Annotated in this window: 110 protein-coding genes, 1 riboswitch and 1 other annotated feature (1 of these 112 only partly in view); of the genes, 46 read left to right on the forward strand and 64 right to left on the reverse strand. The window is 38.8% G+C overall.

The window, feature by feature from the left end:
- Together BN1068_RS19955 and BN1068_RS19960 are read left to right on the forward strand one after the other, a co-directional pair.
- Window positions 1–718, forward strand: the 3' portion of a protein-coding gene (locus BN1068_RS19955; protein WP_077604580.1) for an SDR family oxidoreductase. 44 nt of this gene lie to the left of the window's left edge; only the last 718 of its 762 coding nucleotides appear in the window; its start codon lies off the left edge, out of view; its stop codon occupies window positions 716–718.
- A gap of 257 nt (window positions 719–975) precedes the next feature.
- Complete coding sequence (locus BN1068_RS19960; RefSeq protein ID WP_077604581.1) at window positions 976–2,574, forward strand: catalase; 1,599 nt, start codon at window positions 976–978, stop codon at window positions 2,572–2,574.
- Between the two features lie 49 nt (window positions 2,575–2,623).
- Here BN1068_RS19960 and BN1068_RS19965 read toward each other — a convergent pair whose 3' ends face one another.
- Complete coding sequence (locus BN1068_RS19965; protein ID WP_077604582.1) at window positions 2,624–3,115, reverse strand: SRPBCC family protein; 492 nt, start codon at window positions 3,113–3,115, stop codon at window positions 2,624–2,626.
- A 100-nt stretch (window positions 3,116–3,215) separates the two neighbouring features.
- Complete coding sequence (locus BN1068_RS19970) at window positions 3,216–3,821, reverse strand: TetR/AcrR family transcriptional regulator (protein ID WP_077604583.1); 606 nt, start codon at window positions 3,819–3,821, stop codon at window positions 3,216–3,218.
- Between the two features lie 173 nt (window positions 3,822–3,994).
- On the opposite strand from BN1068_RS19970, the gene BN1068_RS19975 reads away from it, so the two are divergent.
- Genes BN1068_RS19975 through BN1068_RS23865 form a run of 3 tightly spaced genes read left to right on the forward strand, consistent with a single transcriptional unit; the run spans window position 3,995 to window position 6,785 of the window.
- The gene (locus tag BN1068_RS19975; protein ID WP_077604584.1) at window positions 3,995–5,701 is read left to right on the forward strand and encodes an FAD-dependent oxidoreductase; all 1,707 of its coding nucleotides are present in this window, start codon (window positions 3,995–3,997) and stop codon (window positions 5,699–5,701) included.
- 35 nt (window positions 5,702–5,736) lie between these two features.
- The gene (locus tag BN1068_RS23860) at window positions 5,737–6,252 is read left to right on the forward strand and encodes an alcohol dehydrogenase catalytic domain-containing protein (RefSeq protein ID WP_217697334.1); all 516 of its coding nucleotides are present in this window, start codon (window positions 5,737–5,739) and stop codon (window positions 6,250–6,252) included.
- The gene (locus tag BN1068_RS23865; protein ID WP_217697335.1) at window positions 6,240–6,785 is read left to right on the forward strand and encodes a zinc-binding dehydrogenase; all 546 of its coding nucleotides are present in this window, start codon (window positions 6,240–6,242) and stop codon (window positions 6,783–6,785) included. Before BN1068_RS23860 ends, BN1068_RS23865 begins: the two co-directional genes overlap by 13 nt.
- Before the next feature lie 175 nt (window positions 6,786–6,960).
- On the opposite strand, the gene BN1068_RS23755 is transcribed toward BN1068_RS23865, so the two are convergent.
- The 3 genes from BN1068_RS23755 to BN1068_RS19990 all read right to left on the reverse strand — a co-directional run bounded on the left by BN1068_RS23755 (window position 6,961) and on the right by BN1068_RS19990 (window position 9,367).
- Complete coding sequence (locus BN1068_RS23755; protein WP_175637208.1) at window positions 6,961–7,110, reverse strand: hypothetical protein; 150 nt, start codon at window positions 7,108–7,110, stop codon at window positions 6,961–6,963.
- Window positions 7,111–7,318: 208 nt separating this feature from the next.
- Window positions 7,319–8,089 carry a type I 3-dehydroquinate dehydratase gene (gene aroD / locus BN1068_RS19985; RefSeq protein WP_077604585.1) on the reverse strand — a complete coding sequence of 257 codons (771 nt, stop codon included), beginning with the start codon at window positions 8,087–8,089 and terminating at the stop codon, window positions 7,319–7,321.
- Between the two features lie 54 nt (window positions 8,090–8,143).
- Complete coding sequence (locus BN1068_RS19990; RefSeq protein WP_077604586.1) at window positions 8,144–9,367, reverse strand: MFS transporter; 1,224 nt, start codon at window positions 9,365–9,367, stop codon at window positions 8,144–8,146.
- Window positions 9,368–9,701: 334 nt separating this feature from the next.
- Here BN1068_RS19990 and BN1068_RS19995 point away from each other — a divergent pair, with 334 nt between their 5' ends.
- Genes BN1068_RS19995 through BN1068_RS20015 form a run of 5 tightly spaced genes read left to right on the forward strand, consistent with a single transcriptional unit; the run spans window position 9,702 to window position 13,262 of the window.
- Window positions 9,702–10,580 carry an ATP-binding cassette domain-containing protein gene (locus tag BN1068_RS19995; protein WP_077604587.1) on the forward strand — a complete coding sequence of 293 codons (879 nt, stop codon included), beginning with the start codon at window positions 9,702–9,704 and terminating at the stop codon, window positions 10,578–10,580.
- The gene (locus BN1068_RS20000) at window positions 10,577–11,272 is read left to right on the forward strand and encodes a hypothetical protein (protein WP_077604588.1); all 696 of its coding nucleotides are present in this window, start codon (window positions 10,577–10,579) and stop codon (window positions 11,270–11,272) included. Before BN1068_RS19995 ends, BN1068_RS20000 begins: the two co-directional genes overlap by 4 nt.
- A 30-nt stretch (window positions 11,273–11,302) precedes the next feature.
- On the forward strand, window positions 11,303–11,680 hold the full coding sequence (locus BN1068_RS20005) for a GntR family transcriptional regulator (RefSeq protein WP_077604589.1): 378 nt from the start codon (window positions 11,303–11,305) through the stop codon (window positions 11,678–11,680).
- Complete coding sequence (locus tag BN1068_RS20010; RefSeq protein WP_077604590.1) at window positions 11,677–12,558, forward strand: ATP-binding cassette domain-containing protein; 882 nt, start codon at window positions 11,677–11,679, stop codon at window positions 12,556–12,558. Before BN1068_RS20005 ends, BN1068_RS20010 begins: the two co-directional genes overlap by 4 nt.
- The gene (locus BN1068_RS20015; RefSeq protein WP_077604591.1) at window positions 12,555–13,262 is read left to right on the forward strand and encodes a hypothetical protein; all 708 of its coding nucleotides are present in this window, start codon (window positions 12,555–12,557) and stop codon (window positions 13,260–13,262) included. The genes BN1068_RS20010 and BN1068_RS20015 overlap by 4 nt, the downstream gene beginning before the upstream one ends.
- Window positions 13,263–13,315: 53 nt before the next feature.
- Here the strand turns inward: BN1068_RS20015 and BN1068_RS20020 are convergent, their stop codons facing one another.
- Together BN1068_RS20020 and BN1068_RS20025 are read right to left on the reverse strand one after the other, a co-directional pair.
- Window positions 13,316–15,049 (reverse strand): ABC transporter ATP-binding protein, encoded by a 1,734-nt coding sequence (locus BN1068_RS20020; RefSeq protein ID WP_077604592.1) that lies wholly within the window; start codon window positions 15,047–15,049, stop codon window positions 13,316–13,318.
- Window positions 15,050–15,901, reverse strand: coding sequence for a MerR family transcriptional regulator (locus tag BN1068_RS20025; protein ID WP_077604593.1), 852 nt, complete (start codon window positions 15,899–15,901; stop codon window positions 15,050–15,052). It lies immediately after the preceding gene.
- Window positions 15,902–16,048: 147 nt separating this feature from the next.
- Here BN1068_RS20025 and BN1068_RS20030 point away from each other — a divergent pair, with 147 nt between their 5' ends.
- From BN1068_RS20030 to BN1068_RS20045, 4 genes are all read left to right on the forward strand, one after another.
- Window positions 16,049–16,501 carry a helix-turn-helix transcriptional regulator gene (locus BN1068_RS20030; RefSeq protein ID WP_077604594.1) on the forward strand — a complete coding sequence of 151 codons (453 nt, stop codon included), beginning with the start codon at window positions 16,049–16,051 and terminating at the stop codon, window positions 16,499–16,501.
- Window positions 16,498–17,415, forward strand: a complete 918-nt coding sequence (locus tag BN1068_RS20035) for an ATP-binding cassette domain-containing protein (RefSeq protein WP_077604595.1) — start codon at window positions 16,498–16,500, stop codon at window positions 17,413–17,415. Before BN1068_RS20030 ends, BN1068_RS20035 begins: the two co-directional genes overlap by 4 nt.
- Entirely contained in the window at window positions 17,415–18,200 is a 786-nt protein-coding gene (locus BN1068_RS20040; RefSeq protein WP_077604596.1) for a hypothetical protein, read from the forward strand. Before BN1068_RS20035 ends, BN1068_RS20040 begins: the two co-directional genes overlap by 1 nt.
- A 127-nt stretch (window positions 18,201–18,327) precedes the next feature.
- Complete coding sequence (locus tag BN1068_RS20045) at window positions 18,328–19,194, forward strand: alpha/beta hydrolase (RefSeq protein WP_077604597.1); 867 nt, start codon at window positions 18,328–18,330, stop codon at window positions 19,192–19,194.
- A 603-nt stretch (window positions 19,195–19,797) separates the two neighbouring features.
- Here BN1068_RS20045 and BN1068_RS20050 read toward each other — a convergent pair.
- The 10 genes from BN1068_RS20050 to allC all read right to left on the reverse strand — a co-directional run bounded on the left by BN1068_RS20050 (window position 19,798) and on the right by allC (window position 32,071).
- A complete protein-coding gene (locus tag BN1068_RS20050; protein ID WP_077604598.1) occupies window positions 19,798–21,027 on the reverse strand; it encodes a pyridoxal-phosphate-dependent aminotransferase family protein in 1,230 nt (409 codons plus the stop codon).
- Between the two features lie 543 nt (window positions 21,028–21,570).
- Window positions 21,571–22,818 (reverse strand): MFS transporter, encoded by a 1,248-nt coding sequence (locus BN1068_RS20055; RefSeq protein ID WP_077604599.1) that lies wholly within the window; start codon window positions 22,816–22,818, stop codon window positions 21,571–21,573.
- Between the two features lie 339 nt (window positions 22,819–23,157).
- Window positions 23,158–24,090 (reverse strand): carbamate kinase, encoded by a 933-nt coding sequence (gene arcC / locus BN1068_RS20060; RefSeq protein ID WP_077604600.1) that lies wholly within the window; start codon window positions 24,088–24,090, stop codon window positions 23,158–23,160.
- Window positions 24,091–24,094: 4 nt separating this feature from the next.
- Entirely contained in the window at window positions 24,095–24,868 is a 774-nt protein-coding gene (locus BN1068_RS20065) for an oxamate carbamoyltransferase subunit AllH family protein (protein WP_077604601.1), read from the reverse strand.
- Window positions 24,865–26,130, reverse strand: coding sequence for a YlbE family protein (locus BN1068_RS20070; RefSeq protein WP_077604602.1), 1,266 nt, complete (start codon window positions 26,128–26,130; stop codon window positions 24,865–24,867). Before BN1068_RS20070 ends, BN1068_RS20065 begins: the two co-directional genes overlap by 4 nt.
- Window position 26,131: 1 nt before the next feature.
- Complete coding sequence (locus BN1068_RS20075; RefSeq protein WP_077604603.1) at window positions 26,132–27,889, reverse strand: acyl-CoA synthetase FdrA; 1,758 nt, start codon at window positions 27,887–27,889, stop codon at window positions 26,132–26,134.
- 17 nt (window positions 27,890–27,906) lie between these two features.
- Entirely contained in the window at window positions 27,907–28,956 is a 1,050-nt protein-coding gene (gene allD / locus BN1068_RS20080; protein ID WP_077604604.1) for an ureidoglycolate dehydrogenase, read from the reverse strand.
- A 25-nt stretch (window positions 28,957–28,981) separates the two neighbouring features.
- Window positions 28,982–30,010 carry an ureidoglycolate dehydrogenase gene (gene allD, locus BN1068_RS20085; RefSeq protein WP_077604605.1) on the reverse strand — a complete coding sequence of 343 codons (1,029 nt, stop codon included), beginning with the start codon at window positions 30,008–30,010 and terminating at the stop codon, window positions 28,982–28,984.
- A gap of 15 nt (window positions 30,011–30,025) precedes the next feature.
- Window positions 30,026–30,814 carry a (S)-ureidoglycine aminohydrolase gene (gene allE, locus BN1068_RS20090; protein ID WP_077604606.1) on the reverse strand — a complete coding sequence of 263 codons (789 nt, stop codon included), beginning with the start codon at window positions 30,812–30,814 and terminating at the stop codon, window positions 30,026–30,028.
- 27 nt (window positions 30,815–30,841) lie between these two features.
- Window positions 30,842–32,071 carry an allantoate deiminase gene (gene allC, locus BN1068_RS20095; RefSeq protein ID WP_077604607.1) on the reverse strand — a complete coding sequence of 410 codons (1,230 nt, stop codon included), beginning with the start codon at window positions 32,069–32,071 and terminating at the stop codon, window positions 30,842–30,844.
- A 784-nt stretch (window positions 32,072–32,855) separates the two neighbouring features.
- Here allC and BN1068_RS20100 point away from each other — a divergent pair.
- The gene (locus BN1068_RS20100; protein ID WP_077604608.1) at window positions 32,856–34,472 is read left to right on the forward strand and encodes a PucR family transcriptional regulator; all 1,617 of its coding nucleotides are present in this window, start codon (window positions 32,856–32,858) and stop codon (window positions 34,470–34,472) included.
- A gap of 36 nt (window positions 34,473–34,508) precedes the next feature.
- Here BN1068_RS20100 and BN1068_RS20105 read toward each other — a convergent pair whose 3' ends face one another.
- The 10 genes from BN1068_RS20105 to BN1068_RS20145 all read right to left on the reverse strand — a co-directional run bounded on the left by BN1068_RS20105 (window position 34,509) and on the right by BN1068_RS20145 (window position 48,112).
- On the reverse strand, window positions 34,509–35,762 hold the full coding sequence (locus tag BN1068_RS20105; RefSeq protein WP_077604609.1) for an MFS transporter: 1,254 nt from the start codon (window positions 35,760–35,762) through the stop codon (window positions 34,509–34,511).
- 366 nt (window positions 35,763–36,128) lie between these two features.
- Window positions 36,129–37,340 (reverse strand): MFS transporter, encoded by a 1,212-nt coding sequence (locus BN1068_RS20110; RefSeq protein ID WP_077604610.1) that lies wholly within the window; start codon window positions 37,338–37,340, stop codon window positions 36,129–36,131.
- A gap of 216 nt (window positions 37,341–37,556) precedes the next feature.
- The gene (locus tag BN1068_RS20115; RefSeq protein ID WP_139344897.1) at window positions 37,557–38,486 is read right to left on the reverse strand and encodes a prenyltransferase; all 930 of its coding nucleotides are present in this window, start codon (window positions 38,484–38,486) and stop codon (window positions 37,557–37,559) included.
- A 763-nt stretch (window positions 38,487–39,249) separates the two neighbouring features.
- On the reverse strand, window positions 39,250–40,920 hold the full coding sequence (gene ilvD / locus BN1068_RS20120) for a dihydroxy-acid dehydratase (RefSeq protein ID WP_077605178.1): 1,671 nt from the start codon (window positions 40,918–40,920) through the stop codon (window positions 39,250–39,252).
- Window positions 40,921–41,441: 521 nt separating this feature from the next.
- Window positions 41,442–42,773, reverse strand: a complete 1,332-nt coding sequence (locus BN1068_RS20125; RefSeq protein ID WP_077604612.1) for a CitMHS family transporter — start codon at window positions 42,771–42,773, stop codon at window positions 41,442–41,444.
- A 179-nt stretch (window positions 42,774–42,952) separates the two neighbouring features.
- Entirely contained in the window at window positions 42,953–43,168 is a 216-nt protein-coding gene (locus BN1068_RS24380; protein WP_368483299.1) for a helix-turn-helix domain-containing protein, read from the reverse strand.
- A gap of 142 nt (window positions 43,169–43,310) precedes the next feature.
- Window positions 43,311–43,679 carry a response regulator gene (locus tag BN1068_RS24385; protein WP_368483300.1) on the reverse strand — a complete coding sequence of 123 codons (369 nt, stop codon included), beginning with the start codon at window positions 43,677–43,679 and terminating at the stop codon, window positions 43,311–43,313.
- Complete coding sequence (locus BN1068_RS20135) at window positions 43,672–45,327, reverse strand: ATP-binding protein (RefSeq protein ID WP_077604613.1); 1,656 nt, start codon at window positions 45,325–45,327, stop codon at window positions 43,672–43,674. The genes BN1068_RS24385 and BN1068_RS20135 overlap by 8 nt, the downstream gene beginning before the upstream one ends.
- A gap of 293 nt (window positions 45,328–45,620) precedes the next feature.
- A complete protein-coding gene (locus BN1068_RS20140; protein WP_077604614.1) occupies window positions 45,621–47,213 on the reverse strand; it encodes an ABC transporter permease in 1,593 nt (530 codons plus the stop codon).
- A complete protein-coding gene (locus tag BN1068_RS20145) occupies window positions 47,210–48,112 on the reverse strand; it encodes an ABC transporter ATP-binding protein (protein WP_077604615.1) in 903 nt (300 codons plus the stop codon). Before BN1068_RS20145 ends, BN1068_RS20140 begins: the two co-directional genes overlap by 4 nt.
- Before the next feature lie 147 nt (window positions 48,113–48,259).
- Between BN1068_RS20145 and BN1068_RS20150 the strand changes: the two genes are divergently transcribed.
- A complete protein-coding gene (locus tag BN1068_RS20150; protein ID WP_077604616.1) occupies window positions 48,260–48,844 on the forward strand; it encodes a TetR/AcrR family transcriptional regulator in 585 nt (194 codons plus the stop codon).
- A 169-nt stretch (window positions 48,845–49,013) separates the two neighbouring features.
- On the opposite strand, the gene brnQ is transcribed toward BN1068_RS20150, so the two are convergent.
- Window positions 49,014–50,351: a branched-chain amino acid transport system II carrier protein gene (gene brnQ, locus BN1068_RS20155; RefSeq protein WP_077604617.1), complete on the reverse strand. Its 1,338-nt coding sequence runs from the start codon at window positions 50,349–50,351 to the stop codon at window positions 49,014–49,016.
- Between the two features lie 304 nt (window positions 50,352–50,655).
- Between brnQ and BN1068_RS20160 the strand changes: the two genes are divergently transcribed.
- The 7 genes from BN1068_RS20160 (at window position 50,656) to BN1068_RS20190 (ending at window position 57,577) form a co-directional block, all read left to right on the forward strand.
- Window positions 50,656–51,825 carry a pyridoxal phosphate-dependent aminotransferase gene (locus tag BN1068_RS20160; protein ID WP_175637209.1) on the forward strand — a complete coding sequence of 390 codons (1,170 nt, stop codon included), beginning with the start codon at window positions 50,656–50,658 and terminating at the stop codon, window positions 51,823–51,825.
- A gap of 223 nt (window positions 51,826–52,048) precedes the next feature.
- Window positions 52,049–52,144: riboswitch (SAM riboswitch) on the forward strand.
- Window positions 52,145–52,265: 121 nt separating this feature from the next.
- The gene (locus tag BN1068_RS20165; RefSeq protein WP_077604619.1) at window positions 52,266–53,285 is read left to right on the forward strand and encodes a methionine ABC transporter ATP-binding protein; all 1,020 of its coding nucleotides are present in this window, start codon (window positions 52,266–52,268) and stop codon (window positions 53,283–53,285) included.
- A 1-nt stretch (window position 53,286) separates the two neighbouring features.
- Complete coding sequence (locus BN1068_RS20170) at window positions 53,287–53,949, forward strand: methionine ABC transporter permease (RefSeq protein WP_077604620.1); 663 nt, start codon at window positions 53,287–53,289, stop codon at window positions 53,947–53,949.
- Between the two features lie 15 nt (window positions 53,950–53,964).
- Window positions 53,965–55,113: an alpha-hydroxy-acid oxidizing protein gene (locus BN1068_RS20175; RefSeq protein ID WP_077604621.1), complete on the forward strand. Its 1,149-nt coding sequence runs from the start codon at window positions 53,965–53,967 to the stop codon at window positions 55,111–55,113.
- A 70-nt stretch (window positions 55,114–55,183) separates the two neighbouring features.
- On the forward strand, window positions 55,184–55,399 hold the full coding sequence (locus BN1068_RS20180; protein ID WP_077604622.1) for a hypothetical protein: 216 nt from the start codon (window positions 55,184–55,186) through the stop codon (window positions 55,397–55,399).
- A 256-nt stretch (window positions 55,400–55,655) separates the two neighbouring features.
- Entirely contained in the window at window positions 55,656–56,912 is a 1,257-nt protein-coding gene (locus BN1068_RS20185; protein WP_084788518.1) for a phthiocerol/phthiodiolone dimycocerosyl transferase family protein, read from the forward strand.
- Between the two features lie 5 nt (window positions 56,913–56,917).
- Window positions 56,918–57,577, forward strand: coding sequence for a DUF6320 domain-containing protein (locus BN1068_RS20190; RefSeq protein ID WP_077604624.1), 660 nt, complete (start codon window positions 56,918–56,920; stop codon window positions 57,575–57,577).
- A 75-nt stretch (window positions 57,578–57,652) separates the two neighbouring features.
- On the opposite strand, the gene BN1068_RS20195 is transcribed toward BN1068_RS20190, so the two are convergent.
- A complete protein-coding gene (locus BN1068_RS20195; RefSeq protein ID WP_175637210.1) occupies window positions 57,653–58,807 on the reverse strand; it encodes an Rpn family recombination-promoting nuclease/putative transposase in 1,155 nt (384 codons plus the stop codon).
- Window positions 58,808–59,325: 518 nt separating this feature from the next.
- On the opposite strand from BN1068_RS20195, the gene BN1068_RS20200 reads away from it, so the two are divergent.
- Both BN1068_RS20200 and BN1068_RS20205 read left to right on the forward strand, forming a co-directional pair.
- The gene (locus BN1068_RS20200; RefSeq protein WP_077604626.1) at window positions 59,326–59,661 is read left to right on the forward strand and encodes a YugN family protein; all 336 of its coding nucleotides are present in this window, start codon (window positions 59,326–59,328) and stop codon (window positions 59,659–59,661) included.
- A 69-nt stretch (window positions 59,662–59,730) separates the two neighbouring features.
- Entirely contained in the window at window positions 59,731–60,087 is a 357-nt protein-coding gene (locus BN1068_RS20205; RefSeq protein ID WP_077604627.1) for a DnaJ family domain-containing protein, read from the forward strand.
- A 36-nt stretch (window positions 60,088–60,123) separates the two neighbouring features.
- On the opposite strand, the gene BN1068_RS20210 is transcribed toward BN1068_RS20205, so the two are convergent.
- The 3 genes from BN1068_RS20210 to BN1068_RS20220 form a co-directional block, all read right to left on the reverse strand.
- The gene (locus BN1068_RS20210; RefSeq protein ID WP_077604628.1) at window positions 60,124–61,146 is read right to left on the reverse strand and encodes a serine hydrolase domain-containing protein; all 1,023 of its coding nucleotides are present in this window, start codon (window positions 61,144–61,146) and stop codon (window positions 60,124–60,126) included.
- Between the two features lie 179 nt (window positions 61,147–61,325).
- Entirely contained in the window at window positions 61,326–62,177 is an 852-nt protein-coding gene (locus BN1068_RS20215) for a DUF72 domain-containing protein (RefSeq protein ID WP_077604629.1), read from the reverse strand.
- Window positions 62,178–62,199: 22 nt separating this feature from the next.
- On the reverse strand, window positions 62,200–63,234 hold the full coding sequence (locus tag BN1068_RS20220; protein ID WP_077604630.1) for an AbrB family transcriptional regulator: 1,035 nt from the start codon (window positions 63,232–63,234) through the stop codon (window positions 62,200–62,202).
- Between the two features lie 500 nt (window positions 63,235–63,734).
- On the opposite strand from BN1068_RS20220, the gene BN1068_RS20225 reads away from it, so the two are divergent.
- From BN1068_RS20225 to BN1068_RS20235, 3 genes are all read left to right on the forward strand, one after another.
- Window positions 63,735–64,079 carry a PadR family transcriptional regulator gene (locus tag BN1068_RS20225; protein ID WP_397334265.1) on the forward strand — a complete coding sequence of 115 codons (345 nt, stop codon included), beginning with the start codon at window positions 63,735–63,737 and terminating at the stop codon, window positions 64,077–64,079.
- A gap of 1 nt (window position 64,080) precedes the next feature.
- Window positions 64,081–64,977: a permease prefix domain 1-containing protein gene (locus BN1068_RS20230; protein ID WP_254846841.1), complete on the forward strand. Its 897-nt coding sequence runs from the start codon at window positions 64,081–64,083 to the stop codon at window positions 64,975–64,977.
- 222 nt (window positions 64,978–65,199) lie between these two features.
- The gene (locus BN1068_RS20235) at window positions 65,200–65,856 is read left to right on the forward strand and encodes a PepSY domain-containing protein (protein WP_077604633.1); all 657 of its coding nucleotides are present in this window, start codon (window positions 65,200–65,202) and stop codon (window positions 65,854–65,856) included.
- A 62-nt stretch (window positions 65,857–65,918) separates the two neighbouring features.
- On the opposite strand, the gene BN1068_RS20240 is transcribed toward BN1068_RS20235, so the two are convergent.
- From BN1068_RS20240 to BN1068_RS23760, 14 genes are all read right to left on the reverse strand, one after another.
- Complete coding sequence (locus BN1068_RS20240; protein ID WP_077604634.1) at window positions 65,919–66,104, reverse strand: GOLPH3/VPS74 family protein; 186 nt, start codon at window positions 66,102–66,104, stop codon at window positions 65,919–65,921.
- Between the two features lie 54 nt (window positions 66,105–66,158).
- The gene (locus BN1068_RS20245) at window positions 66,159–66,770 is read right to left on the reverse strand and encodes an ABC-2 transporter permease (RefSeq protein ID WP_077604635.1); all 612 of its coding nucleotides are present in this window, start codon (window positions 66,768–66,770) and stop codon (window positions 66,159–66,161) included.
- Window positions 66,763–67,632, reverse strand: a complete 870-nt coding sequence (locus BN1068_RS20250) for an ABC transporter ATP-binding protein (protein ID WP_077604636.1) — start codon at window positions 67,630–67,632, stop codon at window positions 66,763–66,765. The genes BN1068_RS20245 and BN1068_RS20250 overlap by 8 nt, the downstream gene beginning before the upstream one ends.
- 68 nt (window positions 67,633–67,700) lie before the next feature.
- Entirely contained in the window at window positions 67,701–68,003 is a 303-nt protein-coding gene (locus BN1068_RS20255) for a YfzA family protein (protein ID WP_077604637.1), read from the reverse strand.
- Between the two features lie 200 nt (window positions 68,004–68,203).
- Window positions 68,204–68,815 (reverse strand): ABC-2 transporter permease, encoded by a 612-nt coding sequence (locus tag BN1068_RS20260; protein ID WP_077604638.1) that lies wholly within the window; start codon window positions 68,813–68,815, stop codon window positions 68,204–68,206.
- Window positions 68,808–69,677 carry an ABC transporter ATP-binding protein gene (locus BN1068_RS20265; protein ID WP_077605179.1) on the reverse strand — a complete coding sequence of 290 codons (870 nt, stop codon included), beginning with the start codon at window positions 69,675–69,677 and terminating at the stop codon, window positions 68,808–68,810. Before BN1068_RS20265 ends, BN1068_RS20260 begins: the two co-directional genes overlap by 8 nt.
- An 8-nt stretch (window positions 69,678–69,685) precedes the next feature.
- The gene (locus BN1068_RS20270; RefSeq protein ID WP_077604639.1) at window positions 69,686–70,057 is read right to left on the reverse strand and encodes a GntR family transcriptional regulator; all 372 of its coding nucleotides are present in this window, start codon (window positions 70,055–70,057) and stop codon (window positions 69,686–69,688) included.
- 158 nt (window positions 70,058–70,215) lie between these two features.
- Window positions 70,216–70,512 carry a YfzA family protein gene (locus BN1068_RS20275; RefSeq protein ID WP_077604640.1) on the reverse strand — a complete coding sequence of 99 codons (297 nt, stop codon included), beginning with the start codon at window positions 70,510–70,512 and terminating at the stop codon, window positions 70,216–70,218.
- Between the two features lie 133 nt (window positions 70,513–70,645).
- Complete coding sequence (metG, locus tag BN1068_RS20280; RefSeq protein WP_077604641.1) at window positions 70,646–72,292, reverse strand: methionine--tRNA ligase; 1,647 nt, start codon at window positions 72,290–72,292, stop codon at window positions 70,646–70,648.
- 101 nt (window positions 72,293–72,393) lie between these two features.
- Window positions 72,394–72,658 (reverse strand) — a binding site (T-box leader).
- 96 nt (window positions 72,659–72,754) lie between these two features.
- Complete coding sequence (gene glpK, locus BN1068_RS20285; RefSeq protein ID WP_077604642.1) at window positions 72,755–74,257, reverse strand: glycerol kinase GlpK; 1,503 nt, start codon at window positions 74,255–74,257, stop codon at window positions 72,755–72,757.
- Between the two features lie 118 nt (window positions 74,258–74,375).
- Complete coding sequence (locus BN1068_RS20290; RefSeq protein ID WP_077604643.1) at window positions 74,376–75,185, reverse strand: MIP/aquaporin family protein; 810 nt, start codon at window positions 75,183–75,185, stop codon at window positions 74,376–74,378.
- A gap of 367 nt (window positions 75,186–75,552) precedes the next feature.
- Complete coding sequence (locus BN1068_RS20295; protein ID WP_077604644.1) at window positions 75,553–76,716, reverse strand: AI-2E family transporter; 1,164 nt, start codon at window positions 76,714–76,716, stop codon at window positions 75,553–75,555.
- Window positions 76,717–76,986: 270 nt separating this feature from the next.
- Complete coding sequence (abc-f, locus tag BN1068_RS20300; RefSeq protein ID WP_077604645.1) at window positions 76,987–78,888, reverse strand: ribosomal protection-like ABC-F family protein; 1,902 nt, start codon at window positions 78,886–78,888, stop codon at window positions 76,987–76,989.
- 115 nt (window positions 78,889–79,003) lie between these two features.
- Window positions 79,004–79,159 (reverse strand): RAxF-45 family protein, encoded by a 156-nt coding sequence (locus BN1068_RS23760; protein WP_175637211.1) that lies wholly within the window; start codon window positions 79,157–79,159, stop codon window positions 79,004–79,006.
- A gap of 204 nt (window positions 79,160–79,363) precedes the next feature.
- On the opposite strand from BN1068_RS23760, the gene BN1068_RS20305 reads away from it, so the two are divergent.
- The 6 genes from BN1068_RS20305 to BN1068_RS20330 all read left to right on the forward strand — a co-directional run bounded on the left by BN1068_RS20305 (window position 79,364) and on the right by BN1068_RS20330 (window position 83,352).
- Window positions 79,364–80,149 (forward strand): helix-turn-helix domain-containing protein, encoded by a 786-nt coding sequence (locus BN1068_RS20305; RefSeq protein ID WP_077604646.1) that lies wholly within the window; start codon window positions 79,364–79,366, stop codon window positions 80,147–80,149.
- A 78-nt stretch (window positions 80,150–80,227) separates the two neighbouring features.
- Entirely contained in the window at window positions 80,228–80,584 is a 357-nt protein-coding gene (locus BN1068_RS20310; protein WP_077604647.1) for a nuclear transport factor 2 family protein, read from the forward strand.
- A gap of 13 nt (window positions 80,585–80,597) precedes the next feature.
- A complete protein-coding gene (locus BN1068_RS20315; RefSeq protein ID WP_077604648.1) occupies window positions 80,598–81,014 on the forward strand; it encodes a VOC family protein in 417 nt (138 codons plus the stop codon).
- Between the two features lie 133 nt (window positions 81,015–81,147).
- Entirely contained in the window at window positions 81,148–81,990 is an 843-nt protein-coding gene (locus BN1068_RS20320; protein WP_077604649.1) for an aldo/keto reductase, read from the forward strand.
- Window positions 81,991–82,145: 155 nt separating this feature from the next.
- A complete protein-coding gene (locus tag BN1068_RS20325; protein ID WP_077604650.1) occupies window positions 82,146–82,667 on the forward strand; it encodes a VOC family protein in 522 nt (173 codons plus the stop codon).
- Between the two features lie 127 nt (window positions 82,668–82,794).
- Entirely contained in the window at window positions 82,795–83,352 is a 558-nt protein-coding gene (locus BN1068_RS20330) for an NADPH-dependent FMN reductase (protein WP_077604651.1), read from the forward strand.
- A gap of 152 nt (window positions 83,353–83,504) precedes the next feature.
- Here BN1068_RS20330 and BN1068_RS20335 read toward each other — a convergent pair whose 3' ends face one another.
- The 6 genes from BN1068_RS20335 to BN1068_RS20360 form a co-directional block, all read right to left on the reverse strand.
- Window positions 83,505–84,446, reverse strand: a complete 942-nt coding sequence (locus BN1068_RS20335; RefSeq protein ID WP_175637212.1) for an AEC family transporter — start codon at window positions 84,444–84,446, stop codon at window positions 83,505–83,507.
- Between the two features lie 178 nt (window positions 84,447–84,624).
- Window positions 84,625–85,452, reverse strand: a complete 828-nt coding sequence (gene nadE, locus BN1068_RS20340) for an NAD(+) synthase (protein WP_077604653.1) — start codon at window positions 85,450–85,452, stop codon at window positions 84,625–84,627.
- Window positions 85,453–85,611: 159 nt separating this feature from the next.
- Window positions 85,612–87,072 carry a nicotinate phosphoribosyltransferase gene (locus BN1068_RS20345; RefSeq protein ID WP_077604654.1) on the reverse strand — a complete coding sequence of 487 codons (1,461 nt, stop codon included), beginning with the start codon at window positions 87,070–87,072 and terminating at the stop codon, window positions 85,612–85,614.
- A gap of 40 nt (window positions 87,073–87,112) precedes the next feature.
- Window positions 87,113–87,889, reverse strand: coding sequence for an NUDIX hydrolase (locus BN1068_RS20350; protein WP_077604655.1), 777 nt, complete (start codon window positions 87,887–87,889; stop codon window positions 87,113–87,115).
- 145 nt (window positions 87,890–88,034) lie between these two features.
- A complete protein-coding gene (locus BN1068_RS20355) occupies window positions 88,035–88,796 on the reverse strand; it encodes a MerR family transcriptional regulator (RefSeq protein ID WP_077604656.1) in 762 nt (253 codons plus the stop codon).
- Window positions 88,797–88,916: 120 nt separating this feature from the next.
- Window positions 88,917–89,255, reverse strand: a complete 339-nt coding sequence (locus BN1068_RS20360; RefSeq protein WP_077604657.1) for a hypothetical protein — start codon at window positions 89,253–89,255, stop codon at window positions 88,917–88,919.
- Window positions 89,256–89,490: 235 nt separating this feature from the next.
- Here BN1068_RS20360 and BN1068_RS20365 point away from each other — a divergent pair, with 235 nt between their 5' ends.
- Entirely contained in the window at window positions 89,491–90,804 is a 1,314-nt protein-coding gene (locus BN1068_RS20365) for a lysine N(6)-hydroxylase/L-ornithine N(5)-oxygenase family protein (protein WP_077604658.1), read from the forward strand.
- 52 nt (window positions 90,805–90,856) lie between these two features.
- Here BN1068_RS20365 and BN1068_RS20370 read toward each other — a convergent pair whose 3' ends face one another.
- On the reverse strand, window positions 90,857–91,309 hold the full coding sequence (locus BN1068_RS20370; protein ID WP_077604659.1) for a GNAT family N-acetyltransferase: 453 nt from the start codon (window positions 91,307–91,309) through the stop codon (window positions 90,857–90,859).
- Between the two features lie 115 nt (window positions 91,310–91,424).
- Here BN1068_RS20370 and BN1068_RS20375 point away from each other — a divergent pair, with 115 nt between their 5' ends.
- Window positions 91,425–92,363, forward strand: a complete 939-nt coding sequence (locus tag BN1068_RS20375; RefSeq protein WP_077604660.1) for an AEC family transporter — start codon at window positions 91,425–91,427, stop codon at window positions 92,361–92,363.
- Window positions 92,364–92,440: 77 nt separating this feature from the next.
- Here BN1068_RS20375 and BN1068_RS20380 read toward each other — a convergent pair whose 3' ends face one another.
- The 5 genes from BN1068_RS20380 to BN1068_RS20400 all read right to left on the reverse strand — a co-directional run bounded on the left by BN1068_RS20380 (window position 92,441) and on the right by BN1068_RS20400 (window position 96,368).
- Window positions 92,441–92,809, reverse strand: a complete 369-nt coding sequence (locus tag BN1068_RS20380; RefSeq protein WP_077604661.1) for a hypothetical protein — start codon at window positions 92,807–92,809, stop codon at window positions 92,441–92,443.
- 192 nt (window positions 92,810–93,001) lie between these two features.
- The gene (locus BN1068_RS24110; protein WP_254846842.1) at window positions 93,002–93,892 is read right to left on the reverse strand and encodes a cupin domain-containing protein; all 891 of its coding nucleotides are present in this window, start codon (window positions 93,890–93,892) and stop codon (window positions 93,002–93,004) included.
- Between the two features lie 165 nt (window positions 93,893–94,057).
- Window positions 94,058–94,801, reverse strand: coding sequence for a class I SAM-dependent methyltransferase (locus tag BN1068_RS20390; protein WP_077604662.1), 744 nt, complete (start codon window positions 94,799–94,801; stop codon window positions 94,058–94,060).
- A gap of 261 nt (window positions 94,802–95,062) precedes the next feature.
- The gene (locus BN1068_RS20395) at window positions 95,063–95,581 is read right to left on the reverse strand and encodes a GNAT family N-acetyltransferase (RefSeq protein ID WP_077604663.1); all 519 of its coding nucleotides are present in this window, start codon (window positions 95,579–95,581) and stop codon (window positions 95,063–95,065) included.
- A 121-nt stretch (window positions 95,582–95,702) separates the two neighbouring features.
- Window positions 95,703–96,368, reverse strand: a complete 666-nt coding sequence (locus BN1068_RS20400; protein ID WP_077604664.1) for a flagellar brake protein — start codon at window positions 96,366–96,368, stop codon at window positions 95,703–95,705.
- A gap of 402 nt (window positions 96,369–96,770) precedes the next feature.
- On the opposite strand from BN1068_RS20400, the gene BN1068_RS20405 reads away from it, so the two are divergent.
- Window positions 96,771–97,550, forward strand: coding sequence for a ChbG/HpnK family deacetylase (locus BN1068_RS20405; protein WP_077605181.1), 780 nt, complete (start codon window positions 96,771–96,773; stop codon window positions 97,548–97,550).
- A gap of 61 nt (window positions 97,551–97,611) precedes the next feature.
- Here BN1068_RS20405 and BN1068_RS20410 read toward each other — a convergent pair whose 3' ends face one another.
- The 5 genes from BN1068_RS20410 to BN1068_RS20430 all read right to left on the reverse strand — a co-directional run bounded on the left by BN1068_RS20410 (window position 97,612) and on the right by BN1068_RS20430 (window position 102,893).
- Complete coding sequence (locus BN1068_RS20410; RefSeq protein WP_077604665.1) at window positions 97,612–98,313, reverse strand: LutC/YkgG family protein; 702 nt, start codon at window positions 98,311–98,313, stop codon at window positions 97,612–97,614.
- Entirely contained in the window at window positions 98,313–99,737 is a 1,425-nt protein-coding gene (locus tag BN1068_RS20415) for a LutB/LldF family L-lactate oxidation iron-sulfur protein (protein ID WP_077604666.1), read from the reverse strand. The genes BN1068_RS20410 and BN1068_RS20415 overlap by 1 nt, the downstream gene beginning before the upstream one ends.
- Window positions 99,734–100,477 (reverse strand): (Fe-S)-binding protein, encoded by a 744-nt coding sequence (locus BN1068_RS20420; RefSeq protein ID WP_077604667.1) that lies wholly within the window; start codon window positions 100,475–100,477, stop codon window positions 99,734–99,736. The genes BN1068_RS20415 and BN1068_RS20420 overlap by 4 nt, the downstream gene beginning before the upstream one ends.
- A 42-nt stretch (window positions 100,478–100,519) precedes the next feature.
- Window positions 100,520–101,233, reverse strand: a complete 714-nt coding sequence (locus BN1068_RS20425; RefSeq protein ID WP_042531843.1) for a FadR/GntR family transcriptional regulator — start codon at window positions 101,231–101,233, stop codon at window positions 100,520–100,522.
- 70 nt (window positions 101,234–101,303) lie between these two features.
- Complete coding sequence (locus BN1068_RS20430; protein ID WP_077604668.1) at window positions 101,304–102,893, reverse strand: L-lactate permease; 1,590 nt, start codon at window positions 102,891–102,893, stop codon at window positions 101,304–101,306.
- A gap of 600 nt (window positions 102,894–103,493) precedes the next feature.
- Here BN1068_RS20430 and BN1068_RS20435 point away from each other — a divergent pair.
- The 5 genes from BN1068_RS20435 to BN1068_RS20450 all read left to right on the forward strand — a co-directional run bounded on the left by BN1068_RS20435 (window position 103,494) and on the right by BN1068_RS20450 (window position 109,713).
- Complete coding sequence (locus BN1068_RS20435; protein ID WP_077604669.1) at window positions 103,494–104,543, forward strand: glycosyltransferase; 1,050 nt, start codon at window positions 103,494–103,496, stop codon at window positions 104,541–104,543.
- Window positions 104,540–105,535, forward strand: coding sequence for a glycosyltransferase family 2 protein (locus BN1068_RS23870; RefSeq protein WP_217697336.1), 996 nt, complete (start codon window positions 104,540–104,542; stop codon window positions 105,533–105,535). Before BN1068_RS20435 ends, BN1068_RS23870 begins: the two co-directional genes overlap by 4 nt.
- Window positions 105,498–106,793: a PilZ domain-containing protein gene (locus BN1068_RS23875; protein ID WP_217697337.1), complete on the forward strand. Its 1,296-nt coding sequence runs from the start codon at window positions 105,498–105,500 to the stop codon at window positions 106,791–106,793. The genes BN1068_RS23870 and BN1068_RS23875 overlap by 38 nt, the downstream gene beginning before the upstream one ends.
- A complete protein-coding gene (locus tag BN1068_RS20445; protein WP_077604670.1) occupies window positions 106,762–108,483 on the forward strand; it encodes a hypothetical protein in 1,722 nt (573 codons plus the stop codon). Before BN1068_RS23875 ends, BN1068_RS20445 begins: the two co-directional genes overlap by 32 nt.
- Window positions 108,484–108,606: 123 nt before the next feature.
- A complete protein-coding gene (locus BN1068_RS20450) occupies window positions 108,607–109,713 on the forward strand; it encodes a transposase (RefSeq protein ID WP_077603868.1) in 1,107 nt (368 codons plus the stop codon).
- A gap of 339 nt (window positions 109,714–110,052) precedes the next feature.
- Here BN1068_RS20450 and BN1068_RS20455 read toward each other — a convergent pair whose 3' ends face one another.
- Entirely contained in the window at window positions 110,053–110,277 is a 225-nt protein-coding gene (locus BN1068_RS20455; protein WP_175637213.1) for a hypothetical protein, read from the reverse strand.
- Window positions 110,278–110,580: 303 nt separating this feature from the next.
- Between BN1068_RS20455 and BN1068_RS20460 the strand changes: the two genes are divergently transcribed.
- The 4 genes from BN1068_RS20460 (at window position 110,581) to BN1068_RS20475 (ending at window position 115,325) form a co-directional block, all read left to right on the forward strand.
- Entirely contained in the window at window positions 110,581–111,570 is a 990-nt protein-coding gene (locus tag BN1068_RS20460; protein WP_042531836.1) for a LacI family DNA-binding transcriptional regulator, read from the forward strand.
- Between the two features lie 11 nt (window positions 111,571–111,581).
- Window positions 111,582–112,598: a Gfo/Idh/MocA family protein gene (locus BN1068_RS20465; protein WP_175637214.1), complete on the forward strand. Its 1,017-nt coding sequence runs from the start codon at window positions 111,582–111,584 to the stop codon at window positions 112,596–112,598.
- Window positions 112,599–112,770: 172 nt separating this feature from the next.
- The gene (locus BN1068_RS20470) at window positions 112,771–113,769 is read left to right on the forward strand and encodes an ABC transporter substrate-binding protein (RefSeq protein WP_042531832.1); all 999 of its coding nucleotides are present in this window, start codon (window positions 112,771–112,773) and stop codon (window positions 113,767–113,769) included.
- Between the two features lie 56 nt (window positions 113,770–113,825).
- A complete protein-coding gene (locus BN1068_RS20475) occupies window positions 113,826–115,325 on the forward strand; it encodes a sugar ABC transporter ATP-binding protein (protein ID WP_077604671.1) in 1,500 nt (499 codons plus the stop codon).
- The last annotated feature ends 18 nt before the right edge of the window (window positions 115,326–115,343 follow it).

Raw genomic sequence — 115,343 nt, forward strand, 5'->3', positions numbered from 1 at the left:
CGGCATGGGGAAAGCGATTGCAGAATTATATGCCAGGGAAGGCTGTAAAGTGATTGCTGCAGACATGAACCTGCAAGGGGCAGAAGAAACCGTTCAATCCATTACAAATAATGGAGGTACAGCCAAAGCAATAAAAGTAAACATCGCTGAACTGGAAGACATCGAAAATATGATTGATGCAGCAGTATCTGAATTTGGAACGCTTGATATCTTAGTAAACAACGCTGGTATTATGGATGGTATGGAAGCAGCCGGAGATATTGATGATAAAAAATGGGATCTAATTTTTGATGTAAATACAAAAGGAGTTATGCGTGCTATTCGCAAGGCAATTCCTATTTTCCTGGAAAAAGGGAAAGGCAACATCATTAATACAGCCTCTACAGGAGGATTAAATGGAGCTCATGCAGGTGCTGCATATATGGCATCAAAGCATGCTGTCGTGGGCTTAACAAAAAATACAGGCTTTATGTATGCCAAGGAAGGTATTCGCTGTAATGCAATTGCTCCCGGCGGGGTAGCAACAAATATCACTTCCTCTGTATCCGATTTCAATCAATTTGGTGCAAGCCGGACACAATTAGCACAGGCAGTGATGCCTAGAGTCGGACAGCCGGAAGAAATTGCACAGGTTGCGTTATTCTTAGCTTCCGATGAATCCAGCTTCGTCAATGGAACTGTTATTACTGCAGATGCCGGCTGGACAGCAGCTTTTTAGCTTTTACTTTTACGGATGCAGATATCATTTCTGCATCCGTTTTTATTGTGGTCAGAAAAACAGCCGCCTTGCAAATAATATCCCTATGCTTCTGGTGAACTGTTCTCATCTTCTCCCCATTGATAATATCCTATCTCATTTTTTAAGACGGAATGCTTCTGTCGGAAAAATGATAAAATCCTTTTTAGATACGGTTAATTTCATCTGGATTGGCAATGCTATTAAAAAGAAATCTATGATGAAATGAGGCTCAACACATGTCTGAAAACGAAAAATCTGCTAATCAAACTAATCTCGAAAATGATAAGACCCTGACTACCCGTCAAGGTCATCCCGTAACTAACAACCAAAATATCCGCACTGTCAACAATCGTGGTCCTGCTACATTGGAGAACTATGATTTTATTGAAAAAATAAGTCATTTTGATCGCGAAAAGGTTCCGGAACGTATTGTGCATGCACGCGGTGCCGGGGCACATGGCTATTTTGAAACCTATGGAACAGTTGGTAATGATCCTGTTTCCAAGTATACAAGAGCAAAGGTTTTCCAGGATAAAGGGAAGCAGACACCCGTATTTGTCCGTTTCTCAACAGTAGTTCACGGTAATCATTCTCCCGAGACAGTCCGTGATCCGCGCGGTTTTGCTGTTAAATTTTACACAGAGGATGGCAACTGGGATCTGGTCGGCAATAATATCAAAATTTTCTTTATCCGTGATGCAATGAAGTTTCCTGATATGATTCATGCTTTCCGGCCGGATCCGGTCACCAATATTCAAGATTCCGAGCGCTTCTTTGATTTTTGCTCCAATTCTCCAGAATCGTTCCATATGGTCACCTTTATCTATTCACCATGGGGAATTCCGGCAAATTACCGTATGATGCAGGGATCTGGCGTAAACACTTATAAATGGGTCAATCAGGACGGAGAGGCTGTTCTCGTTAAATACCATTGGGAACCGAAACAAGGTATTAAAAACCTTACGACCAAAGAAGCTGCTGAAATCCAGGGTGAGAATTTTAACCATGCTACCCAGGATCTATATGATGCGATTGAAAAAGGCGATTATCCAGAATGGGAGCTGCTGGTACAGATTATGTCAGACGACGATCATCCAGAGCTTGATTTTGACCCGTTGGATGACACAAAATTATGGCCGGAGGATAAATTCCCGTGGCTTCCGGTAGGAAAAATGGTACTTAATAAAAATCCGGAAAATTATTTCACAGAAGTTGAGCAGGCATCATTCGGGACCGGTGTATTAGTGGACGGACTGGATTTTTCCGATGACAAAATGCTTCAGGGACGAACCTTCTCCTACTCCGATACACAGCGTTACCGTGTTGGGGCAAATTACTTGCAGGTGCCGATTAATGCAGCTAAAAAACGGGTTGCTACCAATCAGGAGGGCGGACAGTTACGTCAGCAAAATGACAAAGCTCCCGGACAAAACCCGCATATTAACTACGAACCGTCTGTGCTTGGCGGTTTAGAAGAAGCAAAGCAGACCGGAAAGGAATATACGCCTTATATAGAGGGAAACCTTGTCCGTGAGTCTATTGACCGCAATGATAATACAAAACAGGCAGGAGAAACCTTCCGCCAATTTGAAGACTGGGAAAAAGATGAATTATTGTCCAACATGGTTGGTGATTTATCGACCTGTGACAAACGTATCCAGGATAAGATGATTGCCCTTGCGGAACAAGCTGATGAAGAATATGGACGCCGTCTGAGAGAAGGCTTGGAGCATACGAAAAAGCATGGCACCAGCCAGAATCCATTAGGTGCATCAGATGCAGAACAAGCTCCAAAGCACGCAGAAGATTTAGGACATGACGCTGACCCTTATTAATATAAAACAAAAGTGCCTCAAGGTTTATACCTCCTGAGGCACTTTTACTTTACGCTTCATCCAAAAGCGGACGAACCTGTTTTTTATATTCTTCATAAAGTGCTTCCCATGATTGTTTTGGGAATGCCATCTTTCTGCCATTCAAAACCTCATACAGCATCTCTAAACAAACTTGCCAGCCTGCTAAATCTTTCGGAACATGATCATTTAGAATCGGGATGTATTCTTTTAATAACAGTACAGATTCATCTTCTTTTGGCTCCAATTCAAATCGGACAGAGCCGTCTCCCCATTCAAACTGCCAATAAGCATTTTCTTTACAATCCAAAATAGAGATATTAAAGGAATGTCCTGTACCGTCATTCATATTGAATTTCATGATTCCGTTTGTATGCAAATCAACTACTTCTAAATTCGGCATCCATTGCTGCAGTTTATCATTTTCTGTTAATGCGCTCCACACCTCTTCAACAGAGTTTTTAAATCGACGTTCAAAAGTTGCTATATAGCCTTTATCTGCTTTTTCTAAAGTTGCCAGCATTATTATTTCCTCCAGTAATAAGAATTGCTTGAATGTGTTCATCTTTATTTTATATTATATCCTTTTTCCCGGCTCTTACTGATATTCTAAGCCGGCTTTATCAAGTATTACCAGTAATAAATGATTCCGCCGGATAGTAATTTATTATTTTGCAGAGCTGTTTCGCCATATAATCAGGAGATTGCTCAAAATCGTTTTTAATCCAATCCAGAATAATACCTAAAATACCATAAGCATAAAACGAGGTATACATATTGTTATCCAATCCATCATGATAAGGGGTAATCAAGTTAATATCCTGCTTGAAAAAACGTGTGATGGATTGCAGAAAGGTTTCATAAAATCCCGGTATCGCTTCAAACTCCCTCCAGAGCGCATAAAAATACTTATTTTCGATAATATAATTAAAGATAACAATTTCTGAAGGGGCTAATGCATTTAAATGAATATAATTATTCTTTTTGTAGGGAACTTTAAAAGCTTGAATAAGTCCATTAGTCTGATCAGTAATAATTTCCTTTATTAAATCAGCCTTTTGGTTATAGTGCCGGTAAAAGGTAGCACGATTATAATCAGCATGCTCAACAATATCCGTAACCGTTATTTGCTCATAGCTCTTTTCATTCATCAGTGTAATAAGTGCGTACTTCAATAACCTTTTTGTTCTGCGCACCCGTCTGTCCATTCCTAAATCCTTCGTAACCATTTAATATCACCCCGAATCTCTTCTCGTTTTTATACACTTTGTATAGATCTGTTGTTTATGTGTACAGACCTCTGTTTATTACCGATTGAAAGCACTTTCATACCGATTTATACTAATAGTAATTCCTATTTACACTTTAACACAATTCTAAGAATCAAAGGGAGGTCATAGCATTGGAAAAACAGTGGAATGAACAATATGACGTCGTTATTGTAGGTTCAGGTGCCGGCGGTTTGACAGCCGCTTTAACAGCACGCTTACAAGGGTTATCGGCAATTGTCATTGAAAAGACTGCATTATTTGGCGGTTCCACATCAAAATCAGGCGGAACAATCTGGGTACCCAATAATCTTTATTTAGAAGAGGCCGGGGTCAAGGATACGTATGAGCAGGCAAAAGCTTACCTGGATTCTACCGTTGGCGACCGTGTTCCAGATGCTTTAAAAAAGGCTTATCTGAAAAAAGGGCCAGAAATGGTGAAGTATTTACACGAGAATACAGAGCATTTCAGATGGGAATACACTCCCGGATATTCCGATTATTACCCTGAGTCAGCAGGAGGATTAGCCTCAGGAAGAGCTGTTGAAGCCCAGCTTTTCGATCTTAGAAAGCTGGGAGATGATATTAAAGATTTACGCACGTCAGGCTTGCCGACAAAAGGGATGGTACTTAAATCCAGTGAATTCCACAAAGTAAACATGATTATGAGGACATGGATTGGAAAAGTAAAAGCAATGAAGGTAGGAGGACGCTTGATCCGCACACTTATTTCCGGATATAAGCCTACTACTTTGGGAGAAGCTGTTGTTGCTCGTCTATATACCTCACTCAAGGAAGCCGGCGGTGAGGTTTGGCTTAACACACCGTTTAAAGATTTAATCTATAAAGAAAATCGCGTGACAGGTGTTATCGCTGAAAGAGATGGGAAAGAAATTAATATTCAGGCACGTCAAGGCGTCGTATTTGCTTCTGGCGGCTTTTCTCACAGCCAGGAGCTGCGGGAGAAATATTTACCGCAGCCTACTAATACAGAATGGACATTGTCAGCTGAAGAACAGACCGGCGATGTAATTGCTGCTGGTGTAAAACTTGGCGGACAATTGGATTTAATGGACAAAATGTGGGGAACGCCTACCTCAGCACCGCCTGGAGCTCCGGCGTTTATGCCTGTCGCTGAGCGGGCCACACCCGGCTTAATTATCGTGAACGGGAATGGCGAGCGCTATATCAATGAATCAGTTCCATATCATGAATTTGTAGATCAAATGTATGAAAATAATAACGAACAGAGCTCCACGATACCGTCATGGATGATTTTTGATAAACGGGTGAAGAATCGTTATCTCGTATTTGGGATTATGCCATTACAGCAGCTCCCTAAAGAATGGTTTGAAACGGGGTATGCAAAAAAGGCAGATACTGCTGAAGAGCTGGCTAAGCAAATCGATGTGCCTCCAGAAAAATTCACTGAGACCATTTCCAGATTCAATACATTTGCAGCTAAAGGGAAAGATGAGGATTTTCAGCGTGGGGAAAGTGCTTATGATAGATATTATGGTGATCCAACCTTAGATAACCCTAATCTGGCGCCGCTTGACAAAGCACCTTACTATGCGATTCCCATATATCCAGGCGATATCGGAACAAAAGGCGGTCTGGTCATCGATGAAGCGGCAAGAGTGATCAGGGAAGATAGTACGCCAATAACAGGTTTATACGCTACGGGAAACTGTACAGCCTCTGTAATGGGAGAAACCTATCCCGGGCCAGGTGCAACGATTGGAGCATCTATGGTGTTTGGTTATGCAGCTGCAGTGGATATAGCTGAAAGCACGAAAAAGAAAGAAAGTCCTATTCCAAAGGTGACCATGACAGTTTAAGTATATTTATGTTTAAATAAGGAAGGAGTTTTTTTATGCAGAACAAAATGAAAGCATATCGTCTTCTTGATTGGCAGACGAAGCCTAAAATAGTTGAAACGGAAATCCCTGAACCGGAAAGAGGTGAGGTATTAATAAAGGTAGCTGGAAATGGCCTTTGTCATTCAGATATTTCTATGCAGCAAATGCCTAAGGAGATGGTGGAACCCATCGGGTGGAAGGTTCCATTTACTTTAGGGCATGAAATTGGCGGCTGGATAGAAGAACTGGGTGAGGGAGTTACAGGCTTTAAAGCTGGAGATCCTGTTGTTTTGGTCAGCTCTTATTTCTGCGGGAACTGTGAATATTGCCTCAAAGGACAAACAAATAATTGTGAAAATGCTGCAGCCGGAAGAGGCTATGGAATGAATGGCGGCCTGGCAGAATACGTTTTAGTGGACAAGCCGCAGCAAATTATCAAGCTCGACAAATTGGATCCGGCAACTGCCGGCCCATTAACCGATGCCGGAAGCACCTCTTATCATCCGTCAAGCGTATATTGCCCAAATTGATTCCAGGGTCAACAGCAATTGTAATTGGCGCCGGAGGGCTGGGAGGGTTCGCTATTCAATTTATCCGTGAGCTCAGTCCTGCCAAAATAATTGCTATCGACACGAACGAGAGCAGATTAAAAGTTGCCAGAGATTACGGTGCACATCAGACACTGATTGGAGTGAATGAATCTACATTGGGAGAAATAATGGAATTAACTGATGGACGTGGAGCCGAGGTTGTGCTGGATTTTGCCGGGTTTGATGCAACCATTGAAACAGCTTTAGCTGCTGTCAGAAAATCGGGTTCATTTGGCTTAATCGGTGCTGGAATGGGAACGTCAAAAAAACCTTGGTATGGAAGTCTTCCGTTAGATGGAGAAGTATTTAATTTTCAGGGCGGCTCCATCAATGATACAAAAGAAGTTATTAAACTGGCAGAAGCCGGACTTATTCGAAATGAAGTTGAGCTCTTTCCTTTGAAGGATGTAGAAAAAGCATATGAAAAGATGGAACAAGGATCGCTGCGTGGGAGAGCTGTTGTCAAACCATAATAATCACAGGAATTTAAAGCTCCCGGTTCATTTTTTTGAGGAAGAGACCCTGCTAACCTTATAAAGGAGAGAGTTCATTTCTTACTATACCGAAAAAAAGGATTTCGATTCACTGCCACTGTCACAATAGCTAAATCGAAATCCTCTTTTTTTATTCCATGCCATACCATTAGATTCAAGCCTCTCTTTCTAAACGGAAATACGACTTTTTCCAGTTCTTTTCTTTATGCTTTTTCCGTTTACTTTTACATTGCTTCATTGTCTTCCTGACATCTTCCATTTGGTAATCCATTTGACTTTTCAACATTTCATAAGATGAAAACATAGGATAAATCAGCTCCTGAGAATAAGTTATTTGATACTTCTATTGTATCGCCTCATCTCTTTCCGCACATCAGATCCATGACTGATTTATCCCTTGAAATTATCGCTGCTTCAGACCGAAGAGTTCCTCCTGCTTAAGGTGGAGATCACCTCCGTCTTGCCTCATTTTAAAGTAGAGTTACTGCAAATATCAGCTCCAGTTGAACTGTTTATTTCTCCCCCATCGACTTTTCAATAACATCCAGTACTTGCTGCAGCTTCTGAACCGGAATTTGTCCCGGCGCTGAAGCTCTTTCTCCAGCTCCAAAGGTTAGTACCGATCCAAAGACCTGTCCAGATAACCGGGTGATCACTCCAAGAGGACCCATCGCCATTGTAATCATTGGCTTCTCTGTATGTTTTTTCATTTCATTAGTTGCTGTGAGCAGCTCGAGGACATCCTCTGTGTTATTCGGCACCACGGCAATTTTTAATACATCGCCGCCAAGCTCATCTGCCCACTTTAATCGATTGATAATTTCTGATTGTGCTGGTGTTTTTTGAAAATCATGATTGGAAATGATTACGTATGTATGCTGCTGATGCGCGACAGAAATCAGCTTCTTAACCGTATCTTCTCCCTGATACAATTCCACATCCACAAGATCCGCAAGACCTGTCTGGATGACAAATTGGTTCAATGATACATAATCTTCTTTGGAGAGTTCCTTCTCTCCTCCCTCTTGATGACTGCGAAAAGTAAAAATCAGCGGAATCCCTTTTAAAACGTTCACCAAATCTTTTAGAACCTCCAGCACTGCTGCATGATTTTCCACTTCTTCAAATATATCCGCTCGCCATTCAATAACATCTATTGCCTCTTTTTGATAACGTTTCGCCTCTTCAATAATTTCTGCTTTTTTTGATGAAGTTATAGGAATGCAGATACTTGGCTTCCCTTCTCCCAGTGTTATATTTTTAATTGTTAATGCTTCTGTCATAATCAATCCATCTCCATTCTTTACTGAAACTTATCCTTTTGAAAAACTTGTTTATCACGTACGATACCTGCCTCTTTCCCTATGAGAAAAATGAAAAACAACCCATGTTACTGCAACCAGCAGCATAACAATACTGGATAGATAAAAAACGGCAGAGATTCCATATAAATCTATAATAATAAATGATAGCAAGGGACCGATTGCCGCTCCTAAATCTACAGCCACCGTATGCAGGGTCATCATCTTAACGGGGTTACTTCTCGCTGCCGCATCGCCCGCCAAGGTGTCTGTTATCGTTAAAAGTCCGGTTGAAACCATCTGGAAAAACATAATAGTTATTAATAACAGCACAAAGGATTCCACACGGCCTATAATCAGAAAAGCAATGCTGCCTAATGTTAACGGGACAAGAATCCAGTTATATTTATACTTGCTCTTATCTACAAACCTGCCTATCATTGGAGCAAATACAGGATCCCACGCCCAGCGGATTGCCTGTATTATTCCGGCCAGTGTTGCAGCGCCAATGAAAATACCAAAAAAGGACCAATCAGCATGATAAGTTTGTTCAATCAGCGGACTAAGTGTAGAAGCAAAAATGCCCATCGTGATAAAGCCCATGGTTCCTCCAGTCAGAATGACCAGGACAATATATGGATTGAGGATGGTTTGTTTCCCCTTGGCAGGTAAATCATTGCTTGCAGTTGTTTTTCCATCATCTCTATTATTTTTTGGTACAAGCCTGACAATAAAAGGAAAGACTGCCACAGCAGCCAATACAAACAGGGTGGTCACAAACGGTATCGATAGCTGATCCACTAAAAAGCCTCCTGCCAGCATACCGACTAATCCGCCTAATCCCCATAGTCCATTGTACAATCCCATATAATGACCTCTCGTTTTTTCCGTAGAGAATGTGACAACTGTGAGCATTCCTCCCAGTTTAACAAATGACCAGGCAACTCCCCACAGTATTCTAGCAAGCAGCAACAGCCAAAAGCCCTGAAGCAGACCATAAGATACGGTGCTGAAAGCGGCACATGCTACAGAAATCAATACTCCTGTCCGAATATTGAATTTGCTGTAAAACAGTCCTACTAACGGGGTAATCGATAAGCGGACAAAACGATTGATTGATAGCAGCACGCCAATCTGCCAGATAGCTGTTAATCCGAAATCCTGCCAATATAAAGGGAGTACAATAAAAAGCATCGCATCTCCCATCACAGTTACTGCTGTAATCAGCGCAATTCCGACAACCTTTCTTTTGTCACTCATAGTGTTGGCTCTCTTAAGCTTGCATGATAAGTATCTCCTCTCACTATCAACCTCTCCTGTCTACCTGTTTTATAATCCATCTTCCCAGATTTTTAGATTACTCTCCAACATATCATAAATTCAAAATATTTCATATAGTAAATTTCATTATATAAATAAACCTTATAAATATAAATGTATGTATTTCCAGTTCTATACCTCCCTATTTCACTTTTCTCCGGGATATTTTAAAATTTTATTGACAAGAAACCGTAACACTGTTATGGTTATACACATAAGTATATAACCATAACACAGTATAAGATTAAATATAAATATTTAAAGGAGGATGCACATGTCTTATTCCATTGAAGTAAATGGTTTAACGGTACATTATAAGAATTTTAAAGCATTAGATCAGTTGAATTTCAAACTGTCTTCAGGCAAGGTTCATGGCATATTAGGAAGGAATGGTGCCGGAAAAACAACCCTGTTAACATACCTTGCTTCCTTTCACAAAGCAAAGCACGGAACGATTGTTATTGACGGAGAAGATCCTTTTGAAAATGAACGGATTTTGCAGGGGACGTCTTTTATTTATGAAAAAGATAATACTTACGACTACGATAAAATCGATAAGATTATAAAGAGAATGCTTTATTTCCGTCCATATTTTGATGAGGCTTATGCAAGAGAATTAGTAAAAAGATTTAAAATTCCTACGAATAAAAGTGCTGATCAATTATCAAAAGGACAATATTCCGCTTTGCAGGTTGCCATTGGCTTAGCAAGCAGAACCCCGCTCACTATTTTTGATGAAGCATATCTGGGAATGGATGCACCGGCAAGAGAACTGTTTTACAAAGAAATCTTGTTAGAGCAGGAAAGACATCCGCGTACGATTTTATTTTCTACACATCTTGTTTCAGAAATGGAGTACCTCTTTGATGAAGTCCTTATAATCGATAACGGAAAAGTTTTATTACAAGAAACAAGCGAGCAACTTCTTGAAAAAGGCTTCTCCATTACAGGAGCTAAAGAAGATGTTGAGGCATTCACAAAAACATTAGAGGTCATTTACGAAGAGATGCTTGGTGGAACAAAATCTGTGATGGTTTACGGAACTTTACCGAAACAAGAGCAGCGAGAAGCGGTTGAACTCGATTTAGAAATCGGTTCACTATCTATAAATAATCTGTTTATACATTTGACGAAGGAGGAGGAAAGAACATGAAACAATTTCATTTAGGCTGGGCATTTCTCATTGAACAGATTAAATGGGCTTCCTGGTTCTATAGCATTATAATTGTTTTAACAATTGGAACTACTATCGCGAACCATTGGGGGTTTTTAGATAACCTTGATATCAGCAATACCACTTCTACTATATTTATGTTAATTATCGGATTGCTTTATTCTTATGGGTTCTTAGATTACTATTATAAATTAGGAATTTCCAGGAAAATGTTTTTTAAAGCCGCTTTATTCGCATCTGCTTTGCTTTCTATTATATTAGCTTTGGCGATGATCACCATGATTGTTTTATTTGAGACACTCGTCCCAGCATTAGGATTTGCTGTCCCATGGACAGATCCATTAATCGGCGGCGGGGTATTATCCTTCATTCAAAGCATAGCTGATTATTCCGTTGCCCATTTCTTTTACCTTTTACTTGGCTGGTTTATGGGGCTTGGTTTTTATCGTTTTCGCTGGAAGATTGGATTATTGTTTATCCTTATTTCCTTTCCATTTTTCGGGATATCCGCATTATTACAAGATAAAGCTGATATTGCACATACCATTAAATTTTTCACCGTTAATCTGCAGATTATCAGTATTGGGCCTTATCTTATTTTCTTTATCGTGATAGCCATTTTAATCGTCTGTAACTACCGCTTAACTAGAGACGTACCCATTCGATTATAAAATCATATCAGAAAGGAGGCTATACGAACCATGTCCACACAATTTCGGAGTGATAAACCTATTTTCATTCAGGTCCGGGAACAGATTGAAGACCAGATTGTCAATAATCAGTTAAGGGAAGGCGAGCAGGCTCCCTCCACCAATCAGCTGGTCCAATTTTATAAAATCAATCACGCCACTATTTCCAAGGGTGTTACACAGCTTGTAGATGAAGGTATTCTATATAAGAAGCGAGGTGTTGGTATGTTTGTCGCAGAAGGAGCAAAGCAAAAACTCGTTCAAAAACGAAAGCAGGCGTTTATGGATGATTATATCATCGGTTTAGTCCAGGAAGCAGAGAAGCTTCGTATTACAGAGAACGAAATCATTGACCTGATAAAAAAAGCAAGAAAGGGGGATAAAGCATGAGTTATGCGATTGAAGCAAAAGAAGTCAGTGTACAATATAAAGATTTCACAGCTATTGATCAGGTCAGTTTTCAGCTGAAGGCTGGAAAAATTCATGGCTTATTAGGAAGAAATGGCGCAGGGAAAACTACCTTATTATCTGTGCTGTCAGCTTTTCGAAAGGCTGATAATGGGACTCTCACCATTGATGGAGAAAATCCTTTTGAAAACCCAAGAATCATGCAGGATACAATTTTTATTTTTGATCAGCAGAAGGATTTGGAATATACCTATGACAAAGTTGGAGAAATGTTAAAAGAAATGGCTTATTTCCGGCCAAATTTTGATGAAGCGTATGCTCTTCAATTGGTTAAGAAATTTAAGCTGCCTTTAAATAAAAAAGTGAATCAGCTGTCCAAAGGGAAGAAGTCAGCATTTCAAGCTATTATCGGGTTAGCATCCAGAGCTCCTTTAACTATTTTTGATGAAGCTTATTTAGGAATGGATGCGCCGACAAGGGAAATTTTTTATAAAGAAATTTTAAACGATCAGGAAGAGCATCCAAGAACGATTATTTTTTCAACGCACCTTGTTTCGGAAGCAGATTATCTATTCGATGAAGTGCTGATGATTCATAACGGAAAGGTTTTATTACAGGGCACAAATGAGCAAGTGATTTCTGAAGGGTTCTCTCTTACAGGTTCCCTGGAACAAGTAGATGCATTTACGGAAGGCTTAGAGGTATTAAACAGTCAAGTGCTTGGTGGAACAAAATCTGTCATGGTATATGGCGGACTTTCTGAACAGCAGAGAATTGCTGCTGATCAAGCTGGACTCGAGATTGGCAACCTCTCTCTCCATGATTTGTTTGTGCATTTAACAAAGGGGGAAGAAGAATGAATCCTATTATTTTATCATCCAAAAAAATAGCCGGATTACTATTTAAGGAGCAAGTGAAGTGGACAATATGGTTTCTTTCCTTTATGTTTGTCATTTATATTGTCGTAGTAAGCTTTGCTTCCGGGCCGCATTCCAGTTTTATAGACTTGGCAAACTTTTCAAACGGATCTTCAGCTATTTATATGTTAGTTATTGGTATCCTGACAACATCGACTTTCTTTTATTATTACATGCAGCAAGGAGCTGCCAGAAAAAATTTCTTCTTTGGAGCGGCGCTGACTTCCGTATTACTGGCCGTTGTCATAACAATTATGCTCATCCTGTTAACCTTTATTCTCGAATTTGCAGCTGGATGGACAGGATGGAATATTCATGGACAGGAGTTTGATTTCACAAGCAGCATCTCCGAATTCATTTATATCTTTGTCAGCTTTATTATCATGCACCTTATTTACTTTTTAATCGGCTGGATGATTGGCTTGACCTTCTATCGTTTAGGCTGGCTGTATGGACTTTTATCCATTGCTTGCAGCATTCTTCTTTTAGCAATAACCGGTATTCTCATAGAAGTCACACATTTTTCTTTCTTTACAAATATGATCCATTTGCCAGCTTTTATAGCCTTTCCATTGAACATTGTATTAATTATTCTCCTTTTTGGCGTTAACTATCGGCTGATTAAAGATGTGACAGTAAAAATCTGACTGAATAAAAAGAGTAAAGCATATCATTGAGCGACATGCTTTACTCTTTTATTTTACTTCAACTGCTGCTCTGCAAAAGAACGATACAGCTCATGCGATTCCAATAAATCCTGATGTGTTCCTTTTCCGGTAACCTCCCCATTTTCAATAAAGATAATCTGATCTGCATCAATAATTGTAGCTAAGCGATGGGCAATTACAAATGTCGTTCTTCCTTCCATCAATCGCTGCAATGCTTTTTGAACCACCTGTTCTGATTGACTATCGAGACTTGCCGTTGCTTCATCAAGCAATAAAATTTTCGGATTACGCAGGAAAGCTCTCGCAATATTGATGCGCTGCCGCTGTCCGCCTGATAACTTCGTGCCCCGTTCCCCGACCTGTGTATCCATTCCATTTGGCAGCTCCTGTATAAATTGTGCAGCATAGGCCATTTCCGCAACTGCCCAAAGTTGTTCCTCAGCAATATTTTCTGCATTTTCCAATCCATAGGTTAAATTGTCACGAATTGTTCCAGACATCATCGAGCTTTCCTGAGATACGTAACCGAGCTGGGAACGCCAGGAGGCTAAAGAAATATCCTGAATGGATTCTTCCCCAAGCAGAATGGCTCCTTCATCCGGCTCATAATAGCGTTCAATTAAGCCGAATACGGTGGTCTTCCCTCCCCCGCTTGGTCCGGCAAATGCCACCATTTCTCCCGGAGATGCAGAAAATGATACCTTATTCAGAATCTGCTCGCCTGCTTCATAAGAAAAACTGACTTTTTTAAATTCCAGCGGCAGATCGCCAATCCGTTTTTTAGAGCCGGGCAATACCTCTTCCTCTTCTTCCTGTAAAATTTCTGAAATACGCTCGGTAGCTCCTTTAGCCTTTTGCAATTCCGTGAAAAACATTGCAAATGTCGTTAGAGGCATGACAATCTGAAATAAATACAAGAGAAATGCGACAAGTGATCCGGTTGTCATGGTCCCCTGCTCCACCCGGATACCTCCATAGCCGATAATCATAACGATAACAAGCATGACAATCATATACATAAATGGTGCAATCACAGAGAAAATCTTTGCCTCTTTCAATCCTGTCTGCAATAGCTTGAAAATTCCCTGTAAGCCCCGCTTTTCTTCCTTCTGTTCTGCTGTAGAAGATTTCATTAATCTAATTTCACTGACTGTCTGCTGAATCTCTCCTTGAAAATTAGCTGTCTGATCCTGCAGACTGCGCGATACTTTTGCCATCCGCTTCCCTAACGGCAGCATTACCGCCAATGTAACCGGAACAGCAATAAACATAATTAAAGTCATTTTCCAATCCATAAACAACAGGATAATAACTGCTCCTATAATGGAAATTAGGCCGGAAATAAACTGTGGAAAATGCTGGGATACTAAATCCTTTACAATTCCTGTATCATTAATCACACGGCTGACAGACTCTCCGCTCGGCTGTTTCTGAAAATAAGGAACTGGCAGGCGGATCAGCTTTTTCCATAAGATTTCCCGAAGCCGCGCAACAACCTTTTGTCCGACATAAGCAAGTGCATATGCTGACAAGCCATCTACCAGTGCATGCACGATAAATACGCCAATGATCAGAACAATAAAGCGCCAATCTAAATCTGCGATGGAGAATCCATCCACAAGCTCCCTTGTGAGCAGCGGGATTGTCAGGCCAACTAAAGTAGTCAGGATACTTCCTATTAAACCTAACATTAAAACAAGCTTCGGTATCCTTGTAGATAGTATAAGCTTTATAAAATTACTTGATGATTGCTTCGGTGTTTCCATTTAATTCTCTCCTTCTTCCTCGTCCCATAAAGGACCCATATAATCCGTAGTAATTTGCCCGAGCCACGCTTCTTCCTCTTCTGTAATTGGAGATGGAACAAGCCGCTCGATTTCTTGAATATATGCTTCTATCCGTTCCTCATTCTCTTTGTCCTCAATGTTCAAAGAAAAAATATCTGTTAGTTCTTTCAAAGAGTCCATCCCCACTACCTCCAGGATAAGACGATAAAAATCATCCAGCATCTGTTGAACTTCTGGATCATCTGCCGATTTTCCAAAATGCTTTCTGACCCGTTTATAAAATGTCAGTAATCCCTGTTCAAAAATCATCTTCTCCTTAGCTGTCTGCGGGAACATCTTCTTCATTACATCATCTTTAATAATTCCTTTTGCCAGTTCCTCCTGTTTCTTCTCGTTTTGCATACTTGCCAGCAGACTGATAAGCACAGCGTGGTCCACTTCTTTTTCATTTTCTAAAAGATATACTGTACGCTGGATAGCATCCAAAGCTATATCAATTTGCTCCCTATCCTTAATCAGTTTTGATTCCTGGAGCCTTAATGTATCAATAAAGCTTAAATCAAAGGTATTCGCCTGCATATAAGCTTTGATTTCATCTAAGCTCATTCCTAAAAATTTCATTGTCATAATCTTATGCAGCTGAATCATATCCTCTTGCTCGTAAACTCGGTGTCCTGTATGTTCATCCCGTTTCGGCTTCAATATATTTTTCTCATCATAATAATGCAGTGTCCTTACAGATACGCCTGTTGATTTAGCAAACTCACTGATGGAGAATGTTTCCTTTTTCATATCTGCTTCAAGTCCTTTCCCGATTAATAGCTTTATCATATCACCTCACGTTACGTCAGGCGCAAGCGGGAAGTTGATATTTTTAATACGCAACTGAAGTTAACATAAATGGTTACCCTTCATTGGTTGTTTCCTGTCCATTAATCGTTAAAATAAAAGTATACCCAAACGAAAGGGATGCATGGGATGAACAAAATTACCTTATCACGAAACCTTGCTTTTTTAAGAAGAGAAAATAATTATTCCCAGGAAGAATTAGCAGAAAAAATTGGTGTCACCCGCCAATCAATTGCCAAATGGGAAAATGGAGAGTCCTTACCCGATATTATCAATTGTGATGCACTCGCCGCCTTATTTGATGTTTCTTTAGATAATTTAATTCATTATGATCAAAAAGAGAGCGGCTTTCCAATTCCTCCAAAGGGAAAGCATATGTTTAACACCATTCCCTTAGAGAAGGATGGTTATGTAAAATTACCGGAAAAAGCAGTGAGTATGGTCCATATGCAGGAAGGTGATCAGTTTCTTGTTTTAGGTGACGAGAACCCTGAAAGTATCGGTATCGCTTTAGTTCCTGTAGAATTTTTCACAGCGATGACGCAGGGAATTTTAAATCACACAAAGGATCTTAAAAAATGAAGGAATATATTCTCGAAGCTAAAAATATTTTCAAAGACTATAATGGTTTTCAAGCATTGGAAAATGTATCTATATCCTTGGAGAAGGGGAAAATTTACGGCCTGATTGGTCAAAACGGAGCCGGTAAAACCACATTTATGCGGATTATTGCCGGTTTATCCTTTCCCACTTCCGGCGAGCTGTATTTATTTAACCAATCGAATCAAAAAGCATTGCAGGCTGGCCGGAAACAAATGGGCAGTATGATTGAGAACCCCAGTATTCTCGGGTATTTGAGCGCGCGCGATAATCTCCGTGTCCATAAAAAGATGAAAGGTATCAAAGATGAAAATGTGGACCAGAAAGTGCTCGACATCGTCGGACTGGGGGCTGCCGGTAAAAAGAAAGCAAAAGATTTCTCCTTAGGTATGCGTCAGCGCCTGGGAATTGCCATCACTTTACTTGGTAATCCGAGAATACTGATGCTTGATGAGCCTGTTAATGGTCTGGATCCGAGCGGTATTGCTGAAATCAGGCAGCTAATAAAGAGCCTGGCCGCTAAATATCAAATAACCATTCTTTTATCCAGTCACCATTTAGCAGAGCTTCATCAAACTGCTGATGAATTTATTATTGTTAATGAAGGAAAAATCCTGAAAACGCTCAGCCATGACAAATTAGAGGAACAAATCAACAAACACCTTCTTATTGATTGTAATGAGCCGGAGAAGCTGCAGAAGGTGCTGAAAGAATCCCTTCAAACAGAGAATTTTATTGTCCAGCCTGATAAAAGTATTAAATTGTATGACTTTATTAATAAAAAAGAGGAATTATCAAAAGCCTTAATCAATCATGATATTGTTGTTACTACTTTTACAACGCAGGAAGAGACCCTGGAAAGCTATTACCTTCAATTAATAGGAGGTGTTAGCTGATGCAGCTGTTAAACGCTGATTTCTTTAAATTAAGCAGGTCCATTTCTCCCTGGACAGTATTTATTTTATCCATTCTCAGCGCAATTATTTTTACTGCCAGTTCTCATTATGTTTCTATTGGAAGTCTCAGCTTAGAGGCTGCATCCGGTACCTTGTCACTGTTTTCTGAAACACAGATGATAGCATTGCTGGGAAGTATCGCTGCAGGCATTTGCCTTACGACCGATTTTGAAAATAAAATCATTGAAAATGCTGTGTCGGGCGGGCATAGCAGAAACACAATTATTATTAACAAGATTATTTCATTTTTTATTTTAATTGCATTGTTATATCTGCCCTATATCATTATCACAGTTATTTTTGCTTTTACGGATACAGCATTCAGCGGTTTTATTCCGACACCGACCTTAAACATTTTAGCCGGGGCAGCAGAACAGGAAGTTACAGCCGGATTGCTCGGCAAAATCATATTGATCAGCGGGCTTTCATTGCTTATCTTCTTCAGTCAGCTGATGGTCAGCATGTTTTATATGTTTCTATTTAAAAAAGCAGTTTTCGTTATCGCTGCCACGTATATGACCAGCCTGATTCTTGGACCAATCTCAAGTCTGAATGACACGGTTCATTCTGTAATAACCTATACTCCGTATGGGATTGATTTATCCCGGTTAACTCTTGAGATGAGCGGGAAATTTGTTACAAAGAGTGTGATTATCTGCTTGTTATTTATTTTCATTTTCTATCTGGTCAGCTTTCTTATCTTCCGGAAAGCGGAAGTAAAATAACCTTACAGGCTATGCAATAGCACTCGTGTTCCTTATTCACCGTACGAGAGATGTAAAAACGCATACTTTCATTTGACAGAATAAAAACATGCCGATATCATATTCTCTATGAAAGTGAGTGACTAACATGAAAACATATACGTATAAGATAACCAATGACTGTGAAATAAAAGGTACACTTCATGAAACAGTCAAAAAACACGCACCTCTGCTCATGTATATTCATGGAGGCGGATTAATATGGGGTGCCAAAGACGATTTGGATAAAAAACAGATTGCGTTGTATACTGATGCCGGTTTTAATGTATTTTCCATCGATTATCGGCTGGCTCCGGAAACAAAGCTGCCGGAAATTATAGAAGATATACGCGATGCCATTATCTGGCTGACTGAGGAAGGAAACCGGCAATTTGACTTTGATATGGAGAACATTGCCGTCATTGGATCTTCTGCTGGTGCTTATCTGGCATTAATGACTGGCACACTGGCAATCCGCCCCAAAGCAATTGTTTCCTTCTATGGCTACGGAGACATTACGGGAGACTGGTATACTGAGCCCAGCCCCCATTTTACAAAAATGCCTTCAGCCCCGGAAATGCTTGCCAATCAATTAATTATGGATAAGCAGATAGCCTTCTCTCCTATTGAAAAAAGATATGCCATCTATCTTTATTGCCGGCAGCAGGGGAAATGGATCGATTATGTAACCGGCAAAAGCTCCAATGAGGATTTATCTTCCTTAAAGGAGTACTGTCCTGCCCATCTCGCGGACAGTAACTATCCTCCAACCCTGCTTTTGCATGGTGATCAGGATGAGGATGTACCATATCAGGAATCAGTTAATATGAAGCAGGTATTGGAAGAGGCGGGTGTCGTTAACCAATTGATTAGTATATCCAATGGAAAACATTCTTTTGATCAGAACATGGAAGATCCACAAGTCATTCAGGCTTTTGAAAAAGTAATTCAATTTCTGAAACAGCAGCTTGATTAATTTTTTACAAAGAATATAATAGCTCCACAGAAAAAGCAGGAAAGCACTTATCTTCAAATAGTGTGCTTCCTGCTTTTTTGTTTAAATTATCTTACTGTTGTTGAAATCGAGATTGCGTATAGCTCCGCTCCGACCAACCACTACGCTTTCCGACGTACAGGACGTACTAGTGCAGACGTTGCAACAACTCTTTTCGATGGGGTGAGTAATCGCAACCCCAGGACGTTGCGATCTTAGTCTGCCATGGGGACGGCTTCAGCTAACTTGAAAAGAAAACCGCTTTTCAAGTGGATCTTCAGCTCGCCCCACCGGAAACATTTGTACGTCGAAAGCAAAACGGTCCGCCGTAGCGGTAGCCTTACACGTTACCTTCTTTTTCTAGATTGAGTTTATGCTTTATCAAGAGATAGGTGGAAGGAACGATCAACACAGGTCCCAGTGATAAGCAAGTTATTTTTTAGGTGCGAAAGTTGAATTAACATAAAAAAAGAGCAGTCTGTATTCGTTTTATCTGAATAGACTGCTCCGTGTTCAAATTTTATTCGAAACTAATTTCAACATAAATTTGCTTGTTTTTTACTACTCCTCTTTCTGTGTAAAAAGTTATTCGGCTGACTCATATATATCAAGAGCGGCTTGCAGTCCTTTCCCGGAATTCAGCTGAGCTCCATGACGAATTAATACACCTTCCAGTGCCGAAATGACAAATAATACATTTTCCTTTCGGCAGCTGAAGCCCATCGTACCAATACGCCAGATTTTCCCATGTAAAGGACCAAAGGAACTCGCAATTTCGATTCCAAATTGCTCAAGAAGCTTCGCCCTGACAGAATCGCCATCAATACCATCCGGAATTTTTATACAAGTTACCATTGGCAGCTTCCAGGCAACATCATTAAATAACTCCAGCCCCATTGCTTTAATCCCTTCCATCAGAGCTTTTTCATGGAGTTTATGCCGCTCAAAACGAGTTTCAAGTCCTTCCTGCAAGACAATTCTTACGCCTTCCCGCAAACCATAAAGCATGGTGGTTGCCTCTGTATGATGATTCAGTCTTCTCGAGCCCCAATAATCCTGCAGCTGACTTAAATCAAAATAATTACTTTGAATTGGCTCTCCTGTATTAACATGATCCTCCGCAGTAGCAATTCCTTTTTCCACCTTTTTTCTGGTCGAAAGAATATGTTCAACCCGTTCATTATAAGTGATTGGTGCCATCCCCGATGGGACCGACAGACATTTCTGGGTGCCTCCAATAACAGCATCCAGCTGCCATTCGTCCACTTTCACAGGTGTACCGCCTATTGTTGCAACAGCATCCACGATACATAACACATCTGCTTCCCGGCAGGCCGGTCCAATCCGATCCAGAGGCTGCATACATCCTGTAGAGGTTTCTCCATGTACAATAGCGAGTACTTTGGGGTTTACTTTTTTCATCTCTTCAATAATCACTTCCTGGTCAAAAACCTCTCCCCACTCACAGTGGATTGTGTGTACCTCAGCCCTGTTTCTTTCAACAATTTCAGTCAGTAAATGACCAAACCTTCCAAATATAGGAATAAGCACTTTATCCCCAGGCTCAATGACACTGCTTAACAAAGCTTCTATCCCGGAACGTGATGTTCCATCTATTGGAAAAGCCCATTTATTCTTTGTTTGAAAAACTTCCCGAAGCATGTCCATTGTCTCATTCATCATTTCTGTAAAAGCAGGATCAAATTGTCCAAGAATCGGTGTACTCATTGCACGAAGTACTCTTGGATCAACCTCAACCGGACCCGGTGTCATAATCGTTCGTAAAGGAGTATTAATTTCTTGATAACTTTTCATTCCCAGTCCTCCAATAAGCTAATTTATTTAATATTTTTCTAAAGCAAATTCATTCTCTGCTCCGATACAGTATCTGTTTCCATTGATTTGATGGGAATCCCAAATATACTGGTCCGTTATAGTATCGTCTATAATAACATAAGCATCTGTCTACTTTCCACTTTCACTTACAATACCAACACCCGAACTCATCTTTATTACGCTTTGATTTTTCTAAGCAGCAACCAGATTATTTTAGATTTTCAATTAAAATCTACGTATCTTGTATTCATTTTTGTTAATTAATGTGATATTAATTGACATGTACATGCATAGTTTCATTTTAAAACAACCATTTCCTCAAAACATGAACATAATTGTAGAACAGCATATGCGTTTTTGGCTAATTCAACTAAAAATCAGTGAGGGAAAAAACATCCCTCACTGATTGAAGATTTTATCAGCGTGCAACTGGCTGTAAGACACCCGTTTCAAGAATTGAGCGTATTCGCAAATTCTATGCGAAAGGGAGGGAGTCAGCTTTTACGAAAAATTTGCTGAATGTTAAGCTTTAGCTTCTTTACCTGCAGCTGGCAGATGACTTTCATCAATTAAAGAACTTGCAATCCATGCGATAATCAGCAAAGCGGCTGCAAAGTAAAACCCAATATTCATACTTCCAGTTGTATCCGTCAGCCACCCCGTAATATATGGAGCCAGAATAGAACCTAACATTCCGACAAAATTGTAAAATCCAAAAGCAGTACCTAGGGACTGCTGTGGTGCATTGTTTGCTACAACCGCAATTAGTACCGGATTAACGCTGATTTTCCCTACAATTCCGTATACAATAAGTGTGATATACAGAATCGGCATGCTGTCAAAATAAACAATGGAGGCGGTTGATAAAATACCAAAAGGCAGCATCATCAGCAATACCGGCTTACGGCGTCCCCACTTATCTGATAGCCAGCTGAAGAATAACGAACCTGGAATTGCTGCCCATGGAACAAGCGATGCAACAAAAGCAATATTTCCACCGGTTAAACCGCGTGCTGTTTCCAAATAGTACGGCAACCAGGTAATAATCATAAAGAATCCATAAATCGAACAGAAAATAATAATATATGCCAAAATTAAATTTCTATTAAATAGGGAAGAAAACTTAAACGGTTCGGCAGTCTGACTTTGAACTTCTTCACTCGTTTTTGGTTTGTCCTTGACTACAATTGCCATAGCAATACCGATAATAACGACAGGTACTGCAATAACAAAAAATGGAACTCTCCACCCGAATCCCCATTCCCCTACAACATAGCTGGAAATATAATAACCAATAGATGTACCAAAAGCCATCCCGGCATTAATTACAGCACTTCCTAATGTTAAACGGTTTTTTGGGATAATTTCAGATGATATACCATATTGGGGTCCATAATATACTCCTTGTGCAAGACCAACCATCAGCCAGGCAGAAATAAATAGAAAGAATGTAGGCATCATCCCAGTGACTGCTGCAAGTGATCCAAATAGAATTACTCCGGGAACAAGTACCCGTTTTTTTCCAATTTTATCTCCTAATATTCCAGCCGGAACATTCATAGCTGCATAGCCGATAAAAAAGATACTCGAGATTAATCCAAGCTGTGCCTTACTTAATGAAAATGCTGATTCAATATCACCCATTATCGGGTTTAATATAGTTCTTGTTGCATATAGTGCTACCCAGCCAAAGAAAAACACGATAACAACTTTTCCCCAATAAGGAATCAATGGCTTTTTTTTGTTGGTTGTATTTACCTTATTATCCATTTTATTAGTCCTTTCAATTTTACGCTCTTTTTATTCAATATATAATTTCCATCTAAATCAAATACGTTCCTTTATTCCGATGTGTTTTTGAAATCAATAGTATAGTAACACAAAAAACAATGTACAAATAATAAATAAAGTATTCTGAAAATAAAAGTTCTATTTCATTATCATAATTAGTGCTCAAATAAAAGCAAAATAGAACTCAGCCGGTTAAAATTAATGCGTTTTGAAACTGCATTTCTTTCCTGTTCTATCAAAAAATATGGGTATTCATCCTTTTTAAAAGGAGGGAGGATTTTAATGCTTCGCCCTCCCTCTAAGCATAGACAGATTTCCTTATTTTGTGATACGTGTGCCTGCTTTGCCTTCTAAAGCATCCACTGCCTGATCCAGAGAGCAAATAATTGCTTCTTTACCTGCCTTGGCCATTTCTATTCCTGCTTGTATTTTAGGAAGCATACTGCCAGCAGGGAATTGCCCTTCTGCTACGTATTGCTCTGCCTCTTCTATAGTAACCTGACTCAGTTTTTGCTCATTCTCTTTGCCAAAGTTGATATATACATTCGGTACATCTGTTAACATCATAAAGACATCTGCATTCACCTGTTGTGCAAGCTTTAATCCGGAACGGTCTTTATCAATCACTGCCTCAACACCATGTATTTGGCCGTTATCGTCCCGATACACAGGTATACCGCCGCCGCCAGATGAGATGACAATAGTCTCATCGATTAAACGTCTAATTTCGTCAATTCCATGTATTTCTTTTGGTTCGGGAGAGGGTACAACCCGTCTATAGCCGCGTCCCGCATCTTCTGCCATTGTAAATCCTTGGGCTTCCATACTTTTTGCTTCTTCTTCCGAGAAAAATACACCGATTGGTTTTGTCGGGTTTTCAAATGCTTTATCGTTTTTATCTACTTCGACCATTGTTAATAATGTAGCTACGTTTGCAGCAATACCCCGCTCTTTGATATGATTTTTCAAAGATTTTTCCAGCATATAGCCAATAAACCCTTGGGATTCTGCATTACATACATCAATTGGAAACGGATCTATTACATCTTTAGCCGCTTCATTCTGCACAATAATATTTCCTACCTGAGGACCATTTCCGTGTGTAATGACAATATTGTGGCCCGCTTCTCTGATTTCAATCATATGACCTGTTGCTGATATAACATTGTTTAATTGATTTGTATAGGTTGCTTCTTGCTTCGGCTGTAAAATTGCATTACCTCCTAATGCAATTACGACACTTTTACCCATTCTTTCACTCCTTATTTAAAGCCATCCAAATTCCATATAGTGTATCTTTTCCAGAAGAAGAGCCTACTTTCATAAGACTTTTCAAACTTTCTAAAGATGAATCATGTTGCAATTGTGTAATCTTTGAACTAAATAAACCTTCCAGAGCACAGGTTAAAAAACGCTTGCTGACAATCGTTGTTAAAGGTTCTTCAATCAGTTTCCCCAAGGTTTTGAGATGATTTGACGCGATAAAGGGATTAATAAAATGCCCATACAATATACCGACCAATATATCATCACCTGTTGGAGTTAACCCTTGTCCCCGTCCAATAAAGTACCTGAATTCATCTTCCAGATTTCCAGAAGCGTCCTGCAATTTACAAATTAATTCAGATACACGAATTGATTCAAAATCAGTGGATTCATACGATTCAAATGAAATTTGCTGCATATTTTCTTTTAATATATTTATGTTGGCATGTTCAAAATCTGTATTTAAGGGAAGTATCTTTGTATTATCGAACTTGATATCCAAGCGGTTATGGGAAAGATGTTTATTGCGGACAATGAAGGTATCTCCTGCTTCAATTTCTGCTTTTGCCTTTTGCTTCGTTTGTGGATCCAGCAAAATTCCAAATGGAAAGGTTCCATTTTCATCTGTACCTAGGAATATCAATTCCTCATTGCAATCAATGATATTCCATCCCTTTTCAAAAATACTGTGAATTGTAAATTTTTTTCCTTCAATTAAGAGCTCGAGTGCGACTGAACCAATCGCACTCGTCTCTAAAATCATTCTTTAAAACCTAATTTTTCAGCATAAGCCGTGATTGCTTTTTCAAAACATTCAATTGGAGGGTTAACTGTACCAGCACCAATTTGTCCATAGCCAGCAATTTTATGTGCAATACCAGTGTTAATTACCGGTGTTATACCAGTTTCAACAACTTTTCTTGCATCAAGACCTAAGCACGCACCTTTGAAATCCCATGTTGGAATTGCAAAGTTCGGATTTTCACCAATATAAATTTCAGTCATTTGATTACTTGTTTCAAGCGCATCATTAAATCCGCCGGAACCAACAAATCGTGTTACTGCAGGAGCAGCAATCATGGCTACCCCGCCTACACCCATTGTTTCTGTAATGGCAGAATCACCAATATCTGTGTTGGCATCTTCTGCTGAATAACCAGTGAAATACAATCCCTGTGGTGTATTAACAGGAGCGGTAAACCACTCGTCACCCATACCAGCAATACGAATGCCGAAATTTTCACCGTTACGGCACATAGCGGTAACAACTGTACCATGCCCAATAGTTGCTGCAGCATCCATCATTGCTTTTCCGGTTGCCATTGCAACATTTAAGAAAAATTGATCGGTGTCAGCTAAAAATTGAATAACTTCCGTACGTTTTTCTTTTTCAACATCTTCTAATGCTGAAATGATTGGGGCTACTTCTTTCAAAAATGCAAGGGACGCTGCAATATTACGCTGGTGAAATTCATCGCCCATTGCAATAGCTTTAGCAATTAATACATTGACGTTTAAGCCGCCTTCCATTGCTTTTAATGCTTTGCTTAATACAGGACCAAGCACATCTTTCATCCAGTGCAGACGATTGATTACCTGCTCATTGTATGCGCCAAAACGCAATACAGCCCCAATACCTTCGTTCATTTGACAATAAGCTTCGTTTCCATTCTCTTTGTTGACAACAACAAGAACCGGCATGTTAGGTGACGTAATACCGCCCATTGGTCCAACTGCATTCACATGATGACATGGAATGAATGTGATCTTATTGTTTTCAAGAAGTTCACGTGCTCCTTCTTCATCTTCTGCCCATCCTTCAAAAAGGATTGCTCCCACACAAGAACCTTGCATTGGATCTGTCATATTTTCATATTTAATCGGAGGCCCCGCATGTAATAATACATGCTCTTCTAATTCAGGAATCACAGACTTGGCAGGCACAACATCCGTTAAAAATGGTGCAGCTGCTATTATCTTTTGGTTAACAGCTTCGTTGGCTTCGTTTATTGTTTTGTAACCCATATTAGATCTTATCTCCTTCATAATAGTTTAGGAATTGAAGTACTTTCATTAATTTTTCATCGCCGCCGGCAATTGGGCGCCAGTTAAATTGAACACATTCTGATCCGCTGCTTTGAACAGCTTCTGTGAAGCTTTTCAGTCCAATATTGATAACACTTGGTTTTGTATTGATCAGAGACATAATTTTTTCATCTACTGACAAGTCTTCTTTTGTATGGTCAAATGTTTGTACATCAACAACAGGCTGTTCCACTTTGCCGCCTACAAGATTAATGGCTGTACGTACCATTTGATCGTTTGTTTCACAAATAATAGCGCCACTTTCTCTTAAGGTTTCAACTTGTTTATCATAACCCTGAGGATCCTGCTCTGTACCTACAACTGTCGCAAGTACAGCAAGCTCACGGCCATCTTGACGCGCATTTTCTAAAACACGTTTAATGGTTGGTGCTAATTCATTCGCCATATCATCATGACTGCCATAACCAATTACGTTATCAATCATGATTACCGCTGTTTCAGGATCGTTTCCGGATGTCTCTAGCATCTCAATACGTTTTTCCGGATCAATCATTGGATGCGGCTTTCCTTGGGTATAAATATCATCACCTAAGTCAATAATTTCATGATGTTTTGTTTTTAGGATATAAGCTTCTTTTTTCTCTTCAGGTACTTCATCTTCGAATGCTGCTTTTACTAATACAGCTGCTTCGTACGCTAATGTACCGCCTGAGTAATAACCTTTAATACCCACTTGTGAATCTTTTAACGCCACGTTTACATCTTCTTTTACTTTTGGTTCGAAATTTGGTTTCTCACCATTAGATAATTGAACAGACACAACCGCTGCTTCTTCAAGCGTATATGCATGATAAATATTCTCTTCCTGATAAGCTGGCTTATCTCCTAAGAATAACGTAACAACCGGTTTTTCAATATTTCTTAAAACGTTTAATACTTTTTCCTGTACTTCTTTTGCAGGCGGCTTAGAAATTACTGTAATCACTTTAACTTTTGGATCTTCATTTAAGGCTTTAATACTGTCTAAAGCTGTGATTGCACCAACCTCTGTAGATAAATCACGGCCGCCGGTACCAATAGCATTGGTTACACCTTTGCCATAACGGTCAATGATAGTTGTTACTTCCTGGATACCTGTACCTGATGCTCCGACAACGCCAATATCCCCTTCTTTTACGATATTGGTAAACGCCAGAGGCAAGCCGTGAATAATTCCAGTACCACAGTCAGGACCCATCACCAACAGGCCTTTTTCATGTGCCATTTGTTTCAATTTAACTTCGTCTTCTTTAGCTACGTTATCACTGAACATGAATACGTGCAGTCCTTCATTCAACGCATTTTCTGCTTCCATTGCTGCGTATTGACCAGGAATCGAGATTAATGCCAGGTTAGGGTTGTTAGCAAGCTCCAATGCACGCTTCCAGTTATGAGCTTCCTGATCTTTAGATGCATCCTGTGAACCGGACTCCCCTTTTAACGCTGCTTCTACTTCTTCTTTTACTTCTGTTACTTTTTCTTCCTGTTCTGCATCTACAACGATGACAATATCATTCGGTTTTGCTTTTTCCAGTTCATCTGTGCCTAAGCCGGATGACTTAAATATATCTTTGTTAGCTGGCGTTCCCATCATGATGGATACTTTGTTTACGCCATCCATTGCAGATAACTTGTTTGATAAAAGCATTAACACGATAGAATCTTGATAAGTGTTTTCTTTTATAATTGTATATAACATAATATGCCTCCATTTTATTATTCTGCAAATCTATTCTTTCCATGATAACGGTCATAATGAACATCGTCTGAAACAAGGTAATTATAAATATCGTCTACGATTTCAATACCCTCTTTATCATACTTTGCACTTCTTAATCCTGCGCGTTCTCCAGGATAATAAATTTCTCCAAAGCCTTCTGCCGCCGGTTGTGCTTTTAATTCATCAAGCATTGTTGAGATCTGTTTCTTAAATGCATCTAAATCGGTAAAGTATGCCGGATTGATTACAATGTGAATCTGGCCTAAATCCCGGCCTTTGGTCAAATCTTGATACATGGACGATACATGGACACCATGAGGCACTCCAAGGAGGCTTCCTGATAGAATATCCACCATCATCATCAATCCGTATCCTTTTGGTCCTGCAATAGGAACAAGTGCATGCACATCTCTTGCATTCGTTGTCGGTTTGCCGGTCGCATCCACTGCCCATGTGTCTGGAATGGATGCATCTTTACTTCTTGCATCCAGCACCTTTCCCCAAGCCTGAACAGTTGTCGCCATATCAAATGTAATCATGCGCTCATCTGAAGATGGTGCGCTGAATGCAATCGGGTTCGTTCCAAAGTATGGTTCAGTACCTCCAAACGGGACCACCATAGGATCAGACTGACACATGCTTATACCAACCATATCTTGTTCTGCTGCCATTTCAACAAAATAACCCAGCGCCCCGCTGTGTGAAATATGCTTCATCCCCACTACAGCAATACCAGATGCTTTTGCCATCTCTATTGCTTTTTCCATCGCTTGTTTTGCAGCCTGATGACCGGGACCATTGTCTCCGTCAAAAACGGCAGATGCAGGTCCTGTCTGTTCAAACGTGTAATTCGGGTTTGCTGTAATACCGCCTTTTGCAATTCGTTCTGCGTAGTATTCCACACGTACAGCTCCATGAGAATGAATACCCCGGTAATCAGCGAATGTCAATACATCAGAAACATCATGTGCTGCTCCTTCATTTAATCCGGCTTTTATAAACTTTTGCTTCATTAAATCAAACAATTCCTGCTTAGATACACGCATCTGATTACTCCCTTTCATCAAATGATCAGTAAATCTTGTCAGACTCTAAATAATCAAAAATATCCTTTGTAACGGGAATGCCTGTCTCTTTGTACTGCTTCATTACATCATTTTGAATTTCACCTGGGTAATACACTTTGTCAAACCCTTCAGCAGGCGGATTATCATGCAATTCTTCAACCATTTGAGATATGTTTTCAAGAAATTGCTCTTTACCTCCAAAATATTCAGGGTTAATCACAATTTGAAATTGGCCTAAACGACGATACTCTGTTAAATCCTTATACATGGAAGTAACATGTTTGCCAAATGGCAAGCCAAGTAAACTCCCTGCCAGAATATCCACCATCATCATTAACCCATACCCTTTAGGTCCTGCTACTGGCAATAGGGCGTTTACCTTAAACGGATCCGTTGTAGGTGACCCACTTTTATCCACTGCCCATGTATCCGGGATAGACTTGTGCTTGCTTCTTGCATCTAGAATCTTCCCCCAGGCTTGTACCGTTGTTGCCATGTCAAAGACAATTGGATCACCATCTTTTCTCGGAGCTCCAAAAGCAATAGGATTTGTACCAAAGTATGGTTCGGAACCGCCAAATGGCACCACCATAGGGTCCGATTGACATACTGTTATGGATACCATACCTTCTAATGCAGCTTGACGTGCATAGTAGCCGATTGCACCGCTATGACCCATTTCTTTAATACCAACAACACCAATACCGGATGTTTTCGCCAGTTCAATTGCTTCTTTCGTTGCCTGATAGCTTACATAATGCCCTGCTGCATTATCTCCGTGATAAATTCCCGATGCCGGACCTGTTTTTTCAAACCTTAAATTCGGTGTCAGGTTAAAGCCGCCTTTTGACACACGCTCAGAATAGTATTGCATTCTTACAGCACCATGAGAATGGATACCCCGTTCATCTGCAAAAATGAGTAGGTCCGCAGTTTTATCCGCATGATTTTCTGGCAGCCCGGCCTTCACTAATTTATCTTTCATTAGCTGCCGGAGACGATCACGTTCTACATACACTAATGGTTCACTCATAAAACTTGCCCCTCTTTATATATTAATATCTCTATTCGCATCCTTAGAGTAAATATAGGCGAATGGTTCATCCAGACCAATTGCATAGGTAGCCTGCGGTGCATAAGCACCCATAAAAATATAATCACCTTTATCAACTGGCATCCATTCATTGTCCAGATTATACATTCCGCGTCCACTTAATACATAGGCGCCGTGCTCCTGAACATGTGTCTCAATGTAACCGTGTGAAGCTCCCGGTTTAAAGGAGAGAATATGAATGTTCATGTCATATGCGATATCTTTTGGCAATAAATCCTGAATTAATACTTCTTTCATACCTTCGTAAGCTTCTTGTTTAATTTCATTCACATTGCCGGCAACAATCTCCGGTGTATGCCCTTCAAGCGGCTGATAACGTTTTTTATATAGAAATAATCGGCTATCCTCGCCATTATTACTATTTTCAAATGTCAACTGTAAGTGTGGAGGTACATATAAATAGCCGCCTTCTGTTAATTCATATTTTTTCTCATCCACGAAAGCGTTGATTTTACCATATTCGACATAGACAAATGATTGAACTCCATCACCAGCAAAACCAGTTTTATTTCCACCCTGATTTTTAACTGTTACCAAATAATCTACAAACCGTGCACCTAAACGTGGAGAGCCCAAAATGGTTATATCACAATCTTCAAAGCCGGGTACAACATTATTAACCAGACCATCCGGCGTAATTAACGCATAATTATCTTTTTTAATTACAGAACGTGTTTCTAACAATCCTTCTCTGTATCCTTGATTATGATTCAAATAACTCAAAAGTATCTCTCCTTTTTTCCTATTTTATTATTCTTTATAAGCTAATTCATACAGTACATCTTTCAGTACTTCAATGCCTTTTACAAGATCTTTTACTTCCGTTTCTTCATTGGTGTTGTGGCTGATTCCGGCAATAGAAGGCACAAACAACATTGCTGTAGGAACAAAATCTGCAAAAATTTGTGAATCATGACCAGCTCCAGACGGCATGACTTTATAGGCATCCCCTACATTTTTCTTGGCTGCCTGTTCAACAATATTTATAATTTTTTCATCCATTAATGTCGGTGCTTCATCCATCCACAAATTAATGTCATAAGTCATATCGTTTGCTTCTGCCACTGACTTGATTTTTTCTTCTATTTCTTTTGAAAAATCATTTAAAGCCTGCTGATCAATATGACGGCAATCTACGGAAAAAGTAATTTCTCCCGGAACAACATTTACAGTGTTTGGAACTGGAGTAACATGACCAAACGTTAATACAAGAGGCTCTCCGATTTCTCTGGCCCGCTTTATCAAATCCGTAACAATTTCACTATATGCTACAACTGTATCTCGGCGTAATGACATTGGCGTTGTACCGGCATGATTTGCTTCGCCCTTTAAATTGATTGTATAACGTTTTTGACCCACAATTCCGTTTACTACACCAATTGTTTTATGCTCTGTCTCTAATACTTTTCCTTGTTCGATATGCACTTCTACAAATGCTTTAATGTCATCACGGACGTTGTCATCTTGACGATAATCAAAACCAGATTCGTGCATCGCATCTTCAAATTTAATACCGTCTGCATCTTCTATCGTTTCAACATCCGCTTTTTTAGCTAAATTAAAGAAGTTTTTGCTTCCCCAAAAAGTATATGGGAACCGGCTTCCTTCTTCTTCTGCAAGTGATAATACTTCCAATGTCCGTAGCGGCTGACCGTATTTTTCTTTTAAATATTTTACTGCAATCAATGCAGATAAAATACCGAATTGTCCATCCAGATGACCGCCTTCGACAACTGTATCAATATGTGAACCTGTTAAAATCGTCTCATCAGAATATTTACTTCCGACAAGGCGTCCTGATAAGTTACCGACATCATCAAAGCTTACTTCCAAGCCTTCTTCTTTAAAGGTCGATTCCAATTCACGAACTGCATCATTCCATTCCGGTGAATATAACAGTCGAGTAATACCACCTTGTTCCAAACCGCCAAAACTTGTAAATTTCTTATCTAGCGCTTCAAAGGTTGATTGAATATCCATTCCCTGTTCACTCCCTTTTTCTTATTAATTTCATTATAAAATTCTAGCCGCAACCATTCATTGACATAAACAACAATTATATTAGAACGTTTTATGCACTATCAACAAATAACCTTTTAATCAACATATACTATCTGAATATTGAAGCAAATAAAAATAGGTTCTCCATCATTTAGGGAATCAAGCTTCTGTACTGTAGCCATTATAGTATGAGTCACCGAGATTAATCTTACCCTTCAAAAAGGCGGTTCAATCATGTTTAGAAGCAAAAAGGCAGTATCACTTTTCTTCAGCATCTTCTTTAAGAAAAACCAGGAAAATCACTTGGTCTTTAAAATACTGGTGTTCTTGCCAAGAAGATGTCCGCTGCGACGTTGTTCCGCGGGGCGAGTAATCGCAATGGTTGGCGGTGGGGCGAGTAATCGCAGCCCCAGCCCCAGCCTCAGGAAGTCGCTTTCCGCAGGCAACTTCTCATTCCAAGAAAAGTATAAATACAGCCCTCATCCGTCCTGCAAAAAATGAAGTGCGGATGAATTTCTTTGTTCAAGCAACTAGAGCATGGTATCCTTATTATAACCTCGCTTTTCCAAAAAAAACGCAAATCACGTTGCATATTTTGACCATTTGCAACCATAATAACCCCCTTTAATCAAAGGGTTATATATAATAATCTTCAAAGGCTGCATACAATCAAAATTGCAGGCTGTGCTTGTAATATCTGACATACTTAATTTTCATATTATCTTCTGTTAACATAACTGAAAAAATAGGGAGGCAGCCTTTTATGGCAACATTGAAAGAAATACTATCTGTATTACAATTTTCAGATTTAACATTGCTGAATAATCAGGGCGATCTGGAGAGAGAGGTGAGAATGGTTGACATTACTGAAACACCTGATATCAAGGATTTCACAACACCATACTCTTTTATCGTAACAACCGGGATGAATTACAAGGATGACCAAGCTGGGTTAATCAGCCTTATCAGCGAGCTAAACGATATACAAGTTGCAGGTTTAGGAATCAAGCTATCCCGTTTTTTGAAAAGATTGGATGATGAAGTCATAGAGTTTGCAAACAAATTAAAGTTTCCAATCATTGAAATCCCTGACAGCTGGAATTTAGGATCTATTACGCATCATATATCATCATTTATTTTGGATGAAGAAACAGAAAAATTACATTTTGCTTTAAATATTCAACAAGAATTAAACGCTATGCTTATGCAGGGGCTTGATTTAAATATGATGATTGAACGTTTAAGTAGAATTATAAAAGTTCCGGTAATGCTGTTAAATTCTTTTCACCATGTGGAATCGTTGAGCAATCACTTTCACCAGCATTCCGAACAGGTTCAAAAAAATCTAAATTATTTCAGAAGATATTTAAACTCAGAAAAAAACAACTCCAATCATAATACAGATTTTCAGGAGGAGTACGCCATTTTTAAGGTTCCGGCATTTAAATATTTTCCGTATTACCTTATGGTTTCAAATATAAAAACGCTGAACTATCCGATTAGCTTATTAACAATCGAACAGGCAGTTAATACACTCAGTTTAGCAATTTACAAAAATAGTAAGATTAAAGAAGCTGAACAGGAGGATGTGAATCATTTTTTCTCATCACTCATGTCTGAAAATCCCGATAATCTCAGTTCACTATCGCAACATATGGATCTTCTAAAAAAATATTATATTCAACCTTCCAAGTTTTATCAGGTGGTTACTTGTGCAATCGATAAAGAACAGCATATAGAAAATAGTGTCTATTTAAATGAAAGGTATCAAATGACATTTGAGTGGTTAACACATAAGCTTACAGCGATTGACCCTTCTATCAGCATTTATATGTCTCAGAGGAAGCGCAGATTTACAATACTTTTCCAAGCAAAGCATCAGTATTATTTAGAATACTGTAAGTATATCCAAAAAGAATATCATTTATTTTTTAATAGTTCCCTTTCATTCGGTATCGGAAATGAGGTTACTGAACTTTCTCAGCTGCCGCTGTCCTATTTTGAAGCGAATGAAGCTTATGATAATAAATATGACCAGGGTGAAAATGAATTTATCGAATTTTATAAGTCCAAAAGTGTGGAAGAATTATTACAGCTGATTCCAGCAAGTAAATTAAAACCATTTATTATGTATACACTAGGTTCTTTAGCTTATCCGCAAACAACGAAGGAAAAGGAACTAAGGTATACGTTAAATGTTTATATGGCAAATCAATGTGATCTCACAAAAACGTCAGAAGAAATTTTTATCCATCGTAATACAGTAAAATACCGCATTAAAAAATGCGAAGAGATATTAGGTCAATCTGTAGAATCTCCTGATGCATCATTAGCCATTCGGTTAGCATTATTCGCCTTAGAAAAAGTAACTTTAAAATAAAAAATAGGCTGCCTCCTCGACAGCCTATTTTTTATTTTATAATTCGTTCGCAGGTGTTTTTTTCTGTCTCAACATAACCACAAGGAAAAATAACACTGCTGCTAGAGCAAGCAGGATAGTTGCAATATAGAATGCTAATACTTGTGAGCCTGCTACGTCACCAATATAGCCTGTAAGCGCTGGTGCAATAACGGATGAACTCATTCCAAAGAAGTTAAAAAGAGTCAATGCTCTTGCCACTTTATCCCCTGAAACGGAATCAGACACATAGGTTATTAACACCGGATCAATGGCAAGCTTACCTAATAAACCATATAGAATAAGCGCTACATAAAGCACTGGCGGATTTGGTGCAAAAACAGTTAAACCAATCGTTACAGAGGCGGCGATTAATAGTAATAAAATTAAACGCAGACGCATATGTGCATTTTTATCAATATATTTAGTAAATAACAAAGCACCAGGTACGGCAGTGACTGCAACTAACGCAGCTACATATCCTACTGAACCTTGATCAAAACCTTTTTCTGAAACAAGGAAGGACGGCAGCCAGGTTACAATCATGTAATAGCCGTAACACGTTGCAAAATATACAAAATATATAACTAATTGCTTTGGAGCAAATAAACTTTCAGAGGAAGTATTTGCACTTTGTGCAGCCTCTTTCTTTTCTTCAACTTCGTCTTCCTTGTTGACGGATACTTTATCTTGCTTAATAAACAGCATAAATACAAATGTTACAGCAACGATAATAATAGCAGTTATAAATAGAGTATAGTTCCATTGAATTTGGAGACCCCCTACCAAGACAGAGGAACCGATCAAACCAATGATCATCCCTAATGCCGAACCACTATTTATAATCGCATTAGCAAAGCTTTTTTTATCTTTTGGTGTATGTTTGGCTGACAATGAAAAGGCAGCACCATAGTAAGATCCAGTTGAAATACCTGCTATTAAAGACCCCAGGTATACTTGCATAATTGTTGAACTTGTACCGATTATAACGGCTGCAATCGCAAAAGCAATAAATGCAGGAACCAATACCCTTTTTTGTCCAAATTTATCAACCAGTATCCCTGATGGAATCTGCATTCCCGTATAAGCAAAGAAATAAACAGAAGCCACAAGTCCCATCTGTGTACCGGTAACATCTCCCAGAGACTCCTGAATTTGTGGATATATTGGTGTAAGAATTGTACGATAAATCCAAATAGCAACCCAACCTAAACACAATGCAACAATAATTTTCTTGTAATAATTCGGGTCAGATTTAATTGTTTTGTCCATGATATAAGACACGCTCCCCTTTTATTAATTAAATATATTTTCTTCTTAATTTAAATTGTAGGTCATAAGCAGATAAATAACATTGTTCACTTTTAACAAAAACGAAAGTAACATTACACATTTTAGACAAAAGATATCTTATTGCCTCAACTTTCGCATCTGAGAATAAGCATCTATACCTTATCCTCAGAATTAGATGAACCTTTATAAGTATGTTCCAAAAGCTGCTGCTTTATCACTAAAACTTAAGAATTACCATTATAAATTCATTTACAAGGGAGCGTATCGTTTATTGACTGATTTTTTCAAATTTAGCATTTTCTAAGAGCTGACTTCAGTAACAAATGAACCTTTAAACTGGTTTAATCACTCATCAGAATTTGAAGAAGGCCTTTTTGCATTCTTTTGTATCATCGTCACTAATATTAAATAGCCTATCGGCAATATACCAGCTATCCAGACAACTGCATTCCATCCCGCTTTATCCCAAATTGGCCCCACGGCGGTGCTTCCAAATGCAACGCCAATATAATAAGACACTAAATATAGACTGGATGCGCTCCCTTTATGATGTGTTGCCTTTTCAGTTACAAAGGTTGCTGTTAAAGAATGTGCTGTAAAAAAACCGAGACAAGTAACACATAGACCGACGATAATCCAAGGTAAAGAAAGTATCATGGTCATGATAATACCAGCTGATAAAATTATTATGCCTGCTATTCGGACAATGTTCAGACCCAAGGACCCAGCTAACCAGCCCGCAACAGGAGCCCCCACTACCCCAAAACCATACGCCAAAAATGTATATGAAATAGCTTTGGCAGAAAGGAAAAACGGCTCTCCTTCCAAGTGGAACGGCAAATAAGTCCAAATTGATGTAAAAGAGAGCTGAAAAATAATTCCCATACCGAAAATCAAAAGCATTGCCGGATTTTTCACATGAAAGACCATACCTTCTATATCCTTCCGAAATGAAAGATGACTCGCTTTAAAAAAACGGGAATTTGGTAAAAATATCATTACGATCGCAACGATAACTACCCCTATCCCGGCAAAAATAAAAAATATCGTCTGCCAGGCATAATCCTCGGCTAAGTAGCCTGCCAGCACTCTTCCAACCATGCCGCCAAAAGCATTACTGGCTATGTATAAAGCGGTCGCAATTCCAATACTCGACCGGTCGATTTCTTCATTAATATAAGCAAGTGATGCTGCCGGTAATCCTGCCAGTGCAAATCCTTGTAAAAATCGCATCAGAATAAAAAAATAAAAAGAGTCTGTCATTGGAATTAACAGAAACGGGATTACTGAAGCAAGTAACGAATATTTGATAAAGGGAACTCTGCCAATTCGATCCGAAAAAAACCCAAGAACAATTAAGCCGATAATTAAACCGACAATATTTACTGATAGTGTTAAAGTAGCTTCTGATACCGATATATCAAAATCCCTGACAAACACCGGCAATAACGGCTGAACGACATAAAGGCCGGCAAATACGAAAAAAGAAGCTGAAGCTAAGCATAGAGTAATTTTCCAAAAATAAAAATCTGTCTTATGATATTTTTTTGTTTCCATATCATGCCACTCCTTATTTGCACTATAATACTATTTAAATAAGTATTTATGATATGAATAAATTGTTTATCATATATATCGTTTCAGCATGGGAATGAATCACTCTGAAATGTGGTAAAGAAGGTTTCCCAAAAATTAATACACCTTCTCTCAAAAGCAGGTACTCCTTCTGCCTTTAGAAAGCCGGTGTAAAAATTCATTCTTTTAATTTTATTATTAAATAAAAATTCCCAGCCATATAGCCGTTGCAAACGCAAAAATAAGCAGCTTTTTCTCATCATTTGTTACTTTTTCAACATCGTCAATATCCATTTTGATAACAAGATAGATGGCATAACCTAAAAGAATACCAGCTCCGATTGCTCCGGCTGGACGTGTAAAGGCTGTCCAAAGAAGCAGCAAACCGACAACGGCCAAATAAAGCATCGCTGGTAATTTAGCACCTCTTACTCCAAAAATATCTACTGCCCAAACAACAGAAGTCCGCTTTAACGGCTTTGCTTTCCGGTCAGCATGCCGGTCAGGAATATGATGCACCATTACCCAAGCCATACACCAGATTGCATTAATAAGACCATTTTGCCAAGCCCACACAGGAATCTGCTCCAGTAAAATCCAAGGTGCCGCAATTCCCAGCATCAGCATCGTTGGAAATAAACTGAGCCATTCCCCCGCGAATGGATAGTAGGCAAATTGAAAAGGCTTTAATGAATAAGACACAGCTCCCCAGATTCCAATCAAGGTTAATACAGCAAATTCTGTAAGGCCAAGAAAAGCAAATAATACTGCTGTTATCAATAAGAAAAGAGTCATCCAGGTCCCTAGTTGTTTCAGCATTCCTACAGACATTGCTCCCGTCTGTAATACACCGCTGCCTCCAGATAGAATTCCCGGACTATGTTGATCCGTCCCTGATTGATAATCTGCAATGTCATTCAGGGTGTGCGTCAGCATGCCATGAATACATACAGCGCCTATTAATAATACAGAAGCAATTGCCATCACAGCACCTGCTGATAAATCTGTATAAAATAAAAGTGGTAAAACCGTTGATAGAATGGCGGCCACACTGGAAAATACAACGGCAACAAGACGTAATAGCATAACAATATTTTTTCTGGTTATAGCTGGTTGTGCTGGAATCATTGTCATCATCCTTTTTATAAGAAATCCATGTACATTGGGTTCTTTTTTATTAGCATACTAGCTTTTCCCATCTTTTATACAGATTAAGATTATATCGATTGTTTTCTTCTTCCCTGCAAATTTTTTAAAGGGCGAGCAGTCCATCAAAACCCCTGATAAATCATCAAAAACTCATATAAATACAAAACACCTCTGGTAATAGATGTTCACTCTAATACTTGAGGTGCCGGGTACCTTAGCTGTCCAAATTTTCCACCAGGTTTATTCAACGTTTAACATGTGCATGGATACTCCTGTGCACTCCTTTCTTTAACTATAACAAGAAAAAGCTTATAACACTAACCATTTTATTATTATTGTTTAAATAACATTTCCGTTTATTCCATTTTGTTCTGAAAAGAATCTAACTTTCTTTCTATTGCAGCAAGTCTTTCCTCTAATTGCCGGTCTTTTTCGTTTGTGTCTCTCGCTTCTTGTACGTATTCATCAATCGCCAGGCTTCCCGCATAAGTGCTTATGGCATCTCCAAAGTAGCTAACAACCCGCCTATTAAAGCCAGCTTTAAGCTGTATGCAATTTGTATTTCTTCCGGATTCGAAGTATCATTATTATTATTTTTTTCATTCATTTGACCTCAACCTCTCGATTCAAATCATATTCCGTTATTTATCGTATTCAAATTAGACGCTTGCCGTTAATATAATATCGAAGAAAAAACGCCACAGCAGTACTATGGCGTTTTTTCTCAATATTATTTTTTATATTATATTTCCATAACCCCGCCGGTATTCGCAGAAGTTACAAGCTTAGAATAACGGCCAAGCCAGCCTTTTTTCACTTTTGGTTCAAAGCCTTTCCAGTTTGCTTTGCGTTTTTCAAATTCTTCATCTGATACCAGCAGATTCATTTCACGGTTTTCAAGATCTAATTCAATCAAATCTCCATCCTCTACAAAGGCAATCGGACCGCCCTCTGCGGCTTCTGGAGAAATATGTCCAATGGAAATCCCTCTCGATGCGCCGGAGAAACGTCCGTCCGTGATTAAACCAACTTTCGCTCCCAGTCCACGTCCTACAATCTGTGAAGTCGGAGCAAGCATTTCCGGCATTCCCGGTCCGCCCTTAGGACCTTCATAGCGGATAACAACGACATGACCTTCTTCCACTTTACCGGACTCAATTCCTTCCAGTGCTTCTTCCTGTGAATCAAAGCAGATAGCCGGGCCTTTAAAATATCCGCCAACCTCTGGATCAATAGCACCTACTTTAACAATAGAGCCATTTGGCGCCAAGTTTCCAAATAATACAGCAAGTCCGCCCCGTTCGGAATGCGGATTGTCGAGTGTATGGATAACATCTTTATCAAGGATTTCCGAATCCTGCACGTTTTCCCGAATTGTTTTCGCCGACACACTGAGATTATCTCCATAAAATGCACCCGGTTTCTTAAGTAGTTCATTAATAATCGCACTGATTCCGCCTGCTCTGTCAACATCTTCAATATGATAATTAGATGCCGGGGCAACTTTTGCTAAATGAGGTACACGATTGGCAATCTCATTAATACGTTCCAATGGATAATCTACTTCTGCTTCATGCGCCAGTGCTAATGTATGTAACACTGTATTGGTTGACCCGCCCATTGCCATATCCAGCGCAAAAGCATTATCAATAGCTTCTTTTGTTACAATATCACGCGGTTTAATATCTTTTTCGATTAATTCCATTAATTGTTTTGCTGAGCGTCTCACAAATTCTTTCCGTTCTTCCGCAACAGCAAGAATTGTTCCATTGCCTGGAAGTGCAAGTCCAATGCCTTCAGCTAGACAATTCATTGAGTTAGCGGTAAACATTCCGGAACATGACCCGCATGTCGGACAAGCATTTTGCTCCAATTCCAGTAATCTCGCTTCGTCAATTTTACCAGCTTGATAGGCTCCTACCCCTTCAAAAACAGAAGTAAGTGAAAGCGGGTTGCCCGCACTATCCGTTCCTGCCTTCATCGGACCGCCGCTGACAAAGATGGATGGAATATTTACACGAAGAGCTCCCATCAGCATTCCCGGAGTAATTTTGTCACAGTTCGGAATGCAGACCATGCCATCAAACCAGTGGGCATTTGCCACTGTTTCCACAGAATCAGCAATAAGCTCCCGGCTTGGCAGGGAATATCGCATTCCAATATGCCCCATTGCAATCCCGTCATCTACACCAATTGTATTCATCTCAAATGGTATACCGCCGGCTTCACGAATTGCTTCTTTTACAATTTTTCCGAATTCTTGTAAGTGGATATGTCCTGGAACAATATCTATATAAGAGTTGACCACCAGAATAAATGGTTTTCCCAAGTCCTTTGTTTTTACTCCTGCAGCATGTAGCAGGCTTCGATGCGGTGCACGATCAACACCCTTTTTAATCATATCGCTGCGCAGTTCTGCCAATTTCAATACCTTCTTTCTAAGATTTTTACTAATAGTGTAACAGTCAGAGGATGAGCCTCTGTGTTGCTTGGTCTGGAATGCATCAGACACGTATTTCCTCTAAAAACCTTCAAAACAGATTTATTTTTCAGTCTATTTCGATTTAGAATTTAACTAATGATTGCATTCTAAAAAACATTCTAATTTTATTATTCTACTACTTATACTAAAAAAATTATATACTAAATTACAAATTTAGAGAAAAATCCTAAGATATTTTGACAGTATATGCAAGAAAATGGTACAAGAATTGATTCATCGTCTGCTTGTTTTAACTTTTCCCTTTTCGCATGCCCAAACCAATGATTCAGAAATTACAACAGCCTAAAATGATATCTGCTCAACAATTTTATCTGGAATACGTATGCTTACTTACCTGTATAAAAAGAAAAAACCGCTCCCAGTAGGCGATTGTTTCTTTTTATACATATTGACAGAGAACCGGGCAATCCCCAGTGTCGAAAGGAAGTCTCTTAAATAACCCCAATAAGCGCTGCAATAATTACTAACACAATACTTAATCCCCACAACCAGGGAAGCGAATATTTGATATGACGCCCCATTTCTAACCCTGATAAACCAAGCGCCAGCCAAACTGCTGGTGCAAGCGGGCTAACAAATGTCCCTACAATGTTTCCAATAACCATCGCATATACTGTAGATACGGACTCTACACCAAAACCTGACGCAATTTGTTCCACGACTGGAAGTATTCCGAAATAATACGCATCTGTACTCGTGAGCAAGTCAAGAGGTACTCCTAAGAAGCCGATAATCAGATGTAAATATGGTCCGACGGCTTCAGGCATGATGGACACACCATCTTCCGCTATTGCATCCATCATTCCTGTCCCTGTTAAAACCCCCAGAAATGTTCCAGCAGCCAAAATAATCGTCGCCATCGTTAAAGCACTTGAAGCATGTGCTTTAATTCTCTCCGTTTGATCATTCATTTTTGGATAATTGATTGGTAATGCAAAACCAAGTCCAATCATAAATGCAAGTCCAGCCGGGATAATCCCGGTAACTAACAGTGCAATAACACCTAATGCAATAATCGTATTTATCCAAAGCAATTTCGGACGCGCGTTCGGATTTTTATTGGAGGAGCTTTTCTCGCTCTCCGTGCTGTCAATATTTTCTGCAGTATTCTCCAGTGCAGCAGCAGCCTCCATTTTCCCAAAGCGCCGTTCAATTTTTTGTTTTTCCCTAAATCCAAGAAATATTGCTATACCAATCATTAATACCATTCCAATGATTTGGACTGGTATGAGAGGATACCATAATTCCGTAATATTCATACCTAAAACAGAAGCAGATCGTCCTAAAGGTCCTCCCCACGGAACCATGTTCATGATAGCTGCACTCCCTGCAATCAAAAGAAGCAGCAAATATGGGTTCATGTTCAATCGTTTATACAGCGGAAGCAATGCCGGAATCGTAATGAGAAATGTCGACGCTCCAGAACCATCCAACTGTGCAACAGCTGCAATAAAAACCGTAGCTACACTTACAGCAATAACATTCCCGCGAGAAAATGCAACCATTTTATTAATTAATGGATCAAATAGTCCGGCATCTGACATCACGCCGAAGAAAAGAATCGCAAAAATGAACATAACAGCAACGTCGATGACAGTAGTAATTCCTTTATTAAAAAAATCTCCAATTTCTCCTAAACCAAAACCTGCAATAAAAGCACCCAAAATAGGTATTAATACCATCGCAATAATTGGTTGAACTTTTCCTCTAATCAATAAAACGACAATTGTCAGTATAGTTAGAAATCCTATTAAACTTAACATCCCTATCTCCCCTTATTTCATACTATTTATTATCCCCCTTGATTGCCAGCTTGTTCTGCCCTTACTGAAAGCGTTAACAATCCATTCAAAAAAAAAGAAGCTTTTTTCGGCTAATAAATAAAATAGCATGAAAAAAAAGAAGGCGGAACCTTCTTCTCATAAGTTGTTTATTTCTTATATTAATCATTTTGTTCATAAGTTTCACGATGCATGTACTTTCGCTCCGGCCTGCCGACGGTTCCGTATTTTAATGTCGTATGAACCTCTTTCGCAGAAACAAGGTATTCCAGGTAGCGGCGCGCCGTAGATCTGCTCGTTCCGATTTTCTTACTCAATTCCACAGCAGTGATCCCTTTCCCTTTATCTGCTCCTAAAAGCTGTTTGATATCTTTCAAGGTAATTGGATCAATCCCTTTAGGTAAATTCGTATTTGTACTACTGGAGTAAGATAGATAACTGACGTCTGTAACACCTATTAAGGCATCAATTTCATTTTGTTCTAACGACTCTTTAACAGAAAGAAATTTCCGATATTCCTTATACCGCTAGGGAATGCGCAAAACGATCCGCATCGACCGGTTTTACGATATAATCAAAAGCACCTCCCCTTAATGCTTCTTCAATGGTTTCTGTCTCGTTAGCAGCAGTAACAGGAATCAAATCGATTTCATGATAGAGACGTCGCAGCTGCCAAAGCAGGTCCAAACCTTGTACATCAGGGATGTAAATATCAAGCAGAATCAGCTGTGGAAGAGAAGAGCAATTTTCAAGATACGCAAGTGCCTCTTCTCCAGTTTTTACTACTTCCTGAACCATATACCCTTCTACCTTCTCTACATATCTCCGATTTATGTCAGCAATCCGAAAATCGTCTTCGATAATAAGAGCCTGTATGCTATCACTCATCCGAATCCCCCCCATTCTTCGGTATAATCATTACAAAACAGGCACCGCCCATTTCTCCTTCTTCCAGCATAATTTGACCGCCTTGCTTGTGGACGATATGCCGTGTCAATGCCAGCCCTATCCCGCGGTTTTCCTCTCCTTTTGTGGAGTATCCCTGTTCAAAGATATGAGCTGCTGCTTCTTCTGATATACCATGTCCAGAATCATCCACCTCTACTACGATATCGTCTCCAATGTCAGTGAAAAAGAGACTAATTTGCCGCTCACCCTCCTGATTACTTTTCACGGCCTCTAACGCATTCTCGAGCATATTTCCAACACCAGTAATTAATGCCTCCTGCTTGTTTCCATGGTAAGTATGGTTAAGCTGACTGTCCGGGTGAATCGAGATAGTAACCCCAAGCTCATTCGCCTGATTGATTTTCCCTTGCAATAGCCCTTGCACAACGGGATCAGCCGCGTGCTGTGTTAAGATTTGTGATTGATTCTCTTGGATATTTCTTTTCTTTTTAATAAAATCGATGGCTTCTTCGTGTTCTCCTAACTGAAGCAAGCCGAGAATGGTATATAAACTATTGGCAAATTCATGTGTTTGAGCACGTTGGGCATTTGAATACTGTTTAATTTGTTGAAGTTCCCGGGTCACATGCTCTATTTCTGTTTTTTTCCGGAAAGTAGATACTGCCCCAGCTACTTTCCCTTCCATATAAACAGGCACTTGATTTACAATAACAATCGATTCTCCGAATATCATTTCCTTGTCGTACTGGCTCTTTCCACTTTTCAAAACTTCAGACAAACCTGCATGAGGAATCAGCCGATTAATCGATTTCCCTAAAAATTGGTCAAACTGCTCATCCTCACGAAACAAGACCTGTTTGGCAGCTTTGTTCATCATAATTATCATTCCATGATGATCAACCGCTATCATTCCTTCATGTGTGGACTGCAATATCGCTTCTTTTTGCAATAGTAAATAAGAAATATCCTTGGGTTCCATATTGAACAATAACCTTTTTATATGGTACGCAATAAAAATGGCACCAGCAACCCCTAATACAACAATTCCTAACATGGTGAGCCATAGGGACTTACTCTGATTTGCTATAATGCTTTGGACATCCTCACTTAGAAAGCCTACGGACACGACACCGAGAATATTCCCTGCTTCATCTCTTACCGGTACCTTTCCACGAATGGACAAACCAAGTGACCCCTTACTCTGAGATACATAAGCTTCTCCATTTTGTAAAGCGCGGGTGTTGTCTCCGCCTACCATTTTTTCTCCAATCCTTTCCGGGTTTGGATGAGAATAGCGGACCCCTTCCTTGTTTCCAACCACAATAAATTCAGCATCCGTTTCTTCCTGAATCGGAGCAACAATTTCCTGAATGACCGAAGCTGGATCATTTAACTCGAAAGCTGACCTTATTTCCGGCATATTGGCAACACTTTTAGCTACGCTTAGTGCACGTTTCCCAACCTGGTCTTCAATGGTGTCGGAAATAAATGAGTGGAGAAACCAGGTAAATAGAATAAAAATACCCAATATCAGCAAGCTGATCAGGAGAATCATCTTGCTTTTTAAACTCAACGCTGCTTTCGGCTCTAAATTTCCCTTTCCGTTTGCCTTATGCAAATGAAACATATTGTTGATCTCCTCGTTATGTAAAACTTGCAAGAAAGATTATGTATCGGCAGCTTTAATCAAATCTCTCTGTCTCAAGTTTTTTAATCTTTTCTTCGATTCTATTATAAAGGGAAAGAGATACGTGTGTCACTCTTTCGTATTATTATGAAAATAAAAAAGTAACCTCTTAAGACAAACAAGTCAAAGAGATTACTTTCAATTAAATTATAATGATATACTGTCCCTCTGCCCAAACAGAAGTTTGAATACTATTTTTATAATTCTACACTCACGATACTTTTCTTCATCTGCTATCCTTCTATATCACGCCGCTTATATCCCAGTGCGCCAATTAATACTAATAATACACTTATTCCGCAAAGAATCAGTATTGCAGCATAAGATAGCTCTTCACTCGGATAAACCGGAACATGTTCATAGACCGATAGATTTCGCAGCCAATTCGGAAGTTCTAAAATATCTCCTAAATAGATGACGACAAACCCGTAAACGAGGAAGAGCCACACAAGTGAAGTTGCCTTGGGAATCCAGCCGATTAATAAAACAGTAAAGCCTAACACAAGCAGAATTGCTGGAATATATACGACGGAAGCTCCCAGTACATCTGTAAGTGTCATCATATCCTCACTGACAGCTGCTCCGACACTCCATAATACAAGCGCCTGCAATATCGGCAACAGAACAGCAATGATAATAGATGGAACGAGATAAGCCCTCAGCAGCTGCATCCGCGATACTGCCCTGCTGAATAAAAGCTCTGTCCGATTTGCTTTCTCTTCCCCGCGGAGCCTCAGGAAACTGATAATCACCGGTGCAGTAATAAATAATGCCATTATAGCCATCAGTAAAACAATAAATTGCTCCATCACATTCCCCTCGCCCGTTAAAAAGGCTTGCATCGCTTCATTTTCTAAAAAGAAAGTTTCTAAATCTCCTAATATAAGCGCAAAAACAATATGAAGCAGTAAAATGCCAAGAACCCACATTAAAATCATTGTTTTTTGCAAACGGATAACCAGCCCCGCCTTTGTTTTTAAAAAGGCAGAAGCATAGACCGATCCAGCTCTCTCAGGCAGTAATCCGTCACCTATATCACGCTTTGCCTGCATAATAAATGCAATGATTCCAAACCCAATACCGCTTACAAGTAATAATCCTGCCGGAGTCCAGCTATTTTCCACAAAAACATAAGCTCTGGATAACCATCCAAGCGGGCTGATCCAGGATAAAAATGCCGCTTCTACGTCCCCCACAGCCCGTAAAATATAGAAGAAAAATAATGCCCCGAAACTCAAAATACCAGCTCCTCTTGAAGAGGTAACAAAATGGGCAAAGAACGCTGTCAATGTACCAGCCAGAAACCCAAAGCAGCCCAGAAGACTGCTGTAAAGAACAATCCCCGAAAAATCAAAACCATCTATTTGCATGGCTGTCATTGCTGCTGTAAGCAAAATGATAAGCAGGATATTTACCAACAGCATCACCATAAAGGAAGCCGCCAAATAGCTTAAACGTCCAACGGATCTAGACTGGACAAGTTCTAAAATACCATTTTCTTCATCATCTCTTGTTAGCTTTGACATAAGCAATATATTCATGATTGCTACAGCAATCGCAGAAAACAGCAGCATCTCCAGCGCAAACATGCTCCCAATTTTTTGATAATGATCATACCCTATTCCAAGCATCGCAATCATGGCCGGGTTTTCCATCGTCATAGCGTACGCTTCTCTGGATGCCTGATCTGGATACATGTCTGGATAAGCGTAGGCTACAGAGCAAGTCACCAGGACAAGCCCTGCCAGCCACAGCAGCAGACGCAGTCTGTGCTGCCGCAATAAAATAGGAAAAAGAATCCCCGTTCCTTTAATATGCTTTCTCATTGTACATTCTCCTCGACACTTTTCCCTTCATAATGACGCATAAATAAATCCTCAAGCATTGGCGGGGTACTCTCTATTTTCCGCACACCATATTTGTTTAAATAGTTGATAATCCCCTCCATATGGTCTGTATCTGCCTGAAAGGAAAATTGCTTTCCTGTCTCTTCCAGCTGATGCACGCCGGACAGCTTTGCTAAACCTTCAGGGACTTCTCTGGTTTCCGCCTGTATCTGCATCCTGGTTAAATGACGCAAATCATCCAATGTCCCTCTTTCAATGATTTCACCTCTGCGGATAATCGCAACACGATCACAAAGCTTCTCCACTTCCGATAAAATATGACTGGATAAAAGAACCGTCTTCCCTGCTTCCTTCACTCCTCTGACACCCTGCTGAAAAATATGTTCCATCAATGGGTCAAGTCCCGAGGTCGGCTCATCCAGAATAAATAAATCGGCTTCTGAAGCAAAAGCGGCTATTAAAGCAATCTTTTGCCGGTTCCCCTTTGAATAAGACCTTGCTTTCTTGGTTGGATCAAACTGAAATCGTTCCACCCATTCATCGCGCTTCTTCTTTGAATAGCTCCCGTTCATTTTCAATAAAACATCAATCACTTCGCCGCCTGTTAAGTTAGGCCATACATATACATCCCCCGGTACATAAGCACAGCGTTTATGAATTTCCGCAGCATCCTTCCATGCGTCCTTGCCAAATAATACCGCACGTCCCTCCGTTGCCTTCAGCATTCCTAATAAAATACGTATCGTTGTTGATTTCCCCGCTCCATTCGGCCCAATAAATCCATAAATTTCTCCTTCTTTTAATTCCATTGATACTTGATTCAGCGCTTGAAAATTACCAAACCTTTTCGATATGCGATCCAGCTGCAGCACAGTCATAAAAATCCTCCTCGAAAGTTTTGAAATATTTAACCTTATACATTTCATAATATAACTAAAACAATCCTTCGTCAATGAGTTTTGAAATATTTTTACGTTTATATTTCATTTTTAAATATGATATGATAAGGATGGAGGTGGCAAGCTATGGATGGTTTTGAACGCAGGACATCTATCAAAAAACAAATGATTTTAAAAACAAGCGCTGTACTATTTCAAAAAGAAGGCATCAAAAAGGTTTCCATCTCACGAATAGCTAAAGAAGCAAACGTGTCACAGGTAACCATTTACAATTACTTTGAAAGCAAAGAAAAGTTATTGTACGAAGCACTTGTTTATATTGTCAGTCAAATGTGGGAAGAATACCGTAAACTGATTGATCAGCCCTTGTCATATGAAGAGAAGATGAAACGATTTATATTTTCTGAATCACAAGCTGTACACGATTTACATGATGAGTTTTCCGACTATATGATGGATCAGTTTAAAATACCCGGAAATTTTATTGAACGCCTCTATCAGGAAAAAGCACTGCCGGCAATGATGCAGCTTGTTCAGCAAGGCAGAGATGAGGGGTTCATTGATTCTTCTATTAGTGATACAGCCATCTTTGTTTATTTACAGATGTTTACCGATTATTTACAGAAAGAAAATGCTATCGAGCAGCTTGTTCCGCTGACTGAAGAATTAATGAAGTTGTTTTTCTATGGCATTGCGGGGAAAAGTGGTTAAAAAGCTTGGTGTATGTTTAAGAAAGTCTCAAATTCCTGGACTCTTTTTTAGACTTCCTTATCTGCCGGGATGTAAGCCTTTAGGAGATGTTCAAATTTGTTACATGTTATAAATGAAAAAACCTGACTGAAGAAAATAGTTCATCTATCAGCCAGGTTTTTTATTCATTTTATTTCTTCACTTTTGAGACAATCATCATGATGACTGCTACAACAACTGCCGGCAAGAGCCAGCCTAAGCCTTCTGCATAAAGCGGCAGAACATCACCCAGTGCCTCAATAAGCGTATCCAGCCATGCAGGCACTGCAATTTTTAATGACTGATAAAGTGCTACAAGACCGTCTATGATACTAAAAAGGAATGTGACCGCAATGGTCGGAATGTAAACAAGACGTGAATGATTGAAAAATGGTGACACAAACGTCAATAAAACTAATACCATTGCCAGCGGGTATAAGAACATAAGTACCGGTGTAGAAAAAGCAATAATATTTTCTAAACCAAAGTTAGCTATTACAAAGGTTAAAATTGCAAAGAAAAATACCCATACTTTATAAGCAATCGCAGGAATTAATGTATGGAAATACTCTGCGTTGGCTGTAATCAGACCAATAGCAGTGGTCAGACAAGCTAATATAATAATAGCAGCCAGCAAAATCGTCCCCAGTGTACCGAAATAATAGGCAGCCGCACCACTTAACACAGGTCCCCCGTTTTCAAATACCCCTAACTCTGTCACACTTGTTGCACCCAGGTAAGAGATTCCCACATAAATAATAACCAGCAGCGCTGTTGACGTTAAACCAATTTTAGTAACAGCAGAAAGAATTTGATTATTATCGGTAATACCAAAACCTTTGATAACATTAATAATAATAATACCAAATACGAGTGCAGCCAAGGCATCCATCGTATTGTAACCTTCTAAAAAGCCGAGAAAAAAGGCTGACGATTGATACGTTTCATCCGGAGATTGAATAGCTCCCATCGGATTAAAAAAGGCGACTGTCAATAAAATAAGCAGCAGAACCACCAGCGCCGGCGCCAAAAATTTCCCAATATTATCAACAATTTTAGATGGGAATAATGAGAAAAGCAGAGCAATTAAGAAAAAAGCTCCTGTAAAAATTAAAAGAACTGTTGATTGTGCTCCTTCACTTACATATGGAGCAATACCAACTTCATAAGCAACAGTTCCTGTTCTTGGGGCCGCAAAGAACGGTCCAATGGTTAAGTAAAGTAACGCAGTAAATGCTAGACCATAAACAGGATGAACACGGCTCGCAAGCTCCTGCAGATTATTTTTTCCAGAGAAGCCCATTGCCATAATACCGAGAAAAGGCAACCCTACTCCAGTTATTAAAAAGCCAATCGTAGCCGGAGTAATATTATCTCCTGATAACTGCCCCAGCTGAGCCGGAAAAATCAGGTTCCCCGCTCCAAAAAATAAAGCAAATAACATAAATGCAATCGCTAAATAATTGCCTATACGCAGTTTGGTATTCATTTTATTCCTCCTACTTCCAAACCTATAGTTCTTGGAATTATCTAATTATTTAACATAATTTGACACGATTTCTATGTTACTACTTTAAAATTTGAAATGCAATGGAAAGCAGGTGAATAACACAATTAGAAAAATATTCCATAAACAGACGCTAACATCTTATCTTTTTTGATAGACAATCTCTCTTCGAACTTATACTATTATATATAATTATAAAATGAAAATTCATTCAGGCAGGAGGTCTCCTCTGCCAAATAGACTGAGAAAACATTTACAAATCATAATGTAAAGAGGTAGATAAATAATGAAATTATCCCAACGTGTAGAACAACTTCCATCCCAGTTCTTTGCATCACTTGCCGGTAAAGTAGCTGCTGCAATAGCAGAAGGAAGAGATATTATTAACCTGGGGCAAGGAAATCCGGATCAGCCGACACCCCCGCACATTATTCGTGCCCTTCAGGAAAGTGCTGAAAATCCAGTTACACATAAATATTCTCCTTTCCGCGGCACAGATGAATTAAAGCAGGCTGCTGCACAGTTTTACAAAAGAGAGTATGGTGTCGATTTAGATCCTGCTACAGAAATTGCTATTTTATTTGGCAGTAAAATCGGCTTGATAGAACTGCCCTTAGCTCTAATGGACAAGGGAGAATTAATGCTCTTACCCGATCCTGGATACCCGGATTATCTGTCCAGTGTTCCATTAGCAGATGTTACTTATGACACGTTTCCATTACTAGAAGAAAATGATTTTTTACCGGATTATACAGCATTAACAGATGAACAGAAGAAACTTGCCAAGCTATTATATCTCAACTATCCGAATAACCCGACCGGAGCAGTTGCAACAAAGGAATTTTTTGAAGATACTGTTGCATTAGCTGAAGAAAATGATATCGGCATTGTTCATGATTTTGCATATGGCGCAATCGGCTTTGACGGACACCAGCCGGTAAGCTTCCTGCAAATAGAAGGAGCGAAGGATATCGGTGTTGAGCTATATACGCTCTCCAAAACCTATAATATGGCAGGCTGGCGCGTCGGATTTGCTGCTGGAAATAAAGATATGATTGAAGCGATCAATATTCTGCAGGATCATTTATTTGTCAGCCTTTTTCTTGCTATTCAAAAAGCTGCTGCCGAAGCATTATCGGGTGACCAAAGCTGCGTCACCTCTCTTGTAACACTTTATGAACAGCGCAGAAATGTTTTAATGGAGGAATGCAGACGTATCGGCTGGGAGGTAACTGCACCAAAAGGCTCCTTCTTTGCCTGGCTCCCGGTCCCGGCAGCATTTACAAGTGAAGAATTTGCGGATTATTTATTAAAGGAAGCAGATGTAGCTGTTGCTGCCGGAAATGGTTTCGGAAGAACCGGAGAAGGCTATATACGTGTCGGCTTGCTGGTGGAAGACGAGCGCATACGTGAAGCAATCCGACGTATTGAAAAATTGAACTTATTTCAAAAATAAGCATTGACGAAACCTGTAAAATAAGATATTTTTAAATAATACAATTCAATAAGTGCGTGTTCAAAAAGGCCGATAAATAGGACCAAGAAGTTCAAGGCGACTAGCTTTTTACGAACGGAGCGTATGCATTATAATACGTGAGTATCGGAAAAAGCTCGTCAACGTAGAAATTCGCAGTGTCATCTTTATTGGACTTTTTGAACATCCTCTATAAGTGTTATATCTCTTATCCAGAGTAGCTGAGGGACTGGCCCGTTGAAGCTCGGCAACCTTAAAAAGGTGCTAATTCCAGCAAGACATCCGTCTTGAAAGATGAGAGCAGAAAATAAATCTATGTTTTCGAGCCTCTCTTTCGCCAGAGAGGCTCTTTTTATGAATTGTACAAGTATTGATTAAAAGCGCATCCGCCGCTTAAAAATAGAAAGGCAGGAAGAACATCAATGATCAAGTTAGAAAATGTCACGAAAGTTTTCCCGTCCAAAAAAGGAAAAGATGTTACTGCATTAGACAATGTGACGATTTCTGTCAATAAAGGAGAAATCCATGGCGTTATCGGTTATAGCGGTGCAGGAAAAAGTACATTAATTCGTTGTGTCAATTTACTGGAAACACCATCCAAGGGGAAGGTATGGATTGACGGAATTGATTTAACAAAATTATCGAAGGAAAAGCTCCGGCAGACAAGACAGAAAGTCGGCATGATTTTTCAGCATTTTAATTTATTAAAAACAGCTACCGTCTATGACAATATTGCTATCCCTTTAAAATTACTCGGTGTGCCGAAATCAAAAATTGCTGAACGGGTTGTTAAATACCTGGAAATTGTTGATTTAGTTGAGAAAAAAGATTCTTACCCTGCTCAGCTTTCCGGCGGTCAAAAGCAGCGTGTAGCTATTGCAAGAGCACTTTCTCAGGAACCACAGGTGCTCCTGAGTGATGAAGCAACCAGCGCATTAGATCCCGAAACAACTAATTCCATTCTTGAATTATTATTAAAAATTAATGCAGAGCTCGGGATTACGATTCTATTAATCACACATGAAATGAATGTTATTCAAAAAATATGTGATTATGTATATGTCATCGAAAATGGAAATCTTATTGAGCAAGGCTCTACGATTGAATTATTTACAAAGCCGCAGCAGCCGACCACAAAAAAATTCCTCAATACGATTTCACAGCGGAAGTTATCTGACCGTCTGGTTGATGAATTGAAATTGGAAGGAAGGGTCGTTCGTCTGACCTTTTTAGGGGAAAATACAGGGCAACCGCTGCTATCTAAGGTTACACAGCAATTTTATGTAGAACCGAATATCCTCACAGCAAATATAATCGAATTAAAAAACGGCATCGTCGGTAATCTCGTTGTTCATTTAATCGGCAATGATCAGCAGGTAGAACAATCACTCTCTTTCTTGCAGGAACAAGGCGTAGAAATAGAAGAATTGGGGGTAAACTAATATGCAATCCTTTATTGATCAATGGCTGCCAATATTTTACGAAGCAATAAAAGATACTTTTCTCATGGTTGCTATTTCTCTTGCTTTCTCAGTACTTATAGGTATCATTTTAGCCATCATTTTAATCTTGACGCGTCCTGGACAACCTTTGCAAAATAAATTTGTTTATCAGTTTTTTAATTTACTAATAAACGTCATTCGTTCCATTCCGTTTATTATTCTTTTATTTTTTATGCTTCCATTCACCAAATTTATAGTAGGAACTTCTATTGGTGTCGAAGGGGCTATTGTACCGCTCGTAGTTAATGCTGCCCCGTATATTGCCAGACTGATTGAATCTTCCCTGCTAGAGGTAAACCAGGGTGTTATTGAAGCATACCGGGCAATGGGGATAAAGACACATCAAATTATTTGGAATGTTATGCTTCGTGAAGCCAGACCGGCAATTGTCCTGGCTTTAACCATTGCAACGATCAGCCTTATCGGAGCAACAGCTATGGCAGGACTGGTTGGTGCCGGGGGCTTAGGTGACCTTGCATACAGATTTGGACATCTGCGCTATGAAACAGATGTGATGTACGTCACTGTTATACTTCTAATTATTATCGTCCAGGGTATTCAATCTATCGGAAACCGGCTTGCGGCGCGAATGAAAAAAGATTAAAACGGGGGTAAAAATATGCCAGTATCATCACAAAAAGGCTCTTTTTTAGAGCATATTACCATACAGGATTCCTTTCCCATCGGGCCTGAACAGCTTGAAGCTGCGGCAAAGCATACCTTACCTGAAGAAGTGTTTGGCCACATCCGCTCCGGTGCCGGCGGCGAGGAAACATTAAGAAAAAATAGAACAGCTTTTGAGAAGTATTCCATCATTCCAAGATGTTTAAACAATGTATCGAAGGTGGATACCTCCATTCGTATTTTAGGAAAAGAATATGCTTTTCCATTTATGGTGGCTCCCATCGGCCATTTGAAAATGGTCCACGAGGAGCCCGACTTTGCCATTGCAAACGTTGCTGCCTCTATGAATATTCCATATATCCAAAGCACTGTTACTGCCAGGTCTATCGAAGAGGTCTCAGAGGCTGTGCCTGAAGGACCTAAATGGTTTCAATTATATTGGTCAAGTAATGCTGCTATTTCCTACAGCATGGCAAAACGCGCAGAAAAAGCAGGATATGAAGCGATTGTTGTAACTGTGGATACAGTAATGCTTGGATGGCGGGAGGATGATATGCGCTATCAATATTCCCCTTTGAAAAAAGGATATGGAAAAGCCAATTATGTTCAGGATCCAGCTTTTCAGAAGGGGTTGAAGGAAGGCCAGGATGAAATTGATTCTATTATCGAGAATCTGCATCATCCGCACCTTCATTGGGACAACATAGCAGAATTACGTCAGCATACAAATCTGCCAATCTTTTTAAAAGGGATCCTTCATCCAGAAGATGCAATACAGGCTGCAGAAGCCGGGATCGACGGGATTGTTGTTTCCAATCATGGAGGCAGACAAATGGACGGGATTATTCCAAGTCTGGAAGCATTGCCGGCTATCCGTAAAGCTGTCGGCCCGGATTTCCCTCTGCTCTTTGACAGCGGTATCCGCCGGGGAGCAGATGTAATCAAAGCTATTGCACTGGGTGCCGACGCAATTTTACTTGGACGTCCTTATGCATACGCACTGGCTCTGCAGGGGGAAGCAGGTGTCCAAAAGCTATTTGCCAACCTCGCACAGGAGGTTTCTGTATCGATGGCTTTATCCGGAGCAAAGACAGTTGAAGAAGTAAAGCAGTTTACTTTAAAAGCCTCTGATTATTCATTGTAATAAAGTGTGGATTCCTGTCAGCTCTTTTCTTTTATGAAGCAGCTAAGTTGCAATAGTCTGGAGGGGACCTATGAACAGAAAAGAAAATATATTAATAGGGATATTATTTGTGATCTCAGGTATTTTGATTACCTTTTTCCTGAATACATTCACGATGATTACAGCACTGCTTATAATTGTCGCAACAGCTGTGTACGATATTTATAAGAAGCCGGCGTTTCCCAAAATTCTTTTTTATATTATTGTGTTTGGAGCATTTTCTGCTTATATCATTTTCTTTATTTAGTTTAACGAGTAACTTTGCGGTAATACGTAGGGTTACTCTTTTTTTGTCCAAAAATTGATAGTTTATAATTCCTATGATAGACACAAGAGGCTCTTCCAATTTTAAAATATAAATCTTTTTTAAATTTGGTATTTGTTATAGTACAAAAAAAGGACACCATCTGTTAAAGTAAAAGTTAAAGCTTCTATTAGAATCTGGTTCTATCCAGATGGATATGGTACAAGCAAAATCAGAACGTTTAAGAGGTGTTCGAAAGATGGATGAATGGTACAAACTTGATAATGCAGGGAAAATGTTTCATGCTGTATCTGAACAGACAAATTCTTCCGTTTTCCGGCTCGCGGCAGTAATGAAGGAAACGGTACAGCCTGATAAGCTTCAGCATGCACTTGATGATGTTCTTAAGCGTCTTCCAATGTTTGCAGTTAAGCTTAGCAAGGGATTATTTTGGGATTTCCTTGTTGAAAATAATGAAAAGCTATTTGTTCAGTATGAAAGCCAGTATCCATGTGCACCCATTGATCCTATAGAAACAAACGGCTTCCTGATGCGTGTTACTTATTATAAAAAAAGGATTGCTGTGGAATTTTTTCATTCTGTAACAGATGGCACAGGTGCTTTAGAATTTATTAAGGCGCTTATTTACCATTATCTCGTTCATCTGGGTGAAAATGTGACCTATGAGAGTACATTGATTAATATTCATGATGAACCCAGCTATTATGAACGGGATGACAGTTACCAAAATTACGTAACAGATGCAAAACCAGAAAAATTCAAGGAAGCATCTTCTTACCAAATTCGCGGCGGGTCAATAGATCAAACTGTTGTCATCCATGGAAAAATGAGTGCGGAAAAGGTACACCAGCTTGCTAAAAAGCATGGAACAACCATTACTGCTTTTATTTCAGCACTTCTAATTGCAGCTATTTATAAAGAAAGATTGAAATTTCGCGCTTATCAGGAGGAAATAAAAATTGCCATCCCTGTTAATTTAAGAAACCTGTTTCCTTCGAATACGCTGCGTAATTTTTTTGGAGTTGTCAATATTGGCATGGCCATTACGGAAGAAACAACATTGGAAGAAATTATTTCTGAAGTGTCGAAGCAGCTGCGGGAAAAAGTACGGAAAGAAAGCCTGCAGCAAAGTATTAATGACCGGGTAAAATGGCAAACAAGGCTGACTGCCAGATTTATTCCGCTTCCTATTAAATACCATGCAATCCGTTACGGTTACAGAAGCTTTAGTGAACGCACCAAAGCGATGACGATGACAAATGTCGGCAAGGTCCAGCTGCCAGAAGCTATGAAATCGCATATCTCTCATATGGAGATTATTTTGTACCCGACAAAGAAAAGCCCGATTAATGGCGCGATGATTGCAGTTGGAGATGAGCTTGTCATTTCATTTTCGAGAATGATTAAAGAAGCAGATATTATTCGTACTTTTTTCAGAGAGCTTTCTAAGACATTTAATTTGGAGATAGAAGTATACTCCAATGACAGCAGGTGAAAACAATGCAGCATTATTGCACAAATTGCAGTGTCTATACAAAACAGAAATATTGCCCTTTATGCAAACGGAAGCTTTCCGATCAAACAGGAGATAATGAATATTATCCTGTTTATGAAACCAAGGTCAAACGGCGCCGCTTTGCACAGCGTCTTGTCTTATTTATTGCGATTTTTGGCGTTAGTACAAGCTTGTTGATTAATTTACTGACGAACCCGGAAAGATTATGGTTTTTATATGTATTGGGACCTGTGCTGTATGGTGTACTGACTATAAATCACACCTTCCTTTCCAGAGCTCATACCGGATCAAAAGTAGTTCTTCAAGTGATCTCACTATCTGTCATGCTGTTTATTTTAGATGCAGCATCCGGAAGCTCAAAATGGTCCATTCATTATGTTATTCCTTTTCTTGTTACATTGGCTACTTTTTTTGTAACAATTATTGTACTGCGGAAACCGATGAAATGGCGGGAATACATTGGATATATGTCAACGATGGTCATTCTCGGCTTTCTGCCCGTTATCCTATTTTTAAGCTCCTGGTCCACGGTATTATGGCCAAGTGCCGCAACTGCTTTATATGCTCTGTTGACATTGATTGGCATGATACTATTTTCAGAAAAAACAATGAAGAATGAAATTGTACGGAGATTTCATTTCTAAATAAAGACACATGCTTTTTGTTAAATGATAAGCATGTGTCTTATTGTTTCGTATTTCATCATGGGATTTTACAGACTACTTTTCATTTTTCTCCGCTTCTTGCTGAATAATTTCTAACTGTTCTGGAGTAAGCCCAGTCACTTGCGTAATTGTGATATAATCTATCTCCCGTTCTAACATTTTTAGTGCCATCTGTTTCGTGGACTCCTCCAATGCTGACTCAGCTTCAATTCTTCTGCCCTCCTCTTCTCTTCTTTTTGTCTCTTCCTTTGTTCTTTTAATTTCCGCTTCGTCTTTCTCCGCTTTCAATTCATCTTTCTGAGTTTTCAGCTCATCTTTCTGGGTTTCCAGCTCATCTTTCTGGGTTTCCAGCTCATCTTTCTGGGTTTCCAGCTCATCTTTCTGGGTTTCCAGCTCATCTTTCTGGGTTTCCAGCTCATCTTTTTGTATCTCCAGTTCATCCTTCTGAGTTTTCAGTTCTTGCATTTCCTGCTCCAATAACTCTCTATCCCGATTCATGGATTGTTCATCTAAAATTTGCTTCAGGCGTATTTCATATTCCCGGCGCTCTTCCTTTGTACGGCTTAAATCTTCCCAGACACGCATTGCAATATTTAAAGATTTATCCCCCATCGCAATCTCCTCCAATTCTTGGTAGATATCATCGTAGAAATGATTCATTCTTCTGTCGACGACTCCTAATAACAGCAACCAACGGGTTAAGACATCTTCCCATGGATTCAGCTGATTCTTTTTCCATGCGGTGATTAATTTAGGAATTTCCACAAAATGAAATTCGATCATATCAGTTAACGGATATTTTGGGTGAATCTCATGCAATCGGAAAATATTATGGTAGGAATCTGTATCCTGCAACAGGTTAAAATGCATAATGTTAATGCTGATAACAGGATACAATTCTTTATAGCTTTGCCCTTCTTTTAGCTGCTCTGAAAAAAGTCTCGACCAGTAATACAGCGCTCTGTTAATCATATTATACTTATTATTGATTTGAATTTCTATGTTGACCCGTTCTTTATTCTCTGTCTCAACGAAGATATCTAATCTAGATTTTTTATCACCTTCATATTCGCCGCCAATTTCAATATTTTGAAAGATTAGATGCTGGATTGGACTTCTTCCTGATTTCGCTAGAATTGCATTGAGAAAAACGACGGTAATATCCTTATTTTTCTCATTTCCAAACAATTGCTTGAAAGCATAATCCACCTTCAAATCCATTAATTGATGATTTGGTATTTGAAGTAATGCTTTCTTCGTTCGTCCTTTTCTTTTTTGATACTTGTTGTATGATTTGTTATCTTCCTATACACGCAGAGCCGCTTTTTCTGATGAGGAATACACTTTACGCAGGCAAATTTGAGGCATAATAACACATCCTTTTATTATAATGAGGCTGTTTTCTGAGGTGATATTATCTAAAAACATTACACAGAACAAATGTTCTTAAAACAAGGAATTTTTATAAAATAATTTGCACAGATTATCCCTCCTGTATTTCTGTATGTTTTACTTAACTGAAGGTAAAACTAGTTCTATATAAGTTGATAAATGTAACAAAAATATGTTACAAGCTAATCCTTGCACGCTTTACTTCCTGACAATACTAGATTTGATCCATTTGTATGGATTTTACAATTCATACGAATGGATCAAGAGCGCATATCAGGCCAACGAGAAATTATTTAGTTCAGTTTATATAGAAGAATGTAAAGGAGAAATTATAAATGATTGTATTAGAAACTCATTTACCAGGAAAAAGAGGTTTTTATCAAAAATTGAAGCCACACCTAGAAGGGCTTGGATTTCATATAGCCGGAAAAAATAGCAGGAATAGAGGCTGTTTTAATGGGATTCTTACCAGCAGAGGAGAAAGAAAGCTTTATTTATCACTTCCTTATCAAATAATATACGAAGAACATGACCAGCCATCTGCTCAAATTGAATTTGGATGTCCTCTTATCATAAATCATGCTGTTCATTCAGATTCAACCATCGATTGGAAGCTGGCAGGAGAACAGGCAGTACAGCAAATTATTAATCATATTGATAATAATCTCTAGTTGAATTTCAGCTCCCGTTCCAGCATACTAAAAGAAGGATGATAGCCAGATTTCATAGGGAGTGACGTTATGTATCACTTTGTGGAAGAGCAAATTAAAAAGGCAGTGGATGACGGAGAGTTTGAAAATTTGCCGGGCCAGGGAGAGCGCCTGGACCTGCGTGATGAATTTGCCGGATTACCTGAAGAGGTTAAACAATCTTTTCGTATTTTAAAACGGGCAGGCTACCTTTCAGATGAGCAGGAAAAGCAAAAGCAGTATATCTCGCACCGCGACTTAATGCAAATTGCAACGGATGGAGAAAAGCAAGCCGATCTATCAGAAAAACAAGTGGCTTTTCAAATATTGACAAAAGAACGGAAGCTTGATAAAAGCAGTGTTTTTCGTAAATATGCGAGTAAGATCAGGCATAAATTGTTTCGGTAAAAAGGGACTAACCATCCAGTTAATCCCTTTTTTAATTTACATTATACGTTCCATCTCTTTTAACAGCTCATAAGCACCTTCAGATTCATTAGAGCACACAATCATCGTCTTTTCATCGTGCGGATAATGAACTGCACGAAAATTAACTCCCGGATCATATCCCATCTGAATATACTTTATCACTTCTTGATTGTCGTCTAATTCCATATAACCGGAATAGCCGTAATAGATATTTTCTTCCTCATCTACACATTCACGCGCTTGCAGTACCTCCCGGGTCATTTCCTCAGATAACAGCTGGTAACCGGTCAGAGCGTCCCAAAATTTAGCCATATCACGTACGGTAACATACGCACCGCCATCTGAACCGCCTCTAGCAGGAATAGAATAAATATTTGTCTTCCATTTTCCATTAGGCTCTTCTACATAGCCTAAGGCTGTCCGTTCCGGTAAACAATCCATTTCAAAATATCCCGAATCATTCATCCCCGCTGCTTTAAAAATATTTTCTTCTACAAATGAAGGAAAGCTGTAGTTGGCAGCCTGTTCCACAATCAAACCTAATAAAATATAGCCTGAATTATTATATTGAAAGGAACGGCCCGGTTTACCCTGCATTTCTCTATGCTGAAAAAGCGGCAGAAAATCTTTTGGTGTTCTGACGCCATACATGGGGAAATTCTCCCACAACAGCTCAAAATCATCCATCTCTTCTTCATCAAAATAATCCGGTACACCAGAAGTATGCGTTAGTAAATGATGAATGGTAATGTCCTTGTCAAAGTAAGGAAATTCTTCTGACACGCAATCCTGTAATTTTGTCTCAAACGATAATTTTCCCATTTCGACAAGCTTGGCAACAGCAATGGCAGTAAATAGTTTACACCCTGAAGCAATACCAAATCGTGTATCTACCTGATTTTCAAGCTTTTCAGCACGATTTCTGAATCCACTGCTTCCTGTTATTATTTCATCCTGCTTTTTTGCATAGAAAGCTCCTGAAAAAGAAAGTTCTTTTTGCACTTCCATCAGCTTGTTCCTTTTGTTTTCTGTGTTCATTTTTGTCCCTCCTGAAATCCTTTCATATTTTTATTTATGATTTTAAAAAGGATATCAGTTAAGATGTTCATACCATATAACGAATCATATGATTTTCCTCCGTTCTTCATAGAGTTAATATCATTGTACGTTAAAATACAGAAAATTACTACAAATCCAGTTGTTTTTTCGATTATATCTTAAAACAGCCCCAGCTGCTGCGAAGCCAGTCCATCAAACTCAATTCCTAACATCTGCTGCAGCTGTTTAGCATTCCCTGCCGCATGTCTGCCGGAATTATTATTAAACAGAACAATAACTTCATTACTCTGCTTTTCCAGCCTTTTTACCTCTTCAGCTATAACAGTTAATTCCTTTTCACTGTATTCATACAAATAGCGGACTTTCCGCCAATTCGCATTTCCTGAATAATTCCATCCATGCACGTTCCTGCCGTGCAGACGGATAATCGTTTTATCTTTCACTGTTACCACAGGTACAAACGGCACCGATTTCACACCAGCCTGAGGCTCATCAGCAATGGCATGGATCCAGCCTTCCTGCTTCATGAAATCCAGGGTTTGCTGTTGAAATCTTTCTTCATACCAGGATTGATTTCTGAATTCCAATGCAACCGGTATATCTTTCATTTGCTTTTTACAATAACGGATATACTGTACATGCTCTTGTATACAATCAAACTTTGGTGGAAATTGAAACAGCACAGCTCCCAGCTTCCCTGCTCTTTGAAGCGGTTCAATCGACTCCCTGAAAGCCTGGAACATTTCTGCTATCGTTTCAAAAGGATTTTCCTTCTCCTCACCATCATGTCCAGTCATTCCATGAAAGGCTTTCACGATAAATTGAAAATTTTCCGGTGTTTCCTTTACCCATTTTTCCATATTGCGGATAGGCTGAACCGCATAAAAAGAGGAGTCTAATTCTACAACTGGAAAGTGACTGCTGTATTCCTGCAGCTTCTCGTGTGTTTTGGTATCAGCAGCATAAATAGAATCATGATCTCCCCATCCTGTCAATCCAATCTGAATCACTTTTTCACACCTCTCCCCTGCTCTACTCTCTTAATCTTCTTTGTCCCCTTCGTACCATGTATTTTACGAATGGAATAATTATAATGGATAAAAATAAAATCCGAAACAGCTGAAATGACGTCACGACGGTGACTTCAGCCTGGATAGAAGCAGCAATTATCCCCATTTGATCCACACCGCCCGGAACAACACTTAAAAAGCTTGTGGCAAAATCCATAAAATAATGTGCCATCCATTCGCTGATTAAAAATGCTACACCAATTAAAATAACACAGGATCCAACAGCATAAACAATATGTGATTTCATTTTCTTCAATTTATCCCGTTTTAACAATAAGCCCATATAAATCCCAATAAAAAGCTGTGCAATATGTAATAAATTATCCGGCATCACCGGGACTTGAATGGACAACAAATTGCATACCATGATAAGAAATACAGGCCCTAATAAATAAGCGGTAGGAACCTTAATAAACTTAAAAGCAATTCCTGCTATGTAGCATAAAATCAATAAACCAAATAAGATCAGCGAATAGCTTTCCTGCGTTTTATCAGGAGTCGCCCCGCCATTATTACTGGAAACAATAAAGGGAACCATCGTAATAATCGCCAGCAGCCGCATAACATGATAAAACGTCACTACTGTAATGTTCAAATCCTTTTGCTCTTCCGCAAAGACAACCACCTGCTGTAACCCGCCGGGAGCACAACACGTCATCGCTGTTCCAATATCTAATCGTGCCCATTTCGAAACGGCATAGCTGACACCAATAAATAAAATAAAAAAGATAACATTAATCAGAAGCATCGTTGGAAAATAGCGCACCATGTCCTGAAGTGCATCTAAGGTAAATGCATAACCAATCGTATATCCGGCAAAAACCAGGCCGATATTACGAAAAATAGGATTCCATGCCATTTGCCAGGGCGACTTTAATTGAAACAGCAATGTCATCAGCATCGAACCAAGCAGCCAGGGAATCGGCAGGCCAATCAGCGAGAAGATAATAGCTCCTAAGAGACCAATTGCAAATGTTCTCAGGAATAAAAATATCATATAGTTCCCTTCCTTCTCTCCCTATTATAACGTGTTCATGCAAATTCTAAAATCCATTATTTCGTATCTGCAAGTAAAATATTTTAAAAATAAAATGCAAAGAAGAACGTTGTATTAATCTAATTCCTCTTCAATAAAAAACGAGGAATCCCTCTGCTGCCACACATATCTTTAAAATCCGCTTTAAAAACAACTTTCAAAATGACATCATTTTAAATGGTGAATTACCCTATTTCAGCTTTCCACAACTGCTTAAATCGAATCATACTATCAATAGCCGCACCAAAGCTTGTTCATATTGCTTCGTTTTCCATATTCCCTCCATTTCACCATCCTCCCTTTTCTGATTCGTAATTTGTAATATATCTCAGCCGTGTTACATTTCTTCATTGACATACTATGACAGACATAGTAATATACTTATACAATCAATTACTTTGTCTGTCATAGTATTTTATTTGTTATAGATAAGAAGAGTCATCGCAAGACAAGGAGGGGTTTTGTTGGAAGGAAGAATTTCAGCAGATTTATTACGTGGTCATACAGATACGATTGTATTGGGAATATTATTAAAAAACGACGCCTATGGATACCAAATATACAAATCCATCATGGATCGAACAGACGGGCTATATCAATTAAAGGAAGCTACGCTTTATTCCAGCTATAAACGATTGGAAAAAGAAGCATGTATCGTCGCTTATTGGGGAGATGAAAGCCAGGGCGGCCGGAGAAAATATTACCGTATTACTGATAAAGGCCGCATACAATACAAACAAAACATCGCCGATTGGGAATTTACGCAGCGGATTTTGAATCGATTATTGAAGGAGGAGGACAATTAATATGATGATAAAAAAATATGTCGATGATTTATTTCACGGGTATGAATCAACAGCTGAGCTGGAGGATTTTAAAGAAGAAATTATAATAAATTTAAAGGACCGCGTGCAGGATTTAGAAAATGCAGGAAAGTCACCTGATGAGGCATTTGCAGAAGCTGTCTCAGAATTAGGTGATATTACAGCAATTGCTGATGATTTAAGCAGAGAAAAACGAAAGGAAATCATTGGGAAAATGTATGTCGATACAAAACCAAAGCTTTCAGCAGGTTATGCAATTGGCTATACACTTTCTGCAGGAGTCTTATTGTTTGGTATCATTACAGGCTTAATTACTTATTTTTCTGCAGGAAATAATTTATTCATCGCTATTTCCTCCTTCCTGCCATTTGTTGTACCTGCAGGAGCTTCGTTAACCTATTTAGGTTTAACAACAGAAACAGCCGCCAAATATCCAATGAATTGGAAACGGGCACTTATCTATGCCCTTGCCGCCGGTGTCATTTTATTTGGAATTTCTATTTCCAGTTCACACTACTTCATGGAAAACAGTAATCCCGCTGCTATTCTCGGTGTACTGATTCCGTTTGTATTACCTGGTATTCTGGTGATTGCTTTCTTAATACTTACAGAAAAAAAGCGATTCAAGCCATGGTTAATGCAAGAACATGAACGATATCACGAAGCTTATGAAGGATATTATAGAGATACAGAAGAAGTGACTAAGCGAGGAATGCTGTCAGGAGCTTTATGGATTGGAGCGATAGGGGTCTTTCTTCTTATCTGGATATTGACTAATATCCTTTATGCCCTTCCTGTCTTCTTTTTTGCCATTGTGGGAGAACTTTTAATTGAGTATCGTATGGTATCAAAGCATAAACGCAATTCAGCAGCAAAATAATATCCAGGGTCCAATACTATATTTTTATCCGTCAATTTACACCCATATTCTGAAAAGAAATGGGTGTTTTTTTGTATAAAATATTTTTCCTGGAACAAATTAATTCATAAAGATAATCTCAAGAATATAAATCACTCATTTTCGAGGGTTTGATTCTTCTTTTATTGGGTATTATGAGTTTAAATAACTCTCTTAAAAAGAGACTGGAAAGGAAGAATAATCATGAAAAAAACTTTACTTCTATGTCTGACACTGCTTCTTTCCATTACTTTAGCAGCTTGCGGGACAAGCGATGACAGCAGCACAGAAAATGACACAACGAATGATTCAGATACAAGTGAAAATGCAAACGATAATAATGCCGATTCCAATACAGAAGGTGAAAGTACTGACACTAATGATAACAGTGGTGCAACTGGCGGGAATGATGGCTTAGATCTTACAAGTGTATCCTTAAGCGTAGAGGATGCTGTCAGCGCGTTCCAGGAAAAATTTACGGATGCCCGTGTCTCCTCCATTCAATTAGATGAAGAAAGAGGAGAGCTTGTCTATGATATTGACGGTTTCGATGACTCCATGGAATATTCCGCTGAAATCAATCAGTCCGGCGAAATTATAGCCGAGGAGCAGGAGCAGCAGGACGCCGACGACCGCTATGAAGAATTGGCACTCGATGATTACATTACAGCAGAGAAAGCATTATCTACAGCATCTGAGGCTTCCGAAGCAGATGGCATCACTGCCAGAGGCTGGTCCTTAGAATTTGAAAATGGCAGCCCGGTGTATGAAATTAATTTTGAAGATATGGGTTCCCAGGAAGTAGATGTTTATATTGACGCAGAGTCTGGCGAACAGCTGCATGTGGAAGTAGACGATTAATATTTTTTAAGAAAGCAGGCCGGCCTTGAGCTTACGCCTGCTTTTTTCATGTCAGTTTATTTTTAAGATCTTGAAGCAGAGGCTGATGCCGCAAGGATAGCTGCATTAATTGAATCAATCGTTGCTTTGACAGCTTTGGAAACAGGAAAATCTTTACTCATTTGCTTGATCTGTTTTTCTGCCCGTTTGGCTTCTTTCCGTTCCGGGAATACAATGTGAAGCAAATTGCTGATATGGACTAATGACATTAATTAAACCATGTTTTCCCCTCTTATTCAGTCTCTATTTTTAATATTGCAGCATTAAAATACTTTACGTTGATAAATAAATTGGCTGATTACCCAGGATATGAGATATAAACCAATTGCTATAGCTGCTCCGCTAAAATAAAGCATGGTTGTTGATAGGCCTGCAATAAAATTTGTAATTGTTGCAAGATGTTCCTCTAAGAAACGGGCAGCAGGTTGAAAGCCTATTGCTAAAACAATCATCCCGATAAACATCACTACTCCGATATAAGCAGGCTTTAATATATAAAATAATGGGAACGCGAAAGCTGCGAAAATGAAGAATAATCCAGCCGCTATAGCGATATCCATCATGTTATAGCCATAATCAAATAGATAGAGAACACCTCCTGCCATCGCCATCGATAAAATCATATATACCATAGCTCCAATATACCTGGACGCAACAATCAGCTTGCGTGTATATGGCAAAGAATTAAGAAGAATATTTGATTCTGCCATTCCATCATATACATAGGCATTTGCCGATATATAAGCACCGGCTACCAGAAAAATTAAAATCGGACTAATATCTCTTGCAAAGAAAACCAAGAAAATAATAAGTGAAATAAATAGGAGAAGCTGTGTTTTTTGTATAATCAAATCTTTTTTTATCAAATTAAACATTTTGATGCTTCGCTCCTTTCGCATAAAACATAATATCCTCTAAAGTAGCTTCCTCAATCACAACACGATTCCCCAACAAAGTCTTTACCTCAGCAACATCATTTGTTAATGCCTGGAAATCATAGGAAGAACGCTCTGTTTTTATAAACAGCTTTTCTGTATCCCGGTTAAGTAAATCAATACTTCCTTTCACTAAAGCATAACGATTCTGGACATCTTCCATCGAATCATTGAAAAGTATTTTCCCCTTTTGAATAAACGTAATATAATCGGCAATCCGCTCTAAATCACTGGTAATATGCGTGGAAAAGAATAACGTTCTTCTGCCATTCTCCATAATGTCCTGCAGGATGTCTAAAAGCTCTCTCCGGAAAACAGGATCCAATCCCGCTGTCGGCTCATCCATCATAATAAATTCTGCATCATGGGATAAAGCCATTGCCAAGGATGCTTTCATCTGCATCCCTTTTGAAAAAGTTTTAATTGCTTTATTTAAAGGTAATTCAAATATCTTGATATAGTGATAGAATGTCTTATCATCCCAATTTTTATAAGCTGGTGCAATTATTCGCCGTATATCTTTTAAATTTAAACTTTCATAAAATACATTGCTATCATAGACAAAACCCATGCGCTCCTTAATTTCTTTCTCATTACCAGCATAATTCATTCCAAAGATTTTTACTTCTCCTGCATCAGCCTGTAAAAGATTCATCATCAGCTTCATTGTCGTTGATTTCCCAGCTCCGTTAGCCCCGACAAATCCTGTTACATACCCTTGTTTTATTTGTAAATTGATATTTTCTAAGGAGAAATCTTTAAAACGTTTGGTCACATTTTTAAATTCAACTATATTTTCCATATCTACCACTCCCTGATTAAAATTTTTATACTCTTCCCAGTTTCATTCCCATCTTGAAAAATCTGCTTTCAAGATGATTTCTTATTTTTCTTAAAAATAATGCTCAGAATCTCTGCTGATACACATATTAATATCGCAGCCAAATGTAGAAACGTAACAAAATTAAAAAATGGATAACTATAAAAACGGAAATACTCTGTAAATAATTTTGCGTTTAAAACGTTGTTAATAAAATTTGTCTCGCGAACATTGGGCTCCCAGCCAGTTCCATCCAAAAGCATAAATATAATTTGAACCAGGAGAAGAACTCCTACAGTGACTACTATTTCTTTAAGCTTCTTATTGCTTAATAATCTTGTTTTCTCTACCATTTCAATTCCCCTTTATATAATCCTTACATTTTAAATCTAATATTGTATATATACTATATTAACATTATATACATTATTAAAACAGGTTTTTATTTACTTTTCAACAGTTAAAATGATTTTTTTATAAAAAAAAAAAGAGACCTCAGCTTTATGCTTAAGATCTCTAATCAATGTCTGTGCAGGGGTTATTGCCATTAATTTTAAAAAGTTTTCCGTTGATAAATTATTTGGCTAATTATCCAAGAAGCTGCGTACAGCGCCGTGACAATACCTGCACTGCTTAAATAAATTGCAGAAGAGGACACACTAACAAGAAAATCAACAACTGGAGTTAAGTACTCTTCAAAAAATATAACTGCCGGGCCACTTAACACAACAAACAAAATAAATCCTATCGTAACTGCTGTCCCAATATTACCTGGTTTCAATAGATAAAACAGAGGAAAACTAAATGAGAAAAGGGTAAGTGTTATTCCTGCTCCAATGGCTATATCAGCCCATGTGAAAGGACGATTAAACACATAAAAAAGTGCTGTTGTGATGATAATAGATACAGCCATATAAAAAATAGCACCAATATACCTGGAAGCAATGATTTGCGTACGTGTATAAGGCAAAGAATTCAACAAAATATTTGTTTCTGCCTTCTCATCATATGAATAAGCATTGATTGGAATAAAAAAACCGGCAAATACAAAAATAAAAAAAGCTGACATGTGTGAGCCTGCGAAAATAAAGAAAAGGATACATGGAATGAATAAATACAGCTGAAATTTCTGTATAATCAAATCTCTTCTGATTAAATTAGTCATATTGATTTTGTACTCCTTTCATATAAAACATGATCTCCTCTAAGGATGCTTCTTCAATGACAACATGCTTGCCGAACACTTCTTTTACTTTCGCTGCATCCTTTGTCAAAGCATGAAATCCGTTTGGAGAACGTTCTATCTTTATAAAATGGGGTTCTGTGTCTGAATCAAGTAATTCTGTGCTTCCCTTCACTACTGCATACTGCTCCTGCAGCTCATAAACAGGTTTATCAAAGAGGATTTCTCCCTTATCAATCAGAACAATAAAATCTGCAATCCGCTCCAGGTCACTTGTGATATGTGTGGAGAAAAGAATCGTTCTTTTTCCGTCAACCATTACTTCCTGGAAAATATCTAAAAGCTCCCTGCGAGATGTCGGATCCAGCCCTGCCGTGGGTTCATCCATAATAATTAACTCTGCATCATGCGAAAGAGCAATTGCAATAGAAGCTTTCATCTGCATCCCTTTAGAGAATTTCTTAATCGGTTTATTTAAAGGCAGCTCAAACTGGTCCACATATGCTTTAAATTGCTTTTGATCCCAGTTTTTATATGCAGGTGCAACAATTCTGCCGATATCCTTCAGATTCAACGATTCATAAAATACATTACTGTCATAAACAAAGCCGATACGGTTCTTTATTTCTTTTTCATGACTGGCATAATCCAGACCGAATACACTTACTTCTCCACTATCTGGCTGCAGCAGATTCATAATCAGCTTCATTGTCGTTGACTTGCCGGCACCATTCGCTCCAATAAATCCAGTTACAAATCCTTGCTTTATTTGTAAATCCATATTATTTATCGTGAATGCTTTCAATGCTTTCGATACACCACGGAGCTCTATCACATTTTCCACCCCCATCACTACTCCTCGTACAACAGCTTTAATAATTCCTGCAGTTCTTCATAAGGCAGACCGATTTCTTTACTATTAGAAATAACCGCGCTCAGCTGCTCTTCAATTACTCTTAATTTCTTCTCCCGAATCACATCTAAATTTTGTTCAGCAATAAACGAGCCTTTGCCGACAATGGAATAGATAAATCCCGCTTTCTCCAATTCTTCATAGGCCCGTTTTGTTGTGATGACACTTATTTTCAAATCCTTTGCCAGCTGTCTGATCGAAGGCAATGCATCTCCCTCCGCCAGCTCGCCTGAAAGAATTGCTGTTTGAATTTGTTTTAAGATCTGCTCATAAATTGGCTCTTTGGAGCTGTTTGATATGATAATTTGCATGTCCATACCTCATTTTTCTAATTGTATATCTACATTATACACAGTATAAAAAGGATTGGATAATTTCGTCAAGCTAAACTCTATGAGCATCAATTCATTTAAAATGAATATTGAAGAACAAATATGTACGCTGCAGGGTAATTTAAAAGTATGATAGATCAATCGCTTTTGGAAACACTTGAAAAAAACAGGAATATGGTCTGCAGAACAATGATAACCAAACTAAGAAGAGTGATGAAATTATAAATATCTGATGTGTAAAAATGAAATAAATCGATAAACCACGCTGACTCCATAATACTGTCCCGAATTCGCATTAAGAATAAATTATCATCGCGTAAACTTGGACTCCAGCCTATTTTATCAAAAATAACAAGCAGAATTTGGACACCAATTAAAACGCCTGCAGTACTTAACCAACCTTTCCAGGCTCTATGATTTGAAGTTTTTTTCATAATTCACCTTCCCCCTTAATGTATATATACTTTATAAACAATATACACAAATTAAACCATCTTTTATTATTTTTTTCAAGCCTAAAAAAGACCTTGAATAAATTCCAAGATCTTTTAACAGTTGTTTAGTCCTTCAATTTAATGCAGATTGCTGCACCAGCTTCTGCTTCTCTTCTTCAATCTTTCCTTTATCTATTCTTTCAAAAAGCGGCACGACCTTGTTCACCTGCTGCGGAAGATAACTTATTTCTTCCCAGCCCAGCTCTTTGATCGATAGCATTTCCTGAACCTGTTTTGTAGAATAAGGTAGAAAAGGATACAACAGCTGCGTTGTATTGACAATAATATATACACAGGTTGCTAATGTTTTATCCGCTTCTTCAGGATTTTCTTTCACCTGCTTCCAGGGTGCCTGAACATCAAAATACTTATTTGCTTCCCGTATAAAATCAAATACCTCCGTTAATGCCTGCTTCAGCTTCCCTGTTTCCACAAGCTCCCCAACAGCAGGATAGAGTCCTTTTACTTTATCGCCGATTTCCTTTTCTAAGGCTGCTTGAGGGATATTCGAATCATTATTCTTCTCAATAAACTTCAGTGTCCGATTGACAAAATTTCCATAAGCCCCCAGTAGTTCACTGTTATGACTAAGGATAAATTCCTGCCAGGAGAAATCAGCATCACGGTTTTCAGGAGCATTCATGGTCAGGAAATAACGCAGCGAATCTGGATGGTAGGTATCCAATACATCCTTTATCCAGACTGCCCAGTTATTGCTGGTAGAAATTTTTCTTTTTTCCAGCGTAACGTATTCATTGGAAATAATATGAGTGGGAAGCTGTTTAATTCCCAGGGCAAATAATAGAGCCGGCCAGATAATGGTATGAAACGGGATGTTATCCTTTCCATGTACATAGTAAGCTTTTATGGAGTTATCAGGCCGCCACCATTTATCTATATCCTGCTGTTGCTCCTCTCCCCATGCTTGACTGGCAGTTAAATAACCTGCAACTGCCTCCAGCCACACATAAATTTTCTTCCCTTCGAATCCTTCTACAGGAACATCAATCCCATTAGGAAGGTCTCTTGTCATTGCTCTTTCCCGCAATCCTTCCCGTAAATATCGCTTGGTAAATCGAATTGCATTATCACGCCATCGCTCTTCTTTGTCTGCTTGATTGACTAAGGAAGTAAGCTCATTTGAAAAATTGTCAAAGGAAAAATAATAATGCGCAGTCTCACGTATCGTTGGTTCTTCACCACAAAGCTTGCATTTTTTATCCTGCAGATCGAGCGGGTCAAGAACTGCAGAACAATGATCACACTGATCTCCCCGTGCTTTTTCTCCACAGACTGGACATCGTCCTTCTACAAAACGGTCCGGTAAAAAGCGCTTATCCTTTTCGCAATATGCCTGTTCTGTTGTTTTCTCCTCCAAATACCCTTTATCAAGCAGATCTAAAAAGATTTTCTGTACTGCCTGATGGTGGAATGTGCTATCTGTTCTCGTATAATAATCATAGGAGAACCCTAATTTTTCAAAGATGTCCACAAATTCCTGATGATATTTTTCAGCAATAGCCTCCGTTGTTGATCCTTCCTGGGATGCACGGATAGAAATCGGCGTTCCATTACAATCACTTCCGGAAACATACAGAACCTCTTCTCCCTTTAAACGATAATATCTTGCTAAAATATCCCCCGGCAATAGACTTGCGATATGCCCTAAATGAAGGGAACCATTTGCATACGGCCATGCGCCGCCGATAAATACAGCCATTTCCAACACTCCTTAATTTTATAAATTCAATAGATACAGTTATGAGACAGGACCTTTTTCAGCAATAAAAAAAACGCCCTAAGCTTTCTATATCAAAGAAAGCTTAGGACGAGTATTCCCGTGTTACCACCTAAATTTCACAGACTGCTCACACAGTCCGCCTCTGTCTGTACGTCTGGTGAGTTATCAGCAGATTATACAGTTGCTGTTGTAACGAGTGCCTCTCGTCGCAGCCTACTATCCATTCAGGAGTTCAGTGCGCAGCTCAAAGGTCATTGTTCGATTTGGGGATGGCTGCCTCATTTCCACCAGCAGAGACTCTCTTTTAGCGCTTCCCAATCTACTTTTCCTTCTCATTGCCTGTTTAACTATTTGTTTCAGTTTACTCTTATTGGACAGTATTATCAACTTTTTATTTAAAATGGAGTATCCTGCCCAGATCTTATGCGTAGTGAAGTAATATTATTCTTCCAGCTTAAACACGCGAGTTGCCTCGACAGCTTTTTGCCAGCCTTTATATAATTTTTCACTTTCTTCATTATCCATTTTATCTTTGAATGTTTTCTCTACCTTCCATTGCTTCGCTATTTCTTCCTGGCTCTCCCAGAAGCCGACAGCTAACCCGGCCAGATAAGCAGATCCAAGTGCTGTTGTTTCCTGAATCACTGGCCGTTCAACGGTGACATCCATAATATCGCTTTGGAACTGCATTAAGAAATCATTTTTCACCGCTCCACCGTCTACACGAAGTGTTTTTAATTCCATCTCTGAGTCTGTCGCCATCGCCTCTATCACATCTCTAGTCTGATAAGCCAACGATTCTAATGTTGCACGAATAAAGTGTTCTTTCTTAGTCCCTCTTGTCAGTCCAAACACGGAACCCCGTGCATCACTATCCCAATATGGTGTTCCTAAACCAACAAATGCCGGTACAACATACACACCGTCTGTGGACTCTACACGCTTCGCAAAATCTTCACTTTCCGGACTGGATTCAATCATTCTTAAGCCATCACGCAGCCACTGAATAGCAGAACCTGCAACAAAAATACTTCCTTCCAGTGCATAGTTTACTTTTCCATCTACACCCCATGCGATAGTAGTCAGTAACCCATTCTTAGATTCCACAGGCTCTTCACCTGTATTCATTAATAAGAAACCGCCTGTGCCATATGTGTTTTTCGCCATTCCCTGTTCAAAACATGCCTGTCCAAATAAAGCAGCCTGCTGGTCACCGGCAATACCTGCAATCGGAACTTCCGCACCAAAGAAATGGTAAGATACCGTTTTTGTATATTCTTCAGAAGACGGACGAACCTCCGGAAGCATCGACTTTGGTACGCCCAAAATGTCTAGCAGCTCTTCATCCCACTCTAAGTCATAGATGTTAAACATTAATGTTCTGGCAGCATTGGAATAATCCGTAACATGAGTCTTTTTACCGGAAAATTTATAAATGAGCCACGAATCAACGGTGCCGAATAACAGGTCGCCGGCTTCTGCTTTCTCTCTTGCTCCCTCTACATTATCCAGAATCCATTTCACCTTGGTTCCTGAGAAATACGGGTCAATCAAGAGACCTGTTTTACTGCGGAATGTATCCTCATATCCTTTTTCTCTTAGCTCTTTACAAATAGGCTCTGTCTGACGGGACTGCCAGACAATCGCCTTATAAATTGGTCTGCCTGTATTCTTATCCCATACAATTGCCGTTTCGCGCTGATTGGTAATTCCAATCCCTTCTATCTGACTCGCTTCAATACCTGTTTTATTTAATACTTCTGCGATACAGCCGAGCACAGATGTCCATATCTCGTTTGCATCATGCTCCACCCAGCCTGGTTTCTGAAAATACTGTTCAAATTCCTTTTGAGCTGTATCGATAATTTCCCCTTTATTATCAAATACAATCGCCCGTGAACTGGTTGTTCCTTGATCAATTGAAAGAATATATTTCTCTGCCATCCCTGATCCCTCCATTTTTAAATTTAGAAAATTACCTGATTTAAAAGTTCAGGTTTACTTTTTACGTATAGTACGCCCTCTTATATTTCATTCCCTTAATTCTTTTTTCTATTCCTATTTATGAAACAGAATGCTGCGTCCGCTTTTGTTCATTTACAAAAGCTGTTGCAAATATAACAACAACTACTACAGTCATAATCCAAAATCCTGCGCCCATACTTCCATCAAAGAAAGCATGATAGAAAAAGGCACCGTATACACCGCCGATAATTGTTCCAATCACAGGTATCGGTGCATAGCTCCAATCCGATCCCCCCTTGCCTGCTATCGGTAAAATAGCATGTGCAATTCTTGGGCCTAAATCCCGGGCCGGGTTAATCGCATAACCCGTCGGTCCGCCCAGCGACATCCCGATCGCGACAATTAATAAACCAACGATAGCTGGATTTAATCCCTCTGTGAATTCGTTTGCACCAATAAATAACAAGCCCATAACCAATACAAAAGTTCCGATTATCTCACTTACTAAATTGGCCGGATAACTTCTAACAGCCGGACCTGTGGCAAATACCCCAAGTTTTGCCCCTTTATCCTCCGTTTCTCTCCAATGCGGGAGATACTGAAAGTAAATAATAATCGCGCCGATAATCGCGCCAATTAGTTGACCAGCCAAATATGCCGGCACCTTTGCCCATGGAAATTCTCCAATTGCAGCAAAGCCTAAAGTTACTGCCGGATTCAGATGGGCATCAGATATATTCCCTACTGCATAAACCCCCATTGTTACACCTAAGCCCCATCCTAATGTAACCAGTACCCAGCCGGCGCCAGCCGCTTTTGATTTTTTCAATTCCACACCAGCTACGACTCCAGCACCTAAAATGATCAGAATCATTGTACCGATTAACTCTGCCATAAATTCAGACATGCTTATCGCCCCTTTGTTAAATAGATAGTTCAACTTGAACTTCACAAGTTCGGGAATAAGAAAAAAGCTCACACAGATGTAACCGCATTCTCCTTACTGAGAGGGCGGCCTACTGTGTGAACTTGATCTCCTACACAATCCTTAACTTGTCTTTTAACACCTTACACCAGAATTAAAACGCTGTCAATAACTTCAATTTTTAACCTGTACAAGTTTTCTATAATTTTAAGCTTATTATCCCAGGCTAAAAAAAGACCTAAACTCCCTGCATAATAGGAAGTTTAGGACCTGTATTATCTTTCAGGACAGATGTTCACGTTTTTTGCAAATGCCAATTTTTACCTGCCCATACAGCTATTTAATTTTTTTAATCAGGATTGCCATTTTCTGCTTCTAAATCGTCTTCGTATAAATTACTGCGGATTTTAAAGAACTCAAAGGCATGTGTCACAAATACTTTCAAAAGTGCGTAGCCTGGAACAGCTAATAAGATACCGACAACTCCAAATAAATTTCCGGATGTCAGGATAATAAAGATGATTGTAATTGGATGCACGCGAAGGTTTCTTCCCATAATCTGTGGAGAAATAAACTTTCCTTCAATAAGCTGTACAATTGTCCAGACAATAATCAGCTTGATAACCATAAATGGAGAAGTAACAATTGCAACGATTAGTGCAGGAGTAATCGCAATTGCCGGTCCAAGATAAGGAACTACATTCGTAAAAGCAGCGATCAGTGCCAATACCGGCGCATATTCCAGCCCAATGATGGTAAAGCCGATATACATCAGCACACCTATACAGAAGGCAACAATAATTTGTCCGCGAATAAAGCTGCTGATTTGATGATTCATTTCCTTCAAAATGTCAAGGGTCGACTTCCGCATAGATACTGGCAGAAATTTAATGAAATATCCTGGCAGCTTTTCTCCATCCTTCAATAAATAAAATAGGATAAAAGGCAGTGTGATAATTGCCAGAACAATCTCTGTCACAGCTCCAATGACATTGCCAATATTAGAAAAGGCGCTATTCATTATGTCAAGCGAACGATCAGATAATTGTTTAGCAAACCCCTGCAGGTCAATATATTCTACCAATTGAAACTGATTAATAAAATTCCCGCCGATAAAATCATTTACCATTTTCTCAATATCTGAAATAAATGGAGGCAGACTAGTTATGAAACTTGTAATCTGATCTCTTAAAAAAGGAAAGACAGAGCTGATTAAAATAGTTAAAATTCCGATAATAACCAGATATAACCCAAAGATAGAATAGATCCGCTTCACCTTTTTCTTTTCCAGGTAATTAACAATTGGATTCAATAGATAATAGAGAATCGCAGATAGAATAATTGGCAGCAATACTGTTTTCAAAAGCACAACAAATGGTGTGAATACAAATGAAATATGTGTGAAAATAAGTATATTTAAGCCAATTAACAATAAGATGACTAAAAATACCACAAAGCGGTTATTTAAGAAAAAACGTTTAAATAAATCTATTTTATCGTTAACTGATTTCAACGCAGCACCTTCTCTTCTCCTCGTAATTCTATGTTACTTCTATTATATCGCAAAAAACGACAGGAATCTCTATCCAGCTCACCAATTTTTGCACATTAAAAAAGTTAAAAATTTTAAGAAATGTTTATCAGGGACTGAATAATCACATTGATTTTCGGTGAGGCGAGTAATCGCAAAAGCTTTTCGGTGGGGCGAGTAATCGCAGTCCCAGTCCCAGACCCAGTCCCATGAAAGGCATTCACCTGACAACGCAGTGAATGCCTTCTTTTGCTAAAGTTCATTCTCTAAAACTAGCAGCTTTTCATAGGCATTCTGTCTTGCTTTATCATAGTCTTCCTTCTGTTTCTGCAGCTTTTGCAGCTCTTCTACTTCTTTTGTCCCCGTCATCCTCAGCTCTATTGCATAAATTTCCGCTTCTAACTCTTCAATTTGCTTCTCCAGCTTCTCTATCATTATTGACGGATTCTCTATACTTTTATACGATTTTTTCATATTTTTGCTTGTTATTTTAACAGAAGAAGATTGCGCTGCCTGTTTTTCTGACAGCTGCTCTTTCCGCTTTTCCTTTGCCCATGAATAGTTCCCCAGATATTTCGTTATTTGTTTATTTTCTATCCAGTATAAATAATCAAACTGTTTATCTAAGAAATAACGGTCATGGCTGACGGCAATCAGACTCCCTTCAAAGCTTTCCAACGTCTCCTCCAAAACTTCTCTCGAATCAATATCCAAATGGTTTGTCGGTTCGTCCAGGATGAGTGTATTGATATCCTGATGCATTAGCTGCGCTAGCCGGAGACGCATTTTTTCACCGCCGCTTAATTGCGTTACTTTCCGAAAAACATGCTCCCCATAAAAGAGAAACTTTGCCAGGATATGTCTTGCTTTGCCTTCTGTCACCGAGACGGCTTCACGAAAGGTTTCGAGTACTGTCTGGTCAGAGGCAATATCATGAAACACATGCTGAGACAGGTATCCATACTTTACATTACTGCCAATAATAACCTCTCCCTGATCCGGTTCCAAATTACCGAGCATGAGCTGAATAAGCGTTGATTTCCCCGTTCCATTCTCGCCGATAATAGCAACGCGATCCTGATAGCGAATATGCATATCTGCATTGGCAAAAAGCAGTTTTTCTCCAAATTGCTTTCGTACACCAGTCATCATCATTACGTCTTTGCCGCTCCGTCCTGAACTATCCAATTCCATTTGCATCTTTTTCCGGTTCAGCTGCGGCTTATTCAGTTTATCCATCCGCTCCAATGCGCGCTCCATATTTTTTGCACGCTTATGCAGTCCCTCGTTTGGCGGATTGGCCCGGTTTGCCCACTCTCTCAAACGTTTAATTGCTTCTTTCATCTTCTTTATTTTCTTCTGCTGCTCTTCATAATCCTGAAACTCCCGAAGCAGCCGTTCTTCCTTTTCTTTCACATATCCGGAGAAATTCGTATGATAAACAGCAAGCTCTCCATCTTCTAAATCTAAAATTCTTCCCACTACCTCATCCAAAAAATAGCGGTCATGCGAGATAACAACAATCGTTCCCTCATAGTTATTCAGAAATTCACCAAGCCATTCCACAGCCTGCAGATCCAAATGGTTTGTCGGTTCGTCTAATAAAAGTAAATCCGGGTCCTGGAGGAGTATTTTTGCTAAGCCGACTTTTGTTTTTTCTCCGCCGCTAATTTGGTCAAAAGGCATCTGCAGCAAATCATGAATTTGTAAACCAGTCGTAATCCGGTCAATATTTGCTTCTAATTCATATCCGCCCAGCACCGTAAAACGCTCCTGAGCTTCTCCGTATGCGCTGATATTTGCAGCCAGCTCCTGATCTGAGCCAGGATTCTGCATAGCCTGCTCCAATTTCTCCATTTGTTTTTCCAATACTGTAATTTCCCCGCTTGATTGTTTTAAGACATCCAATACACATACACCTTCGTCTGAATGAGGGATTTGTTCTAAATAGCCGATGCTTATCGCTTTCTTCCAATGAATATTCCCTTCATCCTGTTTCGTGATACCAGCCATTAATCGTAATAGTGTACTTTTACCTCCTCCGTTTCTTCCGACAATACCAATACGTTCCTTCTGTTTTACTTCTAGAGATAAATTTTCAAATATTATATTTCCGCCGTACATTTTCTTTACTTGATTCAGTTGGCAAATCATTGTTTATTCTCCTTTATCCTCTCTGCATGAAGATAAGGCAACAAAAAACACACAAAGAGCTGTCCTCCCTGTGTGCTTGTATGGTTGTTTCATTTCATTAAAAAACCGTACTATATCAGATGCAGAGATGCTTTTTTGCTTTCGTATTTGCTATTAAATTGCTAAAAAAGGACAGACCTATCCCGTCAGCTGCAAATAACGCAAATTTCGCACGGCAGTAATATAAGAATTCCATCCAGTCTCCGCACGATTTCTCAAGCCCTAAAAACATCTCTACACCCCCATTTCATTCATAAATTATATTCATTATATAGAAAATTTGTGCCGTCTGCAACTTTTCCCAGTTATTTGCTTGATTAACCGTATTTATTTTCCCGAAGAAGGTAACAGTTTTATTAAAAATAACTTAAAATTCTAAAATTATAATAGATATTCTTTTATTATGCGGTATACTCATAAAAAAGGAGGCTTAAAAATGCTGACACAAGATAAAGCAGTTCAGGACGCTATTTTATTTATTCAGCAAAATCTGGATAAGAATCTTTCCCTCTCCACGCTTGCTAAAGAGGCAGCTTACAGCCCATATCATTTTTCCCGTATGTTCAAGCGTCAGGTCGGCACATCTCCAATGTACTTTATTTCCAGCTTACGCCTGCAGCTTGCCAAAAAATTATTATTGGATACCGCATTCCCAATCCGTGATATAGGACTTGAAGTCGGACAGCAGAGCCTGGGAACCTTTACCACACGCTTTACAAACAGCATTGGAATGTCTCCAGCCTCATTTCGTGCTACCCGGCAACATTCTGAAGAATATATGACACATTTGAAGCAGAAAAGATCCGAAAATACAATAGTGAATGCTTCTTCTTTTCAGCAATTATCCGGATCCATTCAAACAGAAGAAGCCTTCAACGGAATTATTTTTGCCGGGCTGTTTCCTAAACCAATACCAGAAGGATTGCCCGTGCGCGGGACCTTATTAATGCATTCAGATTCTTTTCACATAACAAACATTCCCGTTGGCACCTACTTTCTGATGGCAACGGCTGTATCATGGGAAATGGATTCCAAAACGATTCTTATTCCACGTGAAACATTACGTGCGCGCCATCCCTATCCGATTTGTATTGACGGAAAACGCTCATTGCCCGAGACGCACCTTATTATGAGAAAACCGGAAATTACTGATCCGCCTATCCTTATCTCTCTGCCATTACTGATGAAGCATTTCCTGCAGCGTTCATCTATTTCTCATTAAATTTTTCAGTATAGAGCAATTGAGAAGAAATCTTATTGAGCAGCCGCTGCTATACTATAAAAAAAGGAGTGAGATAAGTTGACCATTTCAAAAGAGCTTATGGAAAAGTTCAATATTGCTTTTGCCAATGGAGATGTTGATTTTATTTTTGCATCAGCTGCAGATGATATTGTCATGAATGAGATTGGGCACGGCATCACTAAAGGGAAAGCAGCTTTCATTGAAAAAATGGAACCCATGCGTGATTATAAGGCGGACGTCTATAAGGTTTACCGGACATTAATTGACGGAGATACGGCTGTAGTAGAAGGTGAAATGCAGTTTGCAGATGAAGATGGGTTAGTAACTTACTATTTCAATGATTGGTATACTTTTAAGAATGGGAAAATAACAAATTTGACTGCATACTTAATTAAGCAAACGCAGGAAAAATAGGAGGAGAAATGTGATGTCGACAGGAGTATACGCATATATCACAATGGATGGCACAGGGAAAGAAGCGATTGATTTTTATAAAAACGCATTGAACGCTGAAGTATCAGGAGTTCAGACTTTTGGCGATTTACCTCAGAATCCGGAATTTGCTCTTCCGGATGAAGCAAAAAACCGTGTATTGCATGCCCAAATACAAGTAGGCAATACGTATTTTATGCTATCTGATTCATTTCCGGGCCAGCCTTTTGAAACAGGTTCACAGGTAAACGTCTGTGTGACTTTAGAAAATGCTGAGAAATCCAAATCAGTATTTGAAAAGCTGAAAACGGGTGGTGAAGTGCTTATGCCGCTTCAGGAAACACACTGGAGCTCTTCTTATGGTCAGGTAAAGGATAAATTCGGCATCACCTGGCAAATCTCAACTAATTAGCAGGAATGCATATAAGTTCATTTCATAACCAGATGAAAGAAAATATACAAACAGGCATCAAAAACAAATTATTTGAATTTTCCCCATCGCAAAGGTAGGATTTTAAATATAAGCGAAGGGAGAAGATATACAGATGACAAATCAAATTCCAGAAATCACATTACATGATGGGCTTCAAATTCCTTCTGTCGGCTTTGGTACGTACAAGCTGAAAGGAGAAAGCGGTGCACAGGCAATTAATCACGCTATTGCTAATGGCTATCGTCTGCTGGATTCCGCATACAATTATGAAAATGAAGCTACTGTTGGAGAAGCGATACGAAGATCCTCTGTGCCACGTGAAGAATTACTTGTAACATCTAAGCTTCCTGGACGCTACCATCATTATGATGATGCGATTGTTACCATTCAGGAATCATTGCTCCGGGCAAACTTAGATTATTACGATCTATATCTGATTCATTGGCCAAATCCAATTCAGGATAACTACGTTGAAGCCTGGCAGGCATTAATTGATGCCAAAAAATTTGGTTATATCCGCTCCATCGGTGTATGCAACTTCTTACCAGAGCATTTAGAACGTCTCAAAAAAGAAACAGGCATTTTGCCAACGGTAAACCAGATTGAATTACATCCGCTGTTTAATCAGGAAGAACAATTAAAATTCCATGAAGAGCATCATATTGCAACAGAATCATGGAGTCCTTTATCCAGAGCAAGTGACCTGCTTCGGGATGAAACATTACAAAAGATTGCTGATCAGCACAACAGAACTATTTCACAGATTATTCTCCGCTGGCATTATCAACTGGGCGCAATTGCTATTCCAAAATCAGCAGCACCATCCCGTCAAAAAGAGAATATTTCTATCTTTGACTTTGAACTAAGCGAGGAAGAAATGACAATTATTAACAGTCTTACAAAACAGGATGGGCGTTTGAAGGATCAGGATCCGGCTGTTTATGAGGAATTTTAAAAGATTTAACAGAAGACATGGTGAGTTCACCTGTAAATGAATAACCGTTTATACGAAAAGAGGCTGTAGTACACAATTAGATAATCGATTGTGCTGTAGCCTCTTTTATCTCTTCTTTTATTCGTCTTGAATATTGAAAAAGGAGTGGTTATGCAATGGCAAATATTACACGCGGTATTGACCATATAGGAATTACAGTCCCCGATGTTGAAGAAGCTACAACATTTTTCAAAAAAGCTTTTAACGCAAAAATTTCTTACGATAATAAGAAATTAGGTGACGAACCCCAGCAGGGTGAAGCTGTTGAAAAAACATTAGGTCTTAAAAAAGGCGCTAAAGTTATTCATATACGTATACTTTCTTTTGATAATGGTTCCAGTATAGAACTTTTTCATTATAAAAATACAGAACAAAGAGAACCTGTTATTGCTTCTGATTTGGGTGTGCAGCACTTTGCATTTTATGTTGATGATATCCAGCAAGCAGCTAAGTCTTTTGTTGAAGCAGGTGGAGAATTATTAACAGAACCAGGCGAACTGTTAGGCGATGTAGAAAAAGGAGCAGGAGATTTTGTTTATGGCCGTGCACCATGGGGCATGCTGATTGAGTTACTAAGCTACAATCCGGAGCAATTAGATTATCCTGAAGATAGTGAAGCAAAAAGATTTACACCCTAAAAAAGTACGTACATGTCCAGCTTTAATTTAAAATCTTTTATGTATTGTAATTAGTTTTGCTAACAATTCACTTGATAATATACAAGCAAGATATCCTTCATTTAATAATAAATAGGAGTGTGTAAAAATGACAAAAGTCGCAGTGTTAGTAGGATCATTAAGAAAAGAATCTTACTCCAGGAAAGTCGCGAAAAATGTAATGGATTTATTTCCTGATGGATTTGAAACAGAAATCATTCCGATTGGTGATTTACCATTATACAATCAAGACTTTGATGATGAAGGCAACCCTCCTCAATTATGGACAACTTTCCGTAAAAAAATAAAACAGTTTGATGCTGTTTTATTTGTAACACCAGAATATAACCGCTCTGTTCCCGGGGTACTGAAAAATGCTATTGATATTGGTTCCCGTCCTAAAGAAGATAGTGTCTGGAATAATAAACCAGCAGCAATTATCAGTAACTCTCCCGGACACCTGAGTGGATTTGGTGCCAATCATCATTTGAGACAGTCGCTAGTATTTTTTAATATGCAAGTCGTTCAGCAGCCGGAAGCTTATCTGGCGAATGTTGCGACGTTGTTGGGCGAAGACGGAAAAATCAATAATGAAGGCACGATTCAATTCCTCCAGACTTTTGTTGATACCTTTGTAGACTTAATGACAACATTTAAAGGAAATTAGTTTAACTTGCATCTAAAATAAATCAGAAAAAGGTTCTTGTCATCAAAAAAATGACTGGAACCTTTTTCTGTTCGGTGATTAAAAAACTTAGCAGTGCTATGCGTCAAATTCATAACTATGAGCATAAAGCTTGAACGTTCCATTCTTCAAACTTACATTAACAATAAAAATACTAAATAAACAATTGGAATACTGACCACAGATAGAAGTGTAGAGAAAAAGACCACCACTGCAGAAAATTCTACATCTCCCCCATATACCTGCGCGTACATACTTATCGTTGCCGGACTTGGAGTAGCAGAAAGCAAGCATGCTATCATAAACCATTCAAATGGAATGTGGAAGAATAACAATGGTAAAAAGAAGAGGATTGGGTACATAAGTAATCGGATAAACACAGCGATATAAACAAAAATATCCTTCATATATGCCATTGCTTTAGAGAAAGATACGGTTGAAATCATCATACCAATCATAATCATAGATAGAGGCACTGTCATCTGTCCGATGGTTGCAACCTGATCTATCATAAAAGCAGGTATTTTGATTGGAAAAATAAATAAAACAAAGCCAACTATTGTTGCTAAAAATCCGGGATTTTTTAAAATAAACATCACTTTGGAATCAGGGAGCTCCTCTGGATTCATGATATAAATCGCATATGTCCAAATTAGTATATAATAAATTAAATTAAATACAGAGGCAAAGAGTACTCCCTCCTGCCCGAACAGCTGCAAAATAATTACCATTCCTATAAATCCTTGATTTCCAAACAAAATAACATTTTCAAATACTGCTCTCCGGTTCGTCGAAAGCTTTAGTTTTCCGGTAATAAATCTGCTTAAAAAAAGGGTCCCTCCCATAATATAGATGGAAAGGACAAACATAACCAGGGCACCGTAAGCTTGTTCATATTGGAAGGGCATATGCATGGAGCTGATAATCAGACAAGGTAAAGCGACATATAATAATAATGTTGTAAACGCACGCTGACCATGCTCAGAGATCAGTCCCTTCCGCCTTATGATCCAGCCAATGGCGACAATTACGTACAGAGAGCCAATCTCGTATGCCAGTGTAAACAATGTATCCATGCCCTTCCACCTTCCTCTATAACATATCATTACAGATTATTCATCAAGTGGAAAACATGTGATATATGACTACTTGTCACTGCTGTTTCGATACTTTATTAAACTCTGATTTACTTGCTTTGTCATTCTATAAATGAATTTATAGAAGGGCGAATGATTCACCCGCCCTCTGCTGCTCTTATTTCCACCAATCATTATAGATGGAGGCAATCGGCTCACGTTTGTGCATCGTTTTAATATAGTGAGCTTCAATAACTTCTTTTGCTTCCTGAGACACTTCTTTACCTTCTAAATAATCGTCCACTTCTTCATAGGTCACACCTAATGCTTCTTCATCAGCTAAGGCTGGACGCTCGTCCTCTAAATCAGCGGTAGGCTTCTTCATATAAAGATGCTCAGGACAACCCAACTCTTTTAATAACTGCTTTCCCTGCCGTTTATTTAAACCCTCGAGCGGCGCAAGATCACAGGCTCCATCTCCATGCTTTGTAAAGAATCCGGTAATTGCTTCTGCTGCATGGTCTGTACCTAATACAAAGCAATTATGCATACCGGCAATACTATATTGAGCCTTCATGCGCTCTCGTGCTTTTTCATTTCCTTTTAAAAAGTCGCTGATAGTTATACCCGCTTCACGTAATGCTTTGTCGCTTGCGTCCACAGCTTCTTTGATATTTACTGTCAATACCTTCGAAGGCTGTACGAACTGAATTGCATCCTCCACATCATCCGCATCACCTTGTTTTCCATATGGAAGCTTTACGCCAATAAATTGATAAGATTCCTCTTCATTCTCCTCATTTAATTCATCGATCGCCAATTGGGCTAATTTCGAAAGTAGTGTAGAATCCTGGCCGCCTGATATTCCAAGAACAAAGCCTTTTGCAAAACTGAATTTCCGCAAATAATCCTTCATAAAATCAATACGGTTACGAATTTCTTCTTTTGGATCAATTTCTGGTTTTACATGTAAAGCTTTGATAACGGATTGCTGTAACTCGCTCATTTATAGACACTCCTTTATTAGAAACTACCTATTCACCTGTCTTATCGAATCGGCAGTTTTTTCACTTGGCTTACTGAATTTTTATCTGTTTTGCAGCTGAGCCGGGGCTGCTCGAACAACCGGAAACATCTGCTGCAAACGCTCCTTTTTATCATGGAACTAAAGATTTTGGTCCTGCTTTACTTGCTTCTTCACCATTTCAATATGCTCCATTTTGTTATTCCATAGTTTTATACTTAAATCAACAGGATATTCAGCCGGATAATTTGTCCGCTTATATTCATCCCAGAATAGATGAAGCTGGTTTTTCGCATAATTTTGTACATGCAGCAAACTTGGGCATTCATAAACAATTTCCCCGTTTACGGCAATATCATGATGCAGGTCAACTGCGTCAAAATTCGAAACCATTTTCTTATAATACGTATGAATCGGATGGAAAAGCATAATTTCCTTTTCCTGATTAGGATCTTCATCCTCTAGTGTCAGATAATCACCTTCCGTATGATGATTCCCTTTATTAATAATCCGGTAAACTTTTTTCTTTCCGGGCGTTGTCATCTTCTCCGGATTTCCAGACAATTTAATCGTATCCACCATTTCACCATGCTCATCCTCAATAGATACGAGTTTATAAACTGCCCCGAGTGCCGGCTGATCATATGCTGTAATCAGCTTTGTTCCGATTCCCCAAACATCAATCTGCGCATGCTGGGCCTGAAGACTTGCTATCGTGTATTCATCCAAATCATTGGAGACATAAATTTTTGCATCGGTAAATCCAGCCTCATCCATCATTCTTCTGGCTTCTTTCGACAGATATGCCAGGTCGCCGCTGTCAATTCGAATACCTTTAAAATCAATTTTATCTCCTAATTCTTTGGCTACTTTAATAGCATTCGGAACACCAGAATAAAGTGTATCGTAGGTATCTACTAAAAAGACACATTCACGATGACGCTCTGCATATTTTTTAAAGGCAACATATTCATCACGATAGGCCTGAACCATTGAATGTGCATGTGTACCAGATACAGGAATTCCAAATAATTTACCAGCCCGTACATTACTTGTTGCATTAAAGCCGCCAATATATGCCGCTCGCGTTCCCCATACAGCAGCATCCATTTCCTGTGCTCTTCTTGTACCAAATTCCATTACCGGATTATCCCTGACCAGTTGTCTGATCCGGGAAGCTTTGGTAGCAATAAGTGTTTGGTAATTCACAATGTTTAATAAAGCAGTTTCCAACAGCTGCGCTTCCTCTAGAGGAGCTTCCACCCGGACTATCGGCTCATTTGCAAAAACAATTTCCCCTTCACGCATGGATTTCAAAGAACCTGTAAATCGGAGATCGCGTAAATGATCAATAAAATCTTCTTTATAGCCCAGTTCCTTTAAATAGGTTAAATCAGATTCACTGAAACGGAAATTGTGTAAATACTCAATAATTCGTTCTAACCCCGCATATACTCCATAGCCATTTCCAAATGGGAGCTTGCGAAAATATAAGTCAAATACTGCATTTCGATTATGTATTCCATCATCCCAATACGTTTCAGCCATATTTATTTGATAAAGATCTGTATGCAGCATCAAGCTGTCATCTATATAATTCATTTCCGATTTCCTCCTGTGGGTTTATATGTTTTTCATTCTATTACCAAATAGATGAGAAAACAATATTATCATTAAATCGATATAACTGAGACGGTCTGAATGAATTCCGTTCTGTTTTCTTTAAGTTCCCGCCAGTATCAACAACTTTTTCCAGAAAAGATAACTTAGGAGCCTTGCCAAAAAATACAGATGTATTTGTAATTCTGGAATGATCAGATACAGTCATCAGTACACGCTGTAATTCAGATAAAGTAAATTCTTCAGGTAAAAAATTTCTTGCAACGGTCGAATGGTGCATATCCCATTCAATCAATGACACAGCATCTGCAATTATTTTTTGATGGTCGAACGCTAAAGGCAGCTGCTTTATTTCTTCCAATGAGAATAACTCGACTTCCTCTGCATCATCCGCTGCCACTCTATTTTCAAGCTGAAATTCCGGTACAATTGCATAATGTGCATTTGAAATAATCCAGCCGCGCGGGTCTCTTCCCCACGCATCATATGTTCCAAAATGCTTCAGGAATACATGATCAATTCCTGTTTCTTCTTTTAACTCCCTTGCTGCTGCCTGTAGAGCTGTTTCCCTTCTTTTGGCGTCAACAAACCCGCCGGGTAAAGCCCACTTGCCAGCTTCCATATTAGGTTTGCCTTCTGCATCTATTTTAGCCCTTTTAATCAACAAAAGCTTCAATATTTTCTTCGGAGGTTCTTTTTTACGCTGTTCTTTTGCTTCAGCGTTTTCGGAAACAATAGTGAATACAGCAATATCACTTTTATAACCATCCGGTGTGATGTATTTTGATTTGTTCTCCATTTTGTATTTTTCACCTCCAACGCATATTACAATTAGTAATTTGTAATTTTATAATTACTAATTATTATAATCAAAAGAAAAAGAATGTCAATCAATTAAGAACAGAAAAATGGGAAGCACCTTTGCCTCCCATTTTTTATCACAATCATTCCTCAGCATATTTAACGACTGCATCATGTAAGAGCGAAACAACCTCTCTTCCTGCACGGTCATTATAATATTTCGCAAATCGTTCATCTGCTAAATACATTTGTACCAAGCCTTTATGAGCTTCTGCAGAATAATTCGGCCATGAATACATCAGCCACTTTTTATGAAGTTCATACACTTCTTTGGCTTCCGGTGTATCCAAATCTTTTGTTTTTGCTAAATGCTCCAGTTTCGAAAATAATGCATCTTCTATTCTTTGCATCTCCTGAAAATCTGCTTCGCTGAGGTCCATAAACTTTTTATTCGATTTTTCAACTGTGTCCTTACCATATTTTTCTCTGATTTCTTCCCCATACAGTCTTTCGTTCTCTTCCAGACGTTCTTTCTTAAATCCTTCAAATTTTTCTTCTGCTGTCATTGTAATCTCTCCTTTTGTATATTGAATTGTTTTTCTCACAGTGGCTAACAGTTGATTTAACTTTTCTTTCTCTGCTTCCAGCTTTCGATGATGCTCTTCTAATGCAGTAAGCGTATGAAAACCAGGATCATCCAGTACCGATTGAATCTGCTCCAGCTTCATTCCTAAAGAACGGTAGAGAAGAATTTGCTGCAGCCGACTTAATTCTTCTTCTCCATAAATCCGGTACCCTGAATCGGAAAGCTCTGCAGGCTTTAATAAATCAATTTGATCATAATACCTGAGTGTGCGTGTACTGATACCTGACATATCAGCTACTTGTTTGATGGAATATTTCATTCCTTTTACCTCCCTTCAATTTCTAATATAGAGATTTACGCAGCGTAAAGGTCAAGGATTTTTTAATTTATACTAAAACCCATCTTAAATCAGCCTAAGATGGGTTTATCTTACCTTATTTTAAATAATTTCATTAAAAATTTGTCCGCCATTTAAATCGATAATCTTTAAACGGTTCGTATCTTTAATAAAAATCGTTTTGTATTTTTTCTGATTAGCATCATCGCCAATAAATAAAATACGTTTATGTGGATTATCCTCCACAACTTGAACAGAATCTTTTCCTGATGGAATTTGATTTTGAATAACTTCTATTTCTTTCAGTGCATCTACCCCTGTTTCTTCTTCAAAAGTCATTACTTCATTATCTTCTGTAAGTTCTTCCGCTTCTCCTGTGTTAGCATAGATTCCTGTTAGTAATAATGCTCCTGCTGCTGTCGATAGTAAAATTGCCTTCATTGGTAAAAACCTCCTTGATTTATTAACAATTACCAGTTTACCCGACTGCTTCTTATAATGTCCTTAGAGAAAAATGAGAATTCGCTGAGAGAGCCTGGCGGTTTATTTTCAGGGGGATAGGGAAAAAGATAGTATACTTCTTTTCTTTAATAAAACTTCTGTCAAAAGAAAGTTCTAAAAATACTTCAAAACGCAGTAACCAATTCAAACTACCAACACAGACGGAGGAACGAAAATGAACAAAATATATGATGCTATTGGTATTGGAATCGGCCCATTTAATTTAAGCCTTGCTGCTTTAACAAATGATTTACGGGAAGCAGACATTTTATTTTTTGAACAGGAGGCTTCTTTTGACTGGCATCCGGGAATGCTGCTAGAAGGGATGGACTTGCAAACACCATTTATCGCAGACCTTGTGACATTTGCAGATCCTACAAACCGTTTTTCTTATTTAAATTATCTTCACGAGCATAATCGGATGTATTCCTTTTTCTTTTTTAACCGCTTCACCATTCCCAGAGAGGAATACAATACTTATTGTAAATGGGTTGCTTCAGAATTAAACAATTGTCAGTTTGGACAATGTGTAACAGATGTGAAAGAGGTACCGGGTGAATTCTGTTATGCAGTTACAGTTCAATCCATAGAGGATGGCAGGGAAGAAATACATTATGCAAAACATATTATTTTAGGAACAGGCAGCATCCCAAATATTCCAGAAGCGTTACAAGGATTCCCGGAGGAGGAGATTACACACACCAGCCGCTATACTTATTTTCAGAATGCTTTAAAGCAAGGAAGCTCCATTATAGTTGTTGGCTCAGGGCAAAGTGCATCAGAGGTATTTTATGATTTATTAAAGGATCAAAAACACGGCGGTTATAAATTAACCTGGTTTACGCGTTCCAACGGAATTTTCCAGAAGGAGGATACCGGTCTGGGCAGAGAAGTATTTTCTCCTGAGTATATTGATTACTTTCATAACCTGGCAATGAAAGACCGGATGGAATCACTTGAAAACTTAAGTACTATCCGGAATGGTATAGATCCTAAGCTGCTGGAAAGGATTTATGAATTGCTCTATAACCGCTCGATTGAGTCTCCTTTGAATCAAGTAACTATCCAGACTAATACTGCAGTAAATGCAATTGAAGCACGAACCGGTTCAAAAGGAGAAAGCTACAGCCTTCAATGTGAGCAATGGCAAAAAGGAGAAAAATTTAATTATTTGGCAGATAAAGTTATTCTTGCAACCGGGTATAAACCGCATCTCCCAAAATGGCTGGATAATTTTCAGGAGAAAATAGAATGGGAGGATGAAAAAAGATTCCGGGTGACAGCAGATTATCGACTTGTTTTTAAAGACTCACGTGAAAATCAGATCTATACCTTAACAAATATTGAGCATTCTCATGGATCCAGTGCCACAAATCTTGGATTGTCGGTATTACGCAATCAAAAAATTATCAACTCCATTGCTGGCAGGGAAATCTATCCGATACCAAATCAGGCAGTCTTTCAGCAATTTGAAATGAAAAAATCATAATTACAGAAAAAAGATGCCAGGTATGTTTCATACATACTCAGCATCTTTTTTTCTACATCAAATCCATTTCCAGACGTACCATATCTATAACCTGTATTCCATTTTCAAATATCGGTTCCTCATAATGACGCAAAAAGAAGTCACGATCAATAGAAACCATCCGGAAACCGCATTTTTGATACAATGCCAGCTGGGTAACTCCTGAATTACCTGTTCCAATTTCTATCGTACGGTAATTTTGCTTCTTCGCCTCCTGAATAGCGTGCAACACCAGCTGCTTTCCCCAGCCTTGTCCATGATAACCTTCATCCACAGCAATATTTACGAGCTCCACTGTATCCGGTCTTGTCGGCAGAAGAACGTATACTCCAATAATATTTTCTTCCTTCTCCAGTACATAGCAAGTTCCCCTCGATGTATATTCACGGACTAATCTTTCTGAGGGATCTGCAAGCAATAACAGATTCATAGGCAACACTTCTTCTGCAAGTAACTGACGAATCATATTTTCCGCTCCTTTTTTATTAAATAGACTTGTTTCTTTTCTGTAATTCTTCTAATATTAGAAATTATATATCGAATATAGTATACCAACTTTTTCAATTGCAAAGGAGTTTAAAATGGATGTCATCACTGTCGCCTTAACAGTCGTTATGATGGGGCTTATTTTATTCATAGGAGCATTGGTCGCCCTGAAAAATACAATTACATATGAAGCGAAGCAGCTGTTTATGAGCGTTATTATTAATGTTGCCGTCCCATTTATTATTTTAAATGGTGTGTTCAATACTGATTTAACAGATGACGTCTTACACCAGGTTGTTCTAATGTTTATTTTCAGCGTCAGCCTTAATGTTTCAGCTGTTGGTATTTGTTTTTTATTTGGAAAAATCCTCGGCTTCTCTATGACAACATCAAAACAGCTTGCTTTACTTGCTGCGATTGGCAATTCTGGATTTATCGGCATTCCATTATGTGCTGCTATCTTCGGTCCAATCGGCGGTTTGCTTGCCGCTATTTTTGATGCGGGGCTGGATGTGGTGGTTTTCTCTCTGGGAATCTATCTGCTGCAAAGTGAAGACCGCTTCGAATGGAGACATTTAAAAGCACTTATAAACATGCCTTTAATTGCTATCAGCTTTGGACTGATTTTTGCATTCAGCGGCTGGGAAGCTCCAGTTATAATGAAAGATTTGGCCGGCATGCTCTCTGCATTGGCTGCCCCAATGGCTATGCTTTATGTCGGTTTTAGTCTGCCGGACCTTTTTCGCAGCAAACAGCCTTTATTTTTCCGTGAATTGTGGATGCCCTTAGTATGGAAACTGCTGTTTCTTCCCATTATAGTTATGTTTATGCTTTCCCTTTTGCCAATAGAGACAATGCTCAAAAATATATTAGTAATCCTTGCATCTATGCCGACTTTCATGCTCTCCGCTGTTCTATTTTCCCGCTATACTGATAAAGAACAGGATGCAGTCGTGACATCTGTATTTTCCACCTTACTTGCTTTGGGGACGATTCCATTTATCGCCTGGCTTTCTACTTTTTGGATTGGCTGATACATTGCCTGATATTTTCAAATTCACGTAAAAATGAAAGCAGACAGACATGTCACATATACCCGTCTGCTTTCATTTTACTTTTTCTTAATAATAAACCAATTTTTCGCGCCCATAATAAATACAATTAATAAACAAATTAATCCAACAACATGAAACAGTACAGCTTTTGTCAGTCCTCCAAGTATAATACCAATTAAACCCGCTACAAAAAACGGTGAGTATTTTTTATTTAGAGTCACTTCAACGTGGTCTCCATCGTGAACAGTCAAAGAATCACTGAAAAAAAAGCTCTGATTAACTGTAATCTCTGCTGTATCTTCTGGAACAGCTGCAACAAATACTTCATTATTCTTTAGTTTCCCCTGTGTTTCTCCATTCACATTAACCTTTATACTGGACAACGCGCCAAGTGAGCCTGTATTTCTGCTGACTTGAACCTCCATCTATGTACTCCTCCCAGCTTTTTTTCATTAGAATATACCTGGGATATTAACACAAAATCTACTGAAGGAACAGGTACGTTTGAACTGATTTATCCGTTTAATTAAAAAAGAGAAAACCGTTCTGCTAAAAGGACGGCTTTCTCTTGAAAAGAAAAAGCTGCTGGATCATTCATCTGTCAAAAGAAACAACCTCTAGCCTTCTGACTGCATCGCTTCCTGTTTTGTATGTTCCACTGTGCCAAATGGATGATGGGGCGGTGCATAAATTGTATATAGCTTTAGAGCTTCATCCCCTGTATTTGTTATATTATGCCATGTGCCAGCTGGAACCATAATAGCACTGTCCTCTTCCACATGCCGCTGAATGGTCAGGTTATCTTGCCGATTGCCCATCTGTACAGTTCCTTCTCCTTCTTCAATCCGTAAAAATTGGTCTGTATCCGGATGTACTTCTAAACCAATATCGCTTCCTACGGGAATACTCATCAATGTAACCTGCAGATGCTCTCCTGTCCATAATGCGGTACGGTAATTTGTGTTTGCTTCTGCAGCATTTTCAATATCAATAACGAATGGATTTCCACCATAATCAGTAACCCGGGAATACATTCCAGAGCCCTGTTGAGGTTCTAAATACCCTGCTAAATAATTCGCAATTTGATAATCTGTCATTGCAAGCTGGTAAAGCAGCTGCCGGGAGTGAGGCTCATTTATCTGCTCACTTTTATGATAGTTTTCTTCATAACTTTGCCGTGCATGCTCATAAACAGATACAATACTCCCATTTTCTTCTTGCTTATACGCTGACTGCCGTGTATCTATCTGCTGTCCGGTGAAATACTGATAAACCTGCTCCAGGCTTGCTGCTATTTGATTTTTAGATTGTACTGCATACATTATTCCCTGTCCGGAGGCGTCCTGTCTGAACGGCTCCAGTACTTGAAAATACATAGGAATTAACGAGGCTTCACGCTGCAGTGTTTCCTCTACCATATTAGCTGTCTGTTCATCATAGGCATTTCCCTGATTTAAATTTGGATTCATTCGATTCATTTGCTGCTGATACAAAGGATTATAATACATTTTGGTTTGTTACCTTCCTTTCCTTAATCTCTTATCAGCATATGACTATAAATTAAAAATGGAACCCAGAAAAATTGAATAATCAAGGCATAAAAAAAGAGAAGAGAGCTTCAAATATCTTCTCTCTTCACATCTTTATTAGCCTCGTTTTAAATATTTAAGAGCTTAAAAATCCTTCTTCTCTGCTGCAATCATTAAAAACATCGGCCTGCGGAATTCATGCTTCATTTCTGGTATCTCTTTTAGCATCTCCTCAGATGGTACAGATTCTTCCACACGTAAAATCTCAAAGCCAGTTTGTATTAAATCATTCATAAACGTAGACACAGTACGATGATACTTTATCACCGTTTCATTTAAAAAAGATGCTTCCCGCTTTCCTTCTATTTGATAATTATCTACCGGCCAATACAAAGGCTCATTATCCGTTTTATCATAAATCCAGTCCTGTTCTTTTCTTGCTGTAAAAATAGGGTGCTCTATAGAAAAAACAAAGCTTCCACCCGGCTTTAAAACCGTATTAACCTTTTTACAGACACTCTCAAATGATTCGATATAATGAAGTGCTAATGAACTGATGACAATATCCATAGATGCTTCAGGGAAATCCATATCCTCAATAGCCTGATGCAGATATCTAATACCGGAATCATTGGTCAGTTTTTTTGCGTGTGTAAGCATCTGTTCTGATATATCAGTGCCCGTTACAGATTCTGCCCCCTGTTCTCTGGCATAGCGGCTGTGCCAGCCAAAACCGCAACCTAAATCTAAGACATTTTTCCTTTTGAAGTCTGGCAGCATTTCTTTTAAAATATGCCACTCCCCGGCTGCTTCCAGCCCTTTCTTAGACCGGTCCATTTCTGAGTATGCTTGAAAAAATTGATTATCATCGTATTTATTTTGTTTCATTGTTTTACTTCCTCTCTAGCGTAAAGTGCCACGCTATCAGTCTCTTCAAATAGACCCTTTATAACGTAAAAAAAGCATATCTTTTGAAAACATGCCTTGATATTGATAAAACTATGTAGTTCCTGACAGCAACCTTATTCAAATTTAAAACGCGATAAGGTATACCGTCAGAATGAATATCTTGAAAAATCCTTTTTGAAGATAATTTAACTCGAATCACTGAAGATGATGATATAGAGGATAAAGAGCAGCTATCACAAATTATAAAATTTTTTCATACCTGCAATGGTCATGATTGGTTCCTTTATAATCGTAGCCAAAACCCCTATAAATTTGATTAAGCTTTTTATTGCTTTCCACACAGTCTAAACGAATCCGGCGCATTCCTTGCGTTTTTGTATAAGCTTCCATCCATTCGACAATCGGTTTTCCAAGTCCCCGTCCGATATGATCATGATCTACTGACAGGCGATGCATATAAAATGCATCCTCGCTGGATTGCCCCCAGATATTCTTATCCCAAGGAGTCTGCATTTCGTTTAACGTAAATGTAGCAATAATCTCGTCTCCTTCTTTAACAACAAAGGTAGACCCGTCTTCAATAGACTGCCTTACTTCTGGATCTTCCTCGTCCTGGTCAAGGAACTCCCACTGTTTTAAACGGCTTTTCTTTAACCATGTGGTTACACCTTTTAACAGCCGGAGTATGGACTTCATATCTTCTTTTTCCGCAACATACACATGCAAGTCTTGGTTAATGGATCCAACTTTTTCTGACATAAATCTACCTCCTTATCTCCTTTGCTATATATTCGACATAAAATTAAGAAATTCCTTCTTTTCATATAAAAAATTAATATTTCTATTCTAATTTTTTGTTTACTACTCCGCAGTCTGCTGACTAATCCCTGACTTTATTACGAAATTCAATTTGCTTAACGATACAAAACTTTACAATCTTTGATCTTGCTCCCTCTCTCATATCCATAAACTGCAATGCAGTTTTGTAAAATTGATTATGCTGTTTCATAACGTTAACAATTTTTCCTTTAAATTCCACTTTCTCCTGCTCAGTACCTGTCTTCAAGTATAATATACCTTTCACCGCTTCTCCTTCTTCCAGTATTTTAGACTCGGAAAGAAAAGCTGCTCCACCCCCGCTGATATCGTGGGTAGTAATGTTCAGTTTATCCCCTTCCTCTTCATTTGAATCTTTAGCAGGAGGCAATACCAAAGTCATTTCTACAGCTGCCTTCACCCGGAAAAATTGTCTTCTTTGTACTACTTTTATGGAATCCCTCGATGGTTTCGTCATTATTATTTTCCCATTATCATGACGATTTATTCTTGAGCCAAAACTGCACAGCCCTTTTTGATCATCATGAAAATAAACAGTAACATCCATGTCATTTTCAACAAGCATGGGTACATTCTGTTTATTTGCAGGTCTTTGAATCAGCAAATCCGTTTCATGTCGTATGAGCTGAGTGAAATAAGTTTTTTTATCTGATGTTAAAATCTCCAGCATCTGACCATCCCAGAATTCCGTATACTTTTGTTGGTCCATAACAATTAACCCCTTCTCTCCCTATATTTAACTGTCCATCCATTCATTTTATGTAGCTTCTCCGAGAAAAATTTCAAGCCATAACGAAAACCAATTTTTTGTATTTTTATAGTTCCTTCAAAAATAAATTCTTCAAAAAATAAATAATATGTCATTATATATTATAATCCTCGTTTAAAATTAGGTCTTTAGACAGGACTACTATTACCTAATTATAACGTTTTTTTAGAATTTTTGTAATGATAATTCTAATTTTTATTATTAATTTTTAGATAAAATATTGTCTGTTTATTAATAACGAATTAAATTCTAGTATTATTGGTGTTATTGTTATGGCTGTCGTAACGTATATACTAGAGGTATAAGAAGTGAAAAATGATAAAAAGATTGGTAGTGATCATTATGAAGAATAAAGTACTGTTTAGAGCTGATGATTTAGGGTATTCAGAAGCAGTAAATTACGGTATTGAAAAATCTGTCAAGGATGGTTTAATTTCCAGTGTCGGAATCATGGTCAATATGCCTGCCACACAACATGGAGTAGATTTAATCAAAGAAGAGTCTATTGCATTCGGCCAGCATACAAATATTTGCGCCGGCAGGCCTTTGGCTGATCTGGAAAAAATTCCGTCTTTAGTATCAGAAAATGGTTATTTTAGGTCCTCCAAAGAATATCGTGTAGCAAAAAAAGACTTTGTTGTATTCGAAGAAGCACTGATTGAAATTGAAGCGCAATATGATAAGTTCATCGAATTATTCGGCAGGAAACCGGATTATTTTGAGGGACACGCTATTGCAAGTGATAACTTTTTTAAAGCATTAGAGTTTTTTGCTAAGAAACATGGATTAACTTATTCTGGACTACCAGCAGGGTCCAACCCAAATAATCTTACCAGTAACGATTCCTTTATTATGGTAAATGGCACGAAGGTATATCTGATGATGGAAAGTATGCAAGCAGATTATAACCCTTATCATTCTTTAGAAAAAATGCTGGATAACCTGCATGAGGATGGTGTGGATATGCTTATTTTTCACCCCGGCTATCTAGATGATTATATTTTAAATCATTCTTCACTGCTGATTCCCCGGACACAGGAGGTTGCTATGCTGACGAATAGCCGCATCAAAGAACTGCTGGCTAATAAGCATATTGATTTAATTTCTTATAAAGAGCTGTAATTAGCACGAAAAAAGCTTCTCCAGCGGTTATGGAAAAGCTTTTTTCTATTTAACTGCCTTATCAATCTACTACAATATATGTCACCTTAACTGGCCCATGGACGCCAACAATCAGATTCATTTCAATATCAGCACTATTACTCGGTCCTGTGACAAAACAAACACTTGAAGGAGGGATAGTGCCATTTTCATTGTCCTGGTGAATCCTGGCTGCTGCCTGGGTCATTCTTGGCACGATGGTTTCTTTAGGAATAATGGCAATATAGCATTTCGGCATTAAGCTGATGGATCTGCCATTATCCTTATTTGTCATTAAAGCAACCGTTCCCGATTCTGCAAGGGTGATATCACTAAAAGAAATGCCGACGTCTGTCCTCTCCGCAATTACTTGGTTTTCCTTGCCAAGACTTGCGTCCCATACATGGACATCAAACTCTTTTGCAAATTCCTTATAAGCCTTGTCCAACCCATATTCCTGGTTACGTTTATCATTCGATGCGATAATAGACACTGCATCATAACCATCCAAAACCTTTTTCAAAGCCTCCTGCAAATCACTCTTTTCTGTACGAACAAAATCGGTATGAATGACTTTGCAATGTTCTTTTAATACTTCAATCAGCTGTTCTGCAGAGTAATCTTTAAAAACTTCATGCTGTGGCTGAACACTGTATTCCGGTCTTGTCACTCCTTCTCTTTTTTGCGGACGGCCAAGGTTTGCAGCTAAATTACTTAAAAAGGAGTCACGATTTTGAATAGTCATTATGCTTCTCCCCCTTTTTGACGTTTATTCCACCAGCTGCGGAAGGATTGCTTAGCAGGTGCAGGGAAGTCACGGACATCTGTCCATCCTTTTAATGGGCCTGGTCCGTTTTCAACATACTCATCCTTTGTCCAAGGCTTTAATGCTGTTCTTGCTACTTTGGTGCTTAATTTATACGCAGCCGGGTTCGATGCCCATTGTGCAAAACCTTTCATCATGATTTTTTCAGAAGCAGGAGATTTTTTCTCTTCTTCCACAATAATTTCACGGTGGCGAATTAACTGTTCATGCAAAGGAATTTTTACAGGGCATGCTTCCGTACAGGCTGCACATAAAGAGGATGTATATGGCAATTCTTTATGATCCTCATAGCCGTCCAGAAGTGGAGTTAATACTGCCCCAATCGGTCCCGGATAGATCGAGTTATACGCATGTCCGCCGACATGGCGATACACCGGACACACATTAATACAAGCTGCACAGCGGATACAATGAAGTGCAGACTGAAATTCTGTTCCCAGGATTTTAGAACGTCCATTATCCACAATCACCAGATGATAATCATCCGGGCCGTCGATTTCCTCTTCCAAGCGCGTCCCTGTAATGGTTGTGATATAACTGGTCAGCTTCTGCCCGACAGCAGCTCTTGTTAATAAGCTGACTAATACTTCCATGTCCTCCCAGGTTGGAACGAGTCTCTCCATCCCCATTACACTGATTTGTGTATCAGGAAGGGAAGTAACCATTTCCGCATTTCCTTCATTGGTTACCAATGTAACAGAACCAGATTCTGCAATCGCAAAGTTGCAGCCGGTAATCCCGACATCCGCAGTTAAGAAATCCTGCCTCAGCTGTTCTCTGGCAAAGGAAGCCAGTTCCTCCGGTGTATCTGATTTATCATAGCCTTTTTTATCTTGAAAGGTATTTTTGATTTGCTGCCTATTTTTATGCAAAGCCGGGGTGACGATATGTGATGGAGGATCTTCATCTAATTGCAGAATCCATTCCCCTAAATCCGATTCGACTACCTCTGCTCCGATTTCCTCTAATGTTTTATTTAAACCAATTTCTTCGGTAACCATAGATTTGGTTTTCACAACTTTTTTCGCGTTTTTCTTTTTGACGACATTTTCAATATAAGTATTCGCTTCCTCTGCCGTCTCCGCAAAAAAGACATTACCGCCGCGTTTTTCCACTTCCTCACTGAGCTGATACAAATAATAATCAATGTTTTCTAATGTATGGGACCGTATTTCCTCACCAAGCTGGCGCCAATCCTCCCAATTGCCGAGCTCTTCCGCCTGCGTCAGGCGGCCATTCCGGAACCTTCCTTGTGCAGAAGAAACAGCCTGCCGCATAAAATCATTGTCAATCCCTTTTCCAATCCGTTCTTTATAAGGAGCTTCGCTAATTTTTATGCTCATGCGGTTACGCCTCCTTGCTCTTTGACATGTGTATTTAAAATTTCAGTGATATGCATGACTTTTACATTTTTACCTTCTCTGCGCATACGTCCGCCGATATTCATCAGACAGCCCATATCTCCGCCGACAAGGTATTCTGCTTCTGTTTCCGATACATGCCGGGATTTTTCTTTTACCATTTCACCAGATATATCTGCATTTTTCACAGCAAATGTACCGCCAAACCCGCAGCAGTCCTCTTTTACCGGCAGTTCAACAAAGTCAATTCCTTTGACATTTTTAAGCAGCTTCGTCGGCGCTTCCTTTACTCCTAAAATACGGGTCATATGACAGGATGGATGATAGGTTACCCTTCCCTCAAAGGTAGAACCGACATCAGTTATCCCTAATACATCCACGATAAACTGTGTTACCTCATAGGATTTATTAGCCAGGTCAATCGCCGGCTGTTCCCACTCCGGGTCTCCTTTGAATACGTTCGGGTATTCTCGCAGCATACCGACACATGAACCAGACGGGCCGACCACATACTCCGAATCTTTAAAGGCCTTTATCATCTGCTTCATTGCTTTTTTCGCTTCACTCAGATAACCGCTGTTATATGCGGGCTGCCCGCAGCAGGTTTGAGCTGCCGGGAAATCTACTTCACAGCCCAGCCGCTCTAATAATTCCACCGTATTCTTACCTACATCTGCAAAAACAATATCACTTACACATGTAATGAACAAAGATACTTTCATTTTTTCCACCTCTTCTATTGATACCGGACATGAACGAGGTACTTAATTTTTATCAAGCTCCTGAAACAGCAACTGCTCTACATTCTCCAAATGCTCATACATTTTTTCTCTTGCCTGGTCCGCCTGCCTGTTTTTAATTGCTTGATAAATACGTTCATGCTCTTCATATAAAATATGTGACCGGTCTTCTGTATATAATAATATCCGACGTGCTTCCCGAATCGTCTCTGACATTAATTCGGAAACACTGCCCATTAAATGAATCAATAAATTCATCTGCGTTGCCTGAGCAACAGCCAGATGGAAATCGGTATCTGCCTGCTCAGAAAGCTGATCATTCCCTTTTGCATCCGCCATCAGCTGTAACGCCGCTTCCATTTTCTCAAGGTCCTTGTCCGTATAGCTCTCTGCAGCATATGCGGCAGTGCCAACTTCTAAAATTTTGCGGACCTGATATAATTCTTTGACGTCATTCTGTTTCATTAAAAATGCCGTGCTGACTGGCAGGGTGAAAAGCTCTGCATCAAACGCTTTGACATAGGTGCCTTCTCCCTGCCGCATTTCCACCAGCCCCATGGAGCGGAGTCCGCTGAGCGCCTCCCTGATGGCGGAGCGGCCGACTCCGAAGCTTTTTGCTAATTGTTCTACAGAATCCAGCTTATCACCTGACTTCAGCCTTCCGTCCTTAATCATGCCAATTAAGGAATCTGCTACTTGCTCATATATTTTTTCGGTTTTTATACGCTTATATTCCATCATGTCAACTCCTCTAGTACGTGAATCTATTTTAATTCATTCCCAGAGGTTTTTAAAGCCCATCAGCTTATCAGTCGAAGAATTGAATAGCAATAAACCCAGCCAATCCAATCATCAATCCATAGACAACGGCGGGAATCAGCGTTTTCCGAATAATATCCCCTTCTTTACCGCTCAAGCCAACGACCGCGCTTGCTGCAACGACATTATGCACACAAATCATATTTCCCGCTCCAGCTCCCATTGTTTGGGCAGCTAAAACCGTATTTATATCTAAACCCAATTGATTTGCTACGCTGTATTGAATAGGTGAGAAAGTTAATGTAGAAACCGTCGCACTTCCAGTAATAAACGATCCTAACTCTCCTAAAAAGGGTGCGACAAACATCCACATAAACCCTAAATGCTCCGCCATGCTTACGGCGATATACTGCGGCATGCTGATTAAATCTTCTGTATTTATTCCCGAATTTGTAAACACATGCACCATCGCTAACGTTGCCACTAAAGCAATCGCGGTTGACCGCATCGTCATCAGAGAATCCTTGGATGCACTAAAAAACGTGCCAATTGATTTTCGATGAACAAATACAGATAAAACTGCCGCAAATGTTAGAATTGTTCCTGGCGAATATAAAAACTCCCAGGCAGAGTCCACACCTTCTACACCAAAAATAGTTGTCCAAGAGAAATCAATGGCTGTCTGTGTGAACTCCTGCAGCCAAGGTATAATCCTGGTCATTAACAACAAGGCAACGACAATAACATAAGGTGTCCAAGCCGCCCCTATGCTCATCTTTGACTTCTCCGTTTTTACTTCAAAACCAGGGCGCAGCGCCTCTTTCCATGTCGTTTTTGGTAACAGCCAGCCTTTTTTAGCTGTGATTGTTGCTACTACCAATCCAGTTAAAGATGCTAAAATAGAGATAAATTCCTGACCAAATACCGAAGCATAGAATAAAGCAGACAACGTATAAGTAAACCCTATAAGAATGGTCCACGGAAGCATCGGCAAGACATACTTAAACCCTCTTTTTTTACCAAAAAATAAAGTCATAATAACAATGACAATAAACGGTATAAATGATCCGGCGAATATATCTAACGTGGTTATCCGCACTCCAATTGCATTAAAGAACTCCGCATCTGCCCCCGGAATATTACTTAACCCTACTGCCAAAGGTGTCCCTACAGCTCCAAAAGCCACCTGTGTGCTGTCTGCAATCAACGCCAATGTCGCAGCAACAATCGGACGAAATCCTAAAGCTACCATTAATGGAGCTGTAACCATTGCCGGAGTTCCGAACCCGGCTGCCCCTTCAATCACTCCGCCAAATAAAAAAGCAACAATGACAACCTGAACACGCATATCTTCAGAAATGCTCTGAAAACCTTGATTGATTCTGTCCACTGCTCCTGTTTTGCGAAGTGTATCCAGTAAAACTAATGCCCCAAATAAAATCCATAGAATCGTTAATGTTTTATGGGCCCCTTGAAAAATCGATGATAGAATAACATTTCCTTCCATCCCCCAAAAAATCATAGCTATTGCAATAACGATTGCTGCGCTTAACGACATCCCCTTCATTGCCGGCATACGTAACAGAACTAAAAACACAAACGGCGCAATGATTGCACTTAAAGCTAATAATAAATACAAACGAATCCCCCCTTGCCGCTCTTCTAAAACGCTTTCATTAGATATGTATAAGTAAGGTCATCAGATGACCTTACTTATACATAGTACTTTATAATTCTATTGATGACAAGATAAAATTATAAATTTTTCCCGAAAACATATAAAAGCAACATGTGGTACCAATTCTAGTGCTTATTTTTTAAATAGTTGGGTAAATAATCTATAATTTACAATTTTATTATGTTTTTCCAATATTAACTATGATATAATTAACAATTTTATGATTCTTCGAGAAAGATATTGCCATCACATATCTTTTGTTGTAATCTAATTTAATTATTCAGAATTTTTATAATTATACATCATTTGCATGTTAGATTCTTAGTGAAATAGTCCAAGAGAATGTTCAACTATTTACTAACAGATTTGCTGAAGCGAGTAACCACGCCCCCCCAGTATCCAATAATAAACAGCTCAGGAATTTCCGTTTAAAAAACTATTCATGGTGCGGGGCACTAGCCGACTATTTCTTATCTGTCAATTTTGCGAATACATCTATTAAATGAAACATAATAAATAAGGGGCAGAAATTTTACGATTTTTCGAGGAAGGATTGTATTAATGAAAGATGTCGTTATTGTCATTCCATCTTTAGAACCCAGTGAAAAATTATTAACATTACTATCTTCTATACGAAACTTACAACCTGAATTGCCAATTGTTACTGTTAATGATGGGAGTCCCTCAATGTATGACAAAGTATTTAAAAAAGTTGAAAACGCGTATAAAAGTAAAGTGTTAGTACATAGATTCAATATGGGAAAAGGCACTGCATTAAAAACAGCCTTTCGCTATATATTAAATTATATTCCTGAGGCAAAGTATATCGTAACTATTGATTCTGATGGCCAACATAACTATTCGGATATGATGCATTGTATTCAATCAGCAAAACAGCACCCCGGTTCTTTGGTGTTGGGAACTCGAAATTTTGATAATAATGTACCTTTAAGAAGTAAGCTGGGAAACGTATTGACCAGAAATATCTTTCATCTGACAACAGGTATTAACATTACAGATACACAAACTGGGTTACGCGTTATTCCCAGAAGGTTTATAGACAGCTTATTAAAAGTAAAAGGGGATCGCTTTGAGTATGAAATGAACATGTTAGTGGAAGCTAAAAAAAGAAATTGGAAAATATACTCTCAGCCGATCAGTACGATTTACATTGAAGATAATGCTTCTTCCCATTTTCGTGCAATCAGAGATTCTATAGCAATATACTGGATTTTTATTAAATATCTGCTGTCTTCCGTCACATCATTCTTAGTAGATGTAGCAGCATACGCTATATTAATTCGTCTGCTTGCTCATATAAGTTTATCTTCCATCATGGCAGCTTCTGTGCTGGCAAGAGCGATATCATCCATTTTTAATTATTATGTAAATAGAGAACTGGTTTTTACTCAACGTACAAAACACAGTTTTTTTAAATACTTTGGATTAGTAATCTGTCAAATTACTGCTTCTGCTTTACTAGTCTATTTGTTACATTTACTATTGCCTGTTATCAGCACTGTTTTCTTAAAAATAGCAGTGGATAGTCTATTATTCTTTTTAAGCTTTTATATTCAAAAAAATTATGTCTTCAAAGGGGAAAAGTTATGAGGCGGCTGAAAAAATCCAAGAAAATCATTTACTTATTAGCCTTTCTTTTTTCTATTGTTTATCTTATCTGGCGAGCATTTTTCACCCTTCCATGGAGCGAATCTTTATTTGCGATTATTTTTGGCATTTTACTGCTGTTTAGTGAAGTTATTTCAAATTTTACTGCTGTTATTTTAATTTGGAGTAAGAATAGAGCTAAACAGGTTTTCAAGCCAAAGGTACCTTTCGAAGCTTATCCCGATGTTGATGTATTGATTGCGACTCATAACGAGGATGTTCCGTTACTATTAAAAACAGTTAACGCTGCCTGCAATATGAAGTATCCTGATAAATCAAAAGTTCATATCTATATTTCCGATGACACAAATCGGAGGGAAGTGAAAGCTTTAGCTGACAAGTTTCATATCGGTTATATTGGCTTGGAAGAAAATGAACATGCCAAATCAGGAAACTTAAATAATGCTTTGGCTCATACTTCATCACCTCTAGTAGCCACTTTTGATGCAGATATGATACCTTACTCTGATTTTCTATTAGAGACTGTTCCATACTTTGTTGAAAACGAAAGAGAACGAAAAGAAGTTGAAGACGTTAAACCTTTAGGGTTTGTTCAAACCCCGCAAAGTTTTTATAATGCAGACTTATTTCAATTTAATCTTTTTTCTGAGGCATCCATCCCTAATGAACAAGATTTCTTTTCAAGAGAAATCAACGTTCTCAATAATGCGCATGATGCTGCCATTTATACGGGGTCAAATACAGTTATTTCTAGAAAGGCTATCGAGGATGTTGGCGGTTTTCCAACAAATACGATTACAGAAGACTTTCAACTGGGGGCACAAATCAATAGCGCAGGGTATAAGAGTATCTCAACATTGGAGCCTATGGCAAGCGGTCTCACACCAACAGATATCCCTAGTATTTTAAAGCAGCGCATCCGTTGGGGGCGCGGAGTTGTCCAAAGTACGGAATTTACGTTTAATCACAAATAAAAACCTTTCTTTTCAACAAAAGCTGGTTTTCTTAAATGGCTATCTGTATTGGTGGGCGTTTATTCGTCGCTTAATATACATATTGGCGCCAATCCTATTTGCTGTATTTGGAATTATGGTGGTCGATGCAAACTTTTGGGTGCTTTTATTATTTTGGCTGCCCAGCTATTATTTTTTACATTTATGTATGCAGGATCTTTCCAGCGATATTCGGACACAACGTTGGGGAGAGGTTCAAGAAACTATTTTTGCGCCTTTTCTCTTCATCCCTGTGCTCCTTCAATCTATTGGAATCAAAGAGACCAAATTTAAAGTGACTAATAAAGCCGCTTCTCAATCTAAAAAAGATTTATTATATATTATTCCGCATGCTGTATTACTAGCATTATCAATTATCGGATTAATACAATTTAACACAGGAAAATATGGTTCGGAGATATTTTATGGCAGTGTTATTACTTTTTGGCTGTTTACAAATATATTTAATTTAACATTTTCTGTTCTTTTCTTTTTAGGACGTCCCATTTATAGAAAAACAGAACGCTTTTTAGCCAATAATACGATTAAAATGATATATGACAATCAAGAATATAATTTATACACAAAGAATATTTCTGAGAATGGACTATCTTTTGCAGCAAATGAACCGCTCTACTTTCCTGAAAATGCTTTATTACAATTTGTAGTAGCTAAAGATGATTGCACAGCTCACCTGGAAGGAAAAATTGTTCGAGTAGACTCATATACAGATGAATGGATTTACGGAATTCAGCTGGAAGAAATCCCCGAAGAAGAATACTTGCAGTACTTACAAATTATTTATGATGGTTTCAATCGGAGTCTTCCTCAATTCCGCGATCCATGGGAAACACCATTTGATCGTTTCTTTAATAATATCCAGCGCAGATTAAATAATGTTGGAAAAAAAGCTTATGTAACAGAGAAATTTGCCAAGCTTCGAATGAATGAGTTAATCCATTTACACGATTTTGATATATTATTGCAAAGTTTCAGCTTTGAAAAGCTGACTATCGCTTCATCTGAAAATCTGGCTTCTGTAAAGGAAATGACGCTGAATTTACATGGAGTTATATTCCATCTAAAGCTTATAAATCAAAAAGATAATGCTTCCTATGAATATAGAGTTGAAAACATAACAGAATTAGTAGAAACTCCTGAATTAAAACGTTTAGTTAAGAATTGGGTTCAACAGGGAGGTGAAATCGATGACATTGGTTCTAACAGTTATTCGCATTAGTTTCCTTATCTTCTCATTGTATGGTTATGCAGTTTTTTTTGAAAAAAAACTGCATTTCCATAATAAAGTCAGTTGGATGGCAGCCTGCACATGGATTATTTTAGTATTATACATAATGGCCTATTTTGGCTGGCTTTACTACTCTGGAATTGGGCTATTTATCATCGGATGCATATCAGCTATTTACTATCTTTATCAAAAAAGAAGAGAAGGTAATTTAGGAATTCCTAAATTAAATACATTAACACTCTGGCTGACTTTTTATTTTTTAATGTTCTCATTAACATTGCTACACACTAGCTTAGAACATTATGATAACTTTTCTCATTGGGCATTAATAGTAAAATTTCTTTATACAGAAGGCAGTCTGCCAACAGCAAATGATGCTATTATCGGTTTCACCTCTTATCCAATGGGCAGCTCTCTATTTGTTTATTATGCAACTTTAATCGGCGGATTTGATGACAGTATCATGCTGATTGGACAACTTCTTTTGTTATTCAGCTGTATATATGCACTATTTGCTGTCGTACGCGATGAAAGAAGAGTATTAATTATTACAATGATGTTCTGTACTATCGCTATTTTTAATTACTTTAATATTGCCATTCGGATGAATAATTTACTAGTAGACTTTATTCTTCCAATGCTTACATTAGCTGGGATAGCAGGCATCTACCGAATGCAGCGAAACTTATCACAAATCTCCACCTTTCTCTTTTTAATCGCTGCCTCATTGAGCCTTGTCAAAAGCAGTGCTATGTTTTTTGCAGTTATTTTAATTATCTATTACTTGTCTCGGGTTATAATGATGTGGCGATTTCGTAAAAGTAAACTTTTATTATTAGGAATAACACTAATTACGATAATTTGCTCCTTATTACCATCAGTTATTTGGAATGCGCATGTTAAAAATACCTTTCCTGAGTCTAAACACGAGGTTAGTGTACCGGCTTATCAACAAATTTTTGGCAACAAAGATTTTTCTATTATAAAACAAATTACTGATTTATTTATTTCTACAATCGCTGATATAAGTACGATTTCCACACAAGGCATTCTTTTGGTTAATCTAGTAATGTTTACTATTTTTATTATTATTCGTTTTGGAATGAAGCGGAAAAATAGTTTATTTCGCTATCTCCTTATTATAAATATTGTTATTATAATTTATTATATTGGGATTTATTTGATGTTTTTATTCTCTATGCCTACAGAAGAAGCTCTGTATTTAGCTGGATTTGATCGCTACGCCTCTAGTATCATTATTTTAGCTTTAGGAGTTTGCATGATGGTTTTAGCTAGAGAAATTGATTATTCTTTCTTTGAGCAAACGATTGAAGCACGTTCATTCCGGAGCTTCAAAAGCTTACGTACGAAAAAGTGGTACCAATATACTACATTAATTCTATTATTTTTCGCAACGTTGCTCCTGCTTTCTGAAAACAACGGGATGAGATACAATAACATTCACTTTTTCAACTCAACACCCTCTGTGTTTTCAAATGTCACGGACAACCAAATGACTTTGAATCAAACACATTTTCTAGTTGTTACCCCAGACAAAGAGGCTGTTGACAGTTATTTAGTAAACTTTGTTGGAAGATATTTTTTATATTCTCCAAATGTGGAGGGTAAAGAAGATTTTATTATGGATGATCAGCCCTTTATCGATTTACTAAATGAGTGAATTTCATAATTCAAAGCCCTTGTGTCCCAAGCTTTTTGAAACATAAAAAAAGAAGTACCTCCCCAAATCTTGTATAATGGTAGTTACCCAGAAAACCATAAAAAGACTGGAGGAGTACTTCTTATGACCATTATACGACAACCGAGTCTATTTGGCATCCAAGAATTATATGACATGGAACCTACTCAAAAATATGAAGCGATTATTTCAGCGATTGATCTGGATCGTATTTATCATGCGATTAATAAGAAATCCCGGCTTGGAGCGCCTGTTGAGCTAAATTATGCAGGGATGATTATTTCCTTTTTTATTCGCTACATCGAGCGTATCCCAACCATCAAAGACTTAATCAAGCGTCTAAATGATGACTTTATCTTTAAAATGAACTGCGGATTTCTTGTTTCCGATTCTACACCATCAGAAGCTGCTTATTCCCGCTTGGTAACGAAATTGAGTGAATCAGATATTTTAGAAAAATCCTTCGAAAGCGTAACGCTGGCAGCCGTCACCGAAGGGTTTATTGTCGATGAAGTCATTGCCATTGATGCAACCCATTTTGAAGCACGAGATAAGGCATCTGCCAAAAAAGAAGAAAAATCAGAAACTACGCCAAAAAAGCGCGGACGCAAATCCAAAGAAGAACGCGAACAGTACCTTAAAGACCAAGCGGAAAAGGAAGCAAACCTGCCATTGTATGAAAAGAAAATCGAAGCACAGTTAGACGTTCCGTTAGACATCTTGCGTGCAGAAGTGCCAATAGCCCCCAAATGGGGTGTGAAAAAGAATGCAGATGGTAAAAATGAATACTGGTTTGGCTATAAAGCCCACCTCGCAGTTGGTGCCCCAACCTGTTTGCGAGAACATTCCTATAAATATGACAGCTTTGATCCAAAATACGAAACATTGAAATATACCAGACCAAAGGAATGCAGCGACTGTCCCCTTGCGAATGAAGGTATCTGTCAAAAAGTGTATAAAATCAAGATAACTACCGATTTAAGAAGGTATACCGCACCAGCACGAGGATCAAAAGCTTGGAAAAATATTTTCAAACAACGGACAGCAGTAGAACGTGTTAATGCTTATCTGAAAGAGTTCTATCAGCTAAACAATGTTCGTTATCGCACTGGAAAGCGTGCAAAAGTTCATTTTGACATGGTCGCTTTGATTTATAATGCTTCCAAATTAGCTGCGGATCGCATCCAAGCGGAGCTTATTCAACAACAATAAGCTGCATAATTTTTGTTTTTTAAAATACACTTTCGAAAATTCTGCTCGTCTTTGTATTTTTAAAAAGAGCAATTATGAAATTCATTCAAATAATTACGAAAAAATTGTTATTTTAGAAGACCATTATACTTTTAATGCTATGACAGAGAAATTATTTGATAAAAAATTGAAACCTGGTATATATGATACTGAAGATATTATTGGAAATCAGGAACTTAATAATAAAAATTGACATTCATTAATAAACCAAGCAATTGAGTAAAATCAACAGCTTGGTTTATTAATATAATAGTTTAAAACACATAAGCCTTATAGATTCATCCTATTATTTGCTGCTAATTATATACAAAATCGCAACATCTCACCCAAACCCTTCTCCACAAAAGCAGGAATATCTCTTTTCTGAACAGCAGCCAATTCTTTCAGTGTATAGCCTTCCTCTAAAAGAAATTTCATCAGCTTTCGCCCTGCATAGTAGGCCTCTCTCTTATTCCCTGTTGTCCCCACACTAAAAGTAAAGCGAATCAGTTCTTCATTATCCGAACTGTCCAAATACGGCATCACAGGCATTTATCCACTCATTCTCTGCGTCCAAATAATCCTTTTTCTCTTTTCCAGGAATAAGTATTTTGCTTGTATGCATGGCAATGTCCTCTTCTAAAATCAGCTGTGCTACTGGTTGCTCCCAATCCAGCTTTAAAAAGTAGCTTATTTATAAATAAGCTGCTCTTCCAAATTTTTTAGAATGTATTTATAAACCTTCGCATATTAATTCTATAGCTTACAGAAAACGTTTACATCAGAACTTCTTCATTCTATTCAATTCTACATCGACTGTACATTATTTGTTCTGAAAGAGGTTGTGCCATGGCAAATATACATCAGGTTGCAAAACAGGCAGGTGTTTCCATTGCTACGGTTTCGCGTGTTTTAAATAACACATCCAAGGTCTCTGAGAAAACGCGACACAAGGTTGAAAAAGCCATTCGGGAGTTAAATTATGCTCCCAGTATGCTTGGCAGGAATTTACGAAACTCGGAAAGCAGATTACTTCTTGTTCTTATTCACACGTTCTCAAACCCTTATTACACAGAAATCATTAATGGGATTGAGGATTATGCCATAGAAAACAACTATAATATTCTGCTTTGCGAAACAGATGATAACCTGCAGCGGGAAGATATCTTTCTTCATATGGTTCGTAATAAATTGGCGGACGGTATTATTTCCATGAATCCTACCGTTCATGTTGATAAGCTGAAAGAGCTTTCTGAGTCCCATTCTATCGTGCTTTGCAGTGATTATTATGAAGATGCCAATATCCCTTATATTGCAATTGATAATACAGAGGCTGCTTATCGCGCGGTAAAGTATCTGATTACGATGGGAAATAAAAAAATCGGCTTGATCAATTTCAATGAAAATCTGCTCTATGCAAAGCAGCGGCGCATCGGATTTGAGAAGGCCTTAAACGAATTTCAATTGCCTATTTGTGACGAATGGATCCATTACACTGACGGACTCAGCTTCCAGGACGGTGTAGAAGCCATGCGGCGAATGCTGCGTTCTAAAAACCGGCCAACTGCTGTATTTATTATTTCAGACACTTTAGCGATTGGCGCTATCAAAGAATTACATGCTCAGGGCATTAAGGTCCCTCAAGAGATGGCGATTATCGGATTTGACAATATTGCTTTTTCCAGTATGACCACACCTGCCCTGACAACAGTTTCTCAGCCAAAATATCAAATGGGCTATCGTTCCGCAAAAATGGTCATTGACCGGATTCAAGGGCTGCCTGTTGAAAATGTCATCATGGATTATGAGTTGATTATTCGAGAATCAACATTGGGTTAGGAGGGATCTAAATGATTGTAGGAATTATTGGCTGCGGCTCGATTACACGCTTCAGGCATGCTCCCGAGTATAGAGCCAATCCATCCGTAAAAGAGATTGTTTTCTATGACAGAAATCCTGAACGCGCAGAGGAAATGAAGCAATTATTTGGCGGCAGAACCGCTTCGTCACTGGAGGCATTGCTTCAAGATTCGACCGTTGATGCCATTAGTGATTGCTCTTCCAATGAAGCGCATTATATCCACACTACAAAAGCTTTGCAAGCCGGCAAGCATGTTCTTTGTGAAAAACCAATTGCCGCCACTGTGGAACAGGCAGAAAAAATGGTACGTACTGCGAAGGAAACCGGAAAGCTATTAATGGTGGACCACAACCAACGCTTTACAAAAGCACATCAAAAAGCACGCGAAATCCTTCGAGCGAAAGAGCTTGGCGAGATTCTCTCCTTTCAGACAACCTTTGGGCATAGCGGCCCCGAAGATTGGGGAGCAACCAAATCAAAAGAAACCTGGTTTTTTAAAAAAGACCGTTCCCATTCAGGGGCTGCAGGAGATTTAGGCATTCATAAGCTGGACCTGCTCTTCTATCTGTTGGATGACGATATTACAAATCTCCATTCCTATACAGCTACCCTAGATAAAACAGATGAAAACGGTCAGCCTATCGAAGTAAATGACAATGTCGTCTGTATTTTAAAAACTGCTGGAGGAAGCATTGGTACTGCCACTTTCTCTTGGACCTATTACGGGGAAGAAAATAACTCTACAACGATTTACTGCCAGGAAGGAATTATGAAAATATACCAGGATAAACACTATCCACTTCTTATTGAAAAGAAAAACGGTGAAAACATTTACTATGCATTAGAAGGAATTCAAACCAATACGAATCAAACAAACTCCGGCGTAATCGATGCCTTTATCCATTGCATTCAAGAAGAAAAAAAGCCCATTGTCAGCGGAGAAGATGCATTAAAATCATTACGACTGCTTGAAGAAATTCTCCAGCAAAACGAGGAAAGGATGTAATGGATTTCATGAAAGCAGCTGATTTATCTCTCATAGGAAGGAAAGGAGGCGTTTTCCCCATCTATTTTATTTATTTCCATCATTACCTCGTATGCTAATTGCAAACGGTTATTCTGTGCAGAGCCAGTCTATTTTATAAGATTCACTAAAAATCGGGGAGGTTTACAATACGATGAAGAAAAAAAGTTTTGGCTTTTTAATGATTGCTGTCCTCATGCTTTTGTTGGCTGCTTGCGGCGGTGGAAATGATTCTGGTAAGGCTTCAGAGGAGAATAATGCGGACAGCGGAAATGGCAGCGAGGACACTGAAGAACACTATAAAATTGGCATACTTGCGCCAGAAGTGACGCATGGCTGGGTTGCGGCAGTTGCTTACCACGCTGAAGAACGCGTAAAAGAATTAGGAGATCAAGTAGATTATCAAATTCAAACCAGCAGTAACGCGGAACAAATGACTTCCCAATTAGATGATTTAATGACATGGGGAGCTGACGCCATTGTTGCTTTTCCTCAATGGGAGGGCATGGAAGTCCCGATTCAAAATGCCATTGACAGTGGTATAACCGTGGTTAACTTTGACATCGCGATTGATGTAGAAGGAGTTTACCGCGTTGCAGGTGATAATGAAGATATGGGTATCCAGGGAGCGAATTACATTGTAGATAAAATTGGTGAGGAAGGGAATGTCGTTGTACTGGAAGTACCTTCGTCTGGTTCTGTATCCGAATTACGGACCAAAGGCTTCGAGGAAACCATGGCAGAAATTGCTCCAGATATGAATCTGATGACGTATGCAACAGAATTCACCAGAGAGGATGGTTTAGCTGACTTCGCTGATATTCTGACTTCTGTTGAGGATATTGATGCCGTTTATTCGATTGATGATGAAACCTCTGTCGGTGTCTTACAAGCTATTCAAGAAGCTGGAAGAACAGACATTCAAGTCGTCACAGGCGGCGGTGGCATGCAGGAATATTTTGAAATGATGCCAGAAAACGAAGATATCTGGATTCAATCCGCATTATACAGCCCTGTTATGGTAAAAGATGCTGTTGACATTGCGATAGACGTGCTCAACGGAGAAGACGTGGAGGAAGAAACCATCATTCCAACTACTGTCGTTGACCGGGATAACTACGAAGAATTCTTAGATGAAAATTCACCATATTAAGCAGAGGGGAGCAGGAAAGTCTGCTCCCTTTCCATCCATTTCTCAGAGGTGATGACATGCTTGTGGAGTTAAGAAATATCCAAAAGTCCTTTGGCAAAAATCATGTTCTAAAAGACGTTTCCCTTTCTATTAAAGCAGGAGAAATTTGTGCATTGCTTGGAGAAAATGGAGCAGGGAAATCAACCCTGATGAACATCTTAGGCGGTATTCATCAGCCTGATAAAGGCAAGCTTTATATAAACGGGGCCGAGGTAAATCTGACCGGTCCGGAGCAATCTATTAATATGGGAATTTCTTTTATCCATCAGGAGCTGAACTTAATTAATGATCTGCCCATCTATGAAAATATGTTTTTAGAAAGAGATTATAAAAAGGGATTCAAGCGCGTACAGCATCAAAAAATGATTCAAGAAACAAAGGAGATATTTGAACGCATGCATGTAGACCTTGACCCCCGCATGCTGGTCAAAGAGTTAGATTCTTCCTATAAACAAATTATTGAAATCTGTCGCGCGATTTCGATGAATGCTTCTGTCATTATCATGGATGAACCAACAACATCGCTTACCGATTCTGAAATCGAACGTGTATTTACGATGATGCGGCGTTTACGCGATCAACAGGTTGGCATTATTTTTATCTCTCATAAGTTAAAAGAAGTCATTGAGGCTTGTGACACATATGCCGTACTTCGGGATGGCAGGCTTGTTTCTGAAGGACAGGTCAGTGATGTAACCACAAAGGAGCTTGCCCGCTTTATGGTCGGCTATGATGTCCGGACAGATCAACTGGTCCAGCAGCGTGACCGCGGTGAAGAAATCCTGCGTGCAGAAAAATTTACGTATAATGCTGCTTTTTCCGATATTACTTTTTCCATTCATCAGGGAGAGGTTGTCGGATTCACCGGTCTTTTAGGGGACGGACGCAGTGAGCTGTTTCAATCCATTTTTGGCGCAAATGATATTTCATCGGGCAAGCTGTTCCTTTACGGCAAAGAAATTAATATCCATACCACGATGGACGCTGTTAAAAACGGAATTGCCTACCTTCCAAGAAACAGAAAGGAAAACGCCATTATTAAAGATATGAACATTCTCGAAAATAGCGCCATTGCTTCTTGGAAGAGACATGCCAAATGGGGAATCATCCAGCATTCCATCCATCAAGAGAAGCTGGCTGCACTTCAAAAACAGCTGAAGATACGGATGACTGATTCCTCAAACAGTATTCTGAATCTCTCTGGAGGAAATCAGCAGAAGGTCGTTTTAGCTAAATGGCTTTCCACAGATCCCCGTATTTTGATTTTAGATAACCCGACACAAGGGGTAGATGTTGGAGCGAAGGAAGATATCTATGATATTATCCTTCGTTTAGCTGATGAAGGGATTGGGGTTATTATTCTTTCCAGTGAAGCAAATGAAATATTAAGGTTTTGCAATCGGACGTATGTCATGTACCACGGACAGCTGCAAGGAGAATTAAAAGGAGAAGCAATGAACGAACAAGCAATAATGGAGCTGGCTACAGGCGGAGATGCTTTTATTTCAACGTCTTAATGGACTGTCCGCCATCAC

The organism is Oceanobacillus sojae, from assembly GCF_900162665.1.
Lineage (GTDB): Bacteria > Bacillota > Bacilli > Bacillales > Amphibacillaceae > Oceanobacillus > Oceanobacillus sojae_A.

Excerpts from the sequence above, each read along its gene's own strand:
- BN1068_RS19960 (WP_077604581.1), top strand. The coding sequence starts at position 976 with ATGTCTGAAAACGAAAAATCTGCTAATCAAACTAATCTCGAAAATGAT.
- BN1068_RS19965 (WP_077604582.1), bottom strand. The coding sequence starts at position 3,115 with ATGCTGGCAACTTTAGAAAAAGCAGATAAAGGCTATATAGCAACTTTT.
- BN1068_RS19970 (WP_077604583.1), bottom strand. The coding sequence starts at position 3,821 with ATGGTTACGAAGGATTTAGGAATGGACAGACGGGTGCGCAGAACAAAA.
- BN1068_RS23860 (WP_217697334.1), top strand. The coding sequence starts at position 5,737 with ATGCAGAACAAAATGAAAGCATATCGTCTTCTTGATTGGCAGACGAAG.
- BN1068_RS23755 (WP_175637208.1), bottom strand. The coding sequence starts at position 7,110 with ATGTTTTCATCTTATGAAATGTTGAAAAGTCAAATGGATTACCAAATG.
- aroD (WP_077604585.1), bottom strand. The coding sequence starts at position 8,089 with ATGACAGAAGCATTAACAATTAAAAATATAACACTGGGAGAAGGGAAG.
- BN1068_RS19990 (WP_077604586.1), bottom strand. The coding sequence starts at position 9,367 with ATGAGTGACAAAAGAAAGGTTGTCGGAATTGCGCTGATTACAGCAGTA.
- BN1068_RS19995 (WP_077604587.1), top strand. The coding sequence starts at position 9,702 with ATGTCTTATTCCATTGAAGTAAATGGTTTAACGGTACATTATAAGAAT.
- BN1068_RS20000 (WP_077604588.1), top strand. The coding sequence starts at position 10,577 with ATGAAACAATTTCATTTAGGCTGGGCATTTCTCATTGAACAGATTAAA.
- BN1068_RS20005 (WP_077604589.1), top strand. The coding sequence starts at position 11,303 with ATGTCCACACAATTTCGGAGTGATAAACCTATTTTCATTCAGGTCCGG.
- BN1068_RS20010 (WP_077604590.1), top strand. The coding sequence starts at position 11,677 with ATGAGTTATGCGATTGAAGCAAAAGAAGTCAGTGTACAATATAAAGAT.
- BN1068_RS20015 (WP_077604591.1), top strand. The coding sequence starts at position 12,555 with ATGAATCCTATTATTTTATCATCCAAAAAAATAGCCGGATTACTATTT.
- BN1068_RS20020 (WP_077604592.1), bottom strand. The coding sequence starts at position 15,049 with ATGGAAACACCGAAGCAATCATCAAGTAATTTTATAAAGCTTATACTA.
- BN1068_RS20025 (WP_077604593.1), bottom strand. The coding sequence starts at position 15,901 with ATGATAAAGCTATTAATCGGGAAAGGACTTGAAGCAGATATGAAAAAG.
- BN1068_RS20030 (WP_077604594.1), top strand. The coding sequence starts at position 16,049 with ATGAACAAAATTACCTTATCACGAAACCTTGCTTTTTTAAGAAGAGAA.
- BN1068_RS20035 (WP_077604595.1), top strand. The coding sequence starts at position 16,498 with ATGAAGGAATATATTCTCGAAGCTAAAAATATTTTCAAAGACTATAAT.
- BN1068_RS20040 (WP_077604596.1), top strand. The coding sequence starts at position 17,415 with ATGCAGCTGTTAAACGCTGATTTCTTTAAATTAAGCAGGTCCATTTCT.
- BN1068_RS20045 (WP_077604597.1), top strand. The coding sequence starts at position 18,328 with ATGAAAACATATACGTATAAGATAACCAATGACTGTGAAATAAAAGGT.
- BN1068_RS20050 (WP_077604598.1), bottom strand. The coding sequence starts at position 21,027 with ATGAAAAGTTATCAAGAAATTAATACTCCTTTACGAACGATTATGACA.
- BN1068_RS20055 (WP_077604599.1), bottom strand. The coding sequence starts at position 22,818 with ATGGATAATAAGGTAAATACAACCAACAAAAAAAAGCCATTGATTCCT.
- arcC (WP_077604600.1), bottom strand. The coding sequence starts at position 24,090 with ATGGGTAAAAGTGTCGTAATTGCATTAGGAGGTAATGCAATTTTACAG.
- BN1068_RS20065 (WP_077604601.1), bottom strand. The coding sequence starts at position 24,868 with ATGATTTTAGAGACGAGTGCGATTGGTTCAGTCGCACTCGAGCTCTTA.
- BN1068_RS20070 (WP_077604602.1), bottom strand. The coding sequence starts at position 26,130 with ATGGGTTACAAAACAATAAACGAAGCCAACGAAGCTGTTAACCAAAAG.
- BN1068_RS20075 (WP_077604603.1), bottom strand. The coding sequence starts at position 27,889 with ATGTTATATACAATTATAAAAGAAAACACTTATCAAGATTCTATCGTG.
- allD (WP_077604604.1), bottom strand. The coding sequence starts at position 28,956 with ATGCGTGTATCTAAGCAGGAATTGTTTGATTTAATGAAGCAAAAGTTT.
- allD (WP_077604605.1), bottom strand. The coding sequence starts at position 30,010 with ATGAGTGAACCATTAGTGTATGTAGAACGTGATCGTCTCCGGCAGCTA.
- allC (WP_077604607.1), bottom strand. The coding sequence starts at position 32,071 with ATGGATATTCAATCAACCTTTGAAGCGCTAGATAAGAAATTTACAAGT.
- BN1068_RS20100 (WP_077604608.1), top strand. The coding sequence starts at position 32,856 with ATGGCAACATTGAAAGAAATACTATCTGTATTACAATTTTCAGATTTA.
- BN1068_RS20105 (WP_077604609.1), bottom strand. The coding sequence starts at position 35,762 with ATGGACAAAACAATTAAATCTGACCCGAATTATTACAAGAAAATTATT.
- BN1068_RS20110 (WP_077604610.1), bottom strand. The coding sequence starts at position 37,340 with ATGGAAACAAAAAAATATCATAAGACAGATTTTTATTTTTGGAAAATT.
- BN1068_RS20115 (WP_139344897.1), bottom strand. The coding sequence starts at position 38,486 with ATGATTCCAGCACAACCAGCTATAACCAGAAAAAATATTGTTATGCTA.
- BN1068_RS20125 (WP_077604612.1), bottom strand. The coding sequence starts at position 42,773 with ATGTTAAGTTTAATAGGATTTCTAACTATACTGACAATTGTCGTTTTA.
- BN1068_RS24385 (WP_368483300.1), bottom strand. The coding sequence starts at position 43,679 with ATGAGTGATAGCATACAGGCTCTTATTATCGAAGACGATTTTCGGATT.
- BN1068_RS20135 (WP_077604613.1), bottom strand. The coding sequence starts at position 45,327 with ATGTTTCATTTGCATAAGGCAAACGGAAAGGGAAATTTAGAGCCGAAA.
- BN1068_RS20140 (WP_077604614.1), bottom strand. The coding sequence starts at position 47,213 with ATGAGAAAGCATATTAAAGGAACGGGGATTCTTTTTCCTATTTTATTG.
- BN1068_RS20145 (WP_077604615.1), bottom strand. The coding sequence starts at position 48,112 with ATGACTGTGCTGCAGCTGGATCGCATATCGAAAAGGTTTGGTAATTTT.
- BN1068_RS20150 (WP_077604616.1), top strand. The coding sequence starts at position 48,260 with ATGGATGGTTTTGAACGCAGGACATCTATCAAAAAACAAATGATTTTA.
- brnQ (WP_077604617.1), bottom strand. The coding sequence starts at position 50,351 with ATGAATACCAAACTGCGTATAGGCAATTATTTAGCGATTGCATTTATG.
- BN1068_RS20160 (WP_175637209.1), top strand. The coding sequence starts at position 50,656 with ATGAAATTATCCCAACGTGTAGAACAACTTCCATCCCAGTTCTTTGCA.
- BN1068_RS20165 (WP_077604619.1), top strand. The coding sequence starts at position 52,266 with ATGATCAAGTTAGAAAATGTCACGAAAGTTTTCCCGTCCAAAAAAGGA.
- BN1068_RS20170 (WP_077604620.1), top strand. The coding sequence starts at position 53,287 with ATGCAATCCTTTATTGATCAATGGCTGCCAATATTTTACGAAGCAATA.
- BN1068_RS20175 (WP_077604621.1), top strand. The coding sequence starts at position 53,965 with ATGCCAGTATCATCACAAAAAGGCTCTTTTTTAGAGCATATTACCATA.
- BN1068_RS20180 (WP_077604622.1), top strand. The coding sequence starts at position 55,184 with ATGAACAGAAAAGAAAATATATTAATAGGGATATTATTTGTGATCTCA.
- BN1068_RS20185 (WP_084788518.1), top strand. The coding sequence starts at position 55,656 with ATGGATGAATGGTACAAACTTGATAATGCAGGGAAAATGTTTCATGCT.
- BN1068_RS20190 (WP_077604624.1), top strand. The coding sequence starts at position 56,918 with ATGCAGCATTATTGCACAAATTGCAGTGTCTATACAAAACAGAAATAT.
- BN1068_RS20200 (WP_077604626.1), top strand. The coding sequence starts at position 59,326 with ATGATTGTATTAGAAACTCATTTACCAGGAAAAAGAGGTTTTTATCAA.
- BN1068_RS20205 (WP_077604627.1), top strand. The coding sequence starts at position 59,731 with ATGTATCACTTTGTGGAAGAGCAAATTAAAAAGGCAGTGGATGACGGA.
- BN1068_RS20210 (WP_077604628.1), bottom strand. The coding sequence starts at position 61,146 with ATGAACACAGAAAACAAAAGGAACAAGCTGATGGAAGTGCAAAAAGAA.
- BN1068_RS20220 (WP_077604630.1), bottom strand. The coding sequence starts at position 63,234 with ATGATATTTTTATTCCTGAGAACATTTGCAATTGGTCTCTTAGGAGCT.
- BN1068_RS20230 (WP_254846841.1), top strand. The coding sequence starts at position 64,081 with ATGATGATAAAAAAATATGTCGATGATTTATTTCACGGGTATGAATCA.
- BN1068_RS20235 (WP_077604633.1), top strand. The coding sequence starts at position 65,200 with ATGAAAAAAACTTTACTTCTATGTCTGACACTGCTTCTTTCCATTACT.
- BN1068_RS20240 (WP_077604634.1), bottom strand. The coding sequence starts at position 66,104 with ATGTCATTAGTCCATATCAGCAATTTGCTTCACATTGTATTCCCGGAA.
- BN1068_RS20245 (WP_077604635.1), bottom strand. The coding sequence starts at position 66,770 with ATGTTTAATTTGATAAAAAAAGATTTGATTATACAAAAAACACAGCTT.
- BN1068_RS20250 (WP_077604636.1), bottom strand. The coding sequence starts at position 67,632 with ATGGAAAATATAGTTGAATTTAAAAATGTGACCAAACGTTTTAAAGAT.
- BN1068_RS20255 (WP_077604637.1), bottom strand. The coding sequence starts at position 68,003 with ATGGTAGAGAAAACAAGATTATTAAGCAATAAGAAGCTTAAAGAAATA.
- BN1068_RS20260 (WP_077604638.1), bottom strand. The coding sequence starts at position 68,815 with ATGACTAATTTAATCAGAAGAGATTTGATTATACAGAAATTTCAGCTG.
- BN1068_RS20270 (WP_077604639.1), bottom strand. The coding sequence starts at position 70,057 with ATGCAAATTATCATATCAAACAGCTCCAAAGAGCCAATTTATGAGCAG.
- BN1068_RS20275 (WP_077604640.1), bottom strand. The coding sequence starts at position 70,512 with ATGAAAAAAACTTCAAATCATAGAGCCTGGAAAGGTTGGTTAAGTACT.
- metG (WP_077604641.1), bottom strand. The coding sequence starts at position 72,292 with ATGGCTGTATTTATCGGCGGCGCATGGCCGTATGCAAATGGTTCCCTT.
- glpK (WP_077604642.1), bottom strand. The coding sequence starts at position 74,257 with ATGGCAGAGAAATATATTCTTTCAATTGATCAAGGAACAACCAGTTCA.
- BN1068_RS20290 (WP_077604643.1), bottom strand. The coding sequence starts at position 75,185 with ATGTCTGAATTTATGGCAGAGTTAATCGGTACAATGATTCTGATCATT.
- abc-f (WP_077604645.1), bottom strand. The coding sequence starts at position 78,888 with ATGATTTGCCAACTGAATCAAGTAAAGAAAATGTACGGCGGAAATATA.
- BN1068_RS23760 (WP_175637211.1), bottom strand. The coding sequence starts at position 79,159 with ATGTTTTTAGGGCTTGAGAAATCGTGCGGAGACTGGATGGAATTCTTA.
- BN1068_RS20305 (WP_077604646.1), top strand. The coding sequence starts at position 79,364 with ATGCTGACACAAGATAAAGCAGTTCAGGACGCTATTTTATTTATTCAG.
- BN1068_RS20315 (WP_077604648.1), top strand. The coding sequence starts at position 80,598 with ATGTCGACAGGAGTATACGCATATATCACAATGGATGGCACAGGGAAA.
- BN1068_RS20320 (WP_077604649.1), top strand. The coding sequence starts at position 81,148 with ATGACAAATCAAATTCCAGAAATCACATTACATGATGGGCTTCAAATT.
- BN1068_RS20325 (WP_077604650.1), top strand. The coding sequence starts at position 82,146 with ATGGCAAATATTACACGCGGTATTGACCATATAGGAATTACAGTCCCC.
- BN1068_RS20330 (WP_077604651.1), top strand. The coding sequence starts at position 82,795 with ATGACAAAAGTCGCAGTGTTAGTAGGATCATTAAGAAAAGAATCTTAC.
- BN1068_RS20335 (WP_175637212.1), bottom strand. The coding sequence starts at position 84,446 with ATGGATACATTGTTTACACTGGCATACGAGATTGGCTCTCTGTACGTA.
- nadE (WP_077604653.1), bottom strand. The coding sequence starts at position 85,452 with ATGAGCGAGTTACAGCAATCCGTTATCAAAGCTTTACATGTAAAACCA.
- BN1068_RS20345 (WP_077604654.1), bottom strand. The coding sequence starts at position 87,072 with ATGAATTATATAGATGACAGCTTGATGCTGCATACAGATCTTTATCAA.
- BN1068_RS20350 (WP_077604655.1), bottom strand. The coding sequence starts at position 87,889 with ATGGAGAACAAATCAAAATACATCACACCGGATGGTTATAAAAGTGAT.
- BN1068_RS20355 (WP_077604656.1), bottom strand. The coding sequence starts at position 88,796 with ATGAAATATTCCATCAAACAAGTAGCTGATATGTCAGGTATCAGTACA.
- BN1068_RS20360 (WP_077604657.1), bottom strand. The coding sequence starts at position 89,255 with ATGAAGGCAATTTTACTATCGACAGCAGCAGGAGCATTATTACTAACA.
- BN1068_RS20365 (WP_077604658.1), top strand. The coding sequence starts at position 89,491 with ATGAACAAAATATATGATGCTATTGGTATTGGAATCGGCCCATTTAAT.
- BN1068_RS20370 (WP_077604659.1), bottom strand. The coding sequence starts at position 91,309 with ATGATTCGTCAGTTACTTGCAGAAGAAGTGTTGCCTATGAATCTGTTA.
- BN1068_RS20375 (WP_077604660.1), top strand. The coding sequence starts at position 91,425 with ATGGATGTCATCACTGTCGCCTTAACAGTCGTTATGATGGGGCTTATT.
- BN1068_RS20380 (WP_077604661.1), bottom strand. The coding sequence starts at position 92,809 with ATGGAGGTTCAAGTCAGCAGAAATACAGGCTCACTTGGCGCGTTGTCC.
- BN1068_RS24110 (WP_254846842.1), bottom strand. The coding sequence starts at position 93,892 with ATGTATTATAATCCTTTGTATCAGCAGCAAATGAATCGAATGAATCCA.
- BN1068_RS20390 (WP_077604662.1), bottom strand. The coding sequence starts at position 94,801 with ATGAAACAAAATAAATACGATGATAATCAATTTTTTCAAGCATACTCA.
- BN1068_RS20395 (WP_077604663.1), bottom strand. The coding sequence starts at position 95,581 with ATGTCAGAAAAAGTTGGATCCATTAACCAAGACTTGCATGTGTATGTT.
- BN1068_RS20400 (WP_077604664.1), bottom strand. The coding sequence starts at position 96,368 with ATGGACCAACAAAAGTATACGGAATTCTGGGATGGTCAGATGCTGGAG.
- BN1068_RS20405 (WP_077605181.1), top strand. The coding sequence starts at position 96,771 with ATGAAGAATAAAGTACTGTTTAGAGCTGATGATTTAGGGTATTCAGAA.
- BN1068_RS20410 (WP_077604665.1), bottom strand. The coding sequence starts at position 98,313 with ATGACTATTCAAAATCGTGACTCCTTTTTAAGTAATTTAGCTGCAAAC.
- BN1068_RS20415 (WP_077604666.1), bottom strand. The coding sequence starts at position 99,737 with ATGAGCATAAAAATTAGCGAAGCTCCTTATAAAGAACGGATTGGAAAA.
- BN1068_RS20420 (WP_077604667.1), bottom strand. The coding sequence starts at position 100,477 with ATGAAAGTATCTTTGTTCATTACATGTGTAAGTGATATTGTTTTTGCA.
- BN1068_RS20425 (WP_042531843.1), bottom strand. The coding sequence starts at position 101,233 with ATGGAATATAAGCGTATAAAAACCGAAAAAATATATGAGCAAGTAGCA.
- BN1068_RS20435 (WP_077604669.1), top strand. The coding sequence starts at position 103,494 with ATGAAAGATGTCGTTATTGTCATTCCATCTTTAGAACCCAGTGAAAAA.
- BN1068_RS23870 (WP_217697336.1), top strand. The coding sequence starts at position 104,540 with ATGAGGCGGCTGAAAAAATCCAAGAAAATCATTTACTTATTAGCCTTT.
- BN1068_RS20445 (WP_077604670.1), top strand. The coding sequence starts at position 106,762 with ATGACATTGGTTCTAACAGTTATTCGCATTAGTTTCCTTATCTTCTCA.
- BN1068_RS20450 (WP_077603868.1), top strand. The coding sequence starts at position 108,607 with ATGACCATTATACGACAACCGAGTCTATTTGGCATCCAAGAATTATAT.
- BN1068_RS20460 (WP_042531836.1), top strand. The coding sequence starts at position 110,581 with ATGGCAAATATACATCAGGTTGCAAAACAGGCAGGTGTTTCCATTGCT.
- BN1068_RS20465 (WP_175637214.1), top strand. The coding sequence starts at position 111,582 with ATGATTGTAGGAATTATTGGCTGCGGCTCGATTACACGCTTCAGGCAT.
- BN1068_RS20470 (WP_042531832.1), top strand. The coding sequence starts at position 112,771 with ATGAAGAAAAAAAGTTTTGGCTTTTTAATGATTGCTGTCCTCATGCTT.
- BN1068_RS20475 (WP_077604671.1), top strand. The coding sequence starts at position 113,826 with ATGCTTGTGGAGTTAAGAAATATCCAAAAGTCCTTTGGCAAAAATCAT.